The sequence below is a fragment of the Pseudomonas cremoris genome, assembly GCF_014230465.1.
The window spans coordinates 346,029-460,260 of the sequence record NZ_JAAXCY010000002.1; the positions used below are offsets into that span (position 1 = coordinate 346,029).

Consider the following 114,232-nt stretch of genomic DNA (forward strand, 5'->3'; position numbering starts at 1 on the left):
AATTGCTGAGTAATTTTAAACAGTTCGCTGTCAGACTTTATACCCAACTTCCGATAAGCCGACTGTTTCTGCGTACTTATCGTACTCGCACTTCTCGAGAACTTTGCCGCAATTGAGTTCACTGACATACCGTCCAGAAAGCAACGCAGCACCTCCTGCTCTTTTGGCGTAAGGCTGGCGTTCAAGCGCACAGGAGAAGATATTTCCATCTTCGATTTTATACTGGCCACCTCCAACATCGACTGCGCCCCCTGCAGTGCAGGCAACATGCAGGGTTCCAAGTAAATGCGCCCTTGGGCCACCGTTCGAATCGCTGTGATCAATTCAGTCAGGTTTCGAGTCTTCCCCAAAACACCCCAACTTCCCGCCTTCAATGCCAGTGAAACAGTTGCTGGAGTGTAGTGAGAAGACACAACAATACATTTGCATTTGCTAAAGCGCCTACTCAGCGTCTGGATCAGGCTGAGGCCGTCGATGTCCGTCGGCCCCAGGACAAAATCCATGACCACCACGTCCACAGGACGCTGGGCCAGGGCCTCCAATAATTCCCTACCGGTGCCGAAGGAACCGACCACATCAAGGTCAGCTTCTTTGCTCAGGCCCAACTCGATCCCCTGCCGGACCATTTCATGGTCATCCAGTAATATGACGGTGTGCATCTTAGAAATTGAACTCGCCATCAGGAAACCCGCATAAGTAAATACCGCCAACCCCAAGTAACGTCGAACTATTACTAACACGGTATATCCCAGCCACCCACAGGTATCAATACGGCAAAATAATAAGTCCTATTCTTTCAGGAGAGTCTTACAGTCACGTCTTACATCGGAAAGTCAATTCAAATAATTTCATAAAATAGGCGATTTTCGAATAATCACGAGATAAACATCGTTTCTTCTCTATAGGCAATTACATGCGCATTAGACAAAAATTCCTTCCGCCAAGCCGACGCCTTCAACGCACGTTTAGAGGCACGGGTCTATCACGACCTGCGGCGGGCCTCACCGATAACTCAAGATTGGGAATACTATGAAATTCAACGCGCTCTCCACTGTTGTGGCAGCTCTAGCCTTGGCCGCCGCTGTATCGCAATCGGCACATGCAGCGATTGACGGCAACATCAATTTTTCCGGACAGGTAAACGATACGACTTGCACCGTCGAAGGCGTTGCACCAGGCACGGGGGCTGTGGTCAAGGACGTCAACCTGGCAAGCGTCTCTGCCTCACGCCTGGCAAACCCGGGTGATCGCGCCAACCTGACCGGTTTCACCATCCGCGTGGGTGGGCCTGGCCAAGGCACTTGCACCAACGGCCGCACCGCTTTGGTTCTGTTCGACCCAACCAGCCCGGCCATTGACGTGGCAACCGGCCGCTTGAACATCGATGGCTACGATGACCCGTCCGATACCACCAACGCCAAGAACGTCCAGGTTGAGGTGACCAACCGTGACGGCTCGCCGATTCACGTTTACACCGAAAAATCCCAAGGTGTGGTGATCGCCGATAACCAGGCGGTTATCCCAATGGCCGCGCAGTTCTATGCCACCGCACCTGCCACCGAGGGCTTGGTCAAGACCCGTGTTGGTTTCACGGTCGTGTACGCCGACTAAGGGGCGAGCGGGCTTGCCCCTGCAAGCCTTGCATGCACCGGACCTGCGGTAACTACGCAGGTCCTTCCCCTGTTTCGATGAGACTTTGCGACTATGAAAAAACTGGCCTGCCTCGCGCTTGCCACCTGTGGCCTTGGATTGTCATTGCTGCAAGCGCTTCCCGCCCATGCAGGCGTAATCATTTACGGTACCCGCGTGATCTACCCAGTCGAACAACAGGAGGTTGTGGTACGGCTGGAAAACAAAGGCGACCGCCCGGCGCTGGTACAAACCTGGCTGGATGCGGGCGACATTCGCTCGACGCCGGCAACGGCGCAAACGCCTTTTACCCTTTCGCCACCGATCTTTCGCATCGAGCCTAACCAGCAGCAGGCAATGCGCCTGCGCTATTCCGGCGAGGCGGCGCCCACCGACCGTGAAAGCCTGTACTGGCTGAACGTGCTGGAAGTGCCACCGGTTACCACGGGCTCCGAGCAAAACAACCTGATCGAATTGGCGTTTCGCACCCGCCTGCGGGTGTACGTACGGCCGTCAAACCTGCCCTACCCCGTCGGCAGCGCGCCGTCAAAACTGCAATGGCAACTGGTGAGCCACAACCAGGGCTTTGCGCTGCAAGCGACAAACCCTACGCCTTACCATATTTCCCTGACATCGGTGGACTTGTTGAGCGACGGCAAGCGGTTCAGCAAAGCGCCGAACCAGGAGCCCAACGACAGCCTGTTGCTGCCTGCCGGCGACGTGAAAGTGTTTGCGTTACCCCAACTACGTGATCGACCCAACGGCACGGTCAAAGTCGAATTCACCAGCGTCAGCGACTACGGTGCCCGCGTGCGCCATTCAGCTGGCCTAACCCCTACTGCCTCGCGGTGACCGCTGTATGAATGCCATCTTCCATCTGCCCATCAAGCTCATGACCTTGGCGTTTGCCCTGTTCGGCGCCGTTGCCGTGCACGCAAGCGTTGTGATCAACAACACCCGGATCATCTACCCGCAGAACGACAAAGAGGTCACCGTCAGGCTTGAGAGCAAGAACCAGGCGCCGGTGCTTATCCAGGCGTGGCTGGACAGCGGCAACGAGCATTCGACGCCGGACTTGGCCGGGATCCCCTTTATTGCCACGCCGCCGGTCTTTCGCATGGAGCCCGGAAAGCAACAAGTCGTGCGCTTGGCGTATACAGGCGAGGCCTTGCCCCCCACACAAGAAAGCCTGTTTTGGTTCAACCTGCTGGAGGTCCCTGCGCAATCGCAAGGTGCCGAGCAAAGCAATCAATTACAGCTCGCCTTCCGCTCTCGGATAAAACTGTTTTTCCGCCCCAAGGGCCTGCTTTACGGGGTCGAGAGTGCTCCCGAGAAACTGGAATGGCGCCGTGAGACAACCGAGCAGGGCCAAATCCTGGAGGTCTATAACCCGACGCCCTATCACGTGACATTCGAGCAGGTCGAATTACTGGATTCAAAACAGCGTCACGCCCGCAAGGCCGCCGCAACAAGCGCAGAAAACATGGTGGCGCCAGGGGGGCGCAACCGCTACGAACTGCCCAGCCTCAAGTCGCCACCGGGCAATGCAGCCACCATAGAGTTCCAGACACTCGACGACTTCGGTGTAAAGGTCTCCCACAGCGCCAAGCTTTCAACATGACCGACGAGACCTACCGCACCCCATAGCGTCCTGATCGCCTAACCCACTTCATTACACACGTTCGGTTGATGCCCATTTTTCAGGGTAGGGCTTCCCGTTGCCCGAATTCAGACAGCACCTCTTTTTGGAAATGGTAAACATGAGTTTCAACACGCCCGCCAGCACTGGAATTTGGTCCCTGACACGCCCTCGTTTGACGTTTACCGCGCGCTGCCTGTTGCTGCTCAGTGGGGCTCAGGCGATGAGCGCCCAGGCCGTCGAAAACGTCGAATTCAACCCGGCCTTTTTTCCTGACGGTGCAGGTGGCCAGCAGGTCGATATTTCGAAATTCAGCCAAGGCAACATCGTGCTGCCCGGCAGTTATCGCACCGACGTCTACCTCAACGGCCAGTGGCTCGGCCGCGAAACCTTGTCCTTCGTTGCCGTTGAAGGCAAAGATTCTGCACAAATGTGCCTGGAGCGTGATGCACTGCTGCGGGCAGGCGTTGACCTGGACGCGGTGCAACAACAATCTGCCGAGACCGGCGCGCCACCGCCGCCGCCGTTTGACCGCTGCGCGAACATCGCCACTTACCTGCCAGGCGCCACCAGCCAGTTCGACTCAGGCGAAAACCGCCTGGACCTTCAGATTCCACAGATCTACCTGACACGCAAGGCGCGCGGCTACGTGGACCCCAAACACTGGGACAGTGGGGTCGATGCCGCTTTTGTACGCTACAACGCCAACACCTTCGCAACGAGCACCAACGGTCGCTCGTCCAACTCTCACTACCTGGGCCTGAACACCGGGCTCAACCTGGGCGATTGGCATTGGCGCCACAATGGCAGCTTCAGCCAGACCGACGCTGGCTCGGGCTACCAAAGCAGCAGCACCTATGTGCAGCGCGAGTTGAGCCCACTGCGCTCGCAAGTGGTGATAGGCGAGATCTACACCCCTGGCGAACTGTTCGACAGCGTGCGCCTTCGCGGTGCCAGCCTGTTCACCGATGATCGAATGCTGCCCGACTCCCAGACGGGATTCGCCCCGGTCGTACGAGGCATTGCCGAGACCAATGCCCGGGTCACCGTACGCCAGCGTGGCGTGTTGCTCGATGAAGTGTCGGTCGCGCCAGGCCCGTTTGTGCTCAACGACCTGTTTCCCACCGGCTATGGCGGCGACCTGACCGTCACGGTGACCGAAGCCGACGGCCGTCAACGCGAATTCATCGTACCGTTTGCCGCCAACGCCAACCTGCTGCGTGCAGGCCACAACCGATACTCCTTAAGCTTCGGCCTGCTGGACGAAATTGGCCTGCAAAACCCGCCCAAGCTGATGCAAGCCACTTACCAACACGGCCTGAACAATTTGCTGACCGGCTACACCGGGGCGGTGGTGGGCGAAGACTATCGCTCGCAATTGGTGGGTACGGCCTTCAACACCCCGTTTGGCGCACTGTCTTTTGACCTGACCAACTCCAACGCCTACCTGCCGGGATACGGTTCCCGCGAGGGACAAAGCGTGCAGTTGCGCTACAGCAAGAACTTCACCGATACCGGGACCCACTTTGCCCTTGGTGCCTATCGCTATTCCACCGAAGGCTTCCTGACCGTCGGCGATGCGGCGCGGGTTCGGGACCTGGCCATCGAGGGCCGCAGCCTGGACAACCTGTCGCGCATCCGCGACAGGATGGACATCAGCCTCAACCAGAGTCTGGGCAACGGCTCGGTGTACCTCACCGGCTCCTCGCAAAACTACTGGAACCGCTCCAGCGGCAACGTGACCTTCACGGCAGGCTACACCAGCAGTTGGAAAGGCATGAACTACACCCTCAGCGCCCAGCGCACCACGGACCTGCTCAGCGACAGGGTCGACAAGCAAGTGGAACTGAGCGTGAGCCTGCCGCTGGGCAGCGACGCACGTGCGCCGACCTTGACCACCACGGCCTACCGCGGCAACCAAAGCAGTGGCGAGCGGGTGAACCTCGGCGGCACCCTGGGCGAGCGCAGCGAGTTTAGCTACGGGCTGGGTGGCACCCGCACCCAAGGTAGTAGCAACACGATGTCCGCCGATATGAAGTACCAGGCCAGTCATGGCGTGTTGTCCGCCGGTTACGGGCAAAGCAACGCCTACCGCGCAACGTCCTTGGGTATTACCGGCGGCATCGTCGCCCATGCAGGCGGCGTCACCTTTGCCCCGGAACTGGGCGACACCATCGGCATCGTCCAGGCCCCGGATGCCCAAGGTGCGCGGATCAATGGCAACCATGGTTCCCAAATCGGTAAGAGCGGCTATGCCGTGGTGCCACACCTCACGCCGTATCGCCAGAACGTCGTGGAACTGGACCCCAAGGACCTCTCCGTGGACGTGGAACTCAAGACCGCCGCGCAAAACATCGCGCCTCGCGCGGGGTCGGTGGTGAAGCTGCAGTTTGAGACCACCAGTGGCCAGGCGATCTTGATCACGGCGTTGCGTGAGGATGGAAGCCTGTTGCCGTTCGGTTCGGATGTGTTTGATGAAGACGGAGCCAGCGTCGGAATTGTCGGGCAAGGCGGTAAAGCGTTCGTGCGCGTATCACGGCAGCAGGGGCAACTGACCGTCAAGTGGGGCCAGAACGCCAATGCCACCTGCCGACTCCACTACGCCTCTGCCGAACGACCTGATGCCGATGGCGCCCGCCGTTTGAGCCATCTGGATGCCGGTGTTTGCCAGGCAGACGCCCCAAAGGAACAATGATGAAGCATTCTATTAAGTTCATTTCAACAGTGCTGATGCTTGCGTTGCCACTTGCAGCTCATGCGGCGTGCGACACCTACATGAACTCAGATCATGGCGTCACCCTTCCAAGCACCATCACCGTGCCTGACAGCCTTCCAGTGGGGGGATTAATTACTCGTCAACCATTCACTGGCGTCGTCCCAGACCGCTTCATCACCTGCCGGACCGCTACCATCATTTCGCTCTTCGGTCGCTATCCACGAGGGACAGACCCGCTAACCCAAGCCTATCCCACTGAGGCTCCAGGCGTTGGCATGCGTATCTCAATCAGGGATTCGCGCCCGGCGACAAACTTTTTTTCGATAGTCAGCGGCCAACAAGTACTACCGTCCGGAACACACCCCATCTTCACAAACGCAGAAGTGTACTTCTACAAGATCGGGCCGATAACGGGCGGCACTGTGCCGAGCGGAAGCATCTTCGATTACAAAATGCACAACGGTGGAGGCGTGTTCCCAGGCCGTTTTATCCTGCGGCTCAACAACTCGGTGCGTTTTGTCAGGCTCGCGGCCACTTGCGACCTGGCCGCCGGTGATGTCAGCCGCACCATCACCTTCGCCCCAATAAAAACCACCGACCTGAAAGACGTCAATGTTGCCGGCATGCAGAACTTCAACCTAACCGCACACTGTACCAACGCCAGCAACGTCACCTTTCGTTTCAGCGGTGCCCCTGCCGCAGGAAACAATCTGCTCTTCGCAAACACTGGCACGGCCAATGGGGTAGCCCTGTGGATGGCTTCAAACCTGAGCGGCGTCCAGCAGACCATTTCACCCAATGCCAATAACGTGCGCACGGTGCCCGTTGCCGGCAATGTCGCGATCTTGCCGATGGTCGCCGCCTACCACAAAAACGGCACGGTCGGCGCGGGCACGCTCGTAAGTAACGCCACCGTCAACATCACTTACAACTGATGGCGCCAGCCTCACATGCCTCATCGCGGAGTTGAAAAATGAAGTTGTCGGTTAAATGTCTTTTGATACTGATGTGCCTCGGCCTGCCGGTTGCCGCCCAGGCTGCCTGCAATAGATACCCCAACTCGCAAAACAGTGTTTCTTTTCCAAGCACCATTACGGTGCCGGAAAGCCTGGGAGTGGGCCAACTCATCACCAGCCAGACATTCGCGGGGCCCTATCCGACGTTTTACATGTACTGCCATTCACCCACCCCAACATTCCTCACCGGCCGGTTTTCAACCGCGGTGTCGGCGCCAGGTGGGCTCATCTATCACACCAACGTCCCAGGCATTGGCATGCGCGTGATGGTGACGCTGACTTCCGGCGCGCCCTACTCCGCCAAGCTCCGAACTGAAAGCCTCGTATCAGCCCCAGGAAACATCCTCTGGGGCGCGACCCGGTTGGTCGCGCAGTTTTACAAACTAGGGCCCGTCACCACCGGAACACTGCCGAGCGGTGAGATTCAACATAACAACTGGGACGGTGGCAAAGGTCACTACCGCATGATCCTTAACACCTCCATACGCTTCGTCAACCCAGCTACCACCTGCGACCTCGCGACGGGCGATGTCAACCGCACCATCACGCTCCCCACAGTGCGCGTCTCAGACTTCAACGACGGCGTAAACACAGGCGCCCGCGACTTCGAACTGACGGCCAATTGCAAAAGCGCCTCCAGCGTCACCTTTCGATTTACGGGAACCCCGGCCTCAGGTAACCCCACACTTTTCGCCAATACCGGATCGGCTACCGGGGTTGCGGTGTGGCTTTACTCACGTATCAGCGGCGCGCCGCAAACCATCAGCCACAACGGCACCCGCACGGTCGCTGTTTCCAGTAATCGCGCAGTGTTGCCACTTGGCGCCGCTTATCACCGAAACGGCACGGTTGGCCAAGGCACGCTGGCCAGTACGGCCACCGTGAACATCACCTACAACTGAGAACGCAAAGCACAGGATTGAAAATTTAGCTGCCGAAGCCCTCCTCCAATGAGAAGGAGGGGTCTATAGCCCTTGGAGAAAAACAAAAATGGAACCGGCTATAAAATTCATTTCAATAACGCTGATTTTTGGGTTGCCGCTTACCTCCCACGCGACGTGCGGCAGGTATCAAAACGACACGTTTACACTCAATCTGCCGGCGACTATCGCTGTGCCAGACAGCCTTCCTATCGGCAGTGTCATAACCCGCCAGGCATTCAACGGCACGGCTCCCAACTGGAGCACGACCTGCATCCTGGCTACCCGATGGGTCAATGGGCGCTACCCTAATAATCACAATCAGGGTGTCCACCCTACCGAGGTACCAGGCATCGGCGTGGCCGTTCGAATGACATTTGGCAACGGAGGCAATGCACTATTTACGCTTCATAACATAGCTGCGCTCACCTTTTCCGGACCGTCATCGAGCTTCACTTCGGCAGAAGCAACTTTCTACAAGATTGGCCCAGTCACCACAGGAACAGTGCCCAGCGGATACTTCTTCGAGCAGAAGTGGACTAAGACTTCGAGCACGTTTCGCCTGCAACTTGGCAGCCCGGTGCGCTTCATCAGGCCTGCCGCCACCTGCGACCTGGCGACTGGTGACGTCAACCGCACGATCACGCTCCCCACCATACAAGCCAGGGCCTTGAATGATGCCGTCTCTGCGGGCGCACTCAACTTTGAACTGACGGCCACTTGCACCAACGCCAGCAACGTCACCTTTCGCTTCACCGGCACCCCCGCCATTGGAAACAACGCGCTGTTCGCCAATACCGGCGGTGCCGGTGGCGTGGCGTTATGGCTGTATTCACGCATCAGTGGCCCTCCCCAAACCATCAGCCACAACGGCACGCGCACGGTCGCTGTTTCCGGCAATCGTGCGGTGTTGCCGCTTGGCGCCGCTTACTACCGAAACGGTGTGGTTGGCCAAGGCACGCTGGCCAGCACGGCCACTGTGAACATCACCTACAACTGAAACCAGAAGGAAACCCTGATGAAACTGCGACACCTCCCTTTAATACTGGCCATCACGGCAGGCATGGCCGGCACGGCTGCCCAAGCGGCGACCACAGGCAATTTGCAATTTGCCGGCACGGTCAACGCGGGCACGTGCAACCTGGCGGCTGGCGATGAGAATCGCACCATTACATTGCCAACGATCAAGGTCCCAGATCTCGATACGAGCCCGTTCGCGGGGAGTTTTGATTTCGAGATATCTGCCGACTGTGAGTCGGACCTGCGAAATGTGATTTTCCTGTTCACCGGTACTGCGTCTTCCGGCAACGGCCTGCTGTTTTCCAACACAGGAACCTCCGGTGGCACAGCCCTTTGGTTGACGTCTCGGTTACCAAACCTTCTAACCATCCCTGCCAACGGCACACCCGCCCAGCGAAGCCGAACAGTAGCTACAAGCGGCAACAAGGCAATACTTGCGCTCAGAGCGGCCTACCACAAAACCGATGTTGCGGTAAGCCAAGGCACCCTGGCCAGTGCCGTGACGGTCTCTATTACTTACAACTAGAAGGAGCGCCTGATGAAATTTCGACATCTTCCCTTCCTGTTCGCAATCACAGCAGGCCTGGCCAGCACGGCCGCCCAAGCGGCGACCACTGGCACATTGCGCTTTGTTGGCCAGGTCAACGCGGGCACGTGCAACTTGGCGGCTGGCGACGTGAACCGCACCATTACATTGCCGACAATCAAGATTTCAGACTTAGCGTCGACAGTTTACGCCGGAGCTCACGACTTCAATATCACTGCCGACTGCGAATCAGACATTCGCAACGTGATTTTCCTGTTCACCGGTACAGCCTCTAACGGAAATGGCGCGCTGTTTTCAAATACAGGAACCTCTCAAGGTATAGGCTTGTGGCTTGCAGACCGGACTGGGACCGGCCACTCCACCATCCCCGCGAACGGCAGCGTCCCCCAGCGCAGTCGGACAATTGCGACGAGCAGCAGCAAAGCAATCCTGCCGCTGACAGCGGCGTACTACAAAACGGGTTCAGCCATCACCCAAGGTACCCTGGCCAGTGCGGTTACCGTTTCCATTACCTACAACTGACGGGATGATTGCGAGCACAAAAAAATGCCCAGCCTCTACAGGCCGGGCATTTTTTGTGCCCTGAAACAGTCAGGACTGACTGGACGGCATCGGCGTTACCGGCGTTGCAGTCGCAGTGGCGGCAGGGGTAGGCGCGGACACCGAGTTGGCTGTCGAAACGCTGGGTGCCGAAGTGGCTGGCTTGGCAGCAACAGCGGGCTTGGCCGCCGCAGGCTTTTTGGCCACCGCTGGTTTTTTCGCCACGGCAGGTTTTGCCGCAGGCTTAACCGCTGCCGGCTTGGCGGCCGGTTTCGCGGCGGCTGGCTTGGCAGCAGCAGGTTTGGCCGCTGCGGTTTTAGCCGCAGGCTTGGCTGCTGCTTTGGCCGCAGGTTTCGCCGCGGGCTTGGCAGCCGCCTTAGCGGCCACAGGTTTAGCAGCAGGCTTGGCGGCCGGTTTGGAAGCGGCGGCTTTTGCCACAGGCTTGGCAGCGGCTTTTGCTGGGGCCTTGGCCGCCGGTTTTGCAGCCGGCTTGGCGGCAGCTTTTACCAATGGCTTGACTGCAGTTTTAGCGGCGGGTTTTGCAGCAGCGGTTTTAGCGGCAGGCTTGGCAGCCGGTTTGGCCGCTGCGGCTTTTACCGGCGCCACTTTGGCGCCGGTGAGTTTTTCGATTTGCTTGGTCAGGGTGTCGACCTTGCTGTGCAGCGTCTTCAGTTCGGCTTTGCTAGGCACGCCCAGTCGCGAAATGGCACTGTTGAGGCGCTTGTCGAACGTTTCTTCCAACTTGCCCCAGGCGTCAGAAACGCTCGACTTGGCGGAGCCGGCAGTTGCCTTGGCCGCTTCAACTTTTTTACCGACGGTGCTTTTGGTCAATTTCTCGGCCTTCTCGCCGTCCTTGACCAAAGTCTCGAAGTATTTGCCGCCGTCACTGCTAACCTTCGAGTACACGCCTAAACCAGCCAGCCAGATCTTACGGGAATATTTTTCAACTTCCCCGACCCACGAGCTGCCTTCTTTCTGAGTAGTCTTTTTAACAGCCATCCCGATGTCTCCTTAGTGTTTACGCGCGACACGTTCGAGCAATGCCGTCAGCTCTTCGAGCTTAGCAGAGAGTGTCTCCACGTCATGTTTAGACGCAATGCCGATTCGATTCAAGGCACTTGCAACACGAGTATCAAAAGCTTTTTCAACTTTATCCAGCTGAACTTCTACCAGACCTTTGACGGAGGAGACATTACTCTTTACTTGGTCAATCTGACTGTTGGCGGCCTCAAGTTGTTCAACTGCAACTTTTTTGCCTTTACTTTCAATATGTTGACCAGTTCTAACCAGCTCTTTGAAGTACTCGCTGCCCTCGCTTCCGACCTTGGCGTAGGCACCAAGACCCGCCAGCCAAATCTTGCGGGCGTAGGATTTAACGTCGCTCAAAGCACTGGTTTGGGCGTCGATTTTTTTCTTCAAGATAACTTTGGCCATGGTGCACCTCACGCAAAAAAGGGGGGAGGAACGGCCCACAGGAGTTGAGGGCGTGGGCACAAAGTAGGAGGAAAAATTAGAATCGGCACCCTAGAACACCACGATCAAGCCAACGCTTTGTCCAAGGCTTTCTCGATTTCGGACTTGATGGTGCCACTCATGGCTGACATCAACAGCCCCAGTTCCACATCAATGCGCAGTGAATCATCGGCCACTAGTACCGTGCCTTTAACTCCCGAACGCTTGAGGTTCAAGGTATCGCCGGACCACGACGGCTCCAGGCCATATTGCTCCTGAAGTTTTTGCGCCAACTTGTCGGCCTTCGCCCGCGCGCCGTCTTTACCCAGGGAATGTGCACGCTCAACGGTAATACGGGCCATTGCAATGACTCCTCTTTATAGCTGTATGGATACCTTCTATGCGGCAAAAGGTCTCGGTGGCCGTCATTCTATACCTTGTAGTGAGCGGGCTTGCCCCGCGCTGGACTGCGAAGCCGCCCCAAAACCAGGCAACGCGGTTCTTCCTGGAAGAATGCGCCTGCCGAATTAGGACCGCTTCGCAGCCCAGCGCGGGGCAAGCCCGCTCACTACAAATGAGCCTTGCCAAGACAAAGCAAGCCTTGGGGATTATCATGTCCCGCATTCTCTTTTGGTGACAGCGATATGACTGATCAGCGCAAAGGCAGCAATGCCGAACCCACCACTCACTTCGGCTTCAAGAACGTCCCGGAAAGCCAAAAGGCGGAAAAAGTCGCTGAGGTGTTCCACTCCGTTGCCGCCAAGTACGACTTGATGAATGACGTGCTTTCCGGCGGCATGCACCGCCTGTGGAAGCGTTTCACCATCGAGTTGTCGGGCGTACGTACCGGCAACCGCGTGCTGGACATCGCCGGCGGCACGGGCGACCTGGCGGCCAAATTCTCCAAGCTCGTTGGCCCGACCGGCCAAGTGGTGCTGGCGGACATCAACGGTTCGATGCTCAAGGTCGGCCGCGACCGCCTGCTGGATAAAGGCGTGGCCGGCAATATCGAATTCGTCCAGGCCGACGCTGAAAAGCTGCCGTTCCCCGACAACCATTTCGACTGCGTGACCATCGCCTTCGGCCTGCGCAACGTCACCCACAAGGAAGACGCGATCCGCTCGATGCTGCGCGTACTCAAGCCGGGTGGCCGCCTGTTGGTGCTGGAATTTTCCAAGCCGACCAACGCCATCATGTCCAAGGTCTACGACACCTACTCCTTCGCCTTCATGCCATTGATGGGCAAGTTGATCACCAATGACGCCGAGAGCTACCGCTACCTGGCCGAATCGATCCGCATGCACCCCGACCAGGAAACCCTGAAGTCGATGATGGTGGAAGCCGGTTTCGACCGCGTGACCTACCACAACATGACGTCCGGCATCGTCGCCCTGCACCGTGGTATCAAGCCCTGATGCTGCTCGCCGGCCTTCTCGCCAGCGTCGAACATGGCCTCAACCGTGTACTTCGCCTGGACAGCACCGCCCTGGCGCGGCTTGGGCACCTGAACGGCAAGATCATTGCCGTGGATTGCACGAGCCCTACCTTGCAGCTGTTTATCCTGCCCAGCGATGAAGGCCTGCTGCTCGCCAGCGAGTGGGCAGCCGAGGCCGACTGTACCCTGCGTGCGCCGGCATCGAGCCTGCTGCACCTGGCCCTGAGCCGCAACAAGACTGCGATCCTGCACAGCGCCGAAGTGGAGCTGGAAGGCGACAGTTCAGTGCTGATGGACCTGGCCGCGGTGCTGCAAGACCTGGAACTGGATTGGGAATACGAGCTGTCACGCTGGATCGGCCCGGTGCCCACCCAGTTGATCAGCGGGCACCTACGCAGCCGTAAACGCTGGTACCAGCAAGGGTTCGCCAGCCTCAACCAGAACCTTGCCGAATACCTGAGCGAAGAATCGCGCACCCTGGTCGGGCAACGAGAGGCGCAAGCGCGCTTTCGTGAACTCGACAAGGCCAAAATCGACCTGGAACGCCTTGAGGCACGCTTCGAGCGCCTGAGCCGTTCCCTTGATCCAAGCGATAACGCATGAAGCTGCTCGCCGTCCGACGTTTGTTTCGTATCCAGCGCGTCGTAATCCGCTATCAACTCGATGACCTGCTGTTCGCCCTCCCGTTGCCGTGGTTCCTGCTGGCGGTACGTTACGTGCTGCCGTGGCGCTGGTTCCCGCGCAAGAAGCTGGAGCTGAGCCGTGGCGCACGACTACGTCTGGCGTTGCAGGACCTGGGACCGATCTTCATCAAGTTCGGGCAGATCCTCTCGACCCGTCGCGACCTGCTGCCTGAGGACATCGCAGACGAGTTGATGCTGTTGCAGGACCGCGTGCCGCCGTTTGACTCGCAGCAGTCGATGAAGCTCATCGAAGAGCAGTTGGGCCAAAAGATCAGCGACGTGTTCAGCCGTTTCGACGTTGACCCGCTAGCCTCGGCCTCGGTCGCACAGGTACACGCGGCACAGCTTAAGACCGGCGAAGAAGTGGTGGTGAAGGTGATTCGCCCCGGCCTCAAGCCGATCATCGGCCAAGACCTGGCATGGCTGTTCATCCTCGCCCGCGCTGCCGAGCGTTTCAGCGCCGATGCGCGTCTGCTGCACCCGGTGGACGTGGTCGCCGACTACGAAAAAACCATCTACGACGAACTCGACCTGCTGCGTGAAGCAGCCAACGCCAGCCAGCTCAAGCGCAATTTCGAAGGCTCGCCGTTGTTGTACGTGCCGCAAGTGTATTGGGACTGGTGCCGCCCCAAAGTGCTGGTGATGGAGCGCATCTACGGCGTGCAGGTCACCGACCTCGCCACCCTGGCCGACCAGCGTACCGACATGAAGATGCTCGCCGAGCGTGGTGTAGAGATCTTCTTCACCCAGGTGTTCCGCGACAGCTTCTTCCACGCCGACATGCACCCTGGCAACATCTTCGTCAGCACCGTCAACCCGTGGAGCCCGCAGTACATCGCGATCGACTGCGGCATCGTCGGCAGCCTGACCCCGGAAGACCAGGACTATCTGGCCCGCAACCTGTTTGCGTTCTTCAAGCGCGATTACCGTCGCGTGGCGCAGTTGCACATCGATTCGGGCTGGGTGCCGGCGGAAACCAAGCTCAACGAATTCGAAGCGGCGATTCGTACCGTGTGCGAACCGATTTTCGAAAAACCACTGAAAGACATTTCCTTTGGCCAGGTACTGATGCGCCTGTTCCAAACGGCGCGTCGCTTCAATATGGAAGTGCAGCCGCAGCTGGTCCTGCTGCAAAAAACCTTGCTGAACATTGAAGGCCTGGGCCGTCAGCTGTACCCGGACCTGGACCTGTGGAACACCGCACAACCATTCCTCGAGCGCTGGATGCGCGAGCGCATGAGTCCGAAGACCGTGCTGGGCAACCTGCACAGCCAGATGGAACAGCTGCCGCACCTGGCCAATATGACCCGTGACCTGCTGGAACGCATGTCCCAGCCCCACGCCAAGGACCCCGCGCCACCATGGCAAAAGCGTAAGGACGACTGGTTCTTGCGCCTGCTGGGCGCCGCGCACCTGGTCGGTGGCGTGGTACTCGCCATCGGCGGGCCGCTGAATGAGTTGGGCCACTGGCCGGCCGGCATCATGGTCGCCGTGGGTGTTTATCTGATCGTGCGTCGATAGCCAATCCGGTTATACACTGTCGCAAATTGCCGGAGCCGAACATGAAAGACTGGCTGGACGAAATCAAGTGGGACAGTGACGGCCTGGTGCCGGCCATTGCCCAGGACTACAAGACCGGGCGCGTGCTGATGATGGCCTGGATGAATCGCGAGGCCCTGAGCCTTACTGCCACTGAGCAGCGCGCCATCTACTGGTCACGCTCGCGTGGCAAACTATGGCGCAAGGGCGAAGAGTCCGGGCACGTGCAGACCCTGCACGAGATGCGCATCGACTGCGACGCCGACGTGGTCATCCTGATGGTTGAGCAGATCGGCAACATCGCCTGCCACACCGGCCGTCACAGCTGCTTCTATCGCGTATTCGAGAATGGCGAGTGGAAGACCGTCGAGCCGGTGCTCAAAGACCCGCACGCCATCTATTCGGCAGGACACTGAACATGAGCGATACCCTGAACCGTGTGGCCCAGGTGCTGGAAGACCGCAAAGGCGCGGACGCCGACAGCTCCTATGTCGCCAGCCTGTACCACAAGGGCCTGAACAAGATCCTGGAAAAACTCGGCGAAGAATCCGTCGAGACGATCATCGCCGCCAAGGACGCGCAGATCAGCGGCGACTGCAGCGACGTGATCTACGAAACCGCCGATTTGTGGTTCCACAGCCTGGTCATGCTCGCCCAACTGGGGCAGCATCCGCAGGCAGTGCTGGATGAACTGGACCGTCGCTTCGGCTTGTCCGGGCATGCCGAAAAGGCCTCGCGCCCGTCCGCCTGACTAACTTTCACAGAGGAATTGCAGCATGGGCATTTTTGACTGGAAACACTGGATCGTCATTCTGGTGGTGGTGGTACTGGTATTCGGCACCAAGAAACTCAAGAACCTGGGCACTGACGTAGGCGAGTCGATCAAGGGCTTTCGCAAGGCCATGAACGACGACGAAAAGCCGGCTGACCCTGTCGCAAACCCGGTTCCGCCAGCGCAGCCTGTACACCCGCAGGCCACCCAGCCGATCACCGAGCGTCGCACCTTCGACGTGCAGGCTGAGAAAGTCGAAGAGCCGACCCGCAAAGACTCGTGAGCACTGACTAATGTTTGGTATCAGCTTCTCTGAACTGCTGCTCGTCGGCCTCGTGGCCCTGCTGGTGCTGGGGCCGGAACGCCTGCCCGGTGCCGCACGCACGGCCGGCCTGTGGATCGGGCGCCTGAAACGCAGTTTCAACGCCATCAAACAGGAAGTTGAACGGGAAATCGGCGCTGACGAGATCCGTCGGCAATTGCACAACGAACATATCCTGTCGTTGGAGCAAGAGGCACGCAAGATTCTGTCGCCGGTACAGGAGCCCGCCAAGCCGGTGGAACCTGTGCCCGAAAACAGCATCGCGCCAGCGTCTGACACCGCCCCCGTGGCACCGCCTGCTCCCACCGAGCCTGCGCCGGCGCCCGTTGCGTCGCCCGCTCCCCATGACCCTACATTGCCGCCGCGAGCCCCATGAGCGCTGATAAACCGGAAAACGACCAGCATATGCCGCTGGTCTCGCACCTCACCGAGTTGCGCACCCGCCTGCTGCGTTGTGTAGCGGCCATCTTCATCATCTTTGCCGGGCTGTTCGCCTTTACCCAGCAGATCTACACCTTCGTCTCGACACCCCTGCGCCAGTACCTGCCAGCCGGTGCGACGATGATCGCCACCGATGTGTCATCGCCGTTCCTCACGCCGTTGAAGCTGACCATGATGGTCTCGCTGTTCCTGGCGATCCCGGTGATCCTGCACCAGATCTGGGGCTTTATCGCGCCGGGCCTGTACAAGCATGAAAAGCGCATCGCGGTGCCGTTGCTGGTGTCGAGCATCTTGCTGTTCTACACCGGCATGGCGTTCGCCTACTTCCTGGTGTTCCCGCTGATCTTCAAGTTCTTCGCCGCTGCTACCCCGGCCGGCGTGGAAATGATGACCGACATCACCAGCTACCTCGACTTCGTGATGACGCTGTTCTTTGCCTTTGGCGTGGCCTTCGAAATTCCGGTGGCCGTGGTGCTGCTGGTGTGGATCGGCGTGGTCGACGTGAAGTACCTGAAGAAGATCCGCCCGTACGTGATCATCGGCTGCTTCGTGGTCGGCATGATCCTGACGCCGCCAGACATCTTCTCGCAGACCCTGCTGGCTGTGCCGATGTGGATGCTGTTTGAGATCGGCATCCTGTTCAGCGGCTTGATCAGCAAGCGCGGCGACCATCCGGACGACCAACCCGAAGACGATCAACCGCCAGCGACCCAGCCGTGAACCTGCTGCTGCTGGAGGAGGCCGACTTTATCGCGGCCGACCGGGTGGTGCTGCGTGATCGCCGCTTGGTGCATATGCAGGAAGTCCACCGCGCCGCCGTAGGCGACAGCCTGCGCGTCGGGCGCATCGGTGGGCTGATGGGCAATGCCCAACTGCTGCGCCTGGAGGCCGGCGAAGCCGAACTTCAAGTGAGCTTCGACCAGCCACCGCCGACCAAACTGCCCCTGACCCTGCTGCTGGCCCTGCCCCGCCCGAAAATGCTGCGCCGGGTGCTGCAAACCGTAGCAGCCATGGGCGTACCCAAGGTGGTACTGGTCAATAGCTACCGGGTCGAGAAGAGCTTCTGGCAAACCCCATTCCTGGAGCCCGAGGCGATTCGCGAGCAACTGATCCTTGGCCTGGAACAGGCGCGGGACACGGTATTGCCCGAGATCATCATCGAGAAACGCTTCAAGCCGTTCGTCGAAGACCGGCTGCCGAGAATGGTTGACGGCACCCTGGGCTTGATCGGCCACCCCGGCGATTACCCGCCGTGCCCACGTGGGTTGGATGAGCCGGTGACCCTGGCGATTGGCCCCGAGGGCGGCTGGATTCCCTACGAGGTCGATCTACTGACCAAGGCTGGCATGCAGCCTGTACAGCTCGGCGCACGCATCCTGCGGGTCGAAACTGCCGTCACCGCCCTGCTCGCCCGGCTCTTCTAGCCACAATGCCCTTTGTAGTGAGCGGGCTTGCCCCGCGCTTCGATTTACCAGGCACCCCACATGTACCTGACACACCGCAGCGCGGGCCAAGCCCGCTCACTACAAACACCCCATTTCCTACAGAATTGCTGACACATGCCGATACGCTCTGAATAAGACCAAGCCTTGTTCCAGGGGAGATTGCAGCATGTATCGTTGGTTAGCCGAAAAGCTGGGAAATGTCAGCGTCAAATCCAAGCTGGGCATAGGTTTTGGCCTGGTCTTGCTGCTCACGCTCATGATCACCTTCACCGGTTGGACCGGCCTGGGTGACGTGATCAGCCGTGGTGACAAACTGGGCTTTATCTCCAGCCTCAACGGGCTGACCAAGGACTTGCGCCTGGCACGCCTGGACTTCGAAATGCGCCGAGGTGAACAAGGCACGAGCGCCGTCAACGATCTGATTACCCAACTGGACAACGGCCTGAAAACTGCCGCAGACCTGATCGAACAACCTGACGACAAGGCCCTGGTAGAACAGCAACAGGACGCTTTGAACCAGTACAAAAAAGCGTTCGCCGCGATGGTCCAGGCCGGTCTCAAACGCGAAGGTGCACGCAGCAAGCTCGGCGACACGGCCGACAACGCCGTGGCCAAGACCAACGACATCGAAAAAAGCCTCCTGCAAGGTGACAGCGTCAGCCAATTCAACAGCGTGGTCGACCTGAGCAAGCTGATCCAGCAAGCACGCTTCCAGGTTCGCGGCTACACCTACAGCGGCAAAGTCGAGGCCGAGCAGCCCGCGCTGGATGCCATCGACAATGCCCTGAAAAAGATCACCGAACTCGAAGGCCAACTGCCGGCGCAGTTCCAGACCAACCTGCAAGAGGCCAGCACTTCGCTGCAAGCGTACCGTGCGGCTGTCAGCCAGTACCGTGACTCTCAAGTAGCAAACACCGCTGCCCTGAAAATCGCGACCGAACAAGGCGATATCTTGCTGGGTCACAGCAACAAACTCACCACCTCGCAAACCGCGGTGCGAGACACAGATGCCGCGCAGGCCAAACAACTGCTGCTGCTAGCCACTGCACTAGCCCTGATCTTCGGCATGGTCGCCGCCTGGGCCATCACCCGTCAGATCACTATTCCGCTGAACCAAACCCTCAAGGTCGCAGAGCGCGTTGCCTCAGGTGACCTGAGCCACAACCTCAACTCGACTCGCCAGGACGAATTGGGCCAACTGCAACGTGCGATGCAGAGCATGAGTGTGGGCCTGCGCGAACTGATCGGCGGCATCAGCGACGGCGTGACCCAGATCGCCAGCGCTGCCGAGCAATTGTCGGCCGTGACCGAGCAAACCAGCGCTGGCGTGAACAGCCAGAAGGTCGAGACCGACCAAGTGGCCACCGCTATGAACGAAATGGCAGCGACGGTGCAAGAAGTGGCGCGCAACGCCGAGGAAGCTTCCGAAGCGGCTGTAGCCGCCGACCAGCAGGCCCGTGAGGGCGACAAGGTCGTCGGCGAAGCCATCGCCCAGATCGAACGCCTGGCCACCGAGGTGGGCAACTCCACGGTCGCCATGGGCGATCTGCAACGCGAAAGTGACAAGATCGGCAGCGTGCTTGATGTGATCAAGTCTGTGGCCCAGCAAACCAACCTGCTGGCCCTCAACGCTGCCATCGAGGCGGCACGGGCCGGTGAAGCCGGGCGCGGCTTCGCAGTGGTGGCCGATGAAGTGCGCAGCCTGGCCCAACGCACCCAAAAGTCCACCGAAGAGATCGAGGAACTGATCGTCGGCCTGCAAAGCGGCACCCAGCAGGTGGCGACCATCATGGACAACAGCCGCAGCCTCACCGACAGCAGTGTCGAATTGACCCGCCGCGCCGGCAACGCACTGGGCAACATCACCCGCACGGTCTCGACCATCCAGGCGATGAACTCGCAGATCGCCACCGCTGCCGAACAACAAAGCGCCGTGGCGGAAGAGATCAACCGCAGTGTGTTGAATGTGCGAGATGTATCGGAACAGACTTCTTCGGCCAGTGAGGAGACTGCCGCGTCCAGCGCCGAACTGGCGCGCCTGGGCATCTACTTGCAAACCCTGGTGGGGCGCTTTCGCATCTGATCGGCTGTTCGCGGCGGCCGACCTCGACCGCCGCGAACAGTATCTTGTGAAGTTTCCTACGCGTTTATCATCCCTTCCTTTCCCCTCCCGCCGCCAAATCGAATTAGCGTTTGCATTGAACGCTATTGCTGATTTGGAGGCTCCCCATGTTTCGTCGGCTGACCCGCCTGCTGGGCAATGCCAGCGTCACACTTAAACTGGCCCTGGGCTTTGGCCAGGTGCTGATCCTCAGTCTCATCATCGCGGGCACCGGCTTGCAGGCTCTGAACGCGGTGCTCAACCGCTCGAGCAACTTGACGGCATTGGCGCAATTGGCCGTGGTCGCGGAGGCCATGCGTGCTGATCGCATTGTGTACCGCACGCTTAGTGACACCGCCAGCCTGGGCAAGTTAACCGGCCAGATTGAGAAGATCGAACAGCACCTCTCGTTCCTCTCCCACAATATGAAGGCGCCGGCAGACCTGCAGCGAGTCCAGGATGCGACACGTTTGGCCGAGAGTTTCAAGGCCGCGCTGGCGGAGCTTCCAACCCTGATAGAGCGCCGGGAAAACGCGCGTGCGCCGTTGAGAAAGACCGCCGTCCAAGCCGGAGATACCCTGGCCCAACTGGCCAGCGAATTACCCGACCAAGATGATGAAAAGGCCCTGGACGCGATTGAAAACCTACGCCAGGCAATCAGCCAGGCCGAGGACGGTGCGCAAGCTCCAGCGTGGTCGAGCGAATCGCTGGAGGCTTATGCGCTGAATGTCAGCAAAGCACTTGATTCGCTGCAGGTTGCGCTGAACGCCGTTATCGCTTTACCCGTTGACTCGACCTTGCTCAAGAGCGATCTGGAGGCGTATCAAAACCAGCTTTCAGCGCTCAAAGAAGCACAGCTGAACACTGAAAGCGTGCAGAACCGCTTCGAACAACAGCTCAACCAATTGCTTGAACAAAGTGATGAGTTGAGCCTGGGCCAGACGCAAAAACGTGACAACGAAGCGGATCAAACCCGCACATTGCTGATGGGCGTCACCCTGGCAGCCCTGCTGCTCGGCAGCCTGGCTGCCTGGTGGATCGCCGGGCAGATCGTGCGGCCGCTGCGCAAGGCCCTGGCCACGGCCAATCGCATCGCCGAGGGCGATCTGAGCCGCACCACGCAAGTAGTGGAGCGCCGCGATGAACTGGGCCAATTGCAGCAGAGCATCGCCCAAATGGCCCACAACCTGCGCCACCTTATCGGAGGCATCGGTGACAGCGCCCGAGAGATCGCCAGTGCGGCCACCCAGTTGTCGACAGTCACTGAAAAAACACGGGATGGGATCAATAACCAAAAAGATGAAACCGATCAGGTCGCCACCGCGATGAACGAAATGCTCGCGACGGCCCAGGAAGTCGCCAGGCATGCCGAACGGGCCTCGATCGCGGCGATTGAGGCCGACCTGCAAGCCGGTGCCGGGAACAAAGTAGTGGCGCAAGTGGTTGAGCAAATTGGCCAACTGGCCGACGAAATGGCGCTCTCGGCCCGTGCGATGGTGGCGTTGCAACAGGAAAGCCAAAAGATCGGCAGCGTGCTGGACGTCATCAAATCCGTATCCCAGCAGACCAACCTGCTGGCACTGAATGCCGCGATCGAAGCGGCACGAGCCGGCAATGCCGGCGAAGGTTTTGCCGTTGTGGCCGACGAAGTGCGCAGCCTCGCGCAGCGTACCCAGGAGTCCGCCGAAGAAATCGAAGGGCTGATCAAGAGCCTGCACGCTGGCACCCAGCAAGTCGCTGACATCATGGACGGCAGCCGCAACCTGACCGACTACAGCGTAGGCCTGACGCGGGATGCAGGCGATGCACTGGCGGCGATTGCCCGCACGGTGGCGGTGATCCAGGAAATGAACCCGCAAATCGCCGCCGCCGCCGAGGAGCAGAGCGCGGTGGCCGAGGAGATCAATCGCAGTGTATTGAAAGTGCGGGATGTGTCCGAACAAACGGCCGCCGCCAGCGAGGAAACCGCGGCGGCGAGCGTTCAGTTGAGCAAGTTGAGCCGGGACTTGCAGATGCTGGTGGGCAAGTTCACGTTATAGGACTTGGCGCAGGAACGCCTGGGCCCGAGGGTCTTTCGGTGAGGCGAAGAACTCGGCCGGTGCGGCGTCTTCAAGCAACTTGCCGTGATCGAAGAACAACACACGGTCGGCCACTTCACGGGCAAAGCCCATTTCGTGGGTGACGCAGACCATGGTCATGCCTTCCAGGGCCAAGGTCTTCATCACGTCCAGCACTTCGCCGACCATTTCCGGGTCGAGGGCCGAGGTAGGTTCGTCAAACAGCATCACCTTGGGTTCCATCGCCAGGGCACGGGCAATCGCTACCCGTTGCTGCTGGCCACCAGAGAGACGCGATGGAAACTCATTGGCCTTCTGTGCAATGCCGACCTTTTCCAGCAGCGCCAACGCCTTGGCCTCGCGCTCTTTCTTGCCGCGCTTGCGCACGACTTTTTGCGCTAGGCAAAGGTTCTCCAGCACCGTCATGTGGGGGAACAGGTTGAAGTGTTGGAACACCATGCCGACTTCGCGGCGATAGGCGTTCACATCAGTCTTCGGGTCGGCCAGTTGCAGGCCGTCGATGCTCACCGAGCCCGAATCAAACTCTTCAAGACCATTGAGGCAGCGTAGGAAGGTAGACTTGCCGGAGCCGGACGGGCCGATCACCACCAGCACTTCGCCCTTGGCCACCTGGGTGGTGACATGGTCGACCGCGCGCACGATATGGCCACGGGTGTCGAAGACTTTTACCAGATCGCGGACTTCAATCACTTTGTGCGAGCCTCCGCTCAAGCCGGCTGGCCATTTTCGACAGCGGCAGGTTGATCAGCAGGTACAGGCCTGCCACACAGAACAGGATCTCGAACGGCGAGAACGAGGTGGTGATCACTTCACGACCGCTCTTGAGCAGTTCGGTGATGGCAATCACCGAGACCAGCGAGGTGTCTTTAACCAGACTGATGAATTGACCCGCCAGCGGTGGCAGCACGCGCTTGAACGCTTGCGGTAGCACCACATGGCGCATCGACTGGCTGGCGCTCAGGCCCAGGGAGCGAGCGGCTTCGTTCTGGCCACGGGTGATGGACTGCACACCGGCCCGCACGATTTCCGCCACATAGGCACCGGTAAACAGCGACAGCGCAGCGATTCCGGCGAATTCCCGGGACAGGTTGAGCACCGTGCCAATAAAGAAATAGAAAATGAAGATCTGCACCAGCAGAGGCGTACCGCGTACCAGTTCGACGTAGATCGTCGACAGGTCCCGCAGGGTCGGGTTGCTGGACAGGCGGCACAAGCCGGTCGCCAGGCCAATCGCCAGGCCCAGGATGCCGGACACCACCGACAGCCACAGCGTGGTCCACAAGCCCCACATCAACGGCCCCAGCGCCCAATGCCGGGTTACGCCGATCACATCACCTTCGGCCACGTCATCGCCGCGTGCCACTTGCAGGCTGTTGTCGGCCACAGTGAGCTTTTGCTCGGCACCCGCATCATTGCGCAGGGTCACTTCGGCGACGTCGCCTTTGCGCACCAACTCGACCACGGTGGAGATATCCGCCGCACGCTGGGAGGTTTCAGCCTGGTAGGCGAAGTACTGCGGCACGCGGTTCCAGCGCCACTCGTAGGACATCAACGAGGTGGCGTAGTACAAGGCGCCAGCCAGGCCGACCAGCACGACCACGGTCAGCAGGTGCCAGGGCCATTGGGCTTTTTTCTGTTTCATTTCAAGTTCCGGGATTGGTGTTGCTTGTCAGGCCGTCTTCGCGAGCAAGCCCGCTCCCACACTTGACCGAGTTCCAACATGAAATGCGGTCAACAGGTGGGAGCGGGCTTGCTCGCGAAGGGCGCGACTCGGTCTAAACCTTTATTCCATGTCCTTGAGCCACTCGGAGCTCTTGAACCACTTGTCATGGATGCGATCGTAGGTGCCGTCGTTACGGATCTGGTGCAGGAAGTTGTTGATGAAGTTGATGCTGTCGTAATCGCCTTTTTTCAGGCCGAACGCCAATGGCTCAAAGGTGAACGGTTCTTCGAGGAACACCAGCTTGCCATTGCCGACTTTCTTCTCGGCAACCACGTTGTACGGTGCGTCATACACAAAGGCATCAGCCTTGCCGTTGACCACGTCCAGTACGCCCTCCTGTTCGTTGTCATAGCCGTGGTACTTGGCTTTGGAGATCAACTTTTTGGCGACCATCTCACCGGTGGTACCCAGCTTGGAGGTCAGGCGGTATTTCTCGTCGTTCAGGTCTTTATAGGACTTGATGGTGCCTTCCAAGTCCTTGCGAATCAGCAGGGTCTGGCCAACCACGATGAAGGGTTCGCTGAAATTCAGGCGCAGGTTGCGCTCCTGGGTCAGGGTCATGCCGCTGCCGATCATGTCGAACTTGCCGGTGAGGAAAGCCGGAATGATGCCGTCGTAACCGGTGGAGACCAGCTCCAGCTTGACGCCCATGGACTTGGCCATGGCCTTGAGGATGTCGACTTCGAAGCCGATGATTTCACCGCGCTTGTCTGTCATTTCGAACGGCATGTAGGTCGGGTCCATGCCGACTTTCAGCGTGCCGCGCTTGACCGCATCATCGATGGCACCGGCCTGGGCCGCATTGGCCGCGACCAGCGCAGTGACGCCTAGCAGCAGCATCGAAAGATACTTTTTCATCATCAAGTCCCCTGAACGATTCTTATAAGGTCGGCGCGCAAAAGGGCTGCACCATTTCGGGGTGCGATCCTAACCCACTCGTCTCCTGTCACAAAGGTTTCACGGGTATTTGTTGTCGACGTATGTCGGAAAAGCCCCACAACGGAGCAACAAAGCGCAGGAGTAGACACTTGCGTGGGCCGTGCGCCCGAATGACTGATGTGTAAGCAGTTATGAATTTCAGTCCATTTCCGCCATCCAGGCCGTGTCCTTGAACCACTTGTCGTGGAGTCGATCGTAGGTCCCGTCTTGAGCGATCTGGTTAAGGAAATGGTTGATCCAGTTGAGGCTGTCGTAATCCCCTTTCGTCAGTCCGAACGCTAGGGGTTCGAAGGTAAAAGGCTGCTCCAGCATCAGTAACCTGCTGTTTTCCGCGCGGCTCACGGCGATCAGGTTATAGGGGGCGTCATAGACAAAGGCATCCGCCTTGCCGTCCACCAACTGACGCACACCCTCTTCCGGCGTGGCAAAGCTGCTCAGGCGAGCGGCGCCCAGAAACCGCTGGGCCGCTGCCTGTCCGGTGGTGCCCTGGATAGTTGCAATACGGTAGGTGGCGTCGTCCAGGTCTTCGATACTGGCGACCTTGCCAGCCAGGCTGGGATGCAGCAACACGGTCTGGCCTACCACGATAAAGGAGTCGCTGAAATTCAACTTGAGATTGCGCTCTTGTGTGACAGTCATGCCGCTGCCGATCAGATCGTATTTCTTCGCCATCAGCCCTGGCAACAGTTCGGTGTAGGGCACTGCGACCATCTCCAGCTCTACGCCCAGTGCGCGGCTCATGACCCGCAGCAAATCGACTTCAAAGCCAACGATGCGACCCTGCTTGTCCGTCATTTCGAACGGTACGTAGGTCGGCGTGGTACCGACCTTCAGTACACCGCGCCGGACAGCATCGTCGAGTGCGCCGGCCTGGGTTGGGCCACCGTAAAGCCATACGACAGCGCCAAACAGCAATGCCGAACCATACCTTTTGATCATGAATTCCCCCGTGGCGAGTCAGATTTGGGGGGCGATGCTACTCCTGCCGCGAGCACGGCAGAACGCTTCGAACAAAGGTCTTTTGTTTCGAAATAACAATAAGTTAAGTCTGACAGGAAACGTCAGGAAGCGCCGTAGGACCAGCGTTCGAATGCCCCCGAGGAGAACCCTCGGGGGCGTCTGAATCAGGCCGGTTGGGCCTGGGAGGACAGCGGCTGCAGCGGCAGCAATGGCGCGTGCGGGTCGGACTTGATCGAATCACGCCAAGCGGCGAGCCACTCGGCATGCCCTTCGCTCCAGACCTGCTCGTGCAAGCGAGCCAGAGCGACTGGATCACTGAGCAAGGCCAGGCGTTCGCTGTTGTTGAGACCTGCAGGGCCGACTTTCAACGCATGACGAACACGTTCCACACGCAGGTACTCGATTGGCTCCGCCTCACGGTGACGCGAGGTCGCCAAGGCGCAGGCCAGGGCGTTCTGCTGCGGGTCGACCACTGACCGCACGAAGCCGTCATTGAGCGCATGCCAACGGTTTTCGTGGGTGTACTTCTCGGTGGAGAGCAACGCTTGCGGCGGGTTGTATTCCTCAGGGATCAGGAACAGGCTCTCGTCGCGGGACTTGAGGCCCAGCTTGACCCGACTGGAGATCACCGACACCGGGATCGACAGCATCAACGAGCCAACGATGGGCACCAGCCACCACAGGAAGCTTGGGTTCAACCACACCACCAGCAGCGCCCACAAAAAGCCCAGCACAGTTTGCGGACCGTGGCGCTTGACCGCTTCGCTCCACGGCGTCGAGTCGTCGTCACGCTGCGGCGAGTTCCAAGTTGCGGCCCAGCCAAGGAACGCGGCGAGCACGAAACGGGTGTGGAAAATCATCCGCACCGGCGCCAGCAGCATGGAGAACAACATCTCCAGCAGCATCGACAAGGTCACCTTGAACTTGCCGCCAAACTCTTTCGCGCCCTTGGCCCAGATCAGGATGATGCTCAGCAACTTGGGCAGGAACAGCAATACGATGGTGGTGGAGAACAGCGCCACCGCCTTGTCCGGATGCCATTGCGGCCACAGCGGGTACAACTGGCGCGGGGCCATGAAGTACTGCGGCTCCATCAGGGTGTTCACCGCCAGCAAAGCCGTGGATAACACCAGGAACAGGAACCACAACGGTGCCGACAAGTAAGACATTACGCCGGTCAGGAACACCGCGCGGTGCACCGGGTGCATGCCCTTTACCAGGAACAGGCGGAAGTTCATCAGGTTGCCGTGGCACCAGCGGCGGTCACGCTTGAGTTCGTCCAACAGGTTCGGCGGCAGTTCTTCGTAGCTGCCCGGCAAGTCGTAGGCAATCCACACGCCCCAGCCGGCACGGCGCATCAGCGCGGCTTCGACGAAGTCGTGGGACAGGATCGCACCGGCGAACGCACCTTTACCCGGCAACGGCGCCAGGGCGCAGTGCTCGATAAACGGCTTCATGCGGATGATCGCGTTGTGACCCCAGTAGTGGGATTCACCCAACTGCCAGAAGTGCAGGCCGGCGGTAAACAGCGGGCCGTACACACGGGTGGCGAACTGCTGCATGCGCGCATACAGGGTGTCCATGCCCGACGCACGTGGCGCGGTCTGGATGATCCCGGCATCCGGCGTGGCTTCCATCAGGCGCACCAGGCTGGTCAGGCATTCGCCGCTCATCACGCTGTCGGCGTCGAGCACCACCATGTACTTGTATTCACCGCCCCAGCGACGGCAGAAGTCGTCGAGGTTACCGCTCTTGCGCTTAACGCGACGGCGGCGACGGCGGTAGAAAATCTTGCCAAAACCGCCGGCTTCGCGGCACACGTCGAGCCAGGCTTGCTGTTCGGCGATGCAGATGTCGGCGTCATTACTGTCGCTGAGCACGAAGAAATCGAAGCGGTCCAGGTCACCTGTGGCGGCCACCGATTCGAACGTAGCGCGCAGGCCGGCAAATACCCGAGGCACGTCTTCGTTGCAGATCGGCATGACCAGTGCGGTGCGGGCGTCTTTCGGAATCGGCTCGTCACCGGCACTTTTACCGGAGATGCGGTACTTATCGTGACCGGTGAGCAATTCCAGGAAGCCCATCAACGCCGTCCAGAAACCAGCCGAGACCCAGCAGAACAAGATCCCGAACATGATCAGGATGCTGGTTTGCAGGGCGTAAGGCAGGACCTGGGTGGCGGTTTGCAACAGGGTCTGGTTGCGGATCTCGTCGAAGTCCACCAGCGACCAGCCCTGGTACGGCATGATGCCTTTCATGTACCAGCCAGCAACGATGGTCTGGCCAAGCATCAGCACCAGCAGGATGTAACGACGGATCGAACCCACCGTACGCCAGCGTGCAGCGGGCAGGACCCGTTCGTCCTTCGGCGGCTTTGGCGGGTTGGTACGCCCGGTCATCCGGCGCCAGCCGCGGACCAGGATGTTGGTGCGCCAAGGCTCAGGCACGACCTTGGTACGGCGAATCGGCGGCGTGGCCTTGAGGCACACGCGACCGCTGGCATCGAGCGCGAGCATTTCGGCGTCTTGCAGTTCTTCCGCGGTGCTCAAGGTCAAGCGGCGGCCAACCGACGCTTGGGCAGCGTCGACGGGCGCGTCGAAAGTCTTCGAGGACAAACGCTCGTGCAACTCGGTGAAGGATGTGCAGCCCGCCAGTTCGGCGCGCTGCTCAGCGGTCATCGGTAGATGCGCCAGGTACTCGGACAGAGTTTCTGGCTGGACTTGAGAATTACTCATCGGCAGGCAACTGATAGCTCCAGGTTTCGGTCAGGACTTGTTCGGTCTTTTCCGGCTCCGGTGTGGCTGGGGCAGCTTCTGGCTGCTTGGCTTCCTTGTCCTTCGCGTCTTTCTTGGCCTGCTTCTCGTGCTGCTTGGCCAGCACTTTGTCAGCCTTGAGCACTTGGCTCGAGACCTTCTCAGGCTCAGGCTTCGGAATATCCTGGACCAGAGCAGCACGCATTTCGGTCGGTTTGCCTGCGTCCTTGATCTTCATGCGCAAGGTCAGGCGCCAGCCTTTGGTGTGCTCGTTGTAGCGCACGCTGTTCTCGACCACTTCGGCGTTGTCGCCAACACTGACTTGGCTACGCACCGGTGCGTCCGAAGGCAAGGCCTTGAGGGACGGGCCTTCGAAGTCCACGAGGTAGGCCACGCTGCCGTCTGGCTGACGGATCAGGTTGGACTGCTTCACGTCGCCAGTGGAACGCAGGGTCTGCTTGACCCAGGCGCTGTCGGCTGGATGCAGGGCTTTTTCGTCCATGGTCCAGTGCAGACGGTAGGCGACGTCCAGCGGCTTGCCGACTTCCGGCAGCTCTGCAGGGCTCCAGAACGCAACGATGTTGTCGTTGGTTTCATCGGCAGTCGGAATCTCTACCAGGTTGACGGTGCCCTTGCCCCAGTCGCCCTCAGGCTCGATCCAGGCGCTTGGGCGCTTGTCGTAGTTGTCGTCCAGGTCTTCGTAGTGGCTGAAATCGCGACCGCGTTGCAGCAGGCCGAAACCGCGTGGGTTTTCTACGGTGAAGTTGCTGACCGACAGGTGTTTAGGGTTGTTCAGCGGACGCCAGATCCATTCGCCATTGCCGGCATGAATCGACAGGCCACTGGAATCGTGCAGCTCACGGCGGTAGTTCAGCACTTTGGAAGGCTGGTTCGCACCGAACAGGTACATGCTGGTCAACGGGGCAACGCCCAGCTTGCTGACTTTGTCACGCAGGTACATCTGGGATTTGACGTCGACAATGGTGTCGGTGCCCGGGCGCAGGGTCAGGCGATAAGCGCCAGTTGCACGCGGCGAGTCCAGCAAGGCAAAGATCACCAGTTGCTTCTCACCCGGTTTTGGACGCTCGATCCAGAACTCGGTGAAGCGTGGGAATTCTTCGCCGGACGGCAATGCAGTGTCGATCGCCATGCCACGGGCGGACAGGCCATACGACTGGCCCTTGCCGACGACGCGGAAGTAGCTGGCGCCGAGCATGGTCATGATTTCGTCTTGCTTGTCGGCCTTGTTGATCGGATACAGCACACGGAAACCGGCATATCCCAGTTGTTCGGTGGCTTTAGGATCGAATTTCACATCGCCAAAATCGAAACGGCTTGGGTCGTACTTGATTTCGTTGACGCTGTCGGCAGTGACTTCGTTGATTTTCACCGGCGTGTCGAAGTGCATGCCCTGGTGATAGAAGGACAACTTGAACGGCGTGTTCTGATCGGCCCACTCGGCTTTTTCGTTGCGGAAACGAATCTTCTGGTAGTCAGCGAACTTCATTTCGCGGAATTCGTTTGGCAGATTGCTGCGCGGAGCTTCGTATTTCTGCCCGGCCAGCTCTTTTGCCTTGGCCGACACATCATCCAGACTGAATGCCCACAGTTGACCCGCGCCGAACAGGCAAAACAGGGCGGAGCCCGTCACCAGTACGTTTCGTAACCGTTTGGCAGACAATTTTGGTGCATTACAGGGACTAACAATCACGAGCAACCCTCGCCGAAAACAGATCAAAAAACCAACGGCCAGCTATCTATATGCCAGGTTGGCGAGCATTGTTCCGACTCCCCCGGGGCAAAATGATTCCCCATTGGCTGTCGGACAAGTCTCTACCTAAGTCAAAAATGGACCAAACAACGCTGATCCCCGTAGCGCGCGATTATCTAGTAGCCCGCGAGACAACGCATCAGGGACAACGAAGTATTTGTAGCGAAACCCTGCGTTTTTAGGCATTAAAAGTCGTTTTTAATACAATCACGTCTGTAGGAGGAAGGTCACAGGGCCATCATTGACCAAATGCACCTGCATATCGGCGCCAAAACGCCCCGACGCCACCTTGCCATGCAATTGTTGCGCTTGTAACAACAAGTGGTCGAAAAGCGCCGCTCCCAGGGCCGGCGGGGCCGCTGTGGAGAAGCTTGGCCGTAGCCCGCTCTTGGTATCCGCCGCCAGCGTGAACTGCGACACCAGCAACAAACCGCCACTCACGTCCTTCAGCGACAGGTTCATCTTGCCCTCGTCGTCGCTGAACACCCGATAGTTAAGCAGCTTGTGCAGCAGTTTGTCGGCGCTCTCGGGGGTATCCGAAGGTTCAACCGCCACCAGCACCAGCAAACCCTGGTCAATCGCGCCGACGATTTCGCCCGCTACCTCGACGCGGGCGCCACGCACCCGTTGCAGCAGGCCCTTCATGCTTCTTCAGGCGGCAGGTCGAGCAAACGGCGGGCCATTTGGCTGGTCGCGCGCACCAAGGCATCGGTGATACCGGGTTCGGATGCCGCGTGGCCAGCCTCGCGGATCACCTGCAACTCGCTGTTGGGCCAAGCCTGGTGCAACTCCCAAGCGTTATCCAACGGGCAGATCATATCGTAGCGCCCGTGGATGATTACGCCAGGCAGATGGGCGATCTTGTGCATATCGCGAATTAGCTGGTTGGGCTCCAGGAAGGAATTGTTGGTGAAGTAGTGGCACTCGATCCGTGCGATGGACAAGGCGCGCTGCGGCTCGGAAAACCGCTCCACGTGCTGCGGGCTCGGGCATAGGCCCAACATGCGCCCTTCCCAACCGGACCAGGCCTTGGCCGCATGCATCTGGGCGATCTGGTCGTTGCCGGTGAGGCGCTTGTGGTAGGCCGCGACCATGTCGTGGCGCTCGTCCAGCGGGATTGGCGCGAGGTAGTCCTGCCAGTAATCCGGGAACAGGCGGCTGGCGCCCGCCTGGTAGAACCACTCGATGTCCTGCGGGCGCGCCAGGAAGATGCCGCGCACGATCAAGCCATGCACACGCTCGGGATGGGTTTGCGCGTAGGCCAGTGCCAGGGTCGAGCCCCAGGAGCCGCCAAACAGCACCCACTTGTCGATGCCCAGGTGCTCACGGATGCGCTCCATATCGGCGACCAAGTCCCAAGTGGTGTTGTTCTCAAGGCTGGCACGCGGTGTGGAGCGCCCGCAGCCACGTTGGTCGAAAGTGACGATGCGGTACAGGTTCGGATCGAAATAGCAGCGGCTCTGGGCGTCGCAACCGGCGCCAGGGCCTCCATGGATGAATACGACGGGCAAGCCTTCGGGGGAGCCGCTTTCATCGACGTACAGGGTATGGGTGTCGTCGACGGCCAGATCGTGCCGGGCGTAGGGTTTGATCTGCGGGTACCAAGTCTGCATTGCGCGCTCCGTAGGGGGTCGGGTTCATCCCTGGGGGGACGTCGATTATTTTTGCCGTCTGGCACTATAAACCCGAATTGTGCAATGAGCATGTCCTTGAGCGCTTAGACCTGTGTCATCCCTTCGCTCCTCAGGTAATCCAGCAGGTAGTCGTAGAGCCGGTCTACCTCCGGCACCTGGCGCCGCGCCCGCAGACAACCGTGGACCAGGCCCTTGCCGGGGTAGAGCAACGTGGTCACGCCAGCCGCTTGCAGGCGTTCGGCGTAAAGCATGCCGTCATCACGCAGCGGGTCGAATTGGGCCACGGCGATAAAAGCCTCTGGCAGACCGCTGAAATCCTTGGCCAGCAACGGCATGGCGTAGGCCGACGGTTTCTCGGTGCCCAGCAGGTACAGCGCCAGGTAGCAGTCGGTGTCGGCGCTGCTGAGTAGCGGTGCATCCATGCAATCGCGCCGCGATGGCAGATCAGCCGGACCACCCAGGCCTGGGTAGACCAGCACCTGGGCTCTCGGTAGCGGTTGCCCATCGTCCCGCAACCCCAGGCACAACGCCGCCGCCAGGTTGCCGCCCGCACTGTCGCCCGCCACCACCAGGCGTTGCAGGTCGATGGCGTATGGCCCCTGCCCGGCCTGGATTGCCTGCCACACAGCGCGGCAATCGTCGTAGGCGGCTGGGAAAGGGTGCTCGGGGGCTAGCCGGTAGTCGATGGCGATGACCAGCACCTGCAAGGTATTGGCCAGCTCGAAACAGATGAAGTCGTGGGAATCCAACCCGCCGACGACCCAACCGCCGCCGTGCATATATAGAAGACAGGGCCAGCCGTTGGGTGGCGTCGGGGTAGTGGGCAGGTAACTGCGGACGTTGACGCCGGCCAGGCAGAAGTCTTCGATTAGCAGTCCTTCCGGGCGTGCGGGGGTGAATACCTGGCACATACGGTCATAGTTCTGGCGTAAACCGGCCAGGGATGAGTCGTCGCTGGTGAAGGATTCGGTTTTGGCGACAAAGGCGGCAAGCTGCGGAGAAATCGGATACATACGCGAATATCCTGAACGCTGAAAATCTAAAAATGTGGGAGCGGGCTTGCTCGCGAATGCGGTGTATCAGTCGCACATGAATCGACTGTCACGACGCCTTCGCGAGCAAGCCCGCTCCCACATTTGTCCGGTGTTGTTGAGTCTGACAAGCACGACTCAAGGTTTTAGGCTGGCCTGTATAGCTTCTACACCGTCCTTGCCATCAAACGCCGTGACCCCGGCCAACCAGCGTCGCAAGTCCTCGGGATGATCACGTAACCATTGCTTCGCTACGTCCTGGGGCGACTGGCGCTCCATGATCGGCACCATCAACTGGCTTTCCTGGGCGGCGGTAAACGTGAGGTTTTCCAGCAAGCGGTTGGCATTCGGGCAACGCTCGGCGAAGTCGGGCGCAGTCACCGTAGACACGGTGGCGCGGCCTTCGTCGGGACCGAATACATCTTCGCTGCCGGTGAGGTAGGCCATCTTCATATTGATGTTCATCGGGTGCGGGGTCCAACCGACGAACACCACGAACTCCTTGCGGTTCACCGCCCGCTGCACGGCTGCCAGCATGCCCGCCTCCCCTGAGGCCACCAGCTTGAAGCCGCCGAGGCCGAAGTGGTTGGTATCGATCATTTTCTGAATGTCGGTATTCGCGCCGCTACCGGGTTCAATGCCATAGATCTTGCCGCCCAGCTTGTCCTTGAAGCGGGCAATATCGGCAAACGTCTTCAACCCCGCATCGGCCACGTATTGCGGCACGGCCAGGGTGGCCTGGGCATCGGCGAGGCTAGGCTTATCGAACACCTTGACCTGCTTGGCCGCCACGAACGGTGCAATGTTGTTGTCCATCGCCGGCTTCCAGTAGCCGAGGAAGATATCCAGGCGCTTGTCGCGAATACCGGCAAAGATGATCTGCTGCACGGCGCTGGTCTGCTTGCTGTCGTAACCCAGGCCATTGAGCAGCACATCGGCCATGCCGGAGGTGGCGATCACGTCCGTCCAGCTGACCACGCCCATGCGGATGTTTTTGCAGGAGGCCGGCTCGGCGGCCATGACTTGCGCACTGAGCAGTGCGGCACCGATGAAGGGCAACAACAGTTTTTTCATGGGGATGGGCTCACTCGGCTGTTTTTATTTCACAACCTTACGCAGTGAGACCTTGGTTAACACGAACTGTGGCGACGGGCAGTTGCACTGGGGCGACTGTGGGGCCGTCTTCGCGAGCAAGCCCGCCCCCACACTTGACCGAGTTCCAACTTTGGAATGCAGTCAAATGTGGGAGCGGGCTTGCTCGCTAAAGCAATTTCAGCCGTAACGCTTCTGCCCCCAGGCTAACAACCCTTCCAACAACTGCTTCAACACCACCCGCGTCGGCTCGGCCAGGTCTGCGCGGTACCGGAACGGCTCAAACTCTTCCATATACGTGCACTGGCCCAGTTCCAACTGCACCGCATGAATATCCTGCGCCGGGTTGCCGTAATGCCGGGTGATATGCCCACCCTTGAAGCGCCCGTTAAGCACATGGGTGTACTGCGGATGCTCGGCGCAAATGGCTTCCAGTTGGCTGGCCAATTCGGGATCACACGCGGCGCCGTTGAAGGTGCCGAGGTTGAAGTCCGGCAACTTGCCGTCGAACAGGTGCGGGATCACCGAACGGATCGAGTGCGCATCGAACAGCAACGCGTAGCCGAACTCGGCCTTGAGCCGCGCCAGCTCGTTTTGCAGGGTCTGGTGGTACGGGCCCCAGATGCGTTCAAGGTAGGTCGCGCGCTCGGCCTTGCTCGGTTCCAGGCCCTCACGGAACAACGGCACACCGTCGAACAGCGTGGCCGGGTACAGGCCAGTGGTGGCGCCGACGTACAGCGGTTTATCGTCGGACGGCCGGTTCAGGTCGATCACGAACCGCGAGTACTCCGCCGCCAGGGTGCTTGCACCCAACGCTTCGGCAAAGTCATACAGCGTGGGGATGTGCCAGTCGGTGTCCGGCAGGCTTTGGGCCTCGGGGATCAACCCGGATTGCACGGTGGGTGTCAGGCGCAGGCCGGCGTGGGGCATGCTGATCAGCAGCGGTACGCGGCCTTGTTTGAAGTTCAGAACCTTATCCACAGCAGTATTCCTCTCAAACCGTGACGTCGGCGCCATGGCGCACGACGCGTTTATCCAGCTCGCCACCCAGCCAGTAGGCAAGGTCAGCGGGACGATCAATCTGCCAGGCGACGAAGTCCGCAACCTTGCCCACTTCCAGCGAACCATGGGTAGCGCCCATGCCCAGCGCGGTGGCGGCATGTTGCGTAGCACCGGCCAAGGCTTCTTCCGGGGTCATGCGGAACAGGGTGCAGGCCATGTTCAGCATCAGGCGCACCGACAACGCCGGCGAAGTGCCGGGGTTGAGGTCGCTGGCGATGGCGATCTTCACGCCGTGCTTACGCAGCGCTTCCATGGGCGGCAATTGGGTTTCGCGCAAGAAGTAGAACGCGCCCGGCAGCAACACGGCGACAGTGCCGGAGGCGGCCATGGCGATGGCGTCTTCTTCGGTCATGAACTCCAGGTGATCCGCCGACAGCGCGTGATAACGCGCAGCCAGGCTGGAGCCGTGCAGCGACGACAGCTGCTCGGCATGCAGTTTCACCGGCAGTCCCAGTTGCTGCGCAACCTTGAACACGCGCTCCACCTGTTCGGTGGAAAACGCCAGGTACTCGCAGAACGCATCCACCGCATCCACCAGCCCTTCCGCCGCCAGGGCCGGCAGCATGTCGGTGCAGATATGCTCGATGTAGTCGTCGGCGCGGTCCTTGTACTCCGGTGGCAACGCGTGAGCCGCCAGGCACGTGGCACGCACGCTGACCGGCAGCGCTTCGCCGAGACGGCGTGCCACCCGCAGCATCTTGCGTTCGTTGGCCAAGTCGAGGCCGTAGCCGGATTTGATTTCCACCGTGGTCACGCCGTCGCGCAGCAAACTGCGCAGGCGTTTGTGGGCGCTTGCGAACAGTTCATCTTCGCTCGCCGCACGGGTGGCGCGCACAGTGCTGGCAATACCGCCACCCTTGGCTGCGATTTCGGCGTAGCTCACGCCTTCGAGGCGTTGCTCGAATTCGCCGCTGCGATTGCCACCGAACACCGTGTGGGTGTGGCAGTCGATCAGCCCGGGGGTCACCCACGCGCCTTGCAGGTCATGCACCTGGGCATAGTCTGCCGTTGGCACTTGGCTGCGGGGGCCGATCCACTCGATGAGCGAACCGGCTGTGACCATGGCGGCATCCTCGATGATCGAGTATTTACCCTGGGCCATGGTTGCGACGTGGCAGTGTTGCCAAAGCGTTTTCATCAACGCCTCCCTGAATTAACGATGAGACAAAGCCGGGTCATAGTGGACCTTGGCCGCTTGCCCGGCGGCGGGTTTTACCCACAGCAGGTAGGCAACGACCAGCAGCACGATCCATATGGCACCAACCAACAAGGCTGCCTGAGTGTCCGGGAAGTAACCCAGCACGCCAAACACGAACAGCATGAACACGATCGCCGCGGCTGGCGCATAGGGCCAGAACGGTACCGGGAATTTCAATTCAGCCACCTGCTCAGGCGTCATGGAGCGGCGCATGGCGACCTGGGTGAACAGAATCATCAGCCACACCCACACGGTGGCGAAGGTGGCAATCGAGGCGATCAGCAAGAACACGTTTTCCGGGATCAGGTAGTTGAGCACCACACCACCCAGCAGCGCCGCGCCCATGACCACCACGGTCATCCACGGCACACCTTGCTTGGACAACTGGGCAAAGCCCTTGGGCGCCTGCCCCTGCTGGGCCAGGCCGTACATCATGCGGCCGGCGCCGAAGATGTCGCTGTTGATGGCCGAGACCGCCGCCGAGATCACCACGATGTTGAGGATGGTGGCCGCCGAGCCAATCCCCAGGTTGCTGAAGATCTGCACGAACGGACTGCCCTGGCTGCCGATCTGCGGCCACGGATAGATGGCCATCAGCACAAACAGGGTCAGCACGTAGAACAACAGGATACGCAGCGGCACGGCGTTGATTGCCTTGGGGATCACGCGTTGCGGGTCCTTGGCTTCACCGGCAGTGATGCCGATGATTTCGATGCCGCCAAAGGCAAACATCACCACGGCGAACGAGGCGACCAGGCCACCGACGCCGTTAGGCATGAAGCCGCCGTGGGCCCATAGGTTGCTGAGGCCACTGGCCTGGGTGTCGCCGGCAGAATGAATACCGAACAGCATGATGCCAAAGCCGCCGAGGATCATTGCGACGATGGCGCCTACCTTGAGCAACGACAGCCAGAACTCCATTTCGCCAAACACTTTGACGTTGCACAGGTTCAGGCCACCGATCAAAAACACAATGCCGAGTACCCACACCCAGCGCGCGACTTCGGGAAACCAGAAGCCCATGTAGATGCCGAAGGCGGTCACGTCGGCCAGGCAGACGATGATCATTTCAAACGCGTAGGTCCAGCCGAGGATAAAACCGGCCAAGGGGCCCAGGTAGGTGCTGGCGTACTGGCCGAACGAACCGGACACCGGATTGTGCACGGCCATTTCACCAAGGGCGCGCATCACCATGAACACGGCGGCGCCGCCGATCAGGTAGGCCAGCAGCACAGCGGGACCGGCCATCTGGATAGCTGAGGCAGACCCGTAGAACAGCCCGGTACCAATCGCGGAACCGAGTGCCATAAAGCGAATATGTCGGGCGCTTAGGCCGCGTTTCAAACCCTTTTCTTGCTGGTGCATTTCTCGTCCTTAATTATTTTTATCCTGAGAAAATTCGAATATGCAGAAGATCAAGTGTGGGAGCTGGCTTGCCTGCTCCCACATTGGAGCCGTGTAGCGGCTTAGAGGCTTGGCAGCAACTTGGCCGATACCAGCTCATTCAGGCAGCGGCTGGCGAGCAGTTCGCTGGCGGCGTTGATGTCCGGCGCGAAGAAGCGGTCCTTGTCGTAGAACGCGACTTTGCTGCGCAGAATGCCGCGCGCTTTTTCCAGCTTGGGCGAGGTTTTCAGGCCTTCGCGCAGGTCCAGGCCTTGGCACGCGGCCAGCCATTCCACGGCGAGGATGCCACGGGTGTTCTCGGCCATTTCCCACAGACGCTTGCCCGCAGCCGGCGCCATGGAGACGTGGTCTTCCTGGTTGGCGGAGGTCGGCAGGCTGTCCACGCTATGGGGATGGGCCAGCGCCTTGTTCTCGCTGGCGAGTGCGGCGGCGGTCACCTGGGCGATCATGAAGCCGGAGTTGACCCCGCCGTTGCCCACCAGGAATGGCGGCAACTGGGACATGTGCTTGTCCATCATCAGCGAGATGCGGCGCTCACTCAGCGAACCGATTTCGGCGATAGCCAACGCCATGTTGTCAGCGGCCATGGCCACCGGTTCGGCGTGGAAGTTACCGCCAGAGATCACGTCACCTTCGGCGGCAAACACCAGCGGGTTATCCGACACGGCGTTGGCTTCCACGACGAGCACTTCGGCCGCCTGGCGGAACTGGGTCAGGCAGGCGCCCATGACTTGTGGCTGGCAGCGCAAGGAGTACGGGTCTTGCACCTTGTCGCAGTTCTGGTGCGACTGGGACACCTGGCTGCTTTCACCCAGCAGGTCGCGGTAGGCCGCAGCCGAATCGATCTGCCCACGCTGGCCGCGCGCCGCATGAATACGTGCGTCGAACGGCGAGCGCGAACCCAACACTGCTTCCACGGTGAGGCCGCCACACGCCAAGGCGCCCGCGAACAAATCTTCGCCTTCGAACAGGCCACGCAGGGCGTACGCGGTGGACACCTGGGTGCCGTTGAGCAGCGCCAGACCTTCCTTGGCGGCGAGGGTCAGCGGCGCAAGGCCGGCGACTTTCAGCGCCTCGGCGGCTTCCAGCCATTCACCTTTGTAACGCGCCTTACCTTCACCCAGCAGGACCAGGGACATGTGCGCCAACGGCGCCAGGTCACCGGAGGCGCCCACCGAACCTTTCAAAGGAATATGCGGGTACACCTCGGCGTTGATCAGTGCGATCAGCGCGTCTATCACCTGGCGACGAATCCCGGAGAACCCACGGCTCAGGCTGTTGACCTTGAGCACCATGACCAGCCGCACCAGCGCGTCGCTGATCGGCTCACCCACGCCAGCGGCGTGGGACAGCACCAGGGAACGCTGGAGGTTTTCCAGGTCTTCGCTGGCGATGCGGGTCGAGGCCAGCAGGCCGAAACCGGTGTTGATGCCGTAGGCGGTGCGGTTCTCGGCGAGAATCTGCTCCACGCAGGCAACACTGGCTTCGATCTGCGCCGTGGCGCTGTCATCCAGACTGAGAGTCACCGGCTGCTGGTAGATGGCCCGCAGTTGGGCAAGGCTCAGTTGGCCTGGAATCAGATTTAGCGCAGTCACATTCATACTCCTTTGAAATTGTTATTCAGTGCAGATTCGGTAAGGCAGTGGCTTTGAGCAAGGTGGCGGCAGCTGCAATATCGGGTGCCAGCCAGCGGTCCTGCTCATAGGCCGGGACCACTTCACGCAACAAGCGCCAGGCACGGTCGGTGCCGACGCCAAAACGCTGGTCCTTGAGAAACTCAAAGGCCTGGGCGGCCAGCAAATATTCGATGGCGAGGATCTGGGTGACGTTGGCCAGCACCGAGTACAGCTTCAGCGCGGCACTCGTGCCCATGCTCAGATGGTCTTCCTGCAGGCCCGAAGTGACGAAGTTATCGAGCACCGCGGGTTGCGCCAGTTGGCGGTTTTGCCCGCACAGGGAGGCGGCGACGTACTGCACGATCATCATCCCGGAGTTGACCCCGGGGTTGCTCACCAGGAACGCCGGCAGGCCGCTGACGTGAGGGTTGATCAGGCGGTCCAGGCGACGCTCGGCCACCGAGCCGATTTCGGCCATGGCAATGGCGAGCATGTCTGCCGCCAGTGCGACCGACTGCCCGTGCGGGTTGGCCTGGGACACGACGCGGTAGTTGTCTGGAGTGCCGAGTACCAGCGGGTTGTCGGTGGCGCTGTTGAGTTCGGTCTCGACCTGGCGAGTGGCGTGCTCTACCTGGTCGCGGGCTGCACCGTGGATCTGCGGGATCGAGCGGATGCTCAGCGCGTCTTGGGTACGAATGCCTTTGCTACTGGCGATCACTTCACTGCCGTCGAGCAATGCACGTAGGTTCATCCCCACGAGTTGCATGCCGGGGTGCGGCTTGAGGGCGATAATTTCTTCGTCGAACGCATCAATCTGGCCACGCTGCGCTTCGAAACTCATCGCGCCGATCACGTCGGCCCATTGCAGCAGATGATGCGCGTCGGCCAGCGCCAGGCTACTCAGGCCGGTCATACACGGCGTGCCGTTGACCAGGCACAAGCCGTCTTTGGCACCCAGCACCACCGGCTGCAAGCCTTCGGCGCTCAAGGCCTGTTGCGCCGGGACGATCTGGCCCTTGTAGCTCACGTTGCCCACACCGAGCAACGCCACGCCGATGTGGGCCATGTGGGTCAGGTAACCCACCGAGCCCTGGGACGGCACTTGCGGCGTAATGCCGTGGTTGAGCAGCGCCAGCAGCGAGTGCACCACCTGCGGATGCAGGCCGGATTTGCCGTGGCTGTAGTTGATGATGGCCGCGCAGATGATCGCGCGGGTTTGCTCATCGCTCAGCACCGGGCCCACGCCACACGCGTGGCTCAGCAGGGTATTGCGCGACAGTTGGCTCAGTTGTTCGCCCTTGAGCGACACGTTGCACAACGCACCCAGCCCGGTGTTCACGCCGTAGGCGCGTTCGCCGCTGGTGACAATGCGCTGCACGATAGCCTGGGCATTGTCGATGCGCGCCCAGGCCTGGCCCGAGAGTTCGAGGACCGCGCCGTGGCGGGCCACGGCGACTACGTCCTGCCAACGCATAGGGGCGTTGGCGATGATGATTTTTGTTGGCTGGGACATCTTCATACCTTTCTTAACTCTTGCGCAGCCTTACCGGCCTCTTCGCGAGCAAGCCCGCTCCCACATTTGGAATGCATTTCCCCTGTGGGAGCGGGCTTGCTCGCGAAGAGGCCAGCCGGCTCACCACACAATCCGGATCAAACCACCGCCGCCCGCCGCTGAACAAACCGGTCCACATACTCATCCGCCGGCGAATGCAGGATCTCGCGCGGCGTGCCGACCTGGATCAGCTTGCCGTCCTTGAGAATCGCGATGCGGTTGCCGATGCGCACGGCCTCGTCGAGGTCGTGGGTGATGAACACGATGGTTTTGTGCAGGGTCTTTTGCAGCTCCAGCAACTGGTCCTGCATCTCGGCGCGGATCAACGGGTCGAGGGCGCTGAACGCTTCGTCCATCAGGATGATGTCGGTGTCCGCCGCCAATGCGCGGGCCAGGCCGACACGCTGGCGCATGCCGCCCGAGAGCTGGTGCGGGTATTTGTTTTCGTACCCCTTGAGGCCCACGGTTTCGATCCAGTGCAGGGCGCGCTCGGCGCAGACCTGCTTGGTTTCGCCGCGCACCTTGAGGCCGTAGGCAACGTTATCGAGCACGCTCTTGTGGGGCAGCAGGCCGAAGCTCTGGAACACCATGCTGATCTTGTGCCGACGGAATTGGCGCAGGGCTTCCATGTCCAGCTGCAGGATGTCTTCGCCGTCCACCAGGATCGCGCCACTGGTAGGGTCGATCAGGCGGTTGAAGTGGCGCACCAGCGTGGATTTGCCGGAACCCGACAGGCCCATGATCACAAAGATCTCGCCGGTGCCGATGCTCAGCGACAAGTCGTTCACGCCGACCACGCAACCGGTTTCGGCCAGTACCTGGTCCTTGGTCTTGCCCTGGCCGATCAGCGACAGCGCGTCCTTGGAACGGGCGCCGAAGATCTTGAAGACGTTTTTAACTTCAATTTTGCTGACAGTAGTCATTTGCTCGCCTCATGCCGTGGACGACCATAGGCCTGGGTAATGCGGTCGATGACCACTGCGAGAATCACAATCGCCAAGCCGGCTTCGAGGCCACGGCCGACGTTGAGGGTCTGGATGCCGACGAGCACGTCTTCACCCAAGCCACGAGCGCCGATCATCGAGGCGATCACCACCATCGACAGCGCCATCATGGTGGTCTGGTTGATACCGGCCATGATGCTGGGCAGTGCCAGCGGCAGTTGCACGCCGAACAGTTGCTGCCAACGGTTGGCACCGAAGGCATTGATGGCTTCCATGACTTCGCCATCGACTTGGCGAATACCCAGGTCGGTCAGGCGAATCAGCGGCGGCGCGGCGTAGATCACCGTGGCGAAAATCGCCGGGACCTTGCCCAGGCCGAACAGCATCAATACCGGGATCAGGTACACGAAACTCGGCATGGTTTGCATGATGTCCAACAGCGGCATCAACACCGAGCGCAGGCGATTGCTGCGCGCCGAGAGAATGCCCAGCGGAATGCCGATCAACACCGAGATCACCGTGGCCACCATCATCAAGGCAAGCGTCTGCATCAGCTTGTCCCACAGGCCAACCGCGCCCACCAGGAACAAGAGGCCGACGATCACCGCCGTGGTCACCACCTTGCGGGTGGCGTGCCAGGCGACAGCGCCGACGATGGCCAGCATCAGCCACCAGGGTGCTGCGCGCAGCAGCCCTTCCAGGTTGACGATGGCCCATAACAGGGTGTCGGAGATGTGCCGGAACACATCGCCGTAGTTGGTGACCAGTGAGTCCACCCAACCGTTGACCCAGTCGGCGATGGAAAACGTAAAACTCTCAGGAAACATATCGTGCTCTCGATCCAATGGGTTGTGGCCAGGCGCCCGGCCAACCCATCAGGGTAGCCGGGCACGCTTGACCTACAAGGCCGCGTCGATTTTCTTGGCTGCGTCGTCGCTCACCCATGCGTGCCAGACTTCAGGATGTTCCTTGAGGAAAATTTTCGCCAGTTTTGGCGACTCAATTCGCTCTTTGGCCATGCGACCGAGGTTCTGGTTAAGCAGGTCGATGGGTAGGTTGACCTTTTCCAGCACGGCCACCAATTCCGGGGCCTGCTCGTGGAAGGTCTTGGACAGACCGACCTTGATGCTCACGGTTTTATCCACGCCGGGTTTTTCTTCCAGCTTGACCAGGTCGACCTGGCCCATCAGCGGAGTTGGCGACCAGTAATAGAACAGGATCGGCTCGCCACGCTTGTAGCTCGACAGCACTGCCGCATCCAGCGCCGGGCCAGTGCCTGGGCGGAAGTTGGTGTAGGTGCTTTCCAGGCCGTAACTTTTCAGCATCTCGGTGTTGTCCAGCTCGCAGGTCCAACCGGCTGGGCAGTTGTAGAAACGGCCCTTGGACGGTTCTTCCTGATCCTTGAACACCGACGCGTACTTGGCCAGGTCGGCGATGCTTTTCAGGTCCGGCGCCTTGGCTTCCAGCTTGCGCTTGGCATCGCCTTCGATCACGTAGCGCGGTACGTACCAGCCTTCGACCGCCCCTACCACGGGCGCGCCGACACCGACGACTTTGCCGGCCTTCTCGGCCTTGTTCCAGACTTCGCTGCGGCCCACCCACTCTTCGGCAAACACTTGGATGTCGTTGCTGCTCAGGGCGTTTTCCATGGTGATGGAGTTGCCCGGCAGGCTGTCGGTTTTGCAGTCGTAGCCTTTTTCCAGCACGGTTTGCAGGATGTCGGTAAGCAGCATGCCGCTTTCCCAGTTCAGGCCTGCGAATTTCACCGGCTTACCGGACTCGCACCAGCCGGCCGCTTGGGCGCCGACAGAAGCCAGCACGCCCGCAGAGAACAGTGTGGCCAACAAGGTTTTATGCATTTTCATTGTTGTGACGCTCCCAATCTTGAAATGGATTACGGCAGTCAGTAGGCATCCTGCCCTGTCCACGTCCCATCAGGCCTGTGCAGCCAGCCCGTTTGTCGTCGTTGGTGCAGCGCCCTGCTCTACCGGCAGGATCAGGTGTTCAGGAATTGCGCCGTGCCACTTTTTCGCGGCCCAGTAGTAAAGCGCCGCCGGTACCACCAGACCGATGATCCAAGAGATATCGGTGTCGCCAAGGCTGGCGACCAGGGGGCCGGTGTAGAAGTGCGTGGAGATGAACGGCATCTGGATCAGCACGCCGAACACATAGATGCTGATGCCCATCACGTTCCAGCGACCGTAGCGACCGTTGGGGTTGGACAGCGCCGGAATGTCGTAGCGCTCCTTGGTGATGCAGTAGAAATCCACCAGGTTGATCGCGCTCCACGGAGTGAAGAACGCAAGCAGGAACAGGATGAACGCGGAGAAGTCCTTGAGAAACGAGTCCTTGCCCAACAGCGCCAGCGCAGCAGCAATCGACACCATCAGGAAGATGTACAGCAGGCGCACCGCACTCGAGATGTGCCGGCTGCCACGAAAACCGCTGATGATCGTCGCGATGGACATGAAGCTGCCGTAGGCATTCAGGGTGGTCACGGTGACCTTGCCGAAGGCGATGCTGAAATACAGCAGCGCCGCGACAACCCCGGTACCGCCCAGGCTGACGATGAACGACACTTCGTGGTGGGCAAATTGCGTACCCGCCAGGGCCGCGGCGAACACGCCAAATACCATCGACGCCTGCGCACCGATCACCGAACCCAGGCCAACGGCCCAGAAGGTTTTCGACGCGGACGTGCTACGTGGTAGATAGCGCGAGTAGTCCGCCACGTAAGGGCCGAACGCAATCTGCCACGACGCCGACAACGAGATCGCCAACAGAAAACTGCTGAGGGAAAAGTGCTTGTTGCCCAGCAGCGCGCCAACGTCGTTACCTGCCAGCAATTTATAGAACAGGTACACAAACGCGATGACGCCGAGCACGCTGGCCACGCGCCCTATGCCGTGGATGACGCGATAGCCGAAAATGGTAAACACCATGATCAAGCCTGCGAACAACACGATGCCGACCCAGTCTTCCACGTGCAGCAACTGCGCCACCGCTTGCCCCGCCAACAGCGAACCGCTGGCGGAAAAACCGATGTACATCAGGCACACCAACACCAGCGGGATCACCGCGCCATACACGCCAAACTGCACGCGGCTGGAGATCATCTGCGGCAAACCCAATTGCGGACCTTGCGCGGCGTGCAACGCCATCACGCCACCGCCCAGCAGTTGGCCGATCAACAGACCGATCAACGACCAGAACACATCACCGCCTAGCACCACGGCCAAGGCCCCGGTGACAATCGCAGTGATCTGCAGGTTGGCACCCAGCCACAGGGTGAACTGGCTCAATAGACGACCATGTCTTTCCGCTTCCGGGATGTAGTCGATCGAACGCCTTTCGATCAACGGGGTGGTGTCATTTGCAGCCATGGGTGTTCAACCTCTGATGGATTGTTTTTGTGTGCAACGCCGATCAAATGTGGGAGCGGGCTTGCTCGCGAAAGCGGTAGGACAGCTGGCGATTCCGGCGACTGGCACACCGTATTCGCGAGCAAGCCCGCTCCCACATAGGGTTATTTGATCATCGGGAGGTTGAGGCCCTGCTCTTTGGCGCAATCGATCGCGATCTGGTAACCCGCATCGGCGTGACGCATGACACCGGTAGCCGGGTCGTTATGCAGCACACGGGCAATGCGCTCAGCCGCTTCATCGGTACCGTCGCAGACGATGACCATGCCGGAGTGCTGCGAGAAGCCCATACCCACGCCGCCGCCGTGGTGCAGCGAAACCCAGGTCGCGCCGCTTGCGGTGTTGAGCAGGGCGTTGAGCAGCGGCCAGTCGGACACAGCGTCGGAACCGTCCTGCATGGCTTCGGTTTCGCGGTTCGGGCTGGACACCGAACCGGAGTCGAGGTGGTCACGACCGATCACGACCGGTGCCGACAGCTCGCCGCTGCGTACCATTTCGTTGAATGCCAGGCCGAGCTTGGCGCGTTGGCCCAGGCCAACCCAGCAGATACGTGCCGGCAGGCCCTGGAAGCTGATGCGCTCGCGCGCCATGTCCAGCCAGTTGTGCAGGTGGGCGTCGTCCGGGATCAGCTCTTTGACCTTGGCGTCGGTTTTGTAGATGTCTTGCGGGTCGCCGGACAGTGCTGCCCAGCGGAACGGACCGATGCCACGGCAGAACAGTGGGCGGATATAGGCCGGTACAAAACCTGGGAAGTCGAATGCGTTTTCCACGCCGACTTCTTGCGCCATCTGGCGGATGTTGTTGCCGTAGTCGAAGGTCGGGATGCCTTGTTTCTGGAATTCCAACATGGCTTTGACGTGAACGGCCATCGACTGCTTGGCGGCCTTGATCACTTCGGCCGGCTCGGTCTTGGCGCGGGCGCGGTATTCGTCCCAGGTCCAGCCGGCAGGCAGGTAGCCGTTGAGTGGGTCGTGGGCGCTGGTCTGGTCGGTAACCATGTCCGGGCGCACACCGCGCTTGACCAGTTCCGGCAGAATTTCGGCCGCGTTGCCCAGCAAGGCGATGGAGATGGCCTTGCCTTCCTTGGTGTACTTGGCGATGCGCGCCAGGGCGTCGTCGAGGTCGGTGGCTTGCTCGTCGACATAGCGGCTGGCGAGGCGGAAGTCGATGCTGACCTGCTGGCATTCGATGTTCAGCGAGCAAGCGCCAGCCAGGGTCGCGGCCAGAGGCTGGGCGCCGCCCATGCCGCCGAGGCCGGCGGTGAGCACCCAACGGCCAGTGAGGTCGCTGTTGTAATGCTGGCGACCGGCTTCGACGAAGGTTTCGTAGGTGCCCTGGACGATGCCTTGGCTGCCGATGTAGATCCAGCTGCCGGCGGTCATCTGGCCGTACATGGCCAGGCCCTTGGCATCCAGTTCGTTGAAGTGCTCCCAGCTGGCCCAGTGCGGTACCAGGTTGGAGTTGGCGATCAGTACGCGTGGAGCGTTGCTGTGGGTCTTGAACACACCAACCGGTTTGCCGGACTGCACCAGCAGGGTTTCGTCGTCATTCAGGTTAGTGAGGCTCTCGACGATCTGGTCATAGCACTCCCAGTTACGCGCCGCGCGGCCGATGCCACCGTACACCACCAGTTCCTTCGGGTTCTCGGCCACTTGTGGGTCGAGGTTGTTCATCAGCATGCGCAGCGGCGCTTCAGTCAGCCAGCTTTTGGCGGTGAGCTTGTTACCGCGGGCGGCGCGGATTTCAACGTCACGGTATTTTGTAGGCTTGGTCACAGCTAAGACTCCTCGGCGATCGATGCGCGAACATTGATGGTGCGAAGGAGAGTCTTACGCACACATCTTTACTTGTACATACAAGCATATGCAATCAAGCGGCCAACTTGTTGAGGACGTTGTTGAGATTTTTTGGGAAAGGGGGCGCGAGCCTTGGAAATTAAGGCCTTTGGACTTGATGAAATTTCTTACAGAGGTTGTTGGTCGTGCAGAGGGGTTGTAGCGAAAGGAAGGTTTTGCGCCACGCTGGGGCATTCGGTAACAAATTGGTGCGGAGGCGGGAAACAGATTTTGTGAACACCACAAAGCAAATGTGGGAGCGGGCTTGCTCGCGAATGCGGTGGATCAGCCAGCTCATCTGGCACTGATACACCGTATTCGCGAGCAAGCCCGCTCCCACAGGTGTTAACCGAGTTGGGTCAGTTCGATAATGCAGCTGCGGCCGCTGACGGAAATATCCAGCAAGCCAGTGTTACCGTCGACTTGCAGGCAGTCGTGGTGACCGAGCTTGTGCTCCAGCACCTTCACTTCATCCGCCACGCTAAACACCAACACCGTCTGCGCGGTGGTGAAAAAGCGCTGTTCGCCATCAATCCACTGCAACCGCGCGTGATACCGCGCTGGCGAATAGATCAGGTTGAAGTCACGGATCGGCCCGGTGATGAGGCGGCATGAGACCTGGCTGTCACCCTTGAACGCGAACGCTTGCAGCGGTAACAACCCGCGCTGCTCCTCGCCATCGACGGTCAATACCATGCCCGCGCCCTGGATTACGGTGATCACCCGCTGGTAGCCGGCGAACGTGGAGAAGCCACCCGACTCGGCGATATCAGCAATCGACAGGCGCCAGCCAAAGCCATCCAGACCCGCACCGGCGTCACGGGTGATCTCTTCGGTGCTGCCACCGCCGTTTTTCCACGGCATGCGCACGTAGTCAGCGGCGCGCCAGACTTTCACTTCACTCATTTGCTGAAACGTCCTTCCAGGCTGTGACGGGAACCGGGGTGGATCAAGCGCGCAGCGGTCACCGGCTGGCGGCCGGACCAGGTGCGTCGGCGAATCAACAGGCACGGTTCGGTGGGTTCGATCTGCAACAGCGCGCACTCGGACGCGTCGGCCAGGATCGCCTCGACCACGTGCTCGCCTTCTGTAAGCGGCGCCACCTGGTTCAAATACGCGTAAGGCGTCTGTTGGGTGAAATCCTGTTGCAGGTATTCCGGGGCGACCAGGGCGTTGACGAAGCGGTCTTCGATTTGCACGGGAATATCGTTTTCGAAGTGCACGATCAACGAGTGGAACACCCGCCCGCCTTCACGCATTTCCAGGGCAACGGCGCGTTCGGAACCGGCGGCCTCTTCGCCCAAGGTAATCACCTGGCATGTGTGCCGATGACCGCGGGAGGCGATCTCATCGGCAATGTTGTGCACTTCAAACAGCGCCGACTGGCTCTTGGGCTCGGCGACGAAAGTCCCCACGCCTTGCATGCGCACCAGCAGACCTTCGGCGGTGAGTTCACGCAGGGCGCGGTTGATGGTCATGCGGCTGAAACCCAGCTCGCTGACCAACTCACTCTCGGAAGGGACGCGGTAATGGGGTGGCCAGTTGCCGTTGAGAATCTGCTGGCTGATCATCTGTTTGACGCGGGCATACAAGGGCGCCGGACTTTCGTCCATGTGGGCAGCCAGCGAAGAGTTGGCGGGCGGAGTCGGCACGGGGAATCCTTGCAGAGGGAAAAGATGCGTAGATTGCCGGAGTTTACCGAGCAGGCAAACGTCTGTATATGTATATACAAATAAACACACGACCGGGGTGCCTTGATCATGTCCGCTTTCTTTGCCGAACGCGCACTGCTGCCTAATGGATGGGCCAATGATGTACGTCTTGAAGTCAGCGCCGATGGCCTGCTGACAAAGGTTGAGGCCAATGCCAGCTTCGAAGGCGCAGAACGGCTGAGAGGCCCGGTTTTGGCGGGCATGCCCAACTTGCACTCCCATGCATTTCAGCGCGCGATGGCGGGCTTGGCCGAAGTGGCCGGTAACCCGAATGACAGTTTCTGGACCTGGCGCGACCTGATGTACCGCATGGTTGGCAAGATCAACCCAGAGCAACTTCACGTCATCGCCCGCCAGCTGTATATCGAAATGCTCAAGGCCGGCTACACCTCGGTGGCCGAGTTTCACTATGTGCATCACGACGTCAGCGGCCAGCCGTACGCCGATCGCACTGAGCTGTCGCGGCAAATCAGCCAGGCGGCCACCAGCAGCGGTATTGGCCTGACGTTGCTGCCGGTGCTCTATACCCATTCCGGGTTTGGCGGCCAGGCGCCGAATGACGGCCAGCGTCGGTTTATCAACAGCACTGAGCACTATCTGGACCTGCAGGCGCAGCTGAAACCCATCCTGGCCGCACAACCTGCGCAGCAACTGGGCCTGTGCTTCCACTCCCTGCGCGCTGTGACACCGGAACAAATCCAAGCCGTGCTGGCTGCCAGCAACAAGGCTTGCCCGGTGCATATCCACATCGCCGAACAGCAAAAGGAAGTCGACGACTGCCTGGCCTGGCGCGGCAAGCGTCCGCTGCAATGGCTGTACGACAACGTTGAAGTCGATGAACGCTGGTGCCTGGTGCATGCCACCCATGCTGATACAGATGAGGTGACGCGCATGGCCAAGAGCCGCGCGATTGCCGGTTTGTGCCTGACCACCGAAGCCAACCTGGGCGACGGGATTTTCCCAGCCGTGGACTTCCTGGCGCAGGGTGGACGCATGGGCATCGGCTCCGACAGCCATGTGTCATTGAGCGTGGTGGAAGAGTTGCGCTGGTTGGAGTACGGCCAGCGGCTACGGGATCAGCGACGCAATCGCTTGTATCGCAGCGATCAGCCGATGGTCGGGCGCACGTTGTTTGATGCGGCCCTGGACGGCGGCGCGCAGGCGCTTGGGCAACCGATTGGTCGATTGGAAGTGGGCAAACGCGCGGATTGGTTGGTGCTGGACGGCAATGATCCGTACCTGGCAACGGCCACAGAAGATGGAATTCTCAATCGCTGGTTGTTTGCTGGCGGGGATCGGCAGGTGCGCGATGTGCTGGTGAACGGGAAATGGGTGGTGCGCGATGGGCATCATGCTGGCGAAGAAAAAAGCAGCCGGGCGTTTACCCAGGTTTTAAGAGATTTGCTGAGCTGACTGGCGACACATAACAAATGTGGGAGCGGGCTTGCTCGCGAATGCGGTGGTTCAGTCAGAACATCTGATACTGATACACCGTATTCGCGAGCAAGCCCGCTCCCACATTTTGATCGGCGGTAGCCTCAGGTTTACTGCGAAGTCTTCGCCATCTCTTTGTCCGACGTACGCCAGATCAGTCGCGTGGTGTCATACCCCTGCTGCCGCGCCCTGCTCAGCAGGTCTTCGCGGGTGTCGGTGTTGACGGTCGGTGTACGCGACAGTATCCACATATAGCGCCGGTTAGGGCTGCCGACAATCGCGGTCTTGTAGTCATCACTGACGTACAACACCCAGTAGTCACCCTTGGCAACACCCGGTAGCAGCGAGGTAAACCAGTTATTGAATTCCACCCAGAGCTTGTCGGTCTTGCCCGGCACTTGCGGGGTGGCGGTGCCCTTGGCTTCTTCCCACTTCCATTCGGTCGTCAGGCACCGGTTGAACACCGACATGTCGCCATCAGGCAGCAAGGTGTAGCGGGCTTCGGACTGTGCGCAGTTGCGCTGGAAGTACATCGGCAATCGGGCCAACTCATACCAGGTGCCCTGGTAACGCTTGAGGTTGACGTTGCTCGCTGTCTTGGGTTGCAGATCATCGCCAGAATGGCTGGCGCAGCCCGCCAAAAACAGGCTGGCGCAAAGGAACAAAACAAAACGCATCATTCTTCTTCTCCCGCAGGCTCGCGCCCCGGTTTACTTCAGGCCTTGCCCGGAAAACATCAGAACTTTGTCACCGGCGTATTGCACGCTGATAAAGCTGTTTTTATCGCCCCACGTGCAACTGGACATGCCCAGTGCGCCGGAGCAATCGGTCGGCTTACCCAGCAACGACTCCACCTCGGCCTTGGCCATGCCGGCCGACAACTTCGCGTAGTTTTCTTGGTTGACCTTGCTGCACGCGGCCAATAGCACGCAAAAAGCCAGCAGGGAGAGACGGCGTAAAGACATGGAAAAGCTCCTGGAGAGACAAGCAGCTGGGGTATCTGCCAGAAGCTTAGAAGGGAAAAGAGGTGTCTGGTTCCCGATGAGCAAAAACAAAAAAGCCCCGAAAACGCTGAAACGTTTCGGGGCTTCTTTTTAAGGTGATCCGGCTCACAACAACGCGGATAACCTATCGCTGCAATTTACTGCTTGTGATACGCCGTCACGCGCTCGACTTCTTCCTTCGAACCCAGGAACACCGCCACACGCTGGTGCAGGCCTTCAGGCTGGATGTCGAGGATGCGCTGGTGGCCGTCGGTGGACGCGCCGCCCGCTTGCTCAACCAGGAAGGACATCGGGTTGGCTTCGTACATCAGGCGCAGTTTGCCCGGTTTGGAGGGCTCGCGGCTGTCACGTGGGTACATGAACAGGCCGCCACGGGTCAGGATACGGTGCACGTCAGCCACCATCGCTGCCACCCAACGCATGTTGAAGTTCTTCTTCAACGGGCCTTCTTCGCCTGCCATCAACTCGCCGACATAGCGGGTCACCGGCTCTTCCCAGTGGCGCTGGTTAGACATGTTGATCGCAAATTCCTGGGTGGACGCAGGAATGGTGATGTCTTCGTGGGTCAGCACGAAACTGCCCATCTCGCGGTCCAGGGTGAAGCCTTTGACGCCATCGCCCAGGGTCAGTACCAGCATAGTCTGTGGGCCGTAGATCGCGTAGCCGGCAGCAACCTGCTGGGTACCAGGCTGCAGGAAGGCTTTTTCGTTCAGCGCTTCGTTCTGGCTCAGATATTCGTTCGGGCAACGCAGTACCGAGAAGATGGTGCCAACCGGTGCGTTGATGTCGATGTTAGACGAGCCGTCCAGTGGGTCGAACACCAGCAGGTATGCGCCTTTCGGGTATTTGCCCGGGATCTGGTAGGCATTGTCCATTTCCTCGGACGCCATGCCGGCCAGGTGACCGCCCCATTCGTTGGCTTCGAGCAGGATCTCGTTGGAGATCACGTCGAGCTTCTTCTGCACTTCGCCCTGCACGTTTTCAGTGCCCATGCTGCCCAGGACACCACCCAATGCGCCTTTGGACACGGCGTGGCTGATTTCCTTGCAAGCACGCGCCACCACTTCGATAAGGAAGCGCAGATCGGCAGGCGTGTTGTTGCTGCGGGTCTGCTCAATCAAATAGCGACTCAAGGTAACGCGGGACATGTAAGGCTCCGGAGAATGGGGGGCTTAAAAACCCGCGCAGTTTAGCGCGAGTCGGGGCGTATTTCCTCCTATCAGAGGATTTAAACCCAATAGAGTTCATGGACTTTATTTAACGTGCCACCGGCGGCTTGCGCAGCAAACTGTAGGCCATGGCGCCCAATGCCGCCACGCCGAGCAGCAGCACGGCCCAAAGCCCGAGCTTTTTCCAGTTTGTTGCGGCGTCCACCGCCGCTACAACAGCAGGCGAAGTGAACGCTACCTCTCCGTCTACCTTGGCCAACCCCAATGTAGTGAGACGCTCGGCTTTGTAGTCCGGAATCAGCGTCGAAAGCGGCAGGTTCGCTGCCCTGGCCGACGCATTCCCCAGCGCGAGGCTGAACGGCGGCTCGCCCCGCGCCAGGAACACCAACTGCGTGGCACGTACGGCAAACCGCAAGGCCGGCGCTTCGATGCCCAGGCCGCCGCCGCGCTCGTCCACCTGCAACTTGAGTTCGGTGACGGTCTGTCCAGGCAGCTGCAATTGGTCCTGCACCACGTCCCGGCCGTCCTGGGTCAGGCGGTACAGCAAACCATTGCTCAGGGGTTGCCACGCCTGCTTGTCGTCCCGACGCCCAGACAGCGTGACTGGCGCCAACGTGTTGGGCTGTTTCAGCTCGATACGCAGACGCTCGATGCTCAGCGCGGCAGGCAATCGCCAACTGTATTCCCCCGCCTTGAGCCGCGCCCCCGCCAGCGGCTGTGACCACACCAACGGCAGCGGCAGGCTGCTGCTGGTGGCGCTCGCCAGTTTGGCTGATGTCAGCAGTGGCGCCGCCTGGCCTTGCCACACCAGGCGCAGGTACCGCGCCGATTGCCCAGGCAAGCTGACGTCGTGCTGCTCCACCCGCTCGTCGGCAAACGACAAACGCGCCACTTGCCCATCGCCCCAGGCCTCCCAATGCTGCAGGTCGTTGCTGGCCTCAATGCTGAAACGCTGGAAACCGTCCCTCTCATGGCTCCAATCGAGGGTCAGTTGCTGCAACGGCACCTTGATCGCACTGGCATCCAGCACCCAACCGCGCAGCACTTGCTGGCCGTTGACCGAGGACGGGCGAATCTCCAGCAGTGTGCCGTCGGTGGTGGCTTTCATCACCACGCCCGGCAAGGCTTCGTGGGTATCGGCGGCATACAGCGGGAACCACTTCACGTCGGTGACGTTGCGGCTTTCGGTGCGTTGCGAGGCTTGTCGCGACAACGCATAAGCCTGCGGTTCACCCGCCGCGTTGAATACCCGCACGTCACTGAGATCTGCCTGGCGGGCGTTCAATTGCACCGCCAATGGCAATTCCAGGCGATACCAGGGGCCGTTGCCACTGATGGCCAAAGGGACGTGAGTCGCGAAATCTGCCGGTGTTTCTTGTGCATGCACCGCTGAACACAGGATCCATACGGCCAACCCACTCAGACTCACTTTGCCCATCAAGAAGGTGCTCCCTCGGTTTCAACGCGCTTGGGCGGCAGCGGCGCAAAGTAACCCACCACCAGCAACAACCCACCCACCCCAATAAACGACACGATCCGCGCCAACCCGCCACGGTTGCTCAACTCGACAAAGAACAGCTTGGCCACCACCACGGCAATCAGCGCCGCACCGATCAGCCACACTTCGCGACGGCGACGCAAGTGGCCGCCGATCATCAGGCCGAGGGCGATCAGCGTCCACACGATCGACAGACCGGCTTGCACCAACATCGACTCGAGCAACGCATCCAGCTGGAACGGCACACCGCCCCAATGGTGTGCGGTGCGCATGACCAACGCGGTAAAGAATGCAAACAGCGAGAGCCCCGCCACACCTTGGGCGATCAATTCAGCCTGCGGCCCGCGCTGCGGTGCCACGCCTCGCGACCACAGGTAGATGCCAAACAGTGCGAACAACAGGCCCACGTCCAGAGGATTGAGCAGCGGCAGATAAGGCAGCGGCTCGGCCGTACCGTCACTGAAGATAGTTGCCAGCCAGAACCAACCCAGCATCAATACCGCCAACGGCAACGCTGCGAGTACGCGGTACTCGTGCGGATACGCCGACACCGGCCACGGCCAACGGCGCGGCGCAGCGGCCAGCACCAGGTACAGACTCGGCAGAATCGCCCAGCCCAGCCAGCGCCAGGCGTTGTATTCGCTCGACAGCATGAGCAGGCCGTAACGTAGATCCAGTGCCAACACGCCGATCAACATCCAGCAGCCCAGTATGTGCGCCGCGCTCAGCACCTTGGCGGGCAGCAGCGCCGCCAAACGTCGCAGCGAGACGAAATGCACGCCAAACACCGCCAGCCAAGCCAGCCAGCCGAACTGCGCTGCCGGGTGGTAGTACCCATCCCATGCGCCCAACAGCACCAAACCTGTTGCCGGCATCAGCAACGTAGCAGCCACCCCCAGAGCTACCCAGCACAGGCGCAGCGCAAGCACCGTCCAGAGCGCCGCGCTCAATGCAGCGGCGAGCAACAACAACGTGGTGTGCAACGTATAGGGCGCCGAGCCAACCACCTCGCTGACCCAAGCCAGCGCCCACCACGCAACACCCCAGGCCAACAGGGCGTTGGACAAACGGCCACGCGGCAAGCGCCAGGCGCCCGTCAATGCCGCCAACGCAATGATCAGCGGTGTCCACAGATGGGCCACCGGGTCGAGCAGGAACAGCCCACCGGCGAGCAACTGCACGGAGACGCCACAGCGCACCATCGCTTGCGAGCCAATTCGGTGGCCTGCCCACAGCGTCGCAACACCGGCCACCGCCCAACTGATGACACAACCCTGGGTCGACAGTAGCAGCGGCGCCAGCAAATACGCGCAGCCCAAACCAAGGGCAGCCAACCAAGGAGCGCCCACGCGCTCCCAATGCCGCGTCTGCTCCGACGTTGCCTTGTGAACTTGATAAAACGTGAACAGCAGCGCCGCACCAAGCAGCAAAGCGCTCAACGGCGGACCTTCCAGCAAGGTGTCCTGGCCACTGCGCAACTCACTGAGGAATGCGAGCAGCGACCCCAGTTGCAGCAACAAAGCGAATATCCGCGCCATCGGTTTGTGCTGGCGCAAGCCCAGCCAAAAAATCCCCGCGCCCTCAACGGCCCACGCCGCAGCGGTCCAGCGCGCATCAAGGCCCAACGGAATGGCCAGGCTGGCGAAAATCACGCCAAGGGCCAGGCAGGTTTCCCCCAGCAACGCAGCGCGGCCGCCACTGAGCAATCGGGCCAGCACCATGTAGATAATGCCCAGGCTCAATGCACTGAAGGCGGCGCCGAACTCCAGATGCTGCACCAACGCGAACTGCAGTCCAAAGCCCACCAGCGGCGGCCCGAACAGCAAGGTGCCGTCGACATAATCACCCTTGCGCAGTTGCGCCCCCAGGCTGTCGCCCGCGTCCGCCTCCATCAGCTTGCGCCGGGCATACAACAGGCCGATACCCAGGTACATCACAAAGAACAGCACCAGGAAGGGCTCGGTGCTCCACAACAATTCCGGTGTATAGCCGCGTGCGCCCCAGGCGAAGCCGATGCCAAAGGTGCCGACAAAACCGATCACATTGAGCAGGCGCCAGGCCTTGAACCAGGCGATGGCGAGGATGCCGGCATTGAGCAACGCAAAGTAGCTGAACAACGCCACGTGGCTGCCAGCACCAGTGGAGGCGAGGATCGGCGCCGCAAAACCGCCGAGCGCCGCCGCGCAGGCCAGCCCCAGCGCATTCTGGGCAATGGCCAGGATCGCCGAGAACACCGTAACCGCCACCAGCAAACCAAACGCAGCACCGGGGTCGATCAACGGGTGCAGGCGCATCGCCGCGAACACCGTGAGGTACAGCACGGCGATCCCGGTTCCTTGCAGCATCAACCCATAGTTGCTGTTACGCAGGCGCAGCCACCAACCCAGGCCCAATAGACCAATGGCCGCCGCCGCCACACCGGCGTAGCGCATTTCAATCGGCACCACCATGCCTTCGGTGGCATAGCGCAACAGGAACGCCAAGCCAAGGAATAGCAGCACCACACCGACCCGCAGCACGGTGTTGCCACCCAACAGCCAGTTGCGCGCAGCAGCGAAGGCGCGCTCGATCAGGTTGGGGCCACGAGGGATGGCAGGCTCTTTGGCAGGCGGCGTCGATGTCCAGGCGTCGTGTGGCAACGGTTGGCTGGCTTCGGCGGCAATGGCAACCGGCGCCAATTCAGCCGGCAACTCCCAGACAAGGTCAGGAACCTTGGGGGCTGGTGCGGGTTCAGAAATGGGGGATTCGACAATGACACTGCTTGTAGCGACTGGCACTTCCAGTTGCCGCAAGCGGTCACCCAGCGCGATCAGCGCCTTCTGCGTGGTTTCCAGCTGACCTGCTTGCTTGTCCGCCTGAGCCGACAGCTGCGCCAGGCGAATCGCCTGGCCAATGCCCAGGCCCAGCAGTGCACCGACGCCTGCGTCGCTGAACGACTCATCGAGCGTCCAGCCGAGCACGAGGCCAATCAGCATGAAAATCCATTGCATGGTCGATATTCCCTAAGCAAACCTGCACTCAGTATATCGACGCAGTACTAATGTGGGAGCGGGCTTGCTCGCTCCCACAGGGTTTTGTGGTGTTTAATCGAGCGCTTTCCAGATCTCCGTGGCGTACTCGCGAATGGTCCGGTCCGAACTGAACCAGCCCATCCGGGCCGTATTGAGCACCGCCGAACGCCACCAGGCCTTCGAATCGTGCCAATGCCTTTCAACCGCCGCCTGGGCGTCCCAGTAGGAGTCGAAATCGGCACACACCAGGAACCGGTCGTAGTCGACCAACCCGTCGATCAGCCCCACATAGCGACCTGGATCATCCGGTGAGAACACCCCACCGCGGATCGCTTGCAGCACATCGTTGAGGCGATGGGACGCGGCAATTTCCGGCCCGGCGTTGAATTCGCCGGCGTGCTTGCGGGCTTCCACCTGCTGTGCGCTGAGGCCGAAGATAAACATATGCTCGGCACCGACGCGCTCGTGCATCTCCACGTTGGCGCCGTCCATGGTGCCGATGGTCAGCGCACCGTTGAGGCCGAACTTCATGTTACTGGTGCCCGAGGCTTCAAAGCCGGCGGTGGAGATCTGCTCCGACAAATCCGCCGCCGGAATGATGCTTTCCGCCAGGCTGACGTTGTAGTTGGGCAGGAACACCACCTTGAGCAGGCCGCGAACGGTCGGGTCGTTGTTGACGGTACGGGCGATGTCGTTGGTCAGCTTGATGATCAATTTGGCCTGGTGATAACTGGCTGCCGCCTTGCCCGAGAAGATCTTCACGCGCGGCACCCAGTCGGTGCCCGGCTCGGCTCGGATCGCCTGGTACAGCGCCACGGTGTGCAACAGGTTGAGCAACTGGCGCTTGTATTCGTGGATGCGTTTGACCTGCACGTCGAACATCGCCGCCGGGTTCACCGAAATACCCAGGCGCTCGTGAATAATGTCTGCCAGTGCACGCTTACTGTGCAGGCGCTGTTCGGCGAAGGCTTTGCGGAACGCCGGTTTTTCGGCGAACGGTTCCAATTCGACCAGGCGCTGCTCGGGCGTGTCGAGGATATCCGGCCCCAGGGCCTCCACCAGCATCTCGGTGAGCTTGGGGTTGGCCTGGTACAACCAGCGGCGGAAGGTAATGCCGTTGGTTTTGTTGTTGATACGTTCCGGGTAGAGCTTGTGCAGTTCGGAGAACACCGTGCTGCGCATCAATTGGGTGTGCAAGCCGGATACGCCGTTGACGCTATGGGACCCAAGGAACGCCAGGTTGCCCATGCGTACGCGGCGGCCGTTGTCTTCTTCGATCAGCGACACCGCGCGCAGCACATCAAAATCGTGGATGCCTTTGGCGCGTAGCGAATCGATATGCTGGGCGTTGATCAGGTAGATGATCTGCATGTGCCGGGGCAGCATGCGTTCCATAAGGCCGACGGGCCAGGTTTCCAATGCCTCGGGCAGCAGGGTGTGGTTGGTGTAGGACAGGGTTTCGACGGTGACGTCCCACGCCGCTTCCCACGGAATATCGTGCAGGTCCACCAGTTGGCGCATCAACTCAGCCACAGCGATGGACGGATGGGTGTCGTTGAGCTGGATCGCGGCGTGTTCGCCAAGGCTCAGCACGGAGCCGTGCATGTTTTTGTGGCGGCGCAGCAAGTCTTGCAGGGAGGCGGCAACGAAGAAGTATTCCTGCCGCAGGCGCAGTTCCTGCCCCGCTTCGGTGCTGTCTGCCGGGTAAAGCACTCGGGAGATGCTTTCAGCGCGAGCCACTTCGGCAACCGCGCCCAAATGGTCACCGGCGTTGAAGCGTTCCAGGTGCAGGTCTTCCACCGCTCGTGCACGCCACAGGCGCAAGGTGTTGACGCTGGCACCACGCCAGCCGACGACCGGGGTGTCGTAGGCAACGGCGCGCACGGTTTCGCTGGGCGTCCACACCTGAATCATCTTGCCGGAAGCGTCCGCTTTGGTTTCGACGCTGCCGCCAAAGCCAATCGGGTAAATCACCTCGGCCCGCTCGAACTCCCAAGGGTTGCCGAAATCCAGCCAGCGCTCGGTCTGCTCCTGCTGCCAGCCATCGACGATCGCCTGGCGAAACAGACCGTGTTCATAACGAATGCCGTAGCCGTGGCCGGCAATGCCCAAGGTCGACATGCTTTCCATAAAGCACGCCGCCAGACGACCCAGGCCACCGTTGCCCAGCGCCGCGTCGGGCTCCAGCAGGCGGATGCGTTCCAGGTCGACGCCCAATTCCGACAACGCTTCACGAGCGATCTCCAACACGCCGAGGTTGCTAAGGCTGTCGTAGAGCAAGCGCCCAATGAGGAACTCCAGGGAAAGGTAATAAACCCGTTTCTGGCCTTTGCGGTAGATGCGCCGGGTGTGGTCCATCCAGTGATCGACCATTTGGTCGCGCGCGGCCAGGGCAATCGCTTCGAACCAGTCGTGGTCGAAGGCGTGATCCGGGTCCTTGCCCACCGCGTAGGTGAGTTTGGTCAAGACAGCATCGCGAAATGCGGCTACCTCTGCTTCTCGTGCAAGCGGTTCCTGAGACATCGATGCGACCTCGGGCGAGAGTGAAGGAGTTGCTAGAGCCTAGTCGGTCTGACAGACGGTAGACGCTCTGGTTCGTCACTTTTTTAACGCATTTACCTTTGCGGGTTTTTGATGCATTGGCCGTGCCTGCTTTTACTGCCCGCACGCCTTCTGGCTGAAACCCACAAAATATTGTTCAAAAAATCACCAATCCCGGTATGATCGCGCGCCCGGATACAGCCCCACCTTTTGGAACCCTGATGAAGCCTCAACTGATCGCCGCCGCGGAACTCGACCGACTTGAAACGTGGCAGAAATATTCCGCGCATATGTGCGGTGGCTGCGTGTCCAGCTGCTGCACGCTACCGGTCGAAGTGAAGATCAAGGACCTGATCCGCATCGGCATCGTCGATGAGTTCGAGCGCGGCGACCCGCCGAAGAACATCGCCAAGCGGTTGCAGAAGGAAGGCATCGTCGAGCGCTTCAATTCCAAGTCCGAGATTTTTACCCTGCAGCGCATGAGCAACAACGACTGCCTGTACCTGGATCGTAAGACGCGCTTCTGCACTATTTATGACAAGCGCCCGGACACGTGTCGCAACCACCCGAAAATCGGGCCGCGGCCGGGGTATTGCGCGTATAAGCCGAAGGAAGTGGTGCGCGAGACTAAGTTCAAGACGCTCGATAAGTTCTGATCCGCATTTTGTATTGCTTGGGCCACCGCTTTCGCGAGCAAGCCCGCTCCCACATTTGACCGAGTTCCAACATTGGAATGCATTCAAATGTGGGAGCGGGCTTGCTCGCGAAGGGGCCAGTAGAGACACCACACAAATCGCAGGCACAAAAAAACGCCCCCGGCCTTTCGACCGGGGGCGTTTTTCATTCAGCCTGAGTTAACTCAGTTCTTGGCTTTCTTGGCAGCGCGGGTACGCTCGCCTTCGTCCAGGATCTTCTTACGCAGGCGGATCGACTTAGGCGTAACTTCGCACAGCTCGTCGTCCTGGATGAATTCCAGGGCCTGTTCCAGGGTGAAGCGAACAGGTGGAACCAGAGCGATGGTTTCGTCTTTACCCGAAGCACGCATGTTGTCGAGCTTCTTGCCTTTGGTTGGGTTGACGCCCATGTCGTTGTCACGGCTGTTCAGACCAACGATCTGACCGTTGTAGATCTCTTGACCGTGTTCAACGAACAGCTTGCCACGCGCCTGGAGGGTTTCCAGGGAGTAGGTCAGCGCCTTGCCGGTTTCTACCGATACCAGAACACCGTTCTGACGGCCGGACATGTCGCCGGACTTCATGGTGTCGTAGCGATCGAAGATCGAGGTCAGGATGCCAGCACCGTTGGTCAGGGTCAGGAACTGGTTACGGAAACCGATCAGACCACGAGCAGGGATGTTGTATTCCAGACGCACACGGCCTTTGCCATCCGGCACCATGTTGGTCAGGTCGCCTTTACGCAGACCCATCTCTTCCATCACCTTGCCCTGGGATTCTTCCGGGGTGTCGATGGTGACGTTTTCGAACGGTTCCTGCTTCACGCCGTCAACCTGACGGATGATCACTTCTGGACGACCAACGCCCATTTCGAAGCCTTCGCGACGCATGGTTTCGATCAGTACCGAGAGGTGCAGCTCACCACGGCCGGAAACCTTGAACTTGTCAGCCGAGTCGCCTTCTTCAACGCGCAGAGCAACGTTGTACAGCAGCTCTTTGTCCAGACGCTCCTTGATGTTACGGGAGGTGACGAACTTGCCTTCTTTACCGCAGAAAGGCGAGTCGTTTACCTGGAAGGTCATGGAAACGGTTGGCTCGTCAACGGTCAGAGGCTTCATCGCCTCGACGGTGTCCGGGTGGCACAGGGTGTCGGAGATGAACAGCGAGTCCATACCGCTGATGCACACGATGTCGCCAGCAGCCGCTTCTTCAACGTCGATGCGGTGCAGACCGTGGTGGCCCATCAGCTTCAGGATACGACCGTTACGCTTCTTGCCGTCGGCGCCGATAGCAACAACCGGGGTGTTCGGCTTGACGCGACCACGAGCGATACGGCCAACGCCGATAACACCCAGGAAGCTGTTGTAGTCCAGTGCGGAGATTTGCATCTGGAACGCGCCGTCACGGTCAACAGCCGGTGCTGGTACGTTGTCGACGATCGACTGGTACAGCGGGGTCATGTCTTCAGCCATGTCGGTGTGATCCAGACCGGCAATGCCGTTCAGGGCCGAGGCGTAGACGACTTTGAAGTCCAGCTGTTCTTCGGTAGCACCCAGGTTGTCGAACAGGTCGAAGATCTGGTCCAGAACCCAGTCCGGACGCGCGCCTGGACGGTCAACCTTGTTGATGCACACGATCGGACGCAGGCCGGCTTCGAAAGCCTTCTTGGTCACGAAACGGGTTTGCGGCATAGGGCCGTCTTGGGCATCAACCAGCAGCAGAACGGAGTCAACCATCGACATTACACGTTCAACTTCGCCGCCGAAGTCGGCGTGGCCCGGGGTGTCCACGATGTTGATGTGGTAGCCGTTCCAGTTGATAGCGGTGTTTTTTGCCAGGATGGTAATACCGCGCTCTTTTTCCTGGTCGTTGGAGTCCATCACGCGCTCGTCGTTGAGCTCGTTGCGCTCCAGGGTGCCGGATTGACGCAGGAGTTTGTCTACCAGGGTGGTTTTACCATGGTCAACGTGAGCAATGATGGCGATGTTACGTAGATTTTCGATCACTTGTGTATCTCGATCAGAGGATTCGGTGTGCTGACAGGTCGTGGCAGCGATTAACAGTAGAGTCAGGCCTTGCCGTTACAGCTTGACGGCAGAGTCGGGGGGCCGGTGACGCAGGCCACAGGCAAACAGCCCCGGGCTCTTAGCTCGGTCGATAAACGCGCACATTGGCATGCCCCTCACTGAGCAAATGGTGGGCATGCAGGCGACTCATCACGCCTTTGTCGCAATACAGCAGGTACTGACGGCTGTTATCCAGTTCCTTGAAACGCGCGTTCAATGCATAAAACGGCAGCGTTTGTACGTCGATGCCAGCAATTTCCAGCGGCTCATCTTCCGCGGCATCCGGGTGACGGATGTCGACGACGATCTGGCCGGCCAGGGCTTCGCTGACTTCTTCGATCTTCACATCCTGGCCCAGTTCGTCGATCACGCGATCGATCGGGACCAGCTTGGCGTTCTCGAGCGCACGCTCCAGAATCGCCATGTCGAATTCTTTCTCTTCATGCTCCACGCGGTGACGCTTGGCGTGGGTCTTGGGATTCACCGAAATGACCCCGCAGTACTCAGGCATGTGCTTGGCAAAGTCGGCGGTGCCGATTTCTTCGGCCAGGTCGATGATGTCCTGCTTGTGGCTGGCGATCAGCGGGCGCAGCACCAGCTTTTCGGTGACGCAATCGATGATCGACAGGTTGGGCAGCGTCTGGCTGGACACCTGGGAGATCGCTTCACCGGTCACCAGTGCGTCGATTTGCAGGCGGTCGGCAATCTGCGACGCAGCGCGCAACATCATACGCTTCAATACTACGCCCATATGACCGTTATCGACTTTGCCGAGAATTTCGCCCAGCACTTCCTCGAACGGTACGCTTACAAATAGCACGCGTTGGGAGCTGCCGTATTTCTTCCAGATAAAGTGCGCAACTTCCATCACGCCCAATTCGTGTGCACGCCCGCCCAGATTAAAGAAGCAGAAGTGGCTCATCAGGCCGCGACGCATGATCTGGTAGGCCGCCACCGTGGAATCGAAACCGCCGGACATGAGGACCAGGGTCTGTTCCAGGGCGCCCAGCGGGTAGCCGCCGATGCTGTTGTGCTGGCTGTGGATCACAAACAACCGTTGGTCGCGAATTTCCATGCGCACTTCAATTTGCGGTGCTTTCAGGGAAATTCCAGCGGCGCCGCATTCGCGACGCAGCTTGCTGCCGACGTATTTCTCGACGTCCATGGAGCTGAAGGTGTGCTTGCCGGCACGCTTGCAGCGCACTGAAAAGATCTTGCCTTCGAGCTCACTGCCGTAGTGCTGTTTGCACTTCTCGGTGATGTCGTCGAAGTCGCCCAGCGGGTACTCGTCTACCTGCAGGAAATGCGCAATGCCTGGCATGCAGCTCAGGCGCTCGGTCATGTCCTTCAAGGCTTTGGCGTCGGTAATGCGGGTTTCCAGCTCGAGGTTGTCCCACACGCCGTTCACCACCACAGCCGGGTCCAGGTCTCGGAGCACGGCACGGATGTTCTTGGCCAATTGACGGATGAAACGCGTCCGTACCGGTCGGCTTTTGATGGTGATCTCGGGGAAGACTTTAACGATTAATTTCATGGAAACAGCGCGCGCCGGGCCTGCTGAAAAAGGGGGGCGCGGATTATAGCGGAAATCGCTCAAGGTTTAACCAGTTAATATGCAAAGGACTGATCGCGCACTAAAGAGGTGCATTTTCACGAATTCACGCCACATTGCGGTGCGCCATTTTCACGCTTTTGTCGCATTGCACCTTTATAGGGGCGTTTTTGCACCAAAAAACCCATGTTGGCGCACTGGCATGCAATTTGCTCTCTTGTGAGGCAGGTTGCCATGGCGGAGTATCCGCGCCGGCATCACCCACATTCTAAGGGCTAACTCCACTACCCCAGCCCGAAGCCACCCGGAGGACACTATGTCGAAGTCGGTTCAACTCATCAAAGATCATGACGTTAAATGGATTGATCTGCGCTTCACGGACACCAAAGGCACTCAGCACCACGTGACCATGCCGGCTCGCGACGCGCTGGATGACGCTTTCTTCGAAGAAGGCAAAATGTTCGACGGCTCCTCCATCGCTGGCTGGAAAGGCATCGAAGCTTCCGACATGATCCTGATGCCGGACGACAGCACTGCCGTACTGGACCCGTTCACCGAAGAGCCAACCCTGATCCTGGTTTGCGACGTGATCGAGCCTTCGACCATGCAAGGCTACGACCGCGACCCACGTGCGATCGCCAAGCGTGCCGAGGAATACCTGAAGTCCACCGGTATCGGTGACACCGTATTCGTAGGTCCAGAACCAGAATTCTTCATCTTTGACCAAGTGAAGTTCAAGTCCGACATCTCCGGTTCCATGTTCAAGATCTACTCCGAACAAGGTTCGTGGATGTCCGACCAGGACGTGGAAGGCGGCAACCATGGCCACCGCCCAGGCATCAAAGGTGGCTACTTCCCAGTTCCGCCGTTCGACCACGACCACGAAATCCGCACCTCCATGTGCAACGCCATGGAAGACATGGGCCTGGTCATCGAAGTGCACCACCACGAAGTGGCCACTGCCGGTCAGAACGAAATCGGTGTGAAGTTCAACACCCTGGTTGCCAAGGCTGACGAAGTTCAAACCCTGAAGTACTGCGTACACAACACTGCCGTTGCCTACGGCCGTACCGCTACCTTCATGCCTAAGCCTCTGTACGGCGATAACGGTTCGGGTATGCACGTTCACCTGTCCATCGCCAAAGATGGCAAGAACACCTTCGCTGGCGAAGGTTATGCCGGCCTGTCCGACACCGCCCTGTACTTCATCGGCGGTATCATCAAGCACGGTAAGGCCCTGAACGGCTTCACCAACCCGTCGACCAACTCCTACAAGCGTCTGGTCCCAGGTTTCGAAGCGCCAGTAATGCTGGCCTACTCGGCTCGCAACCGTTCCGCCTCGATCCGTATTCCTTACGTGTCCAGCCCTCGCGCTCGCCGTATCGAAGCTCGCTTCCCGGATCCAGCAGCCAACCCGTACCTGGCCTTCGCTGCCCTGGTAATGGCCGGCCTGGACGGTATCCAGAACAAGATCCACCCTGGCGATGCCGCCGACAAAAACTTGTACGACCTGCCGCCTGAAGAGGCCAAAGAGATCCCACAAGTGTGTGGCAGCCTGAAAGAAGCCCTGGAAGAGCTGGACAAGGGCCGTGCGTTCCTGACCAAAGGCGGCGTGTTCAGCGACGACTTCATCGACGCGTACATCGGCCTGAAAAGCGAAGAAGAAATCAAGGTTCGCACCTTCGTACACCCACTGGAATACGAGCTGTACTACAGCTGCTGATCCGGTAGCGCTGCTTAACGTGGCGTGATGAGAAAGACCTCCTTCGGGAGGTCTTTTTTTGCCTGGGATTTGTCAGGTGGCTGCTTGGTGGTCGAGTATCCGGCTGACGCCGCTGTAGGCCTGCAAACCCCATTAAAAATGTGGGAGCGGGCTTGCTCGCGAAAGCGGGGTATCAGTCACCGCAAATGTTGACTGAACCACCGCATTCGCGAGCAAGCCCGCTCCCACAAGGAGATCTCCGTTGAAATATAGTTTTGCATTCGCCCTACTGTTCGCCAGCGCCGGTGCATCCGCTGCGCCTACCACTCTTGAGCCTCTGCTCAACAGCATCGCCGAACGCCTGGCCATTGCCGACCAGGTCGCCCTGAGCAAATGGGACAGCAAAAAACCCGTCGAGGACAAAAAACGCGAACAAGAGGTCATCGCCAGCGTTGTCGCCCAGGCACCGAGCTACAAGCTGACGCCTGCCGCCGTCGAACAATTCTTTTCGGCGCAGATCGAGGCGAACAAATTGGTGCAATACACCCACCTGTCCGACTGGCAGCTTCTAGGCAAGGCGCCAGACGACCCGCGCCCTGACCTGGTCAAGCAAATACGCCCGCAACTGGATCAACTGCAAAAACGCCTGCTGCAACAACTGGCCGACTTCGCCCCTCGGCGCGCCGACCCACAATGCCCGCAATGGCTGGCTCAAGCAGTGCATGAGCCGCTGAATGACCCCATGCGCCAACTGGCGATGATCCGTGCCACTGCAGAGTTGTGTACTCGCCCTACTTGATTCGAAGCACCGTCCTGCATCCAGCCTCCTGTCGGTAGAGATAGCCTGACCAGCCACTTACCGATCAGGATGGAACCATGGACACCCACAAGTGCTTGATTGCAACAGCGATGGGCTTGTCGTTGCTGGGCTGCGGCACCCAGCCAAAGGACGCTGTACACATCGAAAAAGAGGTATTGCTCGAACGCAGCGAGTCGTGGGATGGCGTGCCTTACAAAGCCTATCCCTCCGGCCCACCGCAGCTCACGCTGATACGCCTCAAGATTCCTGCTCACACGCAATTGCCATGGCACACTCACCCGATGCCTAACGCCGCCTACATCGTTTCCGGGGAACTGACGGTTCAAACCCATAAAAGCGGAGTGACTCGCACCTTGAAACAAGGGCAAACCCTCGCCGAAATGGTGGGCACCGAACACCGCGGCTTCACCGGAAACTCTGCCGTAGAGCTTCTGGTCTTTTACGCAGGCACTCCAGGCATGCCGCTGTCCGAACAACATTGACCCCCCTCACGGATCGTTTGCAGTACGCCCTGAAAACGATCCGCGCACTTCCTGAACAACCTTCACAAAACCGCACTATATTGGTGCGATAGGCTGCACCCTACCCACCTGTCCAGCCCATTTTGGTTCGAAACTTCCCGAGCAAGCTGGCAGAACGCCACAGTTTCGCGCCTAAAACCCCCATTTCAGGGGTTTCGCGCTTCTTTTCGGAGCCTTGGTTTGGTTTTTGCATTTTCCTTGTATCAGCGTGTGCCTCAAGCCCGCGCCTTGCTCCAAAAGAGGTCCTGATGACCATCAGCGATGCACTGCACCGTTTATTACTCGACAACCTGACCACCGCGACCATCTTGCTCAACGACGACCTGCGTCTTGAGTACATGAACCCGGCGGCGGAGATGCTCTTGGCCATCAGCGGCCAGCGCAGCCATGGGCAGTTCATCAGCGAATTGTTCACCGAGTCGGCCGAAGCGTTGAGCTCGTTGCGCCAGGCGGTGGAGCAGGCACACCCTTTCACCAAGCGCGAAGCGATGCTCACCGCCCTCACCGGCCAGACGCTGACCGTCGACTACGCCGTGACCCCGATCCTGAGCAACGGCGCCACCCTGCTACTGCTCGAAGTGCACCCTCGTGATCGCCTGCTGCGTATCACCAAGGAGGAAGCGCAGCTGTCCAAGCAGGAGACCAGCAAGATGCTGGTGCGCGGCCTCGCCCATGAAATCAAGAACCCGCTGGGCGGGATCCGTGGCGCGGCGCAGCTGCTGGCCCGTGAACTGCCGGAAGAGCACCTCAAGGACTACACCAACGTCATCATCGAAGAAGCCGATCGCTTGCGTAACCTGGTGGACCGCATGCTCGGCTCCAACAAGCTGCCGTCCCTGGCGATGACCAACGTGCACGAAGTGCTGGAGCGCGTTTGCCAATTGGTGGAGGCCGAAAGCCAAGGTTGCATCAACCTGGTGCGCGACTACGACCCGAGCATTCCCGACGTACTGATCGATCGTGAACAGATGATCCAGGCGGTGCTCAACATCGTGCGCAACGCCATGCAGGCCATCAGCAGCCAGAACGAGCTGCGCCTGGGCCGCATCAGTCTGCGCACGCGCGCCCTGCGCCAGTTCACCATCGGCCACGTGCGTCATCGCCTGGTGACCAAGGTCGAGATCATCGACAACGGCCCGGGCATTCCTGCGGAACTCCAGGAAACCATCTTCTTTCCCATGGTCAGTGGCCGCCCGGACGGTACCGGGCTGGGCCTGGCCATTACCCAGAACATCATCAGCCAGCATCAGGGCCTGATCGAATGTGAGAGCCATCCTGGCCACACCACCTTCTCGATCTTTCTGCCACTGGAACAAGGAGCCCCATCGACATGAGCCGTAGTGAAACTGTCTGGATCGTCGATGACGACCGTTCTATCCGCTGGGTCCTCGAGAAAGCCTTGCAACAGGAAGGCATGACCACCCAGAGCTTCGACAGCGCCGACGGCGTGATGAGCCGCCTGGCGCGCCAGCAGCCGGACGTGATCATCTCCGACATCCGCATGCCCGGTGCCAGTGGCCTGGACCTGCTGGCCCGTATTCGTGAGCAGCACCCGCGCCTGCCGGTGATCATCATGACCGCGCACTCGGACCTGGACAGCGCTGTCGCGTCTTACCAGGGTGGTGCGTTCGAATACCTGCCCAAGCCATTCGACGTGGACGAGGCGGTGGCGCTGGTCAAGCGCGCCAACCAGCACGCCCAGGAACAGCAAAGCCAGGAAGCGCCACCGACCCTGACCCGCACCCCGGAAATCATCGGCGAAGCGCCGGCGATGCAGGAAGTGTTTCGCGCCATCGGGCGCTTGAGCCACTCCAACATTACCGTGCTGATCAACGGTGAGTCGGGTACGGGTAAAGAGTTGGTGGCCCACGCCCTGCACCGTCACAGCCCACGGGCAGCCTCGCCGTTTATCGCACTGAACATGGCGGCGATTCCCAAGGACCTGATGGAGTCCGAGCTGTTCGGCCATGAAAAAGGGGCCTTCACCGGTGCGGCCAATTTGCGTCGCGGACGCTTTGAGCAGGCCGACGGCGGCACGCTGTTCCTGGATGAAATCGGCGATATGCCGGCCGACACCCAGACGCGCCTGCTGCGGGTATTGGCGGATGGTGAGTTCTATCGCGTGGGCGGGCACACGCCGGTCAAGGTCGACGTGCGCATCATCGCGGCGACGCACCAGAACCTGGAAACCCTGGTGCACGCAGGCAAGTTCCGTGAGGACTTGTTCCACCGCCTCAACGTGATCCGCATCCATATCCCGCGCATGTCGGATCGCCGCGAAGACATCCCGACCCTGGCCCGCCACTTCCTCAGCCGCGCCGCCCAGGAGCTCGCCGTCGAGCCCAAGCTGCTGAAAAGCGAAACCGAGGAATACCTGAAGAACCTGCCGTGGCCGGGCAACGTGCGCCAGTTGGAGAACACCTGCCGCTGGATCACGGTGATGGCGTCCGGGCGTGAAGTGCACATCAGCGACCTGCCGCCGGAGCTGCTGAGCCTGCCGCAGGACTCGGCACCGGTGACCAACTGGGAGCAGGCGCTGCGCCAATGGGCCGACCAGGCCCTGGCACGCGGCCAGTCGAACTTGCTGGACAGCGCCGTACCGGCGTTCGAGCGGATCATGATCGAGACGGCCTTGAAACACACCGCCGGGCGCCGTCGCGATGCTGCGGTGTTGCTGGGTTGGGGGCGTAATACCCTGACGCGCAAGATCAAGGAGCTGGGGATGAAGGTGGATGGTGGGGATGATGACGAGGGTGAAGACGCCTGAGCCTCAGATTCACTGTTGATCTCGTGTGGGAGCGGGCTTGCTCGCGAATGCGGTGTATCAGGCACAGCTATTTTGTCTGACCCACCGCTTTCGCGAGCAAGCCCGCTCCCACATTTGGATCTCCATACGATTCAGGATCGTGCACCGCTTGAATGCACCATGAACCGGCATCGGGCACCAACCCAATTCCTGAAACATCCGCCCAACAACAAAATCCTTAAACCCCAAAACCACCAAAGCCCCGTATTCCGGGGCTTTGCGCTTTCTAAGTATATTTTTTAGCGTAACCAGACAACTCTGGCACGCGCCCTGCAATAACCCCTGTACAACCCAGTTTCGGGGACCTTGGTACAGGCAGGCCGAGAGTCCCCTCTTTACACCCGGGGTGCTTGATGCGAACCGCGTCGCGCTCCATACCGCTTTGGGGAACCTTGGTACAGGCAGGCCGGGGATTCCCTCTTTAACACCGAAGCCCTTGCGGCTTCACCCCGTTTTGGGAGCCCTGGTACAGGCAGGCCGGGAACTCCCTTCTTTACACCCGGGGCTTATGTGGCACAGCGCCCATAGCTCCAACCCGTTTTGGGGACCTTGGTACAGGCAGGCCGGGGATTCCCTCTTTTATTGCTCTTGGAGATGGATCTCCAGCCGCCAACGGCCTTCGGCCTTCTCGCCCCTCCACTCCCCTCGCAATGGCCGAGCCGCCACCAGGTTCAGCAGCAAGCCGCCATCGGTTTTGCGAATGCGCCAATTCACATCCTTGTCATTGACCTTGAGTTGCCCGCTGGCGGTTTTGCCCTGGGCGTCGAACAGCAGCGCCACGGTGCCGTCGATATGCTCGCCGTGCAGCTTGGGCTCGCTGTTGAACCACACCACCACACCGTCCGCCGCTGTATCCACCTGCTGCAGTTCGATGGGGTCCGGGGTGGTGAGGCGGCCAATCATCAGGCCCACCATCACGCCGACAATCGCCAAAGAGCCCATGACCTTCGGCATTAGCTTCGGTCTTGGGTCCTCTTCGGGGGTAGAATGCAGCGCATCTTTACCTTCGGAGCCGTGCATGTTTCACGTCATCCTTTTTCAACCAGAAATTCCGCCGAATACCGGCAACGTTATCAGGCTGTGCGCCAACAGTGGCTGCCACCTGCATTTGATCGAGCCTTTGGGCTTCGACATGGACGACAAACGCCTGCGCCGCGCCGGGCTGGACTACCACGAGTACGCCACGCTCAAGCGCCACGCCGACCTGGCCAGCTGCCTGGAGAGCCTGGGGCATCCACGACTGTTTGCGTTCACCACCAAGGGCTCGCAGCCGTTCCATGATGTCAGCTTTGCCGAAGGCGATGCCTTCCTGTTCGGCCCGGAAAGCCGGGGCCTGCCAGCCGACGTGCTGGATGCCCTGCCTGATGGCCATCGCCTGCGGTTACCAATGCGCGAAGGGTGCCGCAGCTTGAACCTGTCCAACACCGTGGCGGTTGCCGTCTACGAAGGCTGGCGCCAATTGGGCTTTAAATAACACTGCTGAACAAATGTGGGAGCGGGCTTGCTCGCGAATGCGGTGTGTCAGTCAACGAAGATATCGACTGAAATACCGCATTCGCGAGCAAGCCCGCTCCCACATTTGATCGGTGTCGTTATTCAGAACAGCTTACTGAACCGTCGACGAACCTTCCTGTTGCATGCGCTGCAGCTCTTGAGCGTACAGGGCATCGAAGTTCACCGGAGCCAGCATCAGCGCTGGGAACGAGCCACGGGTGACCAGGCTGTCCAGGGTCTCACGGGCATACGGGAACAGGATGTTCGGGCAGAACGCGCCCAGGGTGTGGCTCATGGACGCTTCGTCCAGGCCCTGGATCAGGAAGATACCGGCCTGTTGCACTTCAGCAATGAAGGCCACTTCTTCACCGTTCTTGACGGTGACCGACAGGGTCAGCACGACTTCGTGGAAGTCACCTTCCAGCGGCTTTTGACGGGTGTTCAGGTCCAGCGCAACGCTTGGGGTCCATTCCTGGCGGAAGATGGCCGGGCTTTTCGGCGCTTCAAACGACAGGTCACGCACGTAGATGCGCTGCAGCGAGAACTGTGGGCCTTGGTCTTGCGCAGCTTCGGTGTTCTGTTGGTCAGTCATCGCAGATCCTTGTGATCTTGGGGTCTTTTAGGGGTTAGGCGAGCAGCGCATCAAGTTTACCGGCGCGCTCCAGGGCAAACAGGTCGTCGCAACCACCGATGTGCTTGGCACCGATCCAGATTTGCGGCACGGACGTGCGCCCCGCCTTCTGGGCCATTTCGGCGCGCACCTGGGGTTTGCCGTCGACCTTGATCTCTTCGAAGGCAACGCCCTTTTTCTCAAGCAGGGCCTTGGCCCGCATGCAGTAAGGGCACCAATCGCTGGAGTACACGACAACCTGGCTCATATCACTTCACCAGCGGGAGGTTATCGGCTTTCCAGCTGCCGATACCGCCGGACAGCTTGGCGGCGGTGAAACCGGTCTTGAGCATTTCGCGGGCGTGGGTGCCGGCGTGCTGGCCTTGGGCGTCGACCAGGATGATGGTCTTGGCTTTGTATTTTTCCAGTTCGGCCAGGCGCGCGATCAGCTTGTCCTGTGGAATGTTCAGGGCACCGACGATGTGGCCGGCGGCGAATTCCTTGGCCGGGCGGATGTCGACAACCACGGCTTCATCCTTGTTGACCAGCGCGGTCAGCTCCGCCGTGCTCAGGCTGCGGCCACCGCGGCTCAGCTCGTGAGCGATCAGCAGTGCCAGCAGGATGACGAAGGCACCCACAAGCAGGTAGTGGGCAGTGGCAAATGCAATCAGGTGATCAACCATCAAGGAGGTTCCAGGGCGTTAAAATGGCGGTAAGTATACACAGCCGCCATGGGGGGCCAACCCCCGTAAAGCGGTGACGTGGTCGGAACTTCGCTTTAAACTGCCACTCCCTTTTCAATTGTCTTCCTTATTAGCGCCGCGAGAGGATCTATGACTACTACGCCTAAACCTTTGGTCCTGATAATTCTCGATGGCTTCGGACACAGTGAAAGCCACCACGACAACGCGGTGTACGCGGCCAAGAAGCCGGTCCTCGACCGCCTGACCGCTACCGTCCCCAACGGCCTGATCTCCGGCTCCGGCATGGATGTAGGCCTGCCGGACGGCCAGATGGGCAACTCGGAAGTCGGCCATATGAATCTGGGCGCCGGACGAGTGGTCTATCAAGACTTCACTCGCGTGACCAAAGCGATCCGTGATGGCGAGTTCTTCGAGAACCCGACCATCTGCGCCGCAGTCGATAAAGCCGTGGCCGCCGGCAAGGCCGTGCACTTCATGGGCCTGCTGTCGGACGGTGGCGTACACAGCCACCAGGACCACTTGGTTGCCATGGCCGAACTGGCGTTCAAGCGCGGCGCCGACAAGATCTACCTGCACGCCTTCCTCGACGGCCGTGACACCCCGCCGAAAAGCGCGCAATCGTCCATCGAATTGCTGGACGCCACCTTCGCCGCTCTGGGCAAGGGCCGCATCGCCAGCCTGGTCGGCCGTTATTTCGCCATGGACCGCGACAACCGCTGGGACCGCGTGTCCCAGGCTTACAACCTGATTGTCGACGGCCAGGCTGAATTCCACGCTGCCACCGCCCAGGAAGGCCTGGAAGCCGCCTACGCCCGTGGCGAGAGCGACGAGTTCGTCAAAGCCACCACCATCGGCGAGCCGGTGAAAGTGGAAGACGGCGACGCTGTGGTGTTCATGAACTTCCGCGCCGACCGCGCCCGCGAGCTCAGCCGCGTATTTGTCGAAGACGGCTTCAAAGAGTTCGAACGCGCACGCCAGCCAAAGGTGCAGTACGTCGGCCTGACCCAATACGCCGCCAGCATTCCAGCGCCTGCCGCTTTCGCACCGGGCAGCCTGGAAAACGTGCTGGGCGACTACCTGGCCAAGAACGGCAAGACCCAGTTGCGCATCGCCGAAACCGAAAAATACGCGCACGTGACCTTCTTCTTCTCCGGTGGCCGTGAAGAACCGTTCCCGGGCGAAGAGCGCATCCTGATCCCGTCGCCAAAAGTCGCCACCTACGACCTGCAGCCGGAAATGAGCGCGCCGGAAGTCACCGACAAGATCGTCGACGCCATCGAGCACCAGCGTTATGACGTGATCGTGGTCAACTACGCCAACGGTGACATGGTCGGCCACAGCGGCAACCTGGAAGCGGCGACCAAGGCCGTGGAATGCCTGGACCTGTGCGTGGGCCGCATTGTCGACGCCCTGGACAAGGTCGGCGGCGAAGCACTGATCACCGCCGACCACGGCAACTGCGAGCAGATGTCGGACGAATCCACCGGCCAGGCCCACACCGCCCACACTACCGAGCCGGTGCCGTTCATCTATGTCGGCAAGCGTGATTTCAAAGTGCGTGAAGGCGGCGTGCTGGCGGACGTGGCGCCCACCATGTTGAAACTGATGGGGCTGGAGAAGCCAGTGGAGATGACCGGCACTTCGATTCTGGTCTGATCCAAAGCGCACCACAAAACCAGTGTGGGAGCGGGCTTGCTCGCGAATGCGGTAGTTCAGTCGATATTTTCGGCGACTGACACACCGTATTCGCGAGCAAGCCCGCTCCCACATTGGTTTCGTACAGTTTTCAAAGATGTCTTTTTGCCATACCTCCACCACTCGGCACCTATCTTGCTCTCTCGCCCGAATTGGGCGTTTTTTTTGCAGCAGTTGGCGGGCATACTAGGCCGTCCATTTCCCTGGTGTCGCCCGCCTCTATGCTTCGCGCCTTGATTACCCTCGCTCTTGTCTGCCTGCTCCAACCGGCGTTTGCCGATGAGCGCGCACAAACCCAACAACAGTTGGACGCTACGCGTCAGGACATTACCGAGCTGAAGAAACTGCTCGGCAAGCTCCAGGAAGAGAAATCCGGGGTGCAGAAAGACCTGCGCGGCACGGAAACCGAGATGGGCAAGCTGGAGAAGCAGGTCCAGGAGCTGCAAAAAGAATTAAAGAAGAGCGAGTCGGAACTGGAGCGACTCGACGCTGAGAAAAAAAAACTCCAGAGCGCACGCGTTGAACAGCAACGCCTGATCGCAATTCAAGCTCGCGCCGCCTATCAGAGTGGCCGCCAGGAATACCTCAAGCTGCTGCTCAACCAGCAGAACCCGGAAAAATTCGCCCGCACCCTCACTTACTACGATTACCTGAGCAAGGCTCGCCTGGAGCAATTGAAAAGCTTCAACGAGACGCTGCGCCAGTTGGTCAATGTCGAGCAGGAAATCGCCAACCAGCAATCGCAGCTGGAAGACCAGAAAACCGCCCTCAACGCCCAGCGTGACGAACTGGACAAGGTGCGCAAGGAACGCCAACTGGCCCTGGCCAAGCTCAATGACGACGTAAAGGCCCGAGACGCCAAGCTGCAAGCCCGCGAGCAAGACCAGGCCGACCTGGCCAAAGTGCTCAAGACCATCGAAGAAACCCTGGCGCGCCAGGCACGCGAGGCCGAAGAAGCGCGGCAAAAAGCGCTGATCGCCCAGCAGGAAGCCGAAAAAAAGCGCCAGCGTGAGGCCGAACTGGCAGCCACCTCGGACGCCCCAGCACCGCGTAAACCGGCGCATGCAGCCCCTGGCCCGCTGGTTTCCAGCGCCGGCGAGAACTTCGGCGGCCCTTTTGCTTCAGCACGCGGCAAACTTCCATGGCCAGTTGATGGTCGATTACTGGCACGCTTTGGGGAAACCCGTGGCGATGACACCCGTGCGAAATGGGATGGCGTGATGATCAGCGCCTCCGCCGGCAGCCAGGTGCATGCCGTTCACGGTGGGCGCGTGGTGTTTGCCGATTGGTTGCGGGGCGCCGGTTTGTTGGTGATTCTTGACCACGGTAATGGCTATTTGAGCCTTTACGGCCACAATCAGACTTTACTCAAGTCGGCAGGTGATGTTGTAAAAGCCGGTGAATCCATCTCCACTGTCGGTAACAGTGGTGGCCAGGACACCCCGGCGCTGTACTTCGCTATTCGTCAGCAGGGTCGCCCAAGCGATCCTGCACAATGGTGCCGTTCCCAAGGATAGGGCCGCATCTACATTAGGAGTTCGTTCGACATGCTGCATTTGTCCCGCCTCACTTCGCTGGCCCTGACGATCGCCCTGGTGATCGGCGCGCCTCTGGCATTTGCCGACCAGGCCGCCCCAGCCGCACCCGCTGCGAGCGCCGCGACCACCAAGGCGCCGTTGCCGCTGGACGAGCTGCGCACCTTTGCCGAGGTCATGGACCGCATTAAGGCCGCGTATGTCGAACCCGTAGACGACAAGACCCTGCTGGAGAATGCCATCAAGGGCATGCTCAGCAACCTTGATCCGCACTCCGCCTACCTGGGCCCGGAAGATTTCGCCGAGCTGCAGGAAAGCACCAGCGGTGAATTCGGCGGCTTGGGCATCGAAGTCGGCTCCGAAGACGGCAACGTCAAGGTCGTGTCGCCCATCGACGACACCCCAGCGTCCAAGGCCGGCATCCAGGCCGGCGACTTCATCGTCAAGATCAATGGCCAGCCAACGCGCGGCCAGACCATGACCGAAGCCGTCGACAAGATGCGCGGCAAGATCGGCCAAAAAATCACCCTGACCCTGGTACGCGACGGCGGCACGCCGTTCGATGTGACGCTGACCCGCGCAACCATCACGGTCAAGAGCGTGAAGAGCCAGTTGCTTGAGTCGGGTTACGGCTACATCCGTATTACCCAATTCCAGGTCAAGACCGGCGACGAAGTGGCCAAGGCCCTGGCCAAGCTGCGTAAAGACAACGGAAAGAAGCTTAACGGCATCGTGCTGGACCTGCGTAACAACCCAGGCGGCGTGCTGCAGGCAGCGGTAGAAGTGGTCGATCACTTCATTACCAAAGGCTTGATCGTGTACACCAAGGGCCGTATCGCCAACTCCGAGCTGCGTTTCTCGGCCACCGGCAACGACCTAAGCGAAGGCGTGCCACTGGCCGTGCTGATCAACGGCGGCAGCGCCTCGGCGTCAGAAATCGTCGCCGGCGCCCTGCAAGACCAGAAGCGCGGCGTGCTGATGGGCACCACCAGTTTCGGTAAAGGCTCGGTGCAAACCGTGTTGCCGCTGAACAATGATCGCGCGCTGAAAATCACCACGGCGCTGTACTACACGCCGAACGGCCGTTCGATCCAGGCCCAGGGCATCGTGCCGGACATCGAAGTGCGCAAGGCCAAGATCACCAGCGAGTCCGACGGCGAGTACTACAAAGAGGCGGACCTGCAAGGTCACCTGGGCAATGGCAACGGCGGTGCCGACCAGCCAACCGGCAGCGGCACCAAAGCCAAGCCGATGCCGCAGGACGATGACTACCAACTGGCCCAGGCGCTGAGCCTGCTCAAGGGCTTGAGCATCACCCGCAGCCGTTGATATGCGTTTTGCCCTGATCATCGCTGTGCTGTGCAGCCTGGCCGGAGTCGCCCACGCGACTCCGGCCAACGAGCCGCACAAAGCCTACCTGACCCTCATCATCGACGACCTCGGGCAAAACCTGCCCAGGGATCGTCGTGTGCTGGCCCTGCCTGGCCCGGTGACCACGGCGATCATGCCGGACACACCTCACGCCGCCGAATTTGCCCGCGAAGCCCACAAGGCCGGCAAAATCGTGATCCTGCACATGCCCATGGACCCGGCCACCGGCCCGTTCGCCTGGCACCCCGACCTGCCCATCGAGGAACTCGGCAAGCGCCTGGACGCCGCGTTCAAGGCCGTGCCCTACACCGCCGGCATCAACAACCACATGGGCAGCCGCATGACCGCACAGCCCGCAGCCATGGCGTGGCTGATGGCCGAGTTGCAACGGCGCAACAAGTTCTTCGTCGACAGTCGCACCAGCGCGCAGACCGTGGCCGCTGCCGAGGCGCAGAAGATCGGCCTGGCCAGTGTCTCGCGGGATGTGTTCCTCGATGATGAGCGCACCGAGGCGGCAATCACCACGCAGTTGCAGACCGCAATCAAGCTGGCCCATAAACAAGGCTCGGCGGTGATGATCGGCCACCCTTACCCGCAAACCCTGGCGGTGCTGGAGCGTGAGCTGCCCAAGCTCAAGGCCCAGGGCGTGGACTGGATCGATATCAAGTTGATGATCAGTGTGCGCAGCAACCAGGCAATGGCCGGCCACGGCAAAGATGGCACTTACCTGACCCACGGCAAATAACTACCGCCCCTTCCAATGTCGATCCTTTGATAGTTGATGCCAACCCCAGAACCCTCTGGGCCAGCTCACTTCAACGGATTGATCCATGAATAGACCTTACTCACTGCTGTGCTGCGCATTGCTGGCAGCCTTATCGTTGCCTTTGTGGGCAACCCCCGGCGATTTCGGCGAAGGCCTCACCAGCACCAGCCCGCCACGACTGCTCACCAACGCTACCCGGCAACACAACCACTGGAGCGGCGTGGGCCGCATCAGGAATGACTCCTTCGCGCTCTGCACCGCGACGCTGCTCGATACCCGCGATGAACGTGGCAATTCCGGCCCCGCCTATGTCATCACCAGCAGCCATTGTATTCACCGCCTCAGCGGTGCGGTGATCAAGGACCGACCACTCAAGGGCAGCATCACGTTCAATTACTTCGAGGACACCCTGGAAAAGCTCAAGATCTATCCACTCAAGACCCTGAAATGGGGCAGCAGCCAAGGTGTCGACCTGGCGCTGATCGAACTCGAAAGCCCGCTGGCCACCTTGATCAACGACGGCATCGAACCCTTGAAGCTCGCCGACGCAGTGCCCGCCGACGGCACCAACATCCTGGCCCTGAGCGCGCCCGCCTGGAACACGCTGCACCTGTCGGCGTGCGTTCAACAAAGCTCCGAAGAAGTGGTTGAGCAGCCGTTTGTCTGGCGTGTGACCATGAAAAACCAATGCCAGGGTATCGAGTCCGGCGCATTCGGCGGACCGCTGCTGGACCGCGCCACCAACACCCTGTTCGGCATTCTCAGCGCGACCACCATCGGCCGCGACGCCGAAAAAAAATGCCAGCGCGACACGCCGTGCGAAGTCAAGAACGGCCAGGCGAGCTGGCATGCCGACAGCAACTACGGCAGCCCTGTCACGTTTCTCAAACAGTGCTTCGTCAAGGGTGTGCTGACTGCCGATGCACAGACCTGCGATCTTTACCCCGCCACCTCGATCACCTTCACAAAGCACGAGCCGATACAGCAGTACTTCGTGAAAACCGCCAAAGACCAGGGCCAAAGCATCACGCCACGCTGGAACCTGGCGTTTACCGCCAACACCGCGCTGTACCGTTACAAGGCCACACGCCGGGCCAGTGAATGCGAAAGCCCACTCAATTACAGCGCTCCACTCCCAAGCAAAGATGCCGTGATCAGAGATCCGATCGGCCCCCAGACCGGCATGCACTTTTTATGCATCCTGGGAGTCGAATCAGACCAAGGAGTGAGCAGGAACTCGATGCGAAACGCCGTGACCGTGGCCGTGGAGCTGGTGGAGCCAGCGACAGCGCGCAAACCGGACGTAAAGGTCGTACTCGACAAACACGTCTTGCAGAACTACACAGTGCTCTGGCACCTGGCACCGCCGCTCATAAACCGCGTCATCTATAAATATGGCCCGGCAGCCGAGACCGATTGCGCGGTGCACGAGGGCTACCAACCACTGCCGCCTACCGAAAGCGATGACCTGGATGAAGCCCTGGACCTCTACGGCATGCCCCCACAAAATCAGGCTCCGGACGCCCCAGCGGAAAAATATGCACAGTTCATTTCGACTCGCAACCAACCGATAAAAGTCTGCACCTACGCGTACGATCAGGCCGATCAGCGCTCGGCCCTGCGAGAAGACCTGCTCAAACCGCGTTAAGGGCTAGAGATAGCGCGCCATGATTTGGTCCACAACGCCCTCTTCACGCAACTGATCGAGCGCCAGCTGCAGTTTGGCCACTACCTCGTCCGGCACCTCTTTGTTCAGCGCCAGGTACAACTGGGCGCTGTTGAAGCGCAAGACCGTCTTGAGTTGGGTCACCCCGACTTGACGGGCCAGGTAGCGGCCTGCCGGATCACCGGTGGCCCACAGGTCTATCTGGCCATCCACGAGCTTTTGCGCATTGTCCTGGTCACGTAACGCAACGACTGGATTGAGCCCCTGCTTTTCCAGGGTTTCGGCAATGGCATCGCCCTTGTAGGCGCCGATCTTGTAGCGCCGCGCCTGCTCCAGGTCGCCCAGCTGAATCTTGCTGTCGGCCTTCGCCAGCATCACCCAATCGTCCGGCCCGATAGGACCGACCCATTTGAACAGGGCTTCACGGTCCGGCAGGCGAGCCATCACGAATACGCCATAGCCGGGCTTTTCCAGGGCGAGTTTGTAGATTCGTTCCCAGGGGAAACGCAGGGTGAGGTTGTAGGAAATGCCGGCACGCTTGAAGGTCTCGCGCACGATGTCCACGGCGATGCCTTCGATGTTCTCTTCTTTGGCGAAGTTCTTGCCGTTTTTCGCCATGTTGTAGGGCGGGAAGTTTTCCGTCAGCAGCACCAGGGCGGCGCCAGACGGCTCCTCGGCACGGGCCGAACCCACCAAGAGGATGGACGTACTGGCGAGGGCAAGCAGCAAGTGTTTGAACATGAAGGTTACCGAAATCCATGGCAAGCGCAGAGAGTGCCCCGCGCCTGCCATGGTGTCCAGCAGCGTTTAGCGAACGACGATACCGCGCGCGGCCATGTAGGCCTTGGCCTCAGGAACGGTGTATTCGCCAAAGTGGAAAATACTCGCCGCGAGCACGGCACTGGCGTGGCCTTCGATCACGCCGTCGGCCAGGTGTTGCAGGTTGCCGACGCCACCCGAGGCGATCACCGGAATGCCTAGCGCATCACTGATGGCGCGGGTCACGCCCAGGTCGAAGCCGTTTTTCATGCCGTCCTGGTCCATGCTGGTCAGCAGGATTTCACCGGCGCCCAGGCCTTCCATCTTCATCGCCCACTCCACCGCGTCGAGGCCGGTCGGCTTGCGACCGCCGTGGGTGAAGATTTCCCAGCGCGGGGTTTCGCCCGGGCCGGAAACCTTCTTGGCGTCGATGGCCACCACGATGCATTGCGAGCCAAAGTGCTGCGCGGCCTCGCCGACAAACTCCGGATTGAACACGGCGGCGGTGTTGATCGAAACCTTGTCCGCGCCGGCATTGAGCAGGTTGCGGATGTCTTGCACGGTGCGCACGCCGCCGCCCACGGTCAGCGGGATGAAGACCTGACTGGCCATGCGCTCCACGGTATGCAACGTGGTGTCGCGGCCGTCGACGCTGGCAGTGATGTCGAGGAAGGTAATCTCGTCGGCACCTTGCTCGTCGTAGCGACGGGCGATTTCCACCGGGTCACCGGCGTCGCGGATGTTCTCGAACTTGACGCCCTTGACCACGCGACCGTTGTCGACGTCCAGGCAAGGGATGATGCGTTTGGCCAGCGCCATGGTCAGTCCTCAGCCGTTGTAGGCGTCGCAGTAAGCCTGGGCTTCGGCAACGTCCAGGGTACCTTCGTAGATCGCACGACCGGTGATGGCGCCGATGATGCCAGGCGCCTTGGCGTCCAGCAGCGACTTGATGTCACCCAGGTTGTGGATACCACCGGATGCAATCACCGGGATCTTGGTAGCCGCGGCCAACGCAGCGGTGAACGGTACGTTGCAGCCCTGCATCATGCCGTCTTTGGCGATGTCGGTATAAACGATGGCGGACACGCCGTCGGCTTCAAACTGCTTGGCCAGGTCGATCACCTGCACGGTGCTGATCTCAGCCCAGCCGTCGGTGGCGACGAAACCGTCCTTGGCGTCCAGGCCAACGATGACCTTGCCAGGGAACGCGCGGCACGCTTCGGCGACAAAGGCCGGGTCTTTCACCGCCTTGGTGCCGATGATCACGTAGCTCACGCCTGCCTTGACGTAGTGCTCGATGGTTTCCAGCGAGCGAATACCGCCGCCGATCTGGATCGGCAGGTTCGGGTAGCGCTTGGCGATGGCGGTGACCACCTCGCCGTTGACCGGCTGGCCTTCGAAGGCGCCGTTCAAGTCCACCAGATGCAGGCGACGGCAGCCTCCTTCTACCCATTTGGCAGCCATGCTCACCGGGTCATCGGAGAACACGGTGGAGTCTTCCATGCGGCCTTGGCGCAGACGGACGCAGGCGCCGTCCTTGAGATCGATAGCGGGGATAATCAGCATCTGGCAAACCTTATTCGATATTCAGCAATGCTTGGGAAATCAGGGTTTCTCAAGCGACCACAAGTCGCTTTCGATGCTTTCGAACCTTTCTTTAAGGAGCGTCTGCGTGTCGAAAATCGCCTTGTTGTAATAGTGCGGAGCAACTTCGGTGGTGAACAGTTCGAGGATCTCGGCAACCTCGAACGAACCCAGCTTCAGCTCGAAGCGATCTTCCATGAAACGCTTGATCTTGAGGGTAGCCTCACTCTCCTGTTCGGGCGTGAGGTTCAAGACCGGCAACTTCGGCTTGCGGCTCATTTACCAGCGCCCGTCCCAGGCGGCGAAGTTCTGCAGCAATTGCAGGCCATGGGCATGGCTCTTCTCCGGGTGGAACTGCACGGCAAAGCGCGAACCTTCGGCCAGCGCAGCGGCGAAGTCGACGCCGTAGTGCCCGCCACCCACCACCTGGCCCGGCTTGCCGGCGGCGATGTAGTAGCTGTGCACGAAATAGAAACGCGCCATGTCCGGCACGTCGTGCCACAGCGGGTGATCCACGGTCTGGCGCACTTCGTTCCAGCCCATGTGCGGGACTTTCAGGTGTTCGCCATCCTCGTGCAGGTCCTTGCCGAAGAACTTCACCTGGCCCGGGAACAAGCCGATGCAGTCGACGCCGTCGTTTTCTTCACTGCTGTCGAGCAAGGCTTGCATGCCCACGCAGATGCCGAGGAACGGGCGGTCCTGGCTGACTTCGCGCACCAGGCTGTCAAAGCCCAGGCGGCGGATCTCGGCCATGCAATCGCGAATCGCGCCGACGCCGGGGAATACCACCCGGTCAGCTTCGCGAATCACCTGTGCATCGCTGGTGATCAGCACCTTGCCGGCACCTACGTGTTCGAGGGCCTTGGCCACCGAGTGCAGGTTGCCCATGCCGTAATCGATAACCGCGACCGTCTGCATTACAGGACGCCCTTGGTCGAGGGCATTTGCCCGGCCATGCGGTCATCGAGCTCAACCGCCATGCGCAGTGCGCGGCCGAAAGCCTTGAACACGGTTTCGATCTGGTGGTGGGTGTTGGTGCCGCGCAGGTTGTCGATGTGCAGGCTGACAAGCGCGTGGTTGACGAAACCCTGGAAGAATTCCTGGAACAGGTCGACGTCAAAGCCGCCCACGGTGGCGCGGGTGTAGGGCACGTGCATCTGCAGGCCTGGGCGGCCGGAGAAGTCGATGACCACACGCGACAGCGCTTCGTCCAGCGGGACATAGGCGTGGCCGTAGCGACGGATGCCTTTTTTGTCGCCGATGGCCTTGGCAAACGCCTGGCCGAGGGTGATACCGACATCCTCCACGGTGTGGTGGTCGTCGATATGCAGGTCGCCCTTGCTGACGATATCCAGGTCGATCAGCCCGTGACGGGCGATCTGGTCCAGCATGTGCTCAAGAAAAGGTACACCGATATCAAATCGGGCCTTTCCGGTGCCATCCAGGTTAATCGAGGCTTTGATCTGGGTTTCCAGAGTGTCGCGCTCGACGGACGCCTTACGTTCGGCCATCACCAGCTCCGCAAAATCATTGGGCGAAAAAGGCAGCCATTATAGGGGCGCGGGCGCCAAACAGAAACATCGAAGGGGATAAGACTGATGGAGTGCCGGTGTTAGACATGTGCATACAACTAGACGCCCCAGGATGGTGCGCGCCAAACAATTACCCGGAACCCCATGACGGCTTCGCTGTACCATAAACTCAACGTTTAAACCTGATGAATACTGAACCGTGACGATACCGAACGCCTTACGGCGCACTGGCGTGCTTTTCCTGTGGGCCCTGGTCTACTACGTGTCTGGCGTTGCGTCGCTGGCCTTTGAAGATCCCGTCTCGAACATGGCGATTATCTGGTTCCCGGCAGGCGTTTCGGTGTCGGCGTTCCTGAGTTCCCAGCGCAACCATTGGCCGATGCTGTTCGTGGCGCTGCTGGCCGCGAGAGTGTTGCTGGGCGAGCATGGGTGGCACGCTTTGCTACCCACCCTCGCGTTTTCAGCGGTGGCGCTGGCGGGTTCGGTGGCCATCGCCTGGCTGGTGCGCCACTTCGCGCGGCGGGGCGATGACGTGCATGCCATCGTCTTGTGGCTGTTGGCAACGGTAGCGGTGTGTGGCGCCCAGGCGCTGATCAGGAAAACCTGGTTGTTACTGGCCGGGGAGGCTTCGCAACACACGTTCCTGAGCAACTGGATGTCCGGCGTCAACGGCGTGTTCTTCGCGACGGTGGTGGTGATGAACGTGCTGAACAGCAACCTGCGCGACTTCCCCACCTCGGCGCGGGAAAAAGCCGCTGGCGGCCTGTGCCTGCTGCTTCTGGCACTGAACACCTGGTACATCTTCGGGGCCCCGCCGGATTGGCTCACCAGCATCCTGGACACCGACGCCGGTGCGGCGGTGTATTTCCTCCTGGCGTGCCTTCCCATCGCGCTGACGCTCGCGGTCTGCGTGGCCTGGCGCAGTCCCGGCGGCTCCCTGGCGTTGCTGGTGCTGGGCAGCATCGTGGTCAATTACACCGACCAGAAGACCGGCCCGTTCTATGTGCCCGGCCTGCTGGAAGGCGAGCCTTTGCTGCTGGCGCAAAGTTACCTGTCGATTACTGCGCTGCTGGTAGTAGCGGTACGCCTGATGACCCAATCCAACAAGCCCTACGACCCGGAAACCGGGCGGCTGCCGGGTGAAGGCGTGATGTACCAACTGCACCCCGGCACGGGCGAGATTCTGTGGGATGACAACCTGGCGACATTGCTGGATGTTGGCGTGCAGCCGATGAACACCGTGCAGCACGTGCTGAACCGTGTGCACCCGGAAGATCGCGACAAGCTCGAACGCCATTGGTCTGCGGACGTCGGCCTGCGTGCATCTTCGCTGGCCTTTCGCATCGACAAGGGCAACGGTGACTGGCTCACCCTCTACGACCAGAGCCCCGGAGCCCTGAGGGATGCCACCGGACAAGTGATTGTCGGCAACTGGCAGACCAGCCGTTATTCCTGATTTTATATCGTTGGCAATCCGCGTTTACCTGTACGAGTGTGTTCATGATTCAGATTGCTTTACTGCTGTTCGGCGTTGAATTCGTCCGCTCCAAATTCTGGTTTCTCGGCCTGGTTGGCATCGTCTGGGGCGCGCTGGGCCTGGGCGTCATGATCGACGGGCTGGATGGCGAGTTGTACTTCCCGCTGCGCGCGTTCGGGTTGCTGTTGCTGCTGGAAAGCATTGTGACCCTGAGCGTGGCGTCCAGCGGCGTCGGCACTCAACGCGCGGTGCTGTTCTTCAAGGGTGGCATCTGCTTTTTCGTGGCGGTGCTGATCCTGGCCGACAAGGTCTACAGCAACCTGCTGCTGGCGATCATCTTTGGCTTTACCTACTTTGTGATCGGTTTGTTGGCGATCACCTCGGCCTGGGTGGTGCGGTTTCCACGCTGGCGTTCGGCGCTGTTCAGCGGTGGCGTACAGGTGGTGTTCGCGGTGCTGCTGGTGAGCCCATACCCGATCAGCAACAGCGCAACCGTGTCGTTTTTCCTGGGGGCACTGATGATTGTCAGCGGCTTGAATACCGTGCGTATCGCTCGTCGCGTACAGCGCTTGCGCCACGGCACCTCGACCTTCGAATTGCTGGCGCCTCGAGACCTGTTGTCGGACTTCAAACAGCTGCCACCCGAAGAACCACAGCCGGAACAACCCGAGCCAGAGGCACCTGGCAACGACCCTCTGGTGGTGCACATCTGGACACCAGAAGGCACGGCCAGCGCGGCCACAATCCCCCGCCCGATCATCAATCGCTACATTGCCGCGGTGGATGCGCAGGGTGTGATTTCAACCGGTCACGCGGCCATTGAGCTGTCGCCATCGGTGTATTTGAGCCTGTACCCGGTCGCGGATATCGATCGCTCACCGTCGGAGTTCTTCCGCATCCTCAAGGCCACCCGCAACAACGATGTGCCCGGCACTTTCCTGCCGGACTACGCCACCGAAGTGGCCAACTGGTGCGATTCGGACCGCAAGATCGTGTTCCACCAGTACAGCCGCAAGGCGCTGATTGAGTTCTCGAATAATTATCGTCGGCAAGCCACCTACAACCTGACCTACCGCAATTGCTCAAGCAGCGTGGCATTTGCCCTGGAAGCGTCGATGGATGGGGTGTTGTCGGAACGCTCGCGGCGATGGCGTTCGGTGCTGCAGACCCTGCTCATGCCTGAGCTGTGGATTGCTGCGCAAGTGCGCAAACGGGCCATGACCATGGCCTGGACGCCCGGCCTGGTGATGGATTACGCACGCGCCCTGCGGGTGATTGTGCACCCGGTGCCACGGCCATGGTTCCAGCGGATCCCATGGCGTGGCGCTTCCAGCAAGTCCTTGCCGGACAAGAAGCAGGACTAGTACCGGGGCCTCTCACCTTGCGTGAGAGGCCGCGTGTATCAGTGGAACAGTACCGCGGTTTTTTGCAGGGTCACCCACACACCCCACGCCAACGGAATACCGACCACCAGCCAGGCAGCAATCGCCAATGGCACGCTACCGGAAGCTGCTTTCCACTCCAGCGAAGTGGTCGCATCGGCGCCTTTGTCATGACCCAGCGCTTGCTCAGCCGCCAGTTCGGCGTCGGTCATGAAGTACTTGTCGGCCACCGGGCGCACCAGCAAGTTGCAGATGAAACCCAGCACCAGCAGGCCGGCGAGGATATACAAGGTGATGTCGTAAGCGGCTGCGCGTTCAACGCCGATGCTCAGTTGATATTCACGCAGGTAGTTCACCAATACCGGGCCCAATACACCCGCGGCCGCCCAAGCGGTTAGCAGGCGACCGTGGATCGCGCCCACCATCTGCGTGCCGAACAGGTCGGCCAGGTACGCCGGCACGGTCGCAAAACCACCGCCGTACATCGACAGGATGATGCAGAACGCCGCCACGAACAGTGAAACGTTGCCCAGATGGCCGAGGTTCGGGATCAGCGCGTACAGGGCAAAACCCAGGGCGAAGAACACAAAGTAAGTGTTTTTACGGCCCAGGTAGTCGGAGAACGACGCCCAGAAGAACCGGCCACCGATGTTGAACAGGCTCAGCAGCCCAGTGAAGCCCGCAGCGATGGCCGCGATGGAGGCCAATTGACCGGCATCCAATTGGCCAAACGGCACATCCACACCCAGCAGCTTGCCGCCGAACACTTCCTGCAGCAGCGGCGAAGCCATGCCGAGGATGCCGATACCGGCAGATACGTTCAGGCACAGCACCAGCCAGACCAGGCGGAATTGTGGGGTTTTCCACGCCACATTCACGTGGACGTGACGGTGGGTAATCATCGCGTTGCTGGCTTTTTTCGCCGGCGCGGTCCAGCCCTCAGGCTTCCAGCCGGTTGGCGGAACACGATAGGACAATGCACCGCCAATCATGAACACGAAGTAGATCGCGGCCATCACCAGGAAGCTCTGCCACACGCCTACGCTGGTTGGCGTAGCGAAGTGGCCCATCAATGCTGCTGCCAACGGGGCGCCTACCATCGCGCCGCCGCCGAAGCCCATGATCGCCATGCCGGTAGCCATGCCGCGCTTGTCCGGAAACCACTTGATCAGGGTCGACACGGGCGAGATATAGCCCAGGCCCAGGCCGATACCGCCAATGACCCCGGAGCCGATCCACATCAGCCAGATCTGGTGGGTATAGATGCCCAACGCCGAGATCAACAGACCGCCACACCAGCACAGTGCCGATACAACGCCAGCCTTACGCGGGCCGGCATGTTCCAGCCAGCCGCCCCAGATCGCTGCCGAGCAGCCCAGGAAGATGAAGAACAGGGTGTAGATCCAGCCCAGCATGGAGATGGGCCAGTCGCATTGGGACGAGAAGACTTGTGCGATGAAGCTCATGTCCGGCGCGCAGGCGACCGGCTTGGTGACGCCCAGTGCCTTGGACAGTGGCAGCCAGAACACCGAGAAACCGTAGGCCATGCCGATGCACAGGTGGATGGCCAGCGCGGCCGGTGGAACCAGCCATCGGTTGAACCCGGGCTTGGCGATAATGCGTTCCTTGGACAGGAAAGCAGGCTGCGCGGCAGTTGAAGCTGCCGCAGTGCTAGTGCTCATTGGTGTTTCCCCCAGTTGTTAGTATGTGTCCGTCAGGCGCTCTCTCCCTCGGCCTTGCACGCAGAGCGTTGGCCGTTGTTTTGAGTAAAGCTCCATTTGAGCGCGACGCTATGTCGCAGAAGGCAGACGAACCGGCGCAGATTAGCACCTGCGGATGACAGAAAAACCAAACTGATATCACCTTTTTCGGAATATCTGTTTTGTTTGACGCCAAATTCCCGTTTTGCTGGGGCTGGATACAATGTAACGATCTGCGAACTGACGTACGGTTAGCGGCGTTATACTCTGCGGCTAAATTTTGAAATCGACATACAAGGACTCGCCCATGAAAGCGTTCGGCAAAATCCTGGGTCTGGTACTTCTCGGGCTGTTGCTGATCATTGTGGCTCTGGGCTTTGCCCTGACCCATCTCTTCGATCCCAACGACTATAAAGACGAGATTCGCCAGATTGCCCGCGACAAGGCCCACATCGAGCTGACGCTCAATGGCGACATCGGCTGGAGCCTGTTTCCCTGGCTCGGCCTGGAGCTGCACGAAGCCAGCGTGGCGACCCTGACCAATCCAACCCAACCGTTCGCCGACCTGCAGATGCTCGGCCTGTCGGTCCGCGTGCTGCCGCTGCTGCGCCGTGAAGTGCAGATGAGCGACGTGCGCGTCGAGGGCCTGAACCTGCGCCTCAACCGCGACAAGCAAGGCCACGGCAACTGGGAGGACATCGGCAAGAACGTGACCCAGACGACTGCCGGCGCCCCCGCCACGGTAGAACAACCGGCCGACGAGCCTGAAAAACCATCCAAGCCGATTCGCCTGGACATCGACAGCCTGACCATCAACAACGCCCGCGTTGAATACAACGACGAGCAGACCGGCAAGCAGTTCAGCGCCGAAAGCATTCAGTTGAGCGCCGGCGCCGTGCACGAAGGCGCCAGCATTCCGGTAAAACTCACCGCCTTCTTCGGCAGCAACCAGCCGGTGATGCGCATCAAGACCGAACTCAACGGTAACCTGCGCATCCAGCGCGCCCTCAAGCGCTACCAGTTCGAAGACATGAAGATCACCGGCGAAGCCACGGGCGAGCCGCTGCAAGGCAAGACCGTGACCTTCTCCACCCAGGGCCAACTGCTGCTGGACCAGGCGGCAAACATCGCCGAGTGGACCAACCTGAAACTGTCGGCCAACCAACTGCGCGCCCTGGGCGAATTGAAGGTCAACAACCTGGACAAGACCCCGCAATTCAGCGGCGCCCTGTCCATCGCCCAGTTTGACCTGGCCAAGTTCCTCGACAGCGTTGGCCATCCGCTGCCGCCTATGGCCGAAGGCAGCCTGAGCAAGGTCGAGCTGGTCAGCCGCCTCACCGGCACGCCGACCAGCGCGGCCTTTGAAGACTTGAACCTGAAACTCGACGGCAGCACCTTCACGGGTCGCCTCGCCGTAGACGACTTTGCCAAGCAGTCGCTGCGGGTCCAGCTCAAGGGCGATACCTTCAACGCTGACAACTACCTGCCGGCCAAGTCCGAATCCGCCAAGGGCGCGGCCGCCGCACGCCAGGCCGAAGTACAGAACAGCGAGGCCGGCGCCATGGCCGCCGGTGGCACCACCCCGCTGCCGGATGCCCCGACCAAAGGCGCCTGGAGCACCGACAAGCTGTTGCCGTTGCCTCGCCTGCGCACGCTGGACGTGAACGCCGACCTCTCCTTCGGCCAACTGACCTTGAGCAAGTTGCCAATCCAGAACGCTGCGCTGAAAGCGTCCGGCATTGATGGCCAGCTCAAGCTCGACACCCTCAGCGGCGGTCTTTACAACGGTACTTTCCAGGCCAACGGAACCCTGGACGTGCGCCAGGATATTCCGGTGCTGGCGCTGCAAAGCCACATCAAGCAAGTGCCGGTCGAACGGATCCTGCAAGCCCAGGGGCAAACGCCGCCAGTGAAGGGCCAGATCACCCTCGACAGCAATCTCAGCGGCCGTGGCAACAGCCAAAAAGCCCTGATCGACAGCCTCAACGGCACTGCCAGCTTTGTGATCAATAACGGTGTGCTGCTCAACGCCAACCTCGAACAGCAACTGTGCACCGGTATCGCCCTGCTCAACCGCAAGACCTTGAGCACCACGCCGCAGGGGAAAGACACGCCATTCCAGGAGTTGAAGGGCAACCTGACGTTCCGCAACGGCGTCGCCAGTAACCCGGACCTGAAAGTGCGTATTCCTGGCCTGACGGTGAACGGCAACGGTGACGTCGACCTGCGCGTACTGGGCATGGATTACCGCGTCGGCATCATCGTCGAAGGCGACCAGCGCGACGTACCGGACCCTGCCTGCCAGGTGGGCTCCAACTTCCAGAACATCGAAGTCCCGCTGCGCTGCCGCGGCCCGCTGGAACTGGGTGCCAAGGCATGCCGCCTGGACAAAGATGGTTTGAGCCAAGTGGCGATCAAGGCTGCTGGCAACAAGCTCAGCGAGAAGCTGGAAGAGAAGCTCGACAAAGTTAATCCACAACTCAAAGATGCTTTGAAAGGCCTGTTCAAGCGATGAGAAACGAGCAGTTTTCAACGGCGGTGCTGGACTGGTACGACCGCCACGGTCGCCATGACCTGCCCTGGCAACAGGGCATCACGCCCTACCGGGTGTGGGTCTCGGAGATCATGCTGCAACAGACCCAGGTGAGCACCGTGCTCAATTACTTCGACCGGTTCATGGCCTCCTTGCCGACGGTCGAAGCCCTGGCCGCCGCGCCCGAAGATGAAGTGCTGCACCTGTGGACCGGCCTGGGTTACTACACACGAGCACGCAACCTGCAGAAGACCGCGAAAATTGTCGTGGCCGAGTACGGCGGCGAATTTCCCAGGGACGTGGAAAAGCTCACCGAATTACCGGGCATTGGCCTGTCCACCGCCGGCGCAATCGCCAGCCTGAGCATGGGCCTGCGCGCACCGATCCTCGACGGCAACGTCAAGCGCGTGCTGGCGCGCTTTACCGCGCAAGAGGGCTACCCAGGCGAACCCAAGGTGGCCAAACAGCTGTGGGCCACTGCAGAACGCTTCACGCCCCATGATCGGGTCAACGCCTACACCCAGGCGATGATGGACATGGGCGCCACCCTCTGCACCCGCAGCAAGCCCAGTTGCCTGCTGTGCCCGCTGGAAAAAGGCTGCGAAGCCCACATGCTCGGCCTGGAGACGCGCTACCCCATCCCCAAGCCGCGCAAGACCATCCCCCAGAAGCGCACGCTGATGCCCATGCTGGCGAATGCCGAGGGCGCGATTCTGCTTTACCGTCGTCCATCGACAGGGCTGTGGGGTGGACTGTGGAGCTTGCCGGAATTGGACGACCTGCAAGACCTGGAACACCTCGCCCACCAGCACGCATTGGAACTGGGCAAGCAACAGGAGCTGCCGGGGTTGATCCACACCTTCAGCCATTTCCAACTGGCGATCGAACCCTGGCTGGTCCAGGTCGAGGAATCCGCCCATCACGTGGCCGAGGCCGACTGGCTCTGGTATAACCTCGCCACCCCGCCGCGCCTGGGCCTTGCCGCCCCGGTAAAAAAACTGCTGAAGCGCGCGGCCGACGTATTGAATGCAGGAGTGTCGTCATGACCCGCACCGTAATGTGCCGCAAGTACAAAGAAGAACTGCCAGCCCTGGAGCGCCCTCCGTATCCGGGCGCCAAGGGCCAGGACATCTACGACCACGTCTCTGCCAAAGCCTGGACCGACTGGCTGAAACACCAGACCCTGCTGATCAACGAAAAACGCCTGAACATGATGAACGCCGAAGACCGTAAATATTTGGCGGGCGAGATGGACAAGTTCTTTTCCGGCGAGGATTACGCCAAGGCCGACGGCTACGTGCCGCCTGCTCAATAATTGATCAAAAACCGGGGTCGGCACGTAAGCGACGGTAATAATTAAATATTTTTTGAAAACTTGCTTGACGACCCCCTGAAAAACCCGTTTAATGCGCCCCGTTGCCCAGATAGCTCAGTCGGTAGAGCAGGGGATTGAAAATCCCCGTGTCGGCGGTTCGATTCCGTCTCTGGGCACCACTAATTAGTTTTAGGTGGTGCCAGCGCCATCTGAAACACACAAAAAACCCGCCTAGTGCGGGTTTTTTGTTGCCTGCGATTTATGAGCCGCTTTAGGGTGACGTCCATCACCCCATCGCAGACCCGGTTCATCACTTCAGCAAAAACACCATCAGCGGATTGTCATTCAACCGCCCACTGAATACCGGCACCTGATTCTCCAGCGGCGTCCCCACCAGCAATGCCGTTTCCTTGCGCGCCACGATCACCCATGCAGGCCTTGGCAACGCGGCTAACCGCCCAACCTCACTCCCCCCGACAAACAGCGGCTGCTCGTCGTGGTCCAGATTCATCATGTAACGCACCGCCCAGGTGTCCCGGCCGAGATTGACAAACACCAGCGACCCCGGCTGCGTGACCCGTAGCGCCTCGACATGGCCAACGAAGGTACGGGTGTCGAATTGCAGATCCTTGGCAGGGTCGACCACTGTCACCAACACCAGCCATTGCGCAATCAATGCGATAGCGCTGAGCCAGACCAGCCTACCCACACGGCGCCAGGCGATGACAGCCACCACTTGCAGGATCACCAGTGCGCCGATCAACAACGGCAACGAAACGTCCGGCCAGTAACCGTGCTTTTGCCACCCATGCCGACAGACAAAGACTACAACCACGCACAACGCCGGCAGCGCCGCGACAAGCCACTCGTAACACCGACGCACGCCAATGAGCCAGTTTTGCGCCTGGAGCAGCCCATAGGCGGCGACAGCAGCAAACAGCGGCACCATCGGCAGGATGTAATAGGCGCGCTTGAAGTGCGGTACCGACAACCCCAGCAAAATCATCAAGCCACAGGCGCCGAGCCGCACCACCATCTGCACGTCTTCATTCACGAACCGCTCAGACCAGCGATGGCGCAGCGCGATCAACGTGGCCAGCGCCAGAGGCACCACCGGGAAGTAACGGTACACACTCAATTGGAAGTAGAAATAGAACGGCTCGCCGCTTTCATCGAGGCGCCCACCGACTTGCATCTTGAACACCTCGTCGGCAAAAGCATCGCCACCGCTGATTCGCGCCAGCTTCACCAGCAGCCACCAGCACGCCGCCAACAGCAGCAGGCCGACAACGCCATGGATCAGCACCTGCTTGACCCGCTGCCCCGGACGGCTCAGCGCCCAGTACACGCACACAACGCCACACACCTCGATCAACCCCAGCGGCCCACGAATCGCGAACCCCAGGACGAACAACGGGAACACCGCCAACTGGCGCAGCCGAGACCCCAGGCGCTCGCCTGTGTGTAACAGGTAGAAACTGCCTACGCATAGCAGCGACACCATCTGATCCAGGCACACCGAGCGCGACTTATCGAGCAACTGCGCGGTGAGCAGCGTCAGCAGCACCGTCAGCAGCGCCCACTGGCGACTCGACGGGACCAGCAAGCGGTAGATCAGCGCGACAACCCCAGCGGACGCGAGGGCCGTGGGCAGGATATTGGCCAGATGGTTGGGCGCACCGAATAATCGGGCAAAGACATAACTGAAGAAGGTCGCGGTACCAGGATAGTCCGCGTAAGGCTGCCCGTAGGTAGTGGGGAAAAAGCTCGCGCCATGGCGAAACATTTCTTGCAGGAACAGCGCCCAACGCCCGTCAAACCCCTGGGGCTGCTGATCCCAGATACCCAGGGTAAACAACAACAAAGCAATCAGGAAAATGCCCAGGGACTCCAGGCGAAAGCGGTTGCGGTGATCCATCGATAGACCTGTCAGGTAAGGGGCGCCGACTCATGGTGCCGAACGCATCCCTGAATAGCGCCTGAACAAACCCGAACAATCCTGGGTTTACCGACCTGCGGGCCACACCAGTGCCGGGATTAGACGGATGTAGAGTAGCTCGCCAATCAGTTCTACAAGGGTCTGCAGGATCACCGCCGTTGCAGCCAAGCCGCGCACCTCTTCTGGCAATGCCAACGCCAAGGGCAGCACCACCAGCGAGTTGCGGGTCGACGCGCTGAATGTCACTGCCCGCGCGGTCGCCGCTGGCAACGCAAACACGCGCGAAGCCAACATCCCCATCAACGGTGCCAACACCAGAAAGCCCACATAAACCGGGAGTACCGGCACCAGAAAGTTGATATCACGCACCACTGAAGTGATCTGCGAGCCGATCACCACCAGCAGCACCAGCGCCATGGCCGGTACCGGCAACCAGGCCCAGGCGTTGTTCCATGCGCCAACAGTCGCCGATTTTTTCGCCAGCGATGTGGTCAGCACCGCCAGAACCATCGGCACCACAATCAACAACAGGAACGCTTCTACAAACGGCCCCGCCGCCACCACAACATCCGATTGCGCCCCCAGCATCAACCCCAGGTACACCGGTAAAAGCGCCAACTGCAACAACAGCAACACCGGCGTCGCCGCCAGCATCAACCGCGAATCGCCCTTACCGATATGGGTAAACACCACCACGTAATCGATACACGGCGTCAGCAGCACCAGCAACGCCCCCACCAGCAACGCCGGGCGCTCCACCAGGCCACGAGTCAACGCCCACACCAGCAACGGCACCAGGATGAAGTTGGCCAGTAGCAACGCCGACAGGAAGCGCCTGTTGCCCAGGCCTTGGCGTAGCTCCAGAAAGGGGATTTGCAGGAACATCGCGTACATCAGCACTGCGATGGCGGGCGTGACCAAGACGTTGAGACCTTGCGCCAATGAGGGTGCGAGCAGACCGAAGATGATCGCCAGCAGGACGACGACGAAGTAGAGGGGGATCTGGTTGTGCTCAAGACTGTCGCGGGTCATAAAAGCGCTCTGGCTCATCGCAAAAGTGCAAGCCTATGCATCTACTGGCGTGAGGTCGAGTGGTGCTGCTTGAACCTATCAAGGATATTAACAAGCAGCACGACGAGACTTGCGCCTTTCCTCCAACACCCTTTTGACTTCCGCCATAGCCTCATCATGCGGAATGCTCGGACGAGGATCATCAATAGACGCCTGCACCTTGGCACGAACCCAGCGATCGTAGCTGGCGGCCTGTTCTTCTATTTCAAACGCTGAAACGATGGGCGAAAGTGGGATGCTCATAGAGACCTCCGCACTGGGCGCCGCAGAGTAGTGAACCCACCAAAGCGCACACAAGTGCTGGCAAACTGGGCAACTGTTACTAAAAAATAAAAATGAATACAGGCCGAGAAACAATGAATCTGAACGACGCGCCCACCGGGATGCCTGCCTCCACACCCACGCTCAGTCAAAGCGAACCCTTCGAGGAGCACGCCAGCGACGGCCACCCAATCGGCGGCTTCACCTGGCGCCACGTGCGCACAGACGTTGAACGCCCCGTAGTGATCATCAACGCCGCCACCTCCCTACGCTGCCGCTATTACTCGCGCTTCGCCGATTACCTGTTCGCCAACGGCCTTGATGTGATCACCTACGATTACCGCGGCATCGGCGAATCCCGTCGCGGCTCGCTGCGGGGTTTCAAAGCCTCATGGTCGGATTGGGGCGTGCTGGATTTCGAGGCGATCGTGCAGCGGGCACAGCGGGAGTTTCCAGGGCAACCCATTGATGTGGTCGGCCATAGCTTCGGTGGCTGCGCGGCCGGGCTGGGTGCATCGGGCGCGGTGATTCGGCGGATCGTGACGGTGGGCGCGCAGTTTGCGTATTGGCGAGACTACGAGGCGAAGAGCCGCTGGCGCATGCTTGCAAAATGGCATGTGGTAATGCCGCTGGTAACTGCCCTGTGCGGCTACTTCCCTGGCAAGCGCCTGGGCTGGCTGGAAGACACGCCAGCAGGCGTGGTGCGGGACTGGAACACGCCAACACCCCGCTATGAAACGCGGCCCAGTGGGCGGAGCTTGGGTGAACTGCCCTTCAGTCGAGTGAAGGCACAGTTGCTGGCTATCAGCATTACCGATGATCCCTTTGGGACCGTGGCAGCCACCGAGCGATTACTGAGTTACTTCGACGGTAGCGAACGCACCCATCTGAGGATCGCGCCCGAAGATATCGGAAAAAAACAGATCGGGCACTTCGCGTATTTCCGTAGCGAATATCAGGACCGCTTGTGGCCGATTGCGCTGGCGTGGTTGCAAAGTGGCCAATTGGCGACGGATACCCTTGGGATTTCCCCCCACCTGCGCTTCAATACACCACCCAGATCCACAACCCAAGGACGTTGAGCCCATGGCCTCGCCGAACAAGCAGCAAAAACGCGCCCAACGCGCAAAGACCAAGGCCAAGCAGAACCGTACCCAACGCGCCGTTGCGACCAAGCCGGATGCATTTGCAGGCGATGACAGCCGAATTGATCTTGAGTCGGTGGATTTGACCGAGCTGTTCGTCGAGATGCGCGCTGCGGGCGAGACCAGTCAGCAGGCGTTGTGCGCGGCGTTCCTGTCGCACCCGTTGCTGGCGTTGGTGCTGGAGCAGGAAGGCGAAGAAGAAGCCACCGACTTTATCCTGGCGGCACTGATCGAATATCGGCAATGGGCCACGGACAGCGATGATGAAGCGGCCGCCCTGGCGTGGATCGAGTCGCCGCAGTTCCAGGCGGATTACGTGGCGGCATCCCAGGCGCTGGCCAGTTCGGAAGACTGACCCAGAACCCAATGTGGGAGCGGGCTTGCTCGCGAATGCGGTGCGTCAGCCGGCTTATTCAGTGACTGACACTCCGTATTCGCGAGCAAGCCCGCTCCCACATTTTTTACCGCGTTGCGTCAGTTGAGTACTGCAGCGCCTACTTTCTGGGCTTTGCGGCGGCTCGATACCATCAAGCCCGCCACCACCACCAACAAGCTCAGGATACCGGTCGCAATGATTTCGACCCGGTGCGCTTCCTGGAACAGCATGATGGTCAGCGTACCGACGATAAACACCATCACCGCGTACGTCAGACCCGGGAACAGCCACATCTTGAACACGATCTTCTCGCCCGCCGCCGTGCGCTTCTGGCGCATGCGCAGTTGCGACACCGCGATCACCAGGTACACCAGCAGCGCGATAGCGCCGGAGCTGGCCAGCAGGAATTCGAATACCGCCGCAGGTGCCACGTAGTTGGCGAACACCGCCAGGAATGCCGCGCCAGTCGACAGCAGCACTGCCCAGTAAGGCGTACCGCTCTTGTTGGTGCGCTTGGCCACGGCCGGCGCGTCACCGCGACGACCCAGCGAGAACAGCATGCGCGACGCGGTGTACAGCGCCGAGTTCAGGCAGCTGGTTACGGCAACCAATACCACCAGGTCGACGATCAGCTTGGCGTTCGGGATGCCCATGCGCTCCAGCACGGTCTGGTAGGAACCTACGGCCGCCAGGGTCGGATCGTTCCATGGCACCAGGGATACCACGATGAAGATCGACAGCAGGTAAAACAAACCAATCCGCCAGATCACCGAATTGGTGGCCTTGGTGATTTGCTGGCCTGGGTTTTTCGACTCAGCGGCAGCGATGGTGACGATCTCGGTGCCCATGAACGAGAACATGGTGGTCAGGATCGCTGCCAAGACCGCGCCCATGCCGTTGGGCATGAAGCCTTGGGTGTCAAACAGGTGGGAAACGCCGCTGACTTGGCTGGTAGGCAGGAAGCCAAAAATCGCGGCCAGACCGAGGATCACAAAGCCCACGATCGCCACAACCTTGATCAGTGCAAACCAGAACTCGAACTCGCCGTAGTTCTTCACGCTGAACAGGTTGGTTGCCGTCAGCAGCAAGGTGATGATCAGGGTAAAGGCCCAGATCGCAATATCAGGGAACCAGGCATGCAGGATGGTTGCGGCTGCGTTGGCTTCCAATGGAATCACCAGCACCCAGAACCACCAGTACAACCAACCAATGGTGAAACCTGCCCAGTGACCAATCGCGCGGTCGGCGTAGGTGGAAAACGAACCGGTGTCCGGCGACGCCACGGCCATCTCGGCCAGCATGCGCATCACCAGCACCACCAGCGTGCCCGCAGCGGCATACGCCAGCAGTACGGCCGGCCCGGCGGCAGCAATCGCGTGGCCGGAGCCAACAAACAGACCGGCACCAATAACGCCGGCAATCGACAGCATGGTGACGTGACGCGGTTTGAGCCCCTGTTCGAGGTCATTGGAGCTTTGCGTACTACTCATTGACACACCTTTACGAGGAATTGCGAAAACGGTCGGCCCAGCCCGGGATCTTTCTCGTGAAAAGAAACCAACAGAGCGTTCTTTATTTTTTACGCAAGATTTGCGCCAAAATGTTACAGACTCCCGATTGACGCGGGCTGCAGCGCGATTCAACAGTTCATGCAAGTCATTGAGATTAATGGCATTCCGCTATAGCGTTACCGAGCGACTCACTTTCAGGACGAATAAACGCACCAAAAACACACACAAAAAGTGCGTGACGCCCCATATAAGGGCTGATATGCACCGTTTGCCCGATTGACCCTTCCAACACCCGGCCAAAGCTGGCACCATCGCGCCCTTTTTTACGCGAAGCCTGCGGTTTTCCGGGTTGAAACGGTTGTTTGGTTGTTGATGGCGCGACACGCTGCTGTGCCGATGCGACACCCTGCCGCACACCGCCCGTTTACCGCCCGCCGCGCTGTTGGCTGTCATATAAACGCTGTGCTAGCTTGGCGCCTCGCCAGGAAGGCGGCCCAACAGCAGGATCGCAACGAACACAATGAGGACCCCACATGGCCGAGGCCACGCCCGCGCTTGAAATCCGCAACTTGCATAAACGCTATGGTGAGCTGGAGGTACTCAAAGGTATCTCGCTGACCGCTCGCGACGGCGATGTGATCTCGATCCTGGGTTCCTCCGGCTCCGGCAAGTCCACCTTCCTGCGCTGCATCAACCTGCTGGAAAACCCGCACCAGGGCCAGATCCTGGTGGCCGGCGAAGAACTCAAGCTCAAGGCCGCCAAGAACGGCGAGCTGATGGCCGCCGACGGTAAGCAGATCAATCGCCTGCGCAGCGAAATCGGTTTTGTGTTTCAAAACTTTAACCTGTGGCCGCACATGAGCATCCTCGACAACATCATCGAGGCCCCTCGTCGTGTGCTCGGCCAAAGCAAAGCCGAAGCCATAGAAGTGGCCGAAGCCCTGCTGGCCAAGGTCGGCATCGCCGACAAGCGCCACGCCTACCCTGCGCAATTGTCCGGCGGCCAGCAACAACGTGCTGCCATCGCACGCACCCTGGCAATGCAGCCCAAGGTCATCCTGTTCGATGAGCCCACTTCGGCCCTTGACCCGGAAATGGTTCAGGAAGTACTTAATGTGATCCGCGCGCTGGCCGAAGAAGGCCGCACCATGCTGCTGGTCACTCATGAAATGGGCTTCGCCCGCCAGGTGTCCAGTGAAGTGGTGTTCCTGCACCAGGGCCTGGTCGAAGAGCAAGGATCGCCACAGCAGGTGTTTGAAAACCCGCTTTCGGCGCGCTGCAAACAATTCATGTCCAGCAACCGCTAACGGAGCAACATGCATGCAGAACTATAAAAAATTCCTTCTAGCTGCGGCCGTCTCGATGGCGTTCAGCGCCACGGCCATGGCAGAAACCTTGAAAATGGGGATCGAAGCGGCCTACCCGCCGTTCAACAATAAAGACGCCAGCGGCAACGTCGTCGGCTTCGACAAAGACATCGGCGACGCCCTGTGCGCCAAGATGAAAGTCGAGAAGTGCGAAGTGTATGTGTCCGACTGGGACGGCATCATCCCGGCCCTGAACGCCAAGAAGTTCGACTTCCTGGTGTCCTCACTGTCCATCACCGATGAGCGCAAGCAGGCTGTCGATTTCACCGACCCGTACTACTCCAACAAGCTGCAGTTCATCGCACCTAAAGCCACCAAGGACTTCAAGACCGACGCTGCCTACCTCAAAGGCAAAGTTATCGGTGCCCAGCGCGCAACGTTGGCCGGCACTTACCTGGAAGACAAGCTGCCTGAAACCGAAGCCAAGCTGTATGACACCCAGGAAAACGCCTACCTCGACCTGACCTCCGGCCGCCTCGATGGCATGCTGGCCGACAAGTACGTGCAGTACGAATGGCTCAAGAGCAAAGACGGTTCGGCCTACGAGTTCAAAGGCGACCCGGTTGTAGAAAGCGACAAGATCGGTATCGCCGTACGCAAGGGCGACCCACTGCGCGAGCGCCTGAACAAAGCCCTGGCAGAGATCAAGGCAGACGGCACCTACAAGAAGATCAACGACAAGTACTTCCCTTTCAGCATCGAATGATCTGAACGGTATGCCCGGCGCGCTCACTTGAGCGCGTCGGCTTTTTGCAATGCCTGCCGCGATATGAAAACACCATGAATTTCGATCTCTACGGATTCGGCCCGGCGCTTGCCGCTGGCGCGCTGATGACCGTCAAACTGGCGCTCACGGCCCTGTGCCTGGGGCTGGTGCTCGGCCTTGCCGGCGCCTTGGCCAAGACGTCCCCGTACAAGCCGCTGCAATGGCTTGGCGGTGCTTACTCGACCATCGTCCGCGGCATTCCCGAATTGCTATGGGTGCTGCTGATTTATTTCGGCACGGTCAACCTGATGCGTGCCCTCGGTGAGTTCTTCGGCAACCCCGACCTTTCCCTCAGCGCCTTTGCCGCCGGGGTGATCGCCCTGGGCCTGTGCTTCGGCGCCTACGCCACGGAAGTATTCCGTGGCGCGATCCTCGCCATTCCCAAGGGCCACCGCGAAGCCGGTGTGGCGTTGGGGCTGTCGAAGTTTCGGATTTTCACCCGCTTGATCATGCCGCAAATGTGGCGCATCGCCCTGCCTGGCCTGGGCAACCTGTTCATGATTTTGATGAAGGACACCGCACTGGTATCGGTGATCGGCCTGGAAGAAATCATGCGCCACGCGCAGATCGGCGTAACGGTCACCAAGCAACCGTTCACCTTCTTCATGGTCGCGGCCTTCATGTACCTGGGCCTTACCGTATTGGCCATGACCGGTATGCACTTCCTGGAAAAACGCGCCGCCCGCGGCTTTGCAAGGAGCACCCAATGAGCGGCGACTACAGCTGGCTAGCGCATTTCGACCTAGGGCTGAACTGGGCCGTGATCATCAAATGGCTGCCCAAACTGGCTCAGGGCGCGACCCTGACCCTGGAGTTGGTAGCGATCGCCGTGATCGCCGGCCTGCTGCTGGCGATTCCGCTAGGCATCGCCCGCTCCTCGCGCCGCTGGTATGTCAGCGCGCTGCCCTACGCGTACATCTTCTTCTTCCGCGGCACGCCACTGTTGGTGCAGTTGTTCCTGGTCTATTACGGCCTGGCGCAGTTCGACGCCGTGCGCGAGAGTTTCATGTGGCCGTACCTGCGCGATCCGTTCTGGTGCGCCACCGCCACCATGACCCTGCACACCGCCGCCTACATCGCCGAGATCCTGCGCGGCGCAATCCAGGCCATCCCGCCGGGTGAGATCGAAGCCGCGCGCGCCCTGGGCATGTCCAAGCCCAAGACGCTGTTCTACATCATCCTGCCCCGCGCCTCGCGCATCGGCCTGCCGGCGTACAGCAACGAAGTGATCCTGATGCTCAAGGCCAGCGCCCTGGCCAGTACCGTAACGCTGCTGGAATTGACCGGCATGGCGCGCACGATCATTGCCCGCACCTACTTGCCGGTGGAGATCTTCTTCGCCGCCGGGCTGTTCTACCTGCTGATGGCCTACATCCTGGTACGCGGCTTCAAATTGCTGGAACGCTGGCTGCGTGTCGATGCATGCCAGGGACGTTAGAGCACGCTTCGAGGCGCTGGATGCGTTTCTGATCGAGCACCAAGGGCTGTGGAAACCACGGCCCTTTACTCATCTTCAACTCGCTTGGGAATCCCAACATCCCGAGCTTGCACACTGGTTGCGCCAACGCTCGCTGGATGACGCCGAAACCAGCCACAACACCCCGCATGACCTGCCGGCGCCCGCGCCTTTCCCACAGCTTGCCGCGCAGGCTCGCCAGCTCAGCGCTGTGGATAAGTTACCGACCCAGCCCATTGCGCCCGCCCGCCATCGCCTGAATGTCGATGTACCTGGCCGCAAGTGGCAGCAGATCGAAGCCTTCGGCGCCGCGCTGCAGTTTGCGCAAACACCCACACACTGGCTGGACTGGTGCGCTGGCAAGGGCCACCTCGGTCGGCGCCTGCTGCAGACCGGGCAACAGCTCACCTGCCTGGAATATGACCCAGCACTGATCGCCGCAGGCCAAACCTTAAGCGACCACCATGGCCTAGCGGTAACCCACCGTTTGCAAGACGTGATGGGCGATGTGGCGATCAGCCCCGAGCACACTCCCGTTGCCCTGCACGCCTGTGGCGACCTGCATGTGCGCCTGCTGCAACTGGCCAGTGCGGCCGGCTGCAAACAACTGGCGTTGGCGCCCTGCTGCTACAACCGCATCAGCGCAGACGCCTACCAGGCGCTATCCAGCGCAGGCCGCGCCTCAGCCTTGCAACTGTCGGTGGATGACCTGGGCCTGCCACTGAGTGAAACCGTCACCGCCGGCAACCGGGTGCGCCTGCAACGGGACACTTCCATGGCGCGACGTCTGGGTTTTGACCGACTGCAACGCCAACTGCGCCAGTGCGATGAGTACCTGCCCACACCGTCCCTGCCCGCCAGCTGGCTGGACAAACCCTATTCTGACTACTGCCGCGAGCTGGCAAGCCTCAAAGGGTTATCCACAGGTGAACAGGATTGGGTGGCGCTGGAGGCGTACGGCTGGCGTCGCCTAGCCGAAGTAAGGAACCTGGAATTGCTGCGTGGCCTGTTTCGGCGCCCGCTGGAGTTATGGCTGGTACTGGATCGGGCATTGTTTCTGGCCGAAAGCGGCTACAAGGTCGAGATAGGCAGCTTCTGCGAAGCCGTATTGACGCCGCGCAACCTGATGGTGCTTGCCGAGCGCGATTAAGGGGCAAAATTGTCGCAGGGCAGCCTGTGGATAACTCTGTTGATGAATTCTTGACGGGGCCTGTAATCATCTACGCTACCGGACCAGAGCCAGGCTGATCATTTTTTGTTCACAAAATAAAACACCCGTAAAACAGGCAGTTGCGAGGTGATGAGAACGGCTCCACAAAATGGCCGTTTCGTGACAGGCGCATCCAACCGATTGTGCATAAGCATCTGGCATTAAGCATCTATACGCGCCTTACGCGCAGTTTTTCGGCGCCTTCAACAACCGGCAAAGGTCGTTGATATCGTCAGTGGCCAAACTCATCACGCGGCTGTCCAACGGGTCAGTGCCAAAGGCCAGGGCTTCGCTGATCGCCATATCGCGATGCACTTCCAGCGGCGCGCGCTCCAATCGCTGTGTGAACGCCTCGACCATGTCCAGGTTGAAGGCATTGCTGTCATCCAACTGGTTGATCACAAAGTGCACGCGCGGTGGATACTCACGCTCAAGGTGCGGCGCCAGCATTGCATCCAGTTGGTCCAGGGTCCCCAGTGAGGCAGCGTCGGCCTGGGCGACGACTACCACCACATCGGCCACGCTCAGCGCTTGCTGGCTGTACACGTTATTGCCGGCGGGGGTGTCAATGATCAGCGTGTGGCGTTCAGTCAGGCCCAAGGTCGAAACGCGTTGCGCCAGCCAATTCGAATCACGCTTAAGCCAGCGCTGCAGGTTTTCGCGCTGCTGGGTGTCGGTATCGCCAAAGGGGATCACCTGGCAACCGGCAAACCCGGCCTGCTGGATCAGTTTCCACTGTGCATTCTGCAAGCTGGTGCGACCAATGCCCGGCAAGCCAGCGCTGACGCCGAAGTGATGGCGCAAGGCGTTCTGCGGGTCCAGGTCCAATGCCACGACAGTTTCGCCTTGGCGCTGCAAACCGCTGCTCAAGGCAGTGGCCAACGTACTACGACCGACGCCGCCATTGACCGACACCAACGCCACCACTTTCGGGCGCGGCGTTACGGCATCCACTGGCAGCGTATGTTCATTGGCACTGGGAATTTGTGAAGGAAACGGGGTGCCGTCATCGACGGGAATGCTGCCAAAAAAGTGCAGCCGTGCATTCAGCCCTTGGGCATCTCGAGTGACGTTCTTACCGAACAGCACCAAAAGCTCATCAGTGAAGCTCATTACCCAAACTCCCACACGACGCGGCTTAAAGACGTGAAGGGTCGGCAAGGAGAAGGCTTACCGCAGGTCTTTTTGTAGGCGTCTCTGTGGAAGCATTCTGTGACAATGCAGGCAATGTGTCATTATTTTGATGATATTACTGTACATTTTTTAGACAAGCGGCGAGTCGTCAATTTAATGACCAAAAAACCCTCAGCCATAGGTATTTTTAATCAATTCGCCGAAGCAGCGTGCGGCACAACGCATTGATGTCCTGGCAACCGATGCTATTGATGGCAGGGTCAAGCGGATCGCGACCGTAGGCTTGGGCTTCATTGAACGACGGATCGCGGCGGATCGTGCCCAATAACGCATCGCCCAGGCGCAACTTGAACACCTCAACCATGTCCTGGCTGAAGTAATGGGCTTCGTCCAACTGGTTGATCACATAAAACCGATGGGGCGATTTGGCGTGCATCAGGTACGGCGAAAGGAAACTATCGGCCTGAGCCAAGCTACGAAACGACGCGACGTCGGGCTGTACCAATACCAAGACAACATCGGCGACTGACATCGCTTGGCCCAGGAACACGCTGTCGCCCGCAGGCACGTCGATGACCACCGTATCCTGGCCATTAAGCCCGAGCCCCGACAAACGCTTGGCCAGAAACTCACCATCCTGGCCCAGCCAGCGGTTCAGGCTTTGCCGTTGCACGGAGTCGGTTTTGCCAAACGCGACCAGGCGACAACCCGCAAAACCTCGAACAGGTAGCGCCGCCCACGCTTGATGAAGCAGGCTCGTCGTCCCGATCCCGGGCACGTCGGCGGCCTGGCACGCGTGATGGCGCAGCGCATTTTGCGGGTCCAGCTCCAGGGCAAGCGCAGGGTGCCCCTGGCGCTGCAGGCTACTGGCAATCGCCGCCGTCAGCGTGGTACGCCCCACGCCGCCTTTAGCCGACACCACCACCACAACCCTGGGCGCAGATTGATCCGAGTACACCTGCCCATGGGGCCCCTCTACCAATTCAGGCGGATGCAAAAGGCCCGTTGCGCCCAGCTTTAAATCGTCGAGCAAACGCTGCAGGGGAGGCGACGTCGGCTCGCCCAGACCCGACGGATCAACAGGAGGGTTGGCAGCCAGCGCGTTGTATAACTTTGAAATGTCATGCTCACGATTCAATGCCTGCCCTCCTTTCAATCGACGGGAAAATAAGACGCGCATTGTGTGATATCAGATTGGCAGTGTCAGTATTTTGATGATTTACGATAATTAGTTTCAGATGAACGGCATTTCGTCATTTTTATGGCTTATTACTTTATTCAAACAAATCAAACAGTTAACTAAACTTAACGACCAATCCATTCCATTTTCGCCGAACTCACCCCACTTCGTATCTGCATGTAGCCGCATTGCAGACACAAACAATACGAAACAAAACCCACCACCCCACGACACAGACCAGATACCTCCCAAGCGCTCAATAGCCCCACACCCACTATTGATCCCAAGAGGACATCGCCATGAACCCCAACAACTGGAACATCTTCATCGCCTCCAGCCTTCTGGCCCTCACCTTCAACGCCCAAGCCAGCGCGAAGCCGGATATCCAAAGCGTACTGTCGACAGTCGAAGACAGCAGCACCGCCTGCGGCGTGGTGAACGCACACATGACCTACCTGGATTCCCATGGGCAAAAGCAGGTGCTGGACTACAGTAAATTCGCCAGCAACTGCGCAGACGGCAGCTAATGAAAACGGCCACTTTTCAGGCGAAAACCCAAGTGCCGTGAAAAAACCTGTCATTTCGCAAAAATAGTCAGAATTCAGGGGTTTACAGAACCTCGCCAATCGCTATAATCGTCGCCCTAACACGCCGGTATAGCTCAGTTGGTAGAGCAACTGACTTGTAATCAGTAGGTCCCGGGTTCGACTCCTGGTGCCGGCACCATACAAAACAAAGGCTCGCAGCAATGCGGGCCTTTTGTTTGTCTGCAATACGTAACAACGCACGTAACAAAGGCCTCCAGCAACTGCTGTCTGACTACGTAAGGACACGTCCATGTCATGGTTTGATACCAATCTAAGCTTCCTTTCTCCTGGATGGGTTGGCTCATTGATTGGGCTGATTGGCGTGCTAGGTGGCGTGATCGCCTACTTTCGCTCGCGAAAGCGAACTAGCTTAAGTTTTGCGTACCTCGGTGAACATCTGCTGGGTAGCGAGTCCTCCGCTCTACCTGAAGGGATAAGTGTTCAGTATTACGGAGAGGATATTCCTCGCCTGACTCGGTCTGTAATCGTCCTCTGGAACAGCGGTGAGAACACGATATTGGGTACAGAAGTGGTTGATATCGACCCACTTCGATTCTCCGTCGGAACAGATGGCAAATTGTTGTCTGCGTCAATTTTGAAAGCGAGCCGGCCGGTGAACGATTTCAGAATAAGGCCCCCCTCCGCGCAAGCACCAAACGAAGCGGTCGTGGAATTGAATTATTTCGATTCGACGGATGGTGTGGTGGTCGAAATTTTGCACACCAGCACAAGCCGGCATCCAGACATAAAAGGAACAGTTCGAGGCCTGCCAAACGGGTTGAAATCTTTAGGCAGAATGTCCCGCTCGCCTGACATCATCAAACGAATCGGCCCACATCGTTGGTTCCGAAGCTTCTTTATCAGCTTGACCATCTGGATTCCAATCATCTTAGGGATGGCGTTCATGCTCGCTGCGTTGTTCGGAAGTCCTGAAACGCTAAAGTTGATAATGACGTTCAACGTTGAGAACTTAAGTACTCCTGTGATGACAATGGGCTGTTTTTACATAGTCATGGGGTTGATTCCTCTTTATCTTTTTCGGCGAAAACACCCTAAGAACTTACACATCGACGCGCTCGAGTGATCAAGCACCCGTAACCTTTGAGCGTAATGATCGGCGGCAGGGCAAGCACAATATCTAGAAACGAATGCTGAATTATCAGGCAGGTACGTGGCTGCTTAGGGTAGCGCGTTGGACGGGTAAGATGAGGTAGTCCGGGCTAGCCAATACCCCGCCAAGTTGAACGCCGCCGAAGTGTGTCCACGCATCAAGCGTCACCCCCTACGACACACGGGAATTTTTTTCCGGTGCACCCATCAAAAGTGCGTAAGAAGTGTAAGTGAGATTTTTAATCTATCTCTATCCCTTATATTTCAATAGCTTAAATCCATTTCTAAACCGTAAGTAGACTGTCAGATCAGTGTCTGCGCCGAACAGTTCATGACTGTAAGTGAGAACGCCAGCAACCTACTGTTTTTAAAGGTTTTTTTAATTAGATTTCCTAGCTTACACTTTTTGACGACATGACTGTAAGTGACTCCCCCCAATGAATCCGGGGCTTTTCAGACGTTTTTCGACCCGCTGACGCCACTTACGTGTCAGGAGGGGGTGTACCTGGAAAAAGTTTTAAGCAGCCGTTCAGGCACGCCACACCAGACTGCTATCGCCTCGTGACTTTGATCCGGAAAACACCATGACAAAACCCAGCTCCGTCGCTCCCATTCCAAAAATTGAAGTCGTCAAGAAAGGCGCCCTGTGGGAGGTCCATTGGGACTACCAGGAAGGACCGGCCAGCCTGATTCTGTTCAACCGTGCTGACTACCTGCGAGGCTATATAGATGGTGCGCTGGACATCCTCGGGATTGATCCCGATTGCGTGTGCTGCGCCAGCGGCGTGACCGGCACGGTAAAACGACTGACTCAACATCAGGCCGACACACTTTATGGCTCATTGAACCAATTGCTGGTCCCGTTGGTAGAAGCGGAATTCGCCCGCATGGAACGCCTCGGCGCCCTTCCTCATGTACGCGGCGCCGCTGCAAAAGTTTGAAACCCCTCTCCCCCATGTAATCATGCCTGCCAGGCCCAGCCGGCGGGCAACTCCCTGCATATCCTGAGACACGCCCTGTACCTGCAACTACGTGCACTTTCGACCGGTTGCGATTCTGAAAACCGCTTGGTTCGAATGTTTTAAAATTTTCGACCCAATGAAACCGGGCCCTCCAGCCCTGACCCGTTCGTAGTCGTCTGTTGCACCGCAGTGCAACCGCACTGCACTTCTCTTCAAAACTTTGCAATCTATGAAACTGCCGGTCGCCCGCAGAGCGCCCCAGCCAGCCTGGGCTGCCGGTTCGTTTGCACTACATCCGGGTTTGCACAAAAAAAGGACGCAAACCCCGTCGGCGGGAGGGGGATAAGTGCTTTTTCTTCCAATTTTTTCTTGCTGAAGCAAATTCAGGGCTGCTTCCAGAGCGACACCTCATCGGATCACCGCGCAAGCAGTCAGGCCTCGGAATATACTGTTTGCATATACAGTATCAGTGACAGGCGAGCGGAGGCGAAATGATGACGAGCACAATTGATCTCATCCAGAACGGGGTGACCTTTTCATGGTTAAAGTTGCTGCGGGATGAGGTGGCCTTGATGCGTCACCCAGGGGCACACCATAAAAAGCTGATTGATGGGGCGTACGCGCTTTATCGGGCACAGCTGATAGACCCCAATGAGCTTGCTGATCTACTTGAGCAAGCGGATGGGGCACTGGAGTACGCCGTAGAGGCGCTCCTGGATGAACCCAGCGGCGACTAAGGCAGACCAATCATGCACATGCTCGTGACCCCGATGCGATGCAAAGGCGTAGCCTTGGACCCACAAGAAAGGAAGCGTTACCCGGCAATTAGGGGTGACGTACTTGTAGCACCCGCGACAAGCACCGAGCTTGGCCGAAGCTCAAATGTAGCGCGAGTATCGAAGGGGATGCCATTGGAACCTGACCCACTGCCCCGGCTGCTGGATGCGGCATTGTCCGGGATGGCTCCTACAGGATTTGTGCTGAGTGGGATTGAGTATGTCGAGGGATGTGCATACGCTCAATCTTGGTGGTGCCGTTTGGCGTAAATGTAACGTATCGGCATAGTAGGCAATTGCAGTACATTAAACTGCTATTAAGTATGAATTTAAGAACTAAGGATAGGCAGCTGAGTTAGCAGCAGCCCTGGATAAAGGGAACACCCATGACAGAATTCATGTACAGATTTAGGCCCGTAAAGAGGCTGCTTGGTGAAAGCGACAAAGATGGAGAGCTGGAGGGTCAGTATATTTACTTCGCATCCCCACAACAGCTGAATGATCCGCTGGAGGGTTATAAAGACATCTACTTTGATGGCGATAAAATAGTATGGAAAAACCTTATCAAGCATTACGTCAGATGCCTAATAAATAGCTGTCTAGAGCTTATACATAGAATAGATGAAGTCCCGACGAGAAAAATCAACGTATTCGCTTCCGCAGACACTTCCATCACAGAGCTTAATGAATTAAATCAGGAGATATTTGAATCGCTCACGTCAGAGCAATGCATACAGAATTTTATTTCAAACATTGGAATAGGGAGAAAACTCAAACGATGGGAGCTATTAGCTCACCTGCAGATACTACATTTTTATTTTTTTGAAAGCATATTTGAAATCTTTTTCACCAAAGGGTTTCTAGCCAAGCCTTACAAAAAAAATTCAGAGGAACGAAATGAAATACTGATAATTTTGAAAGAACTACTCCCACAATTGCTAATTGATGCAAGTTCGGCAAAAGCACAAGAGTCCGAATTCTTACAAACATATAGAAAAAACAGTGAAAAGCTACTATTAAAAAGATACAAGACACACAAAACAGGAAAAGAGTATTTGTTTTTTGTGAATTTTGAATTCCCTGAAGCATACTGTAGAGAGATTGAGCGACTGTTATATCCTAGCTGGTACACCGCTTGCTTTATGTCTTCTTGCTCGGACTCTTCCATTTGGGGAAGTTATGGTGGATACCACCAGGACGTGTGTTTGAAATTCAGGACAGAGAAGGTACAGGATTACACCGCACTGACACTTACCTCGCCAAGTAGCGAGGACAGAAGTGGCATCGTATGGCGCCCTACACAATTTGAATTTCGTGAAGTTTCTTATGATAAATCTTTCGTAAATATAGATTTCTTCAAGTCGATGGGTAACCTACCAGTTCCAGTACTACTCAACACGTGGTTCAAGGGAGAAAAAGGCGAAATTAGCTCCTGCGCTGAAGAAATGCTCACTAGCGAGCAAAAATGGCGAGAGCATTATTGGGACAATTTTAATCACTCTGCCACCGTTAAACTTCGCGCTTGGAGTCAAGAAAAAGAATCCAGACTAATCCAATATTCAATGATGAGAAACTTAGAAGATAACGAGCTGCGCAAATTGCGCTACGACTTCAATTCACTTGAAGGCATAATATTTGGCATTAATACAACCATGGAAAACAAAATAAAAATAATAAGCAAGATTGAATCCCTATGCGCAAAACATAAGCGAAGTAATTTCAGCTTCTATCAAGCGAGATACAATGAAGACTCGAGAGAAATTAGCCACGACAAATTAGAAGCCATTCAAATTGGATATAAAGAACCTGAAACATAGTGAGGAGCATTAAATAACTATCGACTTAGTAAGCAGTGAAAGATTCTCGACTTGCGCTGCATAGCCAACGAATGCAGCAGAATTACCAGGGGGCGGGGTCGGCCCATGGGTATGTTCGGAGAGCTGAATATTCATCTGCTGCACCAAGTCGAGCAAATCGCAAAGTACCTGCAACACGTTTAGGCTTTCGGAACCCAGCCAAGTCTTAGGCGAGACAATCCGCTGACTGACCGCCGCAACGCTTTTACGCAGCCCCTGAATCCGTTCCTCCATATCCCCACCCACCATGGCATTGTGTTTCTGCCCGACCACCAAGTTTAAATCCCGCCCAGTCGCCTGGTGTAAATCATCCACTGCAGCTAGGCTCGCAGATCCCCCCGACAGCAGCTTGAGCGCACCCAGCGCCTCGATCTTCTTGATCCCACCCACCGACTCGCTTGAATGGTCATCCACCGTCCTGGTGTGGCTCTGGAAGCTCTCCGTGTTCTGCATCGCCTCCACTTCCCGCTCGATCGCCTTATCCTGTATTTTGCCGTCCGTTTGGCGCAGCCAGTTGCCGTCGGCGTCGACACGCTGTTGGCATGCCTCGCTGTGCTGCCACACCTGGTCACCCTTCGGCACCCGGGGCAGGCTCAGGCCGTGGGGAAGGATCTGCGTGATAAAGGGCTTATGTGGCAGGCCGTAGGCGAAGCTGACCACCACAGTGGTGCCCTCTTCCGGGAAGCCAAACATACCCGCCTCTTGCCCGCCCATCGGCGCCGGCAGCGGCAGGCCGGTCAGAATCGGGAGCGCGGAATCTGGCTCGCCATCGGGCAGCAGCACTTCCACATCGACGCCAAAGCGCGGCCGGAAGTCGTCGCACAGACCAGGTGCGGCCGGTGCATCGGGCACGGCCACTACGCGGCCAAAGCGTGGCAGGTGGTAGCCGCCGGTGAGTTCGGGGAATTGTCGCTCTACGCTGCGACGGATTGCGTCGTCCATTTGATCGCCATTTGGTTGCCGGCAAGGGTCACGCTGGTGATCCTCTCGCCCTGGTTGATGGTTGCACCTGGGCGCAGTCCTGGAAGGGCCGCGATCATTGCGCTCTGGTTGCCCTGGTAGCCGTCAAACAGTTCGACCGGCATCTGCAGCGGCGAACGGAGGCCAAAGAAGCTGTCCGCCCAACGGCCCACAAACACCTCACCGTCGCCCTGCTGCTGCCAGATAAAGTCGGGAATGTTGAACACGCTAGCCAGGCTATCCATGGCTAGGTAGCCGGCTGCCAGGCTGTAGAAGAAAGGCGCCTTGACCTTGGCATAGGCCTGGTCCGGCACGCGGAAGCGCAGGCCGGTCTTGTCGCTGACTTCGGCCAGCACGCCCTGCAGGTCGACGTGGCGCAGGTTCAGCGGCATAGGCTGCGACAGGATCGCGGCCAGTTCACGGCAGACCAGGATCTGCTGCACGCGGTTGATGGCCGTGGAGCGCTCAACAAAGCCGATGAAGTGACGCTGCAGCGGGCTGTCGTTGTAACCGACATCGAGCATCACCAGGCCTTTGACCGGAGCATCTGCCTGGATGGTGAACGTCGCCCGGCCGGGGCTTTTGATCTCCAGCCGAACCTCATCTTTGATCAGCGGGTAAGGCGTGCCGCTGATCGTCAATACCTTGTGTAGTTTCATGTCGTCGGGGCCAGCCAGTCGTCGACCCGTTTCAGGGTCCGTTCAAAGCCGCTCAGTTCCTGGGGCTTATCCTTGCCGTCATCGCCACTGGCGCCGCCGACAGCCGAACCCGGGCCAGACTGCGACGTAACGCCATTGCCGGCGCGCCGATTCTCCACGCGCTCGGGGTTGGAGAGCTTTTCCGACAACGTGAACTGCACCAGCCAGAGGTTTAGCGAGTCATCTTCACGGGCGCTCACACCGTCCGAAAACTGCACTTCGCGTATCCCGAAGGCGGCAGCGGTGTCATTGACGATGCGGTACATCTTGAGTTGGCCACCGCTGCCCGTTGCCTCTGCCAAGCGCATCAGGCTGCGCAGTTGGGAGTGGTCGACAAAGGGGATCTGCAACGAAACCGCCAGTGTCTTGGGCTTGAAGCCCTTGTGTGCTGTCTCGCTGTTGCTGGTCTGCCCCGAAAGATCGTCGCTTTCAATACGCAGGTTGGCCGTAATTTTCAGGCGTTTGCCCAGGATCTGCTGGCCATCGAGTAATAGCGTCATAGGCCAACCAACTCCCGAACAAAGCTCAAACCATCCAAGGACCCCACCAGCAGCACGCCGGCGCACAGCACCCACTCATGACCAGGTGCTTCGCCCTGCAGCAAGGCACGGCGCAGCTCGTTGTTGTCGCCTGGGCCCAAGATCCGCGCACGCATGCTGTGGTCAGCGTTGCCATCGGCCAGCAGGGCTTTCAAATCATTCAGCTGTTTGTCGCGGTCCAACTGCTGGGCAGCTTTGCGTCCAGCCAATGCAGCTAAGTCGCCCAGGGGCGAACTGTCGGCGGCGTAGCTTTCCAGGACGGCGATCTGACCAGCCATGGATTGCTTCGCCGCTTTGACCACCGTGCAACGCTCCAGAGGCAGCGCAGACCAGCGCGGCAAAGGCCCAGCGCTAGGGATCTCCCACTTTTCGGCCTCCAGCCGCGACAGGTTGCGCGCCCGACGTTCAGCACGCACCAGGTCAGGGATCGGCAGCAGCGAATTGAAGCGCGCCAGGGTCGCGGCGAACTGATCCAGACGCGTGCCTAGGAACATCAGCGACAACGCATATTGAGGGCCAGCCGGTCGACCGCTGTCAGTGGCGTCGACCAGTTTGGCAGCCAACTGCTGCAGCAAGTTCGGCGCCGACAGAAAACGCTGATGGCCACGGCCCTGGCCGACTCCGCTTTGAAACGGAGTCACGGCCAGACACGCAGGTGCTTCGCCCATCTGCCCAGCCAGTGCGGCACGGCCGGCCTCGATCGCGCCCTTCGCCGCATCACCCACCGGCCCCGGGTTGGTGCTGGCCATGCCATCCAGTCCGGCCAGGCGTAGGCTAGTGCTGGCCAACTCACTGCCCGCCAGTGCCTGGGTCGCTGCCAGATCGCCCATCCATTGGGTGGACTGCTCGGGCCAGCGCATCGTTACCGGTGTCCACGTCATGGCTGCGAAGCTTCCCAGGTAATGGACTCCAGCGCTGCAGGATCTCGATCTGCCAACGCCTGGTCCAACACTCGCTTGAGCCTGTCGGCCTTCTGCAGCAACTGCAGCTTGAAGGCAGTGAAGTCGATTCCGACTTGGCGCAGTTGCTCAGCCGTATGCGAGCGAAACGCTTTCACGCCTAACTCATCGTTACATGGATAGAGAATATCCATTGCCCCCAGGATTGCGCTGGTCAGATTCATTTGATCATCCAACTGGCTGCTGTACTGGTAGTGACCGCCGAGCGCATCAGACCAGAAGCCGCCGGTGATCGCCCGTTCACAGCCCAGATTGATCTCCGCTACCTTGGCGGCGTGGGCCGCTCCCATGCTCGATGCGGCAGAAGGCTCAAAAGCTTTTCCGTCCCACAGCCAGCCCTGGGCAACCTCAGCGTTGCATGCAGCCCACTCATATGACGGATGAAAGCGGCCCGCTGGATCTTTGTCGGTCAGTTCCACGACTAACCCGTTATCAATTCTTGCCCACATAGATGTGATTCCTTACCAACGAATAATGACCGCGCCATGCGCACCAGGTGCGCCAC

Annotated in this window: 108 protein-coding genes, 2 tRNA genes and 1 pseudogene (2 of these 111 only partly in view); 54 read left to right on the plus strand and 57 right to left on the minus strand. The window is 59.6% G+C overall.

What is annotated here, in order from left to right:
* A protein-coding gene (locus tag HF257_RS05085) for a response regulator transcription factor (protein WP_185704833.1) crosses the window boundary here: on the minus strand, positions 1–680 show its 5' portion. Its footprint begins 16 nt before the window's first position; only the first 680 of its 696 coding nucleotides appear in the window; its start codon is at positions 678–680; the stop codon falls past the left edge of the window.
* Positions 681–1,029: 349 nt separating this feature from the next.
* Between HF257_RS05085 and HF257_RS05090 the strand changes: the two genes are divergently transcribed.
* The 9 genes from HF257_RS05090 (at position 1,030) to HF257_RS05130 (ending at position 10,009) form a co-directional block, all read left to right on the plus strand.
* Positions 1,030–1,611, plus strand: coding sequence for a fimbrial protein (locus HF257_RS05090; RefSeq protein ID WP_185704831.1), 582 nt, complete (start codon positions 1,030–1,032; stop codon positions 1,609–1,611).
* A gap of 93 nt (positions 1,612–1,704) precedes the next feature.
* Positions 1,705–2,481: a fimbrial biogenesis chaperone gene (locus HF257_RS05095; RefSeq protein WP_185704829.1), complete on the plus strand. Its 777-nt coding sequence runs from the start codon at positions 1,705–1,707 to the stop codon at positions 2,479–2,481.
* A gap of 7 nt (positions 2,482–2,488) precedes the next feature.
* Positions 2,489–3,250 (plus strand): fimbrial biogenesis chaperone, encoded by a 762-nt coding sequence (locus HF257_RS05100; protein WP_233081263.1) that lies wholly within the window; start codon positions 2,489–2,491, stop codon positions 3,248–3,250.
* A gap of 139 nt (positions 3,251–3,389) precedes the next feature.
* On the plus strand, positions 3,390–5,963 hold the full coding sequence (locus HF257_RS05105) for a fimbria/pilus outer membrane usher protein (RefSeq protein WP_185704827.1): 2,574 nt from the start codon (positions 3,390–3,392) through the stop codon (positions 5,961–5,963).
* A complete protein-coding gene (locus HF257_RS05110) occupies positions 5,963–6,919 on the plus strand; it encodes a fimbrial protein (protein ID WP_185704825.1) in 957 nt (318 codons plus the stop codon). The genes HF257_RS05105 and HF257_RS05110 overlap by 1 nt, the downstream gene beginning before the upstream one ends.
* Before the next feature lie 38 nt (positions 6,920–6,957).
* Positions 6,958–7,902: a fimbrial protein gene (locus HF257_RS05115; RefSeq protein ID WP_185704823.1), complete on the plus strand. Its 945-nt coding sequence runs from the start codon at positions 6,958–6,960 to the stop codon at positions 7,900–7,902.
* 88 nt (positions 7,903–7,990) lie between these two features.
* A complete protein-coding gene (locus HF257_RS05120; RefSeq protein WP_185704821.1) occupies positions 7,991–8,920 on the plus strand; it encodes a fimbrial protein in 930 nt (309 codons plus the stop codon).
* An 18-nt stretch (positions 8,921–8,938) separates the two neighbouring features.
* Positions 8,939–9,466 (plus strand): fimbrial protein, encoded by a 528-nt coding sequence (locus tag HF257_RS05125; protein WP_185704819.1) that lies wholly within the window; start codon positions 8,939–8,941, stop codon positions 9,464–9,466.
* Positions 9,467–9,478: 12 nt separating this feature from the next.
* The gene (locus HF257_RS05130) at positions 9,479–10,009 is read left to right on the plus strand and encodes a fimbrial protein (RefSeq protein WP_185704817.1); all 531 of its coding nucleotides are present in this window, start codon (positions 9,479–9,481) and stop codon (positions 10,007–10,009) included.
* Between the two features lie 69 nt (positions 10,010–10,078).
* Here HF257_RS05130 and HF257_RS05135 read toward each other — a convergent pair whose 3' ends face one another.
* The 3 genes from HF257_RS05135 to HF257_RS05145 form a co-directional block, all read right to left on the minus strand.
* The gene (locus tag HF257_RS05135; RefSeq protein WP_185704815.1) at positions 10,079–11,026 is read right to left on the minus strand and encodes a phasin family protein; all 948 of its coding nucleotides are present in this window, start codon (positions 11,024–11,026) and stop codon (positions 10,079–10,081) included.
* Positions 11,027–11,038: 12 nt separating this feature from the next.
* A complete protein-coding gene (locus HF257_RS05140; RefSeq protein WP_185704813.1) occupies positions 11,039–11,461 on the minus strand; it encodes a phasin family protein in 423 nt (140 codons plus the stop codon).
* A gap of 104 nt (positions 11,462–11,565) precedes the next feature.
* Positions 11,566–11,841 (minus strand): polyhydroxyalkanoic acid system family protein, encoded by a 276-nt coding sequence (locus HF257_RS05145; protein WP_185704811.1) that lies wholly within the window; start codon positions 11,839–11,841, stop codon positions 11,566–11,568.
* A 282-nt stretch (positions 11,842–12,123) separates the two neighbouring features.
* Between HF257_RS05145 and ubiE the strand changes: the two genes are divergently transcribed.
* The 12 genes and pseudogenes from ubiE to HF257_RS05200 all read left to right on the plus strand — a co-directional run bounded on the left by ubiE (position 12,124) and on the right by HF257_RS05200 (position 22,256).
* Positions 12,124–12,894 carry a bifunctional demethylmenaquinone methyltransferase/2-methoxy-6-polyprenyl-1,4-benzoquinol methylase UbiE gene (ubiE, locus tag HF257_RS05150; RefSeq protein WP_185704809.1) on the plus strand — a complete coding sequence of 257 codons (771 nt, stop codon included), beginning with the start codon at positions 12,124–12,126 and terminating at the stop codon, positions 12,892–12,894.
* Complete coding sequence (locus HF257_RS05155) at positions 12,894–13,517, plus strand: ubiquinone biosynthesis accessory factor UbiJ (RefSeq protein WP_185704807.1); 624 nt, start codon at positions 12,894–12,896, stop codon at positions 13,515–13,517. Before ubiE ends, HF257_RS05155 begins: the two co-directional genes overlap by 1 nt.
* Positions 13,514–15,118, plus strand: coding sequence for a ubiquinone biosynthesis regulatory protein kinase UbiB (gene ubiB / locus HF257_RS05160; protein WP_185704805.1), 1,605 nt, complete (start codon positions 13,514–13,516; stop codon positions 15,116–15,118). Before HF257_RS05155 ends, ubiB begins: the two co-directional genes overlap by 4 nt.
* A 41-nt stretch (positions 15,119–15,159) precedes the next feature.
* Entirely contained in the window at positions 15,160–15,552 is a 393-nt protein-coding gene (hisI, locus tag HF257_RS05165) for a phosphoribosyl-AMP cyclohydrolase (RefSeq protein ID WP_185704803.1), read from the plus strand.
* Between the two features lie 2 nt (positions 15,553–15,554).
* Positions 15,555–15,887, plus strand: a complete 333-nt coding sequence (locus HF257_RS05170) for a phosphoribosyl-ATP diphosphatase (RefSeq protein ID WP_003209299.1) — start codon at positions 15,555–15,557, stop codon at positions 15,885–15,887.
* A gap of 25 nt (positions 15,888–15,912) precedes the next feature.
* Complete coding sequence (locus HF257_RS05175) at positions 15,913–16,191, plus strand: twin-arginine translocase TatA/TatE family subunit (protein WP_065875744.1); 279 nt, start codon at positions 15,913–15,915, stop codon at positions 16,189–16,191.
* 10 nt (positions 16,192–16,201) lie between these two features.
* Positions 16,202–16,606 (plus strand): Sec-independent protein translocase protein TatB, encoded by a 405-nt coding sequence (gene tatB, locus HF257_RS05180; RefSeq protein WP_185704801.1) that lies wholly within the window; start codon positions 16,202–16,204, stop codon positions 16,604–16,606.
* Positions 16,603–17,391 carry a twin-arginine translocase subunit TatC gene (tatC, locus tag HF257_RS05185; RefSeq protein WP_105695032.1) on the plus strand — a complete coding sequence of 263 codons (789 nt, stop codon included), beginning with the start codon at positions 16,603–16,605 and terminating at the stop codon, positions 17,389–17,391. The genes tatB and tatC overlap by 4 nt, the downstream gene beginning before the upstream one ends.
* A complete protein-coding gene (locus tag HF257_RS05190; protein ID WP_185704799.1) occupies positions 17,388–18,095 on the plus strand; it encodes a 16S rRNA (uracil(1498)-N(3))-methyltransferase in 708 nt (235 codons plus the stop codon). Before tatC ends, HF257_RS05190 begins: the two co-directional genes overlap by 4 nt.
* Before the next feature lie 277 nt (positions 18,096–18,372).
* Positions 18,373–19,341: pseudogene (locus HF257_RS33530) on the plus strand (methyl-accepting chemotaxis protein); the annotation flags it as partial.
* A 144-nt stretch (positions 19,342–19,485) separates the two neighbouring features.
* Positions 19,486–20,199 carry a methyl-accepting chemotaxis protein gene (locus HF257_RS33535; RefSeq protein WP_408635611.1) on the plus strand — a complete coding sequence of 238 codons (714 nt, stop codon included), beginning with the start codon at positions 19,486–19,488 and terminating at the stop codon, positions 20,197–20,199.
* A 146-nt stretch (positions 20,200–20,345) separates the two neighbouring features.
* Positions 20,346–22,256, plus strand: a complete 1,911-nt coding sequence (locus HF257_RS05200; RefSeq protein ID WP_185704795.1) for a methyl-accepting chemotaxis protein — start codon at positions 20,346–20,348, stop codon at positions 22,254–22,256.
* Here HF257_RS05200 and HF257_RS05205 read toward each other — a convergent pair.
* From HF257_RS05205 to hutC, 22 genes are all read right to left on the minus strand, one after another.
* Positions 22,251–22,985 (minus strand): amino acid ABC transporter ATP-binding protein, encoded by a 735-nt coding sequence (locus HF257_RS05205; protein ID WP_185704792.1) that lies wholly within the window; start codon positions 22,983–22,985, stop codon positions 22,251–22,253. The two genes, HF257_RS05200 and HF257_RS05205, sit on opposite strands and share 6 nt — an antisense overlap.
* Complete coding sequence (locus HF257_RS05210; RefSeq protein WP_185704790.1) at positions 22,978–23,937, minus strand: amino acid ABC transporter permease; 960 nt, start codon at positions 23,935–23,937, stop codon at positions 22,978–22,980. Before HF257_RS05210 ends, HF257_RS05205 begins: the two co-directional genes overlap by 8 nt.
* Before the next feature lie 141 nt (positions 23,938–24,078).
* Positions 24,079–24,876, minus strand: a complete 798-nt coding sequence (locus tag HF257_RS05215) for a transporter substrate-binding domain-containing protein (RefSeq protein ID WP_026137058.1) — start codon at positions 24,874–24,876, stop codon at positions 24,079–24,081.
* A gap of 219 nt (positions 24,877–25,095) precedes the next feature.
* Positions 25,096–25,896 carry a transporter substrate-binding domain-containing protein gene (locus tag HF257_RS05220; RefSeq protein WP_185704788.1) on the minus strand — a complete coding sequence of 267 codons (801 nt, stop codon included), beginning with the start codon at positions 25,894–25,896 and terminating at the stop codon, positions 25,096–25,098.
* 185 nt (positions 25,897–26,081) lie between these two features.
* Complete coding sequence (mdoH, locus tag HF257_RS05225; protein WP_185704786.1) at positions 26,082–28,652, minus strand: glucans biosynthesis glucosyltransferase MdoH; 2,571 nt, start codon at positions 28,650–28,652, stop codon at positions 26,082–26,084.
* The gene (locus HF257_RS05230) at positions 28,645–30,324 is read right to left on the minus strand and encodes a glucan biosynthesis protein G (RefSeq protein WP_198913501.1); all 1,680 of its coding nucleotides are present in this window, start codon (positions 30,322–30,324) and stop codon (positions 28,645–28,647) included. The genes mdoH and HF257_RS05230 overlap by 8 nt, the downstream gene beginning before the upstream one ends.
* A 324-nt stretch (positions 30,325–30,648) precedes the next feature.
* The gene (gene dtd, locus HF257_RS05235) at positions 30,649–31,086 is read right to left on the minus strand and encodes a D-aminoacyl-tRNA deacylase (RefSeq protein WP_185704781.1); all 438 of its coding nucleotides are present in this window, start codon (positions 31,084–31,086) and stop codon (positions 30,649–30,651) included.
* A complete protein-coding gene (gene pip / locus HF257_RS05240) occupies positions 31,083–32,054 on the minus strand; it encodes a prolyl aminopeptidase (protein ID WP_185704779.1) in 972 nt (323 codons plus the stop codon). Before pip ends, dtd begins: the two co-directional genes overlap by 4 nt.
* A 104-nt stretch (positions 32,055–32,158) precedes the next feature.
* Complete coding sequence (locus HF257_RS05245; protein WP_185704777.1) at positions 32,159–33,088, minus strand: alpha/beta hydrolase; 930 nt, start codon at positions 33,086–33,088, stop codon at positions 32,159–32,161.
* A gap of 156 nt (positions 33,089–33,244) precedes the next feature.
* The gene (locus tag HF257_RS05250) at positions 33,245–34,180 is read right to left on the minus strand and encodes a choline ABC transporter substrate-binding protein (protein ID WP_185704775.1); all 936 of its coding nucleotides are present in this window, start codon (positions 34,178–34,180) and stop codon (positions 33,245–33,247) included.
* Positions 34,181–34,378: 198 nt separating this feature from the next.
* Positions 34,379–35,179: an N-formylglutamate deformylase gene (hutG, locus tag HF257_RS05255; RefSeq protein WP_185704773.1), complete on the minus strand. Its 801-nt coding sequence runs from the start codon at positions 35,177–35,179 to the stop codon at positions 34,379–34,381.
* 13 nt (positions 35,180–35,192) lie between these two features.
* Entirely contained in the window at positions 35,193–36,398 is a 1,206-nt protein-coding gene (gene hutI / locus HF257_RS05260; RefSeq protein ID WP_185704771.1) for an imidazolonepropionase, read from the minus strand.
* A 15-nt stretch (positions 36,399–36,413) separates the two neighbouring features.
* Entirely contained in the window at positions 36,414–37,823 is a 1,410-nt protein-coding gene (locus HF257_RS05265) for an amino acid permease (RefSeq protein ID WP_185704768.1), read from the minus strand.
* 101 nt (positions 37,824–37,924) lie between these two features.
* Positions 37,925–39,463, minus strand: coding sequence for a histidine ammonia-lyase (hutH, locus tag HF257_RS05270; protein WP_185704766.1), 1,539 nt, complete (start codon positions 39,461–39,463; stop codon positions 37,925–37,927).
* 19 nt (positions 39,464–39,482) lie between these two features.
* Positions 39,483–40,991 (minus strand): histidine ammonia-lyase, encoded by a 1,509-nt coding sequence (hutH, locus tag HF257_RS05275; RefSeq protein WP_185704764.1) that lies wholly within the window; start codon positions 40,989–40,991, stop codon positions 39,483–39,485.
* Positions 40,992–41,128: 137 nt separating this feature from the next.
* Positions 41,129–41,953 carry a quaternary amine ABC transporter ATP-binding protein gene (locus HF257_RS05280; RefSeq protein ID WP_050572407.1) on the minus strand — a complete coding sequence of 275 codons (825 nt, stop codon included), beginning with the start codon at positions 41,951–41,953 and terminating at the stop codon, positions 41,129–41,131.
* A complete protein-coding gene (locus HF257_RS05285; protein ID WP_012721776.1) occupies positions 41,950–42,801 on the minus strand; it encodes an ABC transporter permease in 852 nt (283 codons plus the stop codon). The genes HF257_RS05280 and HF257_RS05285 overlap by 4 nt, the downstream gene beginning before the upstream one ends.
* 72 nt (positions 42,802–42,873) lie before the next feature.
* Complete coding sequence (locus HF257_RS05290; RefSeq protein ID WP_185704762.1) at positions 42,874–43,839, minus strand: ABC transporter substrate-binding protein; 966 nt, start codon at positions 43,837–43,839, stop codon at positions 42,874–42,876.
* Positions 43,840–43,908: 69 nt separating this feature from the next.
* On the minus strand, positions 43,909–45,357 hold the full coding sequence (locus HF257_RS05295; protein WP_185704760.1) for a purine-cytosine permease family protein: 1,449 nt from the start codon (positions 45,355–45,357) through the stop codon (positions 43,909–43,911).
* Positions 45,358–45,500: 143 nt separating this feature from the next.
* Entirely contained in the window at positions 45,501–47,171 is a 1,671-nt protein-coding gene (gene hutU / locus HF257_RS05300) for a urocanate hydratase (protein WP_185704758.1), read from the minus strand.
* A gap of 405 nt (positions 47,172–47,576) precedes the next feature.
* A complete protein-coding gene (locus tag HF257_RS05305) occupies positions 47,577–48,137 on the minus strand; it encodes a HutD/Ves family protein (protein ID WP_185704756.1) in 561 nt (186 codons plus the stop codon).
* A complete protein-coding gene (hutC, locus tag HF257_RS05310) occupies positions 48,134–48,844 on the minus strand; it encodes a histidine utilization repressor (RefSeq protein ID WP_185705371.1) in 711 nt (236 codons plus the stop codon). The genes HF257_RS05305 and hutC overlap by 4 nt, the downstream gene beginning before the upstream one ends.
* Positions 48,845–48,991: 147 nt before the next feature.
* Here hutC and HF257_RS05315 point away from each other — a divergent pair, with 147 nt between their 5' ends.
* Entirely contained in the window at positions 48,992–50,356 is a 1,365-nt protein-coding gene (locus HF257_RS05315) for a formimidoylglutamate deiminase (RefSeq protein WP_185704754.1), read from the plus strand.
* A 131-nt stretch (positions 50,357–50,487) separates the two neighbouring features.
* Here HF257_RS05315 and HF257_RS05320 read toward each other — a convergent pair whose 3' ends face one another.
* From HF257_RS05320 to HF257_RS05345, 6 genes are all read right to left on the minus strand, one after another.
* Entirely contained in the window at positions 50,488–51,057 is a 570-nt protein-coding gene (locus HF257_RS05320; protein ID WP_185704752.1) for a lipocalin family protein, read from the minus strand.
* Between the two features lie 30 nt (positions 51,058–51,087).
* On the minus strand, positions 51,088–51,342 hold the full coding sequence (locus HF257_RS05325; protein WP_017138621.1) for a hypothetical protein: 255 nt from the start codon (positions 51,340–51,342) through the stop codon (positions 51,088–51,090).
* A gap of 176 nt (positions 51,343–51,518) precedes the next feature.
* On the minus strand, positions 51,519–52,529 hold the full coding sequence (locus tag HF257_RS05330) for a class 1 fructose-bisphosphatase (protein ID WP_185704748.1): 1,011 nt from the start codon (positions 52,527–52,529) through the stop codon (positions 51,519–51,521).
* Between the two features lie 109 nt (positions 52,530–52,638).
* A complete protein-coding gene (locus HF257_RS05335; RefSeq protein WP_185704746.1) occupies positions 52,639–53,988 on the minus strand; it encodes a DUF3999 domain-containing protein in 1,350 nt (449 codons plus the stop codon).
* Positions 53,988–57,038, minus strand: a complete 3,051-nt coding sequence (locus tag HF257_RS05340; protein WP_185704744.1) for a DUF2339 domain-containing protein — start codon at positions 57,036–57,038, stop codon at positions 53,988–53,990. The genes HF257_RS05335 and HF257_RS05340 overlap by 1 nt, the downstream gene beginning before the upstream one ends.
* A 93-nt stretch (positions 57,039–57,131) precedes the next feature.
* On the minus strand, positions 57,132–59,582 hold the full coding sequence (locus tag HF257_RS05345; protein ID WP_185704742.1) for a glycogen/starch/alpha-glucan phosphorylase: 2,451 nt from the start codon (positions 59,580–59,582) through the stop codon (positions 57,132–57,134).
* A gap of 239 nt (positions 59,583–59,821) precedes the next feature.
* On the opposite strand from HF257_RS05345, the gene HF257_RS05350 reads away from it, so the two are divergent.
* Positions 59,822–60,256 carry a YkgJ family cysteine cluster protein gene (locus HF257_RS05350; RefSeq protein WP_017529542.1) on the plus strand — a complete coding sequence of 145 codons (435 nt, stop codon included), beginning with the start codon at positions 59,822–59,824 and terminating at the stop codon, positions 60,254–60,256.
* 203 nt (positions 60,257–60,459) lie between these two features.
* On the opposite strand, the gene typA is transcribed toward HF257_RS05350, so the two are convergent.
* Positions 60,460–62,280 (minus strand): translational GTPase TypA, encoded by a 1,821-nt coding sequence (typA, locus tag HF257_RS05355; RefSeq protein ID WP_010213863.1) that lies wholly within the window; start codon positions 62,278–62,280, stop codon positions 60,460–60,462.
* A gap of 139 nt (positions 62,281–62,419) precedes the next feature.
* Positions 62,420–63,874 carry a tRNA uracil 4-sulfurtransferase ThiI gene (gene thiI, locus HF257_RS05360; RefSeq protein WP_185704740.1) on the minus strand — a complete coding sequence of 485 codons (1,455 nt, stop codon included), beginning with the start codon at positions 63,872–63,874 and terminating at the stop codon, positions 62,420–62,422.
* 334 nt (positions 63,875–64,208) lie between these two features.
* Between thiI and glnA the strand changes: the two genes are divergently transcribed.
* From glnA to ntrC, 5 genes are all read left to right on the plus strand, one after another.
* Positions 64,209–65,615, plus strand: coding sequence for a type I glutamate--ammonia ligase (gene glnA, locus HF257_RS05365; protein ID WP_064054085.1), 1,407 nt, complete (start codon positions 64,209–64,211; stop codon positions 65,613–65,615).
* 241 nt (positions 65,616–65,856) lie between these two features.
* Complete coding sequence (locus tag HF257_RS05370; RefSeq protein ID WP_185704738.1) at positions 65,857–66,393, plus strand: chorismate mutase; 537 nt, start codon at positions 65,857–65,859, stop codon at positions 66,391–66,393.
* Between the two features lie 77 nt (positions 66,394–66,470).
* Positions 66,471–66,896, plus strand: a complete 426-nt coding sequence (locus HF257_RS05375; RefSeq protein WP_185704736.1) for a cupin domain-containing protein — start codon at positions 66,471–66,473, stop codon at positions 66,894–66,896.
* A 287-nt stretch (positions 66,897–67,183) separates the two neighbouring features.
* Positions 67,184–68,269, plus strand: coding sequence for a nitrogen regulation protein NR(II) (gene glnL / locus HF257_RS05380; RefSeq protein ID WP_185704734.1), 1,086 nt, complete (start codon positions 67,184–67,186; stop codon positions 68,267–68,269).
* Positions 68,266–69,702 (plus strand): nitrogen regulation protein NR(I), encoded by a 1,437-nt coding sequence (ntrC, locus tag HF257_RS05385; protein WP_185704733.1) that lies wholly within the window; start codon positions 68,266–68,268, stop codon positions 69,700–69,702. Before glnL ends, ntrC begins: the two co-directional genes overlap by 4 nt.
* A gap of 618 nt (positions 69,703–70,320) precedes the next feature.
* Here the strand turns inward: ntrC and HF257_RS05390 are convergent.
* Positions 70,321–70,761 (minus strand): hypothetical protein, encoded by a 441-nt coding sequence (locus HF257_RS05390; protein ID WP_185704731.1) that lies wholly within the window; start codon positions 70,759–70,761, stop codon positions 70,321–70,323.
* On the opposite strand from HF257_RS05390, the gene HF257_RS05395 reads away from it, so the two are divergent.
* Positions 70,760–71,215: a tRNA (cytidine(34)-2'-O)-methyltransferase gene (locus HF257_RS05395; RefSeq protein ID WP_122428461.1), complete on the plus strand. Its 456-nt coding sequence runs from the start codon at positions 70,760–70,762 to the stop codon at positions 71,213–71,215. The genes HF257_RS05390 and HF257_RS05395 overlap by 2 nt on opposite strands.
* Positions 71,216–71,347: 132 nt before the next feature.
* Here HF257_RS05395 and secB read toward each other — a convergent pair whose 3' ends face one another.
* Genes secB through HF257_RS05410 form a run of 3 tightly spaced genes read right to left on the minus strand, consistent with a single transcriptional unit; the run spans position 71,348 to position 72,528 of the window.
* Positions 71,348–71,827 carry a protein-export chaperone SecB gene (gene secB, locus HF257_RS05400; RefSeq protein WP_185704729.1) on the minus strand — a complete coding sequence of 160 codons (480 nt, stop codon included), beginning with the start codon at positions 71,825–71,827 and terminating at the stop codon, positions 71,348–71,350.
* A 34-nt stretch (positions 71,828–71,861) separates the two neighbouring features.
* Positions 71,862–72,113 carry a glutaredoxin 3 gene (gene grxC / locus HF257_RS05405; protein ID WP_017734847.1) on the minus strand — a complete coding sequence of 84 codons (252 nt, stop codon included), beginning with the start codon at positions 72,111–72,113 and terminating at the stop codon, positions 71,862–71,864.
* Between the two features lies 1 nt (position 72,114).
* Positions 72,115–72,528 (minus strand): rhodanese-like domain-containing protein, encoded by a 414-nt coding sequence (locus HF257_RS05410; RefSeq protein ID WP_185704727.1) that lies wholly within the window; start codon positions 72,526–72,528, stop codon positions 72,115–72,117.
* A gap of 150 nt (positions 72,529–72,678) precedes the next feature.
* On the opposite strand from HF257_RS05410, the gene gpmI reads away from it, so the two are divergent.
* The 5 genes from gpmI (at position 72,679) to HF257_RS05435 (ending at position 79,564) form a co-directional block, all read left to right on the plus strand.
* A complete protein-coding gene (gene gpmI / locus HF257_RS05415; protein WP_185704725.1) occupies positions 72,679–74,205 on the plus strand; it encodes a 2,3-bisphosphoglycerate-independent phosphoglycerate mutase in 1,527 nt (508 codons plus the stop codon).
* Between the two features lie 260 nt (positions 74,206–74,465).
* Positions 74,466–75,761 (plus strand): murein hydrolase activator EnvC family protein, encoded by a 1,296-nt coding sequence (locus HF257_RS05420; RefSeq protein WP_185704723.1) that lies wholly within the window; start codon positions 74,466–74,468, stop codon positions 75,759–75,761.
* 30 nt (positions 75,762–75,791) lie between these two features.
* Positions 75,792–77,108: a S41 family peptidase gene (locus HF257_RS05425; protein WP_185704721.1), complete on the plus strand. Its 1,317-nt coding sequence runs from the start codon at positions 75,792–75,794 to the stop codon at positions 77,106–77,108.
* Between the two features lies 1 nt (position 77,109).
* Positions 77,110–77,895: a divergent polysaccharide deacetylase family protein gene (locus HF257_RS05430; protein WP_185704719.1), complete on the plus strand. Its 786-nt coding sequence runs from the start codon at positions 77,110–77,112 to the stop codon at positions 77,893–77,895.
* A gap of 85 nt (positions 77,896–77,980) precedes the next feature.
* Positions 77,981–79,564, plus strand: a complete 1,584-nt coding sequence (locus HF257_RS05435) for a trypsin-like peptidase domain-containing protein (protein ID WP_185704717.1) — start codon at positions 77,981–77,983, stop codon at positions 79,562–79,564.
* A gap of 3 nt (positions 79,565–79,567) precedes the next feature.
* Here the strand turns inward: HF257_RS05435 and HF257_RS05440 are convergent, their stop codons facing one another.
* The 6 genes from HF257_RS05440 to hisB form a co-directional block, all read right to left on the minus strand.
* Positions 79,568–80,323, minus strand: coding sequence for a substrate-binding periplasmic protein (locus tag HF257_RS05440; RefSeq protein WP_185704715.1), 756 nt, complete (start codon positions 80,321–80,323; stop codon positions 79,568–79,570).
* Positions 80,324–80,389: 66 nt separating this feature from the next.
* Entirely contained in the window at positions 80,390–81,160 is a 771-nt protein-coding gene (gene hisF, locus HF257_RS05445) for an imidazole glycerol phosphate synthase subunit HisF (RefSeq protein WP_003171107.1), read from the minus strand.
* 9 nt (positions 81,161–81,169) lie between these two features.
* Positions 81,170–81,907, minus strand: coding sequence for a 1-(5-phosphoribosyl)-5-[(5-phosphoribosylamino)methylideneamino]imidazole-4-carboxamide isomerase (gene hisA / locus HF257_RS05450; protein WP_003187784.1), 738 nt, complete (start codon positions 81,905–81,907; stop codon positions 81,170–81,172).
* Positions 81,908–81,946: 39 nt separating this feature from the next.
* Positions 81,947–82,204, minus strand: a complete 258-nt coding sequence (locus HF257_RS05455; protein WP_185704713.1) for a DUF2164 domain-containing protein — start codon at positions 82,202–82,204, stop codon at positions 81,947–81,949.
* Complete coding sequence (gene hisH / locus HF257_RS05460; RefSeq protein ID WP_185704711.1) at positions 82,205–82,843, minus strand: imidazole glycerol phosphate synthase subunit HisH; 639 nt, start codon at positions 82,841–82,843, stop codon at positions 82,205–82,207.
* Complete coding sequence (hisB, locus tag HF257_RS05465) at positions 82,843–83,436, minus strand: imidazoleglycerol-phosphate dehydratase HisB (protein ID WP_003218037.1); 594 nt, start codon at positions 83,434–83,436, stop codon at positions 82,843–82,845. Before hisB ends, hisH begins: the two co-directional genes overlap by 1 nt.
* A gap of 253 nt (positions 83,437–83,689) precedes the next feature.
* On the opposite strand from hisB, the gene HF257_RS05470 reads away from it, so the two are divergent.
* Positions 83,690–84,913, plus strand: a complete 1,224-nt coding sequence (locus HF257_RS05470) for an MASE1 domain-containing protein (protein ID WP_185704709.1) — start codon at positions 83,690–83,692, stop codon at positions 84,911–84,913.
* 44 nt (positions 84,914–84,957) lie between these two features.
* Positions 84,958–86,298, plus strand: a complete 1,341-nt coding sequence (locus tag HF257_RS05475) for an HdeD family acid-resistance protein (protein ID WP_185704707.1) — start codon at positions 84,958–84,960, stop codon at positions 86,296–86,298.
* Between the two features lie 38 nt (positions 86,299–86,336).
* Here the strand turns inward: HF257_RS05475 and HF257_RS05480 are convergent, their stop codons facing one another.
* The gene (locus HF257_RS05480; RefSeq protein ID WP_185704705.1) at positions 86,337–87,998 is read right to left on the minus strand and encodes an OFA family MFS transporter; all 1,662 of its coding nucleotides are present in this window, start codon (positions 87,996–87,998) and stop codon (positions 86,337–86,339) included.
* 325 nt (positions 87,999–88,323) lie between these two features.
* Here HF257_RS05480 and HF257_RS05485 point away from each other — a divergent pair, with 325 nt between their 5' ends.
* The 4 genes from HF257_RS05485 (at position 88,324) to HF257_RS05500 (ending at position 92,043) form a co-directional block, all read left to right on the plus strand.
* Entirely contained in the window at positions 88,324–90,531 is a 2,208-nt protein-coding gene (locus HF257_RS05485; RefSeq protein ID WP_185704703.1) for an AsmA family protein, read from the plus strand.
* Positions 90,528–91,595, plus strand: coding sequence for an A/G-specific adenine glycosylase (gene mutY / locus HF257_RS05490; protein ID WP_185704701.1), 1,068 nt, complete (start codon positions 90,528–90,530; stop codon positions 91,593–91,595). Before HF257_RS05485 ends, mutY begins: the two co-directional genes overlap by 4 nt.
* Positions 91,592–91,864 (plus strand): oxidative damage protection protein, encoded by a 273-nt coding sequence (locus tag HF257_RS05495; protein WP_185712023.1) that lies wholly within the window; start codon positions 91,592–91,594, stop codon positions 91,862–91,864. Before mutY ends, HF257_RS05495 begins: the two co-directional genes overlap by 4 nt.
* Before the next feature lie 103 nt (positions 91,865–91,967).
* Positions 91,968–92,043 (plus strand) — tRNA-Phe (locus HF257_RS05500).
* A 131-nt stretch (positions 92,044–92,174) separates the two neighbouring features.
* Here the strand turns inward: HF257_RS05500 and HF257_RS05505 are convergent.
* The 3 genes from HF257_RS05505 to relB all read right to left on the minus strand — a co-directional run bounded on the left by HF257_RS05505 (position 92,175) and on the right by relB (position 95,117).
* The gene (locus HF257_RS05505; protein WP_185704699.1) at positions 92,175–93,782 is read right to left on the minus strand and encodes an ArnT family glycosyltransferase; all 1,608 of its coding nucleotides are present in this window, start codon (positions 93,780–93,782) and stop codon (positions 92,175–92,177) included.
* Positions 93,783–93,869: 87 nt separating this feature from the next.
* The gene (locus HF257_RS05510; protein WP_185704697.1) at positions 93,870–94,835 is read right to left on the minus strand and encodes an arsenic resistance protein; all 966 of its coding nucleotides are present in this window, start codon (positions 94,833–94,835) and stop codon (positions 93,870–93,872) included.
* An 87-nt stretch (positions 94,836–94,922) separates the two neighbouring features.
* Complete coding sequence (relB, locus tag HF257_RS05515) at positions 94,923–95,117, minus strand: type II toxin-antitoxin system RelB family antitoxin (protein WP_185704695.1); 195 nt, start codon at positions 95,115–95,117, stop codon at positions 94,923–94,925.
* 113 nt (positions 95,118–95,230) lie between these two features.
* On the opposite strand from relB, the gene HF257_RS05520 reads away from it, so the two are divergent.
* Together HF257_RS05520 and HF257_RS05525 are read left to right on the plus strand one after the other, a co-directional pair.
* On the plus strand, positions 95,231–96,217 hold the full coding sequence (locus HF257_RS05520) for an alpha/beta hydrolase family protein (RefSeq protein ID WP_185704693.1): 987 nt from the start codon (positions 95,231–95,233) through the stop codon (positions 96,215–96,217).
* Positions 96,218–96,221: 4 nt separating this feature from the next.
* Positions 96,222–96,635, plus strand: coding sequence for a hypothetical protein (locus tag HF257_RS05525; RefSeq protein ID WP_185704691.1), 414 nt, complete (start codon positions 96,222–96,224; stop codon positions 96,633–96,635).
* A gap of 119 nt (positions 96,636–96,754) precedes the next feature.
* Here HF257_RS05525 and gabP read toward each other — a convergent pair whose 3' ends face one another.
* Positions 96,755–98,146, minus strand: coding sequence for a GABA permease (gabP, locus tag HF257_RS05530; RefSeq protein WP_185704689.1), 1,392 nt, complete (start codon positions 98,144–98,146; stop codon positions 96,755–96,757).
* A 554-nt stretch (positions 98,147–98,700) separates the two neighbouring features.
* On the opposite strand from gabP, the gene HF257_RS05535 reads away from it, so the two are divergent.
* The 5 genes from HF257_RS05535 to HF257_RS05555 all read left to right on the plus strand — a co-directional run bounded on the left by HF257_RS05535 (position 98,701) and on the right by HF257_RS05555 (position 102,906).
* The gene (locus HF257_RS05535) at positions 98,701–99,474 is read left to right on the plus strand and encodes an ABC transporter ATP-binding protein (RefSeq protein WP_010213906.1); all 774 of its coding nucleotides are present in this window, start codon (positions 98,701–98,703) and stop codon (positions 99,472–99,474) included.
* Positions 99,475–99,487: 13 nt separating this feature from the next.
* Complete coding sequence (locus HF257_RS05540; RefSeq protein WP_185704687.1) at positions 99,488–100,240, plus strand: ABC transporter substrate-binding protein; 753 nt, start codon at positions 99,488–99,490, stop codon at positions 100,238–100,240.
* Positions 100,241–100,314: 74 nt separating this feature from the next.
* Positions 100,315–101,010, plus strand: a complete 696-nt coding sequence (locus tag HF257_RS05545) for an ABC transporter permease (RefSeq protein ID WP_053253867.1) — start codon at positions 100,315–100,317, stop codon at positions 101,008–101,010.
* Between the two features lie 38 nt (positions 101,011–101,048).
* On the plus strand, positions 101,049–101,738 hold the full coding sequence (locus HF257_RS05550) for an ABC transporter permease (protein WP_026013808.1): 690 nt from the start codon (positions 101,049–101,051) through the stop codon (positions 101,736–101,738).
* The gene (locus HF257_RS05555) at positions 101,719–102,906 is read left to right on the plus strand and encodes a methyltransferase (RefSeq protein WP_185705369.1); all 1,188 of its coding nucleotides are present in this window, start codon (positions 101,719–101,721) and stop codon (positions 102,904–102,906) included. The genes HF257_RS05550 and HF257_RS05555 overlap by 20 nt, the downstream gene beginning before the upstream one ends.
* A 240-nt stretch (positions 102,907–103,146) precedes the next feature.
* Here HF257_RS05555 and bcsQ (HF257_RS05560) read toward each other — a convergent pair whose 3' ends face one another.
* Both bcsQ (HF257_RS05560) and bcsQ (HF257_RS05565) read right to left on the minus strand, forming a co-directional pair.
* Positions 103,147–104,079 carry a cellulose biosynthesis protein BcsQ gene (gene bcsQ, locus HF257_RS05560; protein ID WP_185704685.1) on the minus strand — a complete coding sequence of 311 codons (933 nt, stop codon included), beginning with the start codon at positions 104,077–104,079 and terminating at the stop codon, positions 103,147–103,149.
* 208 nt (positions 104,080–104,287) lie between these two features.
* Positions 104,288–105,238, minus strand: coding sequence for a cellulose biosynthesis protein BcsQ (bcsQ, locus tag HF257_RS05565; RefSeq protein ID WP_233081261.1), 951 nt, complete (start codon positions 105,236–105,238; stop codon positions 104,288–104,290).
* A gap of 341 nt (positions 105,239–105,579) precedes the next feature.
* Between bcsQ (HF257_RS05565) and HF257_RS05570 the strand changes: the two genes are divergently transcribed.
* From HF257_RS05570 to HF257_RS05595, 7 genes are all read left to right on the plus strand, one after another.
* The gene (locus HF257_RS05570; RefSeq protein WP_185704682.1) at positions 105,580–105,807 is read left to right on the plus strand and encodes a DUF2790 domain-containing protein; all 228 of its coding nucleotides are present in this window, start codon (positions 105,580–105,582) and stop codon (positions 105,805–105,807) included.
* Positions 105,808–105,930: 123 nt separating this feature from the next.
* A tRNA-Thr gene (locus HF257_RS05575) sits at positions 105,931–106,006 on the plus strand.
* A gap of 111 nt (positions 106,007–106,117) precedes the next feature.
* Positions 106,118–106,951: a hypothetical protein gene (locus HF257_RS05580; RefSeq protein WP_185712024.1), complete on the plus strand. Its 834-nt coding sequence runs from the start codon at positions 106,118–106,120 to the stop codon at positions 106,949–106,951.
* A gap of 610 nt (positions 106,952–107,561) precedes the next feature.
* Positions 107,562–107,918 (plus strand): hypothetical protein, encoded by a 357-nt coding sequence (locus HF257_RS05585; protein ID WP_185712025.1) that lies wholly within the window; start codon positions 107,562–107,564, stop codon positions 107,916–107,918.
* A 512-nt stretch (positions 107,919–108,430) separates the two neighbouring features.
* Positions 108,431–108,676 carry a hypothetical protein gene (locus HF257_RS05590; protein ID WP_233100266.1) on the plus strand — a complete coding sequence of 82 codons (246 nt, stop codon included), beginning with the start codon at positions 108,431–108,433 and terminating at the stop codon, positions 108,674–108,676.
* Between the two features lie 12 nt (positions 108,677–108,688).
* On the plus strand, positions 108,689–108,985 hold the full coding sequence (locus HF257_RS33280; RefSeq protein ID WP_233100268.1) for a hypothetical protein: 297 nt from the start codon (positions 108,689–108,691) through the stop codon (positions 108,983–108,985).
* Between the two features lie 116 nt (positions 108,986–109,101).
* Complete coding sequence (locus tag HF257_RS05595) at positions 109,102–110,532, plus strand: DUF2971 domain-containing protein (protein ID WP_185712026.1); 1,431 nt, start codon at positions 109,102–109,104, stop codon at positions 110,530–110,532.
* Positions 110,533–110,541: 9 nt separating this feature from the next.
* On the opposite strand, the gene HF257_RS05600 is transcribed toward HF257_RS05595, so the two are convergent.
* The 6 genes in view from HF257_RS05600 to HF257_RS33285 are tightly spaced (at most 12 nt apart) and all read right to left on the minus strand, a layout consistent with a single transcriptional unit that may run on beyond the window.
* Complete coding sequence (locus HF257_RS05600; protein ID WP_185712027.1) at positions 110,542–111,513, minus strand: hypothetical protein; 972 nt, start codon at positions 111,511–111,513, stop codon at positions 110,542–110,544.
* Positions 111,486–112,190, minus strand: coding sequence for a hypothetical protein (locus HF257_RS05605; RefSeq protein WP_185712028.1), 705 nt, complete (start codon positions 112,188–112,190; stop codon positions 111,486–111,488). The genes HF257_RS05600 and HF257_RS05605 overlap by 28 nt, the downstream gene beginning before the upstream one ends.
* Complete coding sequence (locus HF257_RS05610; RefSeq protein ID WP_185712029.1) at positions 112,187–112,729, minus strand: baseplate complex protein; 543 nt, start codon at positions 112,727–112,729, stop codon at positions 112,187–112,189. The genes HF257_RS05605 and HF257_RS05610 overlap by 4 nt, the downstream gene beginning before the upstream one ends.
* The gene (locus HF257_RS05615; RefSeq protein ID WP_185712030.1) at positions 112,726–113,649 is read right to left on the minus strand and encodes a hypothetical protein; all 924 of its coding nucleotides are present in this window, start codon (positions 113,647–113,649) and stop codon (positions 112,726–112,728) included. The genes HF257_RS05610 and HF257_RS05615 overlap by 4 nt, the downstream gene beginning before the upstream one ends.
* Positions 113,646–114,176: a DUF4376 domain-containing protein gene (locus HF257_RS05620; RefSeq protein WP_185712031.1), complete on the minus strand. Its 531-nt coding sequence runs from the start codon at positions 114,174–114,176 to the stop codon at positions 113,646–113,648. The genes HF257_RS05615 and HF257_RS05620 overlap by 4 nt, the downstream gene beginning before the upstream one ends.
* Positions 114,177–114,188: 12 nt before the next feature.
* A protein-coding gene (locus HF257_RS33285) for a phage tail protein (RefSeq protein ID WP_233100269.1) crosses the window boundary here: on the minus strand, positions 114,189–114,232 show its 3' portion. The gene runs 1,699 nt beyond the window's last position; only the last 44 of its 1,743 coding nucleotides appear in the window; the start codon falls outside the window, past its right edge — the gene reads right to left on this strand; its stop codon occupies positions 114,189–114,191.

Excerpts from the sequence above, each read along its gene's own strand:
- HF257_RS05535 (WP_010213906.1), top strand. The coding sequence starts at position 98,701 with ATGGCCGAGGCCACGCCCGCGCTTGAAATCCGCAACTTGCATAAACGC.
- ntrC (WP_185704733.1), top strand. The coding sequence starts at position 68,266 with ATGAGCCGTAGTGAAACTGTCTGGATCGTCGATGACGACCGTTCTATC.
- mutY (WP_185704701.1), top strand. The coding sequence starts at position 90,528 with ATGAGAAACGAGCAGTTTTCAACGGCGGTGCTGGACTGGTACGACCGC.
- HF257_RS05425 (WP_185704721.1), top strand. The coding sequence starts at position 75,792 with ATGCTGCATTTGTCCCGCCTCACTTCGCTGGCCCTGACGATCGCCCTG.
- HF257_RS05335 (WP_185704746.1), bottom strand. The coding sequence starts at position 53,988 with ATGGGCAAAGTGAGTCTGAGTGGGTTGGCCGTATGGATCCTGTGTTCA.
- HF257_RS05145 (WP_185704811.1), bottom strand. The coding sequence starts at position 11,841 with ATGGCCCGTATTACCGTTGAGCGTGCACATTCCCTGGGTAAAGACGGC.
- tatB (WP_185704801.1), top strand. The coding sequence starts at position 16,202 with ATGTTTGGTATCAGCTTCTCTGAACTGCTGCTCGTCGGCCTCGTGGCC.
- HF257_RS05595 (WP_185712026.1), top strand. The coding sequence starts at position 109,102 with ATGACAGAATTCATGTACAGATTTAGGCCCGTAAAGAGGCTGCTTGGT.
- relB (WP_185704695.1), bottom strand. The coding sequence starts at position 95,117 with ATGAGCATCCCACTTTCGCCCATCGTTTCAGCGTTTGAAATAGAAGAA.
- HF257_RS05285 (WP_012721776.1), bottom strand. The coding sequence starts at position 42,801 with ATGTTTCCTGAGAGTTTTACGTTTTCCATCGCCGACTGGGTCAACGGT.
- thiI (WP_185704740.1), bottom strand. The coding sequence starts at position 63,874 with ATGAAATTAATCGTTAAAGTCTTCCCCGAGATCACCATCAAAAGCCGA.
- glnL (WP_185704734.1), top strand. The coding sequence starts at position 67,184 with ATGACCATCAGCGATGCACTGCACCGTTTATTACTCGACAACCTGACC.
- hisI (WP_185704803.1), top strand. The coding sequence starts at position 15,160 with ATGAAAGACTGGCTGGACGAAATCAAGTGGGACAGTGACGGCCTGGTG.
- HF257_RS05455 (WP_185704713.1), bottom strand. The coding sequence starts at position 82,204 with ATGAGCCGCAAGCCGAAGTTGCCGGTCTTGAACCTCACGCCCGAACAG.
- HF257_RS05485 (WP_185704703.1), top strand. The coding sequence starts at position 88,324 with ATGAAAGCGTTCGGCAAAATCCTGGGTCTGGTACTTCTCGGGCTGTTG.
- HF257_RS05105 (WP_185704827.1), top strand. The coding sequence starts at position 3,390 with ATGAGTTTCAACACGCCCGCCAGCACTGGAATTTGGTCCCTGACACGC.
- HF257_RS05605 (WP_185712028.1), bottom strand. The coding sequence starts at position 112,190 with ATGAAACTACACAAGGTATTGACGATCAGCGGCACGCCTTACCCGCTG.
- dtd (WP_185704781.1), bottom strand. The coding sequence starts at position 31,086 with ATGAAGGGCCTGCTGCAACGGGTGCGTGGCGCCCGCGTCGAGGTAGCG.
- HF257_RS05290 (WP_185704762.1), bottom strand. The coding sequence starts at position 43,839 with ATGAAAATGCATAAAACCTTGTTGGCCACACTGTTCTCTGCGGGCGTG.
- HF257_RS05480 (WP_185704705.1), bottom strand. The coding sequence starts at position 87,998 with ATGAGCACTAGCACTGCGGCAGCTTCAACTGCCGCGCAGCCTGCTTTC.
- hisH (WP_185704711.1), bottom strand. The coding sequence starts at position 82,843 with ATGCAGACGGTCGCGGTTATCGATTACGGCATGGGCAACCTGCACTCG.
- HF257_RS05125 (WP_185704819.1), top strand. The coding sequence starts at position 8,939 with ATGAAACTGCGACACCTCCCTTTAATACTGGCCATCACGGCAGGCATG.
- HF257_RS05580 (WP_185712024.1), top strand. The coding sequence starts at position 106,118 with ATGTCATGGTTTGATACCAATCTAAGCTTCCTTTCTCCTGGATGGGTT.
- HF257_RS05525 (WP_185704691.1), top strand. The coding sequence starts at position 96,222 with ATGGCCTCGCCGAACAAGCAGCAAAAACGCGCCCAACGCGCAAAGACC.
- HF257_RS33535 (WP_408635611.1), top strand. The coding sequence starts at position 19,486 with ATGAACGAAATGGCAGCGACGGTGCAAGAAGTGGCGCGCAACGCCGAG.
- HF257_RS05555 (WP_185705369.1), top strand. The coding sequence starts at position 101,719 with ATGCATGCCAGGGACGTTAGAGCACGCTTCGAGGCGCTGGATGCGTTT.
- HF257_RS05570 (WP_185704682.1), top strand. The coding sequence starts at position 105,580 with ATGAACCCCAACAACTGGAACATCTTCATCGCCTCCAGCCTTCTGGCC.
- HF257_RS05345 (WP_185704742.1), bottom strand. The coding sequence starts at position 59,582 with ATGTCTCAGGAACCGCTTGCACGAGAAGCAGAGGTAGCCGCATTTCGC.
- tatC (WP_105695032.1), top strand. The coding sequence starts at position 16,603 with ATGAGCGCTGATAAACCGGAAAACGACCAGCATATGCCGCTGGTCTCG.
- HF257_RS05210 (WP_185704790.1), bottom strand. The coding sequence starts at position 23,937 with ATGAAACAGAAAAAAGCCCAATGGCCCTGGCACCTGCTGACCGTGGTC.
- hisA (WP_003187784.1), bottom strand. The coding sequence starts at position 81,907 with ATGCTGATTATCCCCGCTATCGATCTCAAGGACGGCGCCTGCGTCCGT.
- grxC (WP_017734847.1), bottom strand. The coding sequence starts at position 72,113 with ATGAGCCAGGTTGTCGTGTACTCCAGCGATTGGTGCCCTTACTGCATG.
- hutH (WP_185704764.1), bottom strand. The coding sequence starts at position 40,991 with ATGTCCCAGCCAACAAAAATCATCATCGCCAACGCCCCTATGCGTTGG.
- HF257_RS05545 (WP_053253867.1), top strand. The coding sequence starts at position 100,315 with ATGAATTTCGATCTCTACGGATTCGGCCCGGCGCTTGCCGCTGGCGCG.
- HF257_RS05280 (WP_050572407.1), bottom strand. The coding sequence starts at position 41,953 with ATGACTACTGTCAGCAAAATTGAAGTTAAAAACGTCTTCAAGATCTTC.
- HF257_RS05505 (WP_185704699.1), bottom strand. The coding sequence starts at position 93,782 with ATGGATCACCGCAACCGCTTTCGCCTGGAGTCCCTGGGCATTTTCCTG.
- hisB (WP_003218037.1), bottom strand. The coding sequence starts at position 83,436 with ATGGCCGAACGTAAGGCGTCCGTCGAGCGCGACACTCTGGAAACCCAG.
- HF257_RS05250 (WP_185704775.1), bottom strand. The coding sequence starts at position 34,180 with ATGAAAAAACTGTTGTTGCCCTTCATCGGTGCCGCACTGCTCAGTGCG.
- HF257_RS05320 (WP_185704752.1), bottom strand. The coding sequence starts at position 51,057 with ATGATGCGTTTTGTTTTGTTCCTTTGCGCCAGCCTGTTTTTGGCGGGC.
- HF257_RS33280 (WP_233100268.1), top strand. The coding sequence starts at position 108,689 with ATGCACATGCTCGTGACCCCGATGCGATGCAAAGGCGTAGCCTTGGAC.
- HF257_RS05135 (WP_185704815.1), bottom strand. The coding sequence starts at position 11,026 with ATGGCTGTTAAAAAGACTACTCAGAAAGAAGGCAGCTCGTGGGTCGGG.
- HF257_RS05155 (WP_185704807.1), top strand. The coding sequence starts at position 12,894 with ATGCTGCTCGCCGGCCTTCTCGCCAGCGTCGAACATGGCCTCAACCGT.
- HF257_RS05215 (WP_026137058.1), bottom strand. The coding sequence starts at position 24,876 with ATGAAAAAGTATCTTTCGATGCTGCTGCTAGGCGTCACTGCGCTGGTC.
- HF257_RS05340 (WP_185704744.1), bottom strand. The coding sequence starts at position 57,038 with ATGCAATGGATTTTCATGCTGATTGGCCTCGTGCTCGGCTGGACGCTC.
- HF257_RS05475 (WP_185704707.1), top strand. The coding sequence starts at position 84,958 with ATGATTCAGATTGCTTTACTGCTGTTCGGCGTTGAATTCGTCCGCTCC.
- HF257_RS05220 (WP_185704788.1), bottom strand. The coding sequence starts at position 25,896 with ATGATCAAAAGGTATGGTTCGGCATTGCTGTTTGGCGCTGTCGTATGG.
- HF257_RS05170 (WP_003209299.1), top strand. The coding sequence starts at position 15,555 with ATGAGCGATACCCTGAACCGTGTGGCCCAGGTGCTGGAAGACCGCAAA.
- HF257_RS05390 (WP_185704731.1), bottom strand. The coding sequence starts at position 70,761 with ATGCACGGCTCCGAAGGTAAAGATGCGCTGCATTCTACCCCCGAAGAG.
- HF257_RS05620 (WP_185712031.1), bottom strand. The coding sequence starts at position 114,176 with ATGTGGGCAAGAATTGATAACGGGTTAGTCGTGGAACTGACCGACAAA.
- HF257_RS05495 (WP_185712023.1), top strand. The coding sequence starts at position 91,592 with ATGACCCGCACCGTAATGTGCCGCAAGTACAAAGAAGAACTGCCAGCC.
- HF257_RS05305 (WP_185704756.1), bottom strand. The coding sequence starts at position 48,137 with ATGAGTGAAGTGAAAGTCTGGCGCGCCGCTGACTACGTGCGCATGCCG.
- HF257_RS05295 (WP_185704760.1), bottom strand. The coding sequence starts at position 45,357 with ATGGCTGCAAATGACACCACCCCGTTGATCGAAAGGCGTTCGATCGAC.
- HF257_RS05520 (WP_185704693.1), top strand. The coding sequence starts at position 95,231 with ATGAATCTGAACGACGCGCCCACCGGGATGCCTGCCTCCACACCCACG.
- mdoH (WP_185704786.1), bottom strand. The coding sequence starts at position 28,652 with ATGAGTAATTCTCAAGTCCAGCCAGAAACTCTGTCCGAGTACCTGGCG.
- HF257_RS05350 (WP_017529542.1), top strand. The coding sequence starts at position 59,822 with ATGAAGCCTCAACTGATCGCCGCCGCGGAACTCGACCGACTTGAAACG.
- HF257_RS05435 (WP_185704717.1), top strand. The coding sequence starts at position 77,981 with ATGAATAGACCTTACTCACTGCTGTGCTGCGCATTGCTGGCAGCCTTA.
- HF257_RS05110 (WP_185704825.1), top strand. The coding sequence starts at position 5,963 with ATGAAGCATTCTATTAAGTTCATTTCAACAGTGCTGATGCTTGCGTTG.
- hutI (WP_185704771.1), bottom strand. The coding sequence starts at position 36,398 with ATGAAAACGCTTTGGCAACACTGCCACGTCGCAACCATGGCCCAGGGT.
- HF257_RS05440 (WP_185704715.1), bottom strand. The coding sequence starts at position 80,323 with ATGTTCAAACACTTGCTGCTTGCCCTCGCCAGTACGTCCATCCTCTTG.
- HF257_RS05600 (WP_185712027.1), bottom strand. The coding sequence starts at position 111,513 with ATGGACGACGCAATCCGTCGCAGCGTAGAGCGACAATTCCCCGAACTC.
- HF257_RS05095 (WP_185704829.1), top strand. The coding sequence starts at position 1,705 with ATGAAAAAACTGGCCTGCCTCGCGCTTGCCACCTGTGGCCTTGGATTG.
- HF257_RS05540 (WP_185704687.1), top strand. The coding sequence starts at position 99,488 with ATGCAGAACTATAAAAAATTCCTTCTAGCTGCGGCCGTCTCGATGGCG.
- HF257_RS05175 (WP_065875744.1), top strand. The coding sequence starts at position 15,913 with ATGGGCATTTTTGACTGGAAACACTGGATCGTCATTCTGGTGGTGGTG.
- HF257_RS05395 (WP_122428461.1), top strand. The coding sequence starts at position 70,760 with ATGTTTCACGTCATCCTTTTTCAACCAGAAATTCCGCCGAATACCGGC.
- HF257_RS05610 (WP_185712029.1), bottom strand. The coding sequence starts at position 112,729 with ATGACGCTATTACTCGATGGCCAGCAGATCCTGGGCAAACGCCTGAAA.
- HF257_RS05140 (WP_185704813.1), bottom strand. The coding sequence starts at position 11,461 with ATGGCCAAAGTTATCTTGAAGAAAAAAATCGACGCCCAAACCAGTGCT.
- secB (WP_185704729.1), bottom strand. The coding sequence starts at position 71,827 with ATGACTGACCAACAGAACACCGAAGCTGCGCAAGACCAAGGCCCACAG.
- glnA (WP_064054085.1), top strand. The coding sequence starts at position 64,209 with ATGTCGAAGTCGGTTCAACTCATCAAAGATCATGACGTTAAATGGATT.
- HF257_RS05510 (WP_185704697.1), bottom strand. The coding sequence starts at position 94,835 with ATGACCCGCGACAGTCTTGAGCACAACCAGATCCCCCTCTACTTCGTC.
- HF257_RS05200 (WP_185704795.1), top strand. The coding sequence starts at position 20,346 with ATGTTTCGTCGGCTGACCCGCCTGCTGGGCAATGCCAGCGTCACACTT.
- HF257_RS05325 (WP_017138621.1), bottom strand. The coding sequence starts at position 51,342 with ATGTCTTTACGCCGTCTCTCCCTGCTGGCTTTTTGCGTGCTATTGGCC.
- HF257_RS05120 (WP_185704821.1), top strand. The coding sequence starts at position 7,991 with ATGGAACCGGCTATAAAATTCATTTCAATAACGCTGATTTTTGGGTTG.
- gabP (WP_185704689.1), bottom strand. The coding sequence starts at position 98,146 with ATGAGTAGTACGCAAAGCTCCAATGACCTCGAACAGGGGCTCAAACCG.
- HF257_RS05615 (WP_185712030.1), bottom strand. The coding sequence starts at position 113,649 with ATGACGTGGACACCGGTAACGATGCGCTGGCCCGAGCAGTCCACCCAA.
- HF257_RS05115 (WP_185704823.1), top strand. The coding sequence starts at position 6,958 with ATGAAGTTGTCGGTTAAATGTCTTTTGATACTGATGTGCCTCGGCCTG.
- hutH (WP_185704766.1), bottom strand. The coding sequence starts at position 39,463 with ATGAATGTGACTGCGCTAAATCTGATTCCAGGCCAACTGAGCCTTGCC.
- HF257_RS05410 (WP_185704727.1), bottom strand. The coding sequence starts at position 72,528 with ATGGTTGATCACCTGATTGCATTTGCCACTGCCCACTACCTGCTTGTG.
- ubiB (WP_185704805.1), top strand. The coding sequence starts at position 13,514 with ATGAAGCTGCTCGCCGTCCGACGTTTGTTTCGTATCCAGCGCGTCGTA.
- HF257_RS05375 (WP_185704736.1), top strand. The coding sequence starts at position 66,471 with ATGGACACCCACAAGTGCTTGATTGCAACAGCGATGGGCTTGTCGTTG.
- ubiE (WP_185704809.1), top strand. The coding sequence starts at position 12,124 with ATGACTGATCAGCGCAAAGGCAGCAATGCCGAACCCACCACTCACTTC.
- HF257_RS05100 (WP_233081263.1), top strand. The coding sequence starts at position 2,489 with ATGAATGCCATCTTCCATCTGCCCATCAAGCTCATGACCTTGGCGTTT.
- pip (WP_185704779.1), bottom strand. The coding sequence starts at position 32,054 with ATGCAGACTTGGTACCCGCAGATCAAACCCTACGCCCGGCACGATCTG.
- gpmI (WP_185704725.1), top strand. The coding sequence starts at position 72,679 with ATGACTACTACGCCTAAACCTTTGGTCCTGATAATTCTCGATGGCTTC.
- HF257_RS05590 (WP_233100266.1), top strand. The coding sequence starts at position 108,431 with ATGATGACGAGCACAATTGATCTCATCCAGAACGGGGTGACCTTTTCA.
- hisF (WP_003171107.1), bottom strand. The coding sequence starts at position 81,160 with ATGGCGCTGGCCAAACGCATCATCCCTTGCCTGGACGTCGACAACGGT.
- HF257_RS05330 (WP_185704748.1), bottom strand. The coding sequence starts at position 52,529 with ATGTCCCGCGTTACCTTGAGTCGCTATTTGATTGAGCAGACCCGCAGC.
- HF257_RS05265 (WP_185704768.1), bottom strand. The coding sequence starts at position 37,823 with ATGCACCAGCAAGAAAAGGGTTTGAAACGCGGCCTAAGCGCCCGACAT.
- hutC (WP_185705371.1), bottom strand. The coding sequence starts at position 48,844 with ATGGACGAAAGTCCGGCGCCCTTGTATGCCCGCGTCAAACAGATGATC.
- HF257_RS05315 (WP_185704754.1), top strand. The coding sequence starts at position 48,992 with ATGTCCGCTTTCTTTGCCGAACGCGCACTGCTGCCTAATGGATGGGCC.
- bcsQ (WP_185704685.1), bottom strand. The coding sequence starts at position 104,079 with ATGAGCTTCACTGATGAGCTTTTGGTGCTGTTCGGTAAGAACGTCACT.
- HF257_RS05420 (WP_185704723.1), top strand. The coding sequence starts at position 74,466 with ATGCTTCGCGCCTTGATTACCCTCGCTCTTGTCTGCCTGCTCCAACCG.
- HF257_RS05245 (WP_185704777.1), bottom strand. The coding sequence starts at position 33,088 with ATGTATCCGATTTCTCCGCAGCTTGCCGCCTTTGTCGCCAAAACCGAA.
- HF257_RS05585 (WP_185712025.1), top strand. The coding sequence starts at position 107,562 with ATGACAAAACCCAGCTCCGTCGCTCCCATTCCAAAAATTGAAGTCGTC.
- HF257_RS05430 (WP_185704719.1), top strand. The coding sequence starts at position 77,110 with ATGCGTTTTGCCCTGATCATCGCTGTGCTGTGCAGCCTGGCCGGAGTC.
- HF257_RS05130 (WP_185704817.1), top strand. The coding sequence starts at position 9,479 with ATGAAATTTCGACATCTTCCCTTCCTGTTCGCAATCACAGCAGGCCTG.
- HF257_RS05090 (WP_185704831.1), top strand. The coding sequence starts at position 1,030 with ATGAAATTCAACGCGCTCTCCACTGTTGTGGCAGCTCTAGCCTTGGCC.